Source organism: Streptomyces sp. NPDC042371, assembly GCF_056437465.1.
The window spans coordinates 734,209-849,551 of the sequence record NZ_JBWKAP010000001.1 but is presented as its reverse complement, the minus strand read 5'-3'; the positions used below and the strand labels follow the sequence as shown (position 1 = coordinate 849,551).

The window sequence follows — 115,343 nt, the reverse complement described above, 5'->3', positions numbered from 1 at the left end:
CGCCTCGCGGTCCTCGACGCAACGACAAGGGCGCGCCTGACGGCGAAGTACGCCACCATGCGCGCCCTGTTGGGGCTCCGGTAGAACCGGATCCGTCGGCTTGCGCCGTGCTTGCCCTACGTCGACTTGGCCCGCTCACGGGCGAGTTGCGCCGCGTCCCGCTTGAACGCCCACTCCATCTTGGGCTCCATCGCGAAACGGAACATCCGCTGCACCGGTGGCGTGCACAACGCCGTCACCACGCTCGCGGCGACCACCGACACGAAGATCTCGCCGAGCGGCTGGTGCAGCCACTCGTAGTCGTCGAACCAGCCCCAGAAACGGGAGCCCTTGGCGAGGAAGCCGTGCAGCAGGTAGCCGTACAGCGTGCCGGCGCCGAGGACCGTGAACCACATCGTGCGGCGCGGCACCCAGGCGAAGAAGCACGCGGTGAGGACGACGGAGCAGCCGAAGAGCGCCAGCGTCATCACGACACCGGCCCACCACGGGGCACCCAGCTCCTGGGCGCTGTCCCGGCGGTAGAACCAGGCCGACGTCATCCGGGGAGCCGCCCAGTACGCCAGGAGCAGCGCGCTCGCGAAGACCGGGATCGACAGGATCCGCACCTCGCGGCGGCGCACCAGCTGGAAGTACTCGGGCTTCATGAAGAGGCCAAGTACGAAGAACGGCAGGAACTGCAGCACGCGCTGCAGGTCGAGGTCGTCGCCGATGTCGGGTGAGATCACGGCGAGCGTGGCGATGGCCAGTGCGAGCGGCACCGGCCAGCGCACGATCTTCCACAGCGGCACGGTGAGCCGCCACACGAAGAGCGCGACCAGGAACCAGGTGAGGTACCAGGGGTCGAGCAGGCTGATCGGCTGACCGGGGTCGTCGTCCGCCCAGCGCTTGAAGAAGGTGTACGCGATCTCGAAGATGACGTACGGCACGGCGATGCCGGTCACGAGCCGCTTGAGGCGGTCGGCCCGCATGTCGAAACTGCGCGAGAAGTAGCCGGAGATCACGATGAACGCCGGCATGTGGAAGGTGTAGACGGTCATGTACAGCGACTCGGCGACGCGGCTGTGATCCGTCAGGGGTTCCCATGCGTGGGCCATCGCCACGAGGACGATCGCCAGGTACTTGGCGTTGTCGAAGAACGCGTCGCGCTGCTTGGCGGGCTTGGACCCGCTCTGGGCGGTGCTGCGGCCTGCCGGGGTGGGGGGAGCTGTGGCGAGGGCCTGCGGGGGCGGTTGGGGGGCGCGAGGAGTGGGAACTCCGTCCGCCGGCACCTGGGCCGGGGGGAGGGGCGCCCGGTGGCGTCCGTGCGGGTGCACCGAGTTGGTCACAGGCCCTCCCACCACGAGCTCGGTGAGACGACCCGGGACCGCACTGCGCCTACGGGGGTGGTGGCAGCGTGGAACATCTGAGGCACCCTAGCGTCGCTGCCGTCTATTCGTAAAACCCTCGTCACTTCTCTCAACGCAATCTCCGACAATCACGTGGGTGAATCCCGCTTAACCGGGTAGCCGGTACCCCGAGATTCGGTCGAGTCGACAAAGAGATCTGGTTGCATGCGGCCCGGTTCTGTCCGGTACGTCACAACTCATCCGGTTTAAATGGTGCATAACGCCTGCGGGCGACTCTGGTGAAATGTCCGGTTGGCCGGAGGTGTCGACGGAGTTCACCTCTCTTGGTGCACCTTCGATGTGCCCTCGGCGACAATTCGAATTTCCTGCGAACGTCGTGTGTGGCGATGGCAACGATCAACGCGAATTCCTGATGACGGCAGGTCGTCGAATTGCTGTACGACAGTGCGCTGCCCTTGCGCCCCCAAGGCGCCCTTGCGCTCCGGGGTCGTGACGTGTTGGCCGACGATGTGTCACCGGCCGCATGGAGGGGGCTTGTTGGTGGCACGATGGTCCCTGGCGGGGGTGTGCGGGGTCGTACCCCCCGGGCCGGGAGAGCGACCGACCTAGGGTGTGATCAGTGTGGCCATTTCGCTGTCAGTGGTGCTGCTGTTGGCGATCATCCTTGTGGTGCTGATCCGAGGGGGATCGCTCAAGGCGGGGCCCGCCATCGTCGCGGTGCTCTTCGGTTTCTTCCTCGCTTCCACAGGCATGGCGCCTTCCATAAACCGCTTCTTGAACGAAGTGGCGGAGACCATCAACTCGATCAGCTTCTGAGGCCACGCGGGGGAGCGTTCTCGAACCCGCGTCCGCTGCGGGGAACCGGAGAGCGGGGGGCACGGGTCGAGGGGACGGGGGCGTAAGGGATGGTTCTGCGCGACTCGGACCCGGAAGACATCGGCGGATATCCGATCGAGGACCGGCTCGGTTCCGGCGGCACGGGCGTCGTCCATCTCGGCCGCTCCGCATCGGGCCGCCGCCTCGCGCTGAAGGCCGTCCCCGGGCAGTACGCCGACGACCAGGAGTTCCGCACCCTCCCCCAAGCTCTTAAGGAGCAGGGGGGACCCCCATCCGAGCTCTTAAGGAGCAGGTCCCCCATCGCCGTGAGGCCCATGTGCGCCGTCCCGGACGACGACAGCGGCGAATCGTACGAGAAGTACGCGATCGAGGCCCTCGACGCCAGAACCGGCGACGTCCTGTGGACCACGCCCCCCCAGCGCGGCAACGGCGCCATGGCGCCCGGCCTGACCCCGGCCGAGAGCACCGCCGCCGCCACGGAGGACGGCGTCCTCACCCTCCACGGCGCCGAGGGCGGTTCGTACGCCCTGCTGGACCCCGAGGACGCCGACCCGCGCTGGAAGCAGCCGCTGCCCAAGGAGCAGTGCCAACTGTGGGAGGCCGCCGCGAAGGGCTATCTGATCTGTTCCGTGGGAGACGGGAGGAAGGCGAGCACCCGCGTCTCCCGCCTCGACCCCGCCACCGGCAAGCCCGCCTGGACGGTCACCGTGCGCGGCACCCGCACCCTCGTCGGCCAGGCCGACGGGCGGCTCCTGCTCGCCGACACCACCGGTCCCGCGTACCGCAGCATCGTCGCCGTCACCGCGACCGGCAGCCGCACCCGCCGCACCATCGGGCTGTCCCGCACCCAGCCCGGGGCGGCGTCCGCGCCGTCGACCCCCGCACCGGCCGCCAGTCCTGGAACCGCAACTCCACCGTCGAGTTCCCCGGCCGCCCCCTCGCCTCCGCGACCCACGTCTTCGTCGCCTCGCCCAGCGGCCGCCTCGCCGCACCGGACGGCAGGACCGGCGACGTCGCGTGGACCCGGCCCGGACGGGGCGTCGGCACGCCCTGGGTAGGAGGAGAGGAGGGCGCCCGGCTCACGCCGGCGGGAGACGCGCTCTACGTCCCCTACGGCACCCGCTCCGTGTACACGGTCGACGCACGCCGTCCCTGAGTGCCGCGGCCGGGCTCGAACGCAGAAACCCCAGGCCGTCTTCGGCCTGGGGTTTCCCTATGAGAGCGGGCGACGGGAATCGAACCCGCGTAGCTAGTTTGGAAGACTAGGGCTCTACCATTGAGCTACGCCCGCACAGATCGCGCCACGAGCGGAAGCCGCGGCACGACAGGCATCGTAGCGGGTCCCGGCACCTCGCCGCACGTGCCCCCCTGATCCGGCCCCGTTTAACGGGGAGCCGCACTGCCTGCGGGCATGTACCCTACGTGTCGCACCGACGGGGTGTGGCGCAGCTTGGTAGCGCGTCCGCTTTGGGAGCGGAAGGCCGTGGGTTCAAATCCCGCCACCCCGACCACCTTTTTCCCCTTCTGGGAACCGTCCCGTCCTTCTTCGCGGGATGCCGGTCCAAGATCGCATTGTCGGTCGGCTCCTGCTTGCCGTTACTATGCAAGCTGTGTGCCCGTGTGTCTCTGAGCCGGGCAGAATCCCAAGAAGTCAGCCCCAAGGAGACCGAACCGTGAAGAGCGCCGTGGAGACCCTGAACCCGACCCGGGTTCGGCTCACTGTTGAGGTGCCCTTCGAGGAGCTCAAGGACAGCCTCGACGCGGCCTACAAGAAGATCAACCAGCAGGTCACGGTGAAGGGCTTCCGCAAGGGCAAGATCCCGGCCCGCGTCATCGACCAGCGGTTCGGCCGCGGCGCCGTCCTCGAAGAGGCCGTCAATGACGCGCTCCCGAAGTTCTACACCGAGGCCGTCAACGAGGCCGAGCTCAACGTCCTGGGCCAGCCCGAGGTGGACATCACCGAGCTGAAGGACAACGAGACCCTCAACTTCACCGCTGAGGTCGACATCCGTCCCGCGATCGAGATCCCGGACTACTCCGGCATCGAGGTCGAGGTCGACGCGGTCGAGGTCAGCGACGAGGACGTCGACAAGGCCGTGGAGGAGCTCCGTGAGCGCTTCGCGTCCACCTCGCCGGTCGAGCGTGCCGCCGCGGACGGCGACGTCGTGACGATCGACCTGGAGGCCAAGGTCGACGGTGAGGTCCTGGAGGACGGCGTCGCGTCCGGCGTCTCCTACACGATCGGCTCCGGCGAGCTCCTCGAGGGCATCGACGAGGCCGTGACGGGCGTGGAGGCCGGTGGCGAGGCCACCTTCACCTCCGAGCTCAAGGGCGGCTCCGCGCAGGGCAAGGAGGCCGAGGTCACCGTCAAGGTCACCCAGGTCGCCGCTCGTGAACTCCCGTCCCTGGACGACGACTTCGCGCAGCTCGCCTCCGAGTTCGACACCCTCGACGAGCTGAAGGCCGACAGCCGCAAGCGCCTCGAGAACATGAAGCAGTACGACCAGGCGACGCAGGCCCAGGAGCGCGTCCTGGAGAAGCTGCTCGAGCTGGTCGAGGTCCCCGTCCCCGAGAAGCTCCTCGCGGACGAGATCCAGACCCGCACGCACAACCTCGAGCACCACCAGCTCGGCCAGATGGGCCTCGACCTGGACAAGTACCTGGAGATCCAGGGCAAGTCCCGCGAGGAGTTCGACGCCGAGACCAAGGAGCAGGCCGAGAAGGGCATCAAGACGCAGTTCGTCCTCGACGAGCTCGTCAACAAGGAGAAGCTGAACGTGAACCAGGAGGAGCTCACCGAGCACCTCATGCGTCGCGCGCAGTCCTCCAACATGTCCCCCGACCAGTTCGCCCAGGCCGTCGTCGAAGGCGGCCAGGTCCCGATGCTGGTCGGCGAGGTCGCCCGCGGCAAGGCCCTCGCGGTCGTCGTCGAGGCCGCCACGGTCAAGGACACGAACGGTGAGGTCGTCGACCTCGAGGACGACGAGGACGAGACGGCCGAGACCGTCGAGGCGACCTCGGACTCCGCTGAGGACAAGGCCGAGGACAAGGCCGACGAGAAGACCGAGGCCTGAGCCTCGCTCTGACGCTCGCACACCGGGCCCCCAGGACTTCTCGGTCCCGGGGGCCCGGTGTCTTTAGGGGCGCGGGGGACTGCGCGAGCAGCCCCCGCGGGGCCGCAGGCGCGTCTGCCGCGGCAGGGCCCATGGCGGGTGCGGGTTGTGGGGGTTGCTCGCGCAGTTCCCCGCGCCCCTCACGGGGCACGACCTGCGCTCACAGCGAACAGTTGGTTCTCCGGGATTCCCGGAGGGACCCCGCGCGTTAGGGTCCATGAATACGAGGGCAGGGGAGTCCCCGGAGCCGCCCCGGAGCGGCGAGCACGCGGGTGCCCCAGGCCCCAGCTGAAGACGTGAGACGGCCCGGCGCCGTCGTAAGACGAGCAGGTGGATACGTGACGAATCTGATGCCCTCCGCCGCCGGCGACCCCTCCATCGGTGGTGGCCTCGGCGACCAGGTCTACAACCGGCTGCTCGGCGAGCGGATCATCTTCCTCGGCCAGGCCGTGGACGACGACATTGCCAACAAGATCACCGCGCAGCTGCTGCTCCTCGCCGCAGAGCCGGACAAGGACATCTTCCTCTACATCAACAGCCCCGGCGGCTCGATCACGGCCGGCATGGCGATCTACGACACCATGCAGTACATCAAGAACGACGTGGTGACGATCGCGATGGGCATGGCGGCCTCCATGGGCCAGTTCCTGCTCAGCGCCGGTACGCCCGGCAAGCGCTTCGCGCTGCCGAACGCCGAGATCCTGATCCACCAGCCGTCCGCGGGCCTCGCGGGCTCCGCGTCGGACATCAAGATCCACGCCGAGCGGCTGCTGCTCACCAAGAAGAAGATGGCCGACCTGACGGCGTTCCACACCGGCCAGACCGTCGAGCAGGTCACCCGCGACTCGGACCGCGACCGCTGGTTCGACCCGCAGGAGGCCAAGGAGTACGGCCTCATCGACGACATCATGTCCAGCGCCGCCGGCATGCCGGGCGGGGGCGGCACCGGAGCCTGAGCCCCGTGCTCAGCGCCCCGAAGCCACTACCTCAGCCCCTCCCTTCTCAGGAGAACCAGAGATGAACAACTTCCCCGGCAGCGGCCTCTACGAGCGCACGCAGGCCGAGAGCGGCCAGGCCGAGTTCACCGGCGCCCGCGCCGAGTCCCGCTACATCATCCCGCGCTTCGTCGAGCGCACCTCGCAGGGCGTGCGTGAGTACGACCCGTACGCGAAGCTCTTCGAGGAGCGCGTGATCTTCCTCGGCGTGCAGATCGACGACGCGTCCGCCAACGACGTCATGGCGCAGCTCCTGTGCCTGGAGTCGATGGACCCGGACCGTGACATCTCGATCTACATCAACAGCCCGGGCGGCTCGTTCACCGCGCTCACGGCCATCTACGACACGATCCAGTTCGTGAAGCCGGACGTTTCGACGGTGTGCATGGGCCAGGCCGCGTCCGCCGCCGCCGTGCTCCTCGCGGCGGGTACGCCGGGCAAGCGCATGGCCCTGCCGAACGCGCGCGTGCTGATCCACCAGCCCTACAGCGAGACGGGCCGCGGTCAGGTCTCCGACCTGGAGATCGCCGCCAACGAGATCCTCCGGATGCGTTCGCAGCTGGAGGAGATGCTGGCCAAGCACTCGACGACGCCGATCGAGAAGATCCGCGACGACATCGAGCGCGACAAGATCCTCACGGCCGAGGACGCGCTCTCGTACGGTCTCATCGACCAGATCATCTCCACCCGGAAGATGAACAATGCGTCGGTCGCCTGACCCGGAGCTGTAGCATCTGCCGCTCCGTGGCACGGTTCGCGCACGACGTACGTCCAAGCGAACCGTGCCAAGGGGGGCCCGAACGGGGGGCTCGGCAAGGTACCGTCGGATAGAGGCACCAGGAGCCGCTGAACGTGGCGTCTCCCAGGCGAAGGGGAAGCACCTCGTGGCACGCATCGGTGACGGCGGCGATCTGCTCAAGTGCTCGTTCTGCGGAAAGAGTCAGAAGCAGGTCAAGAAGCTCATCGCAGGCCCCGGTGTGTACATCTGCGACGAGTGCATCGACCTCTGTAACGAGATCATCGAGGAAGAGCTCGCGGAGACGAGCGAGGTGCGCTGGGAGGAACTCCCCAAGCCTCGCGAGATCTACGAATTCCTTGAGGGCTACGTCGTGGGCCAGGAGCCCGCGAAGAAGGCCCTCTCGGTAGCGGTGTACAACCACTACAAGCGGGTCCAGGCAGGAGAGAACGGCGGCGCGCAGGGCCGTGACGACGCGATCGAACTCGCGAAGTCCAACATCCTGCTGCTCGGCCCGACCGGCTCCGGCAAGACGCTCCTGGCGCAGACGCTCGCCCGCATGCTGAACGTTCCGTTCGCCATCGCGGACGCGACGGCGCTCACGGAGGCGGGCTATGTCGGCGAGGACGTCGAGAACATCCTGCTGAAGCTGATCCAGGCGGCGGACTACGACGTCAAGAAGGCCGAGACCGGGATCATCTACATCGACGAGATCGACAAGGTGGCTCGCAAGAGCGAGAACCCCTCGATCACGCGTGATGTCAGCGGCGAGGGCGTCCAGCAGGCGCTCCTCAAGATCCTGGAGGGCACGACGGCGTCGGTGCCTCCGCAGGGCGGCCGCAAGCACCCGCACCAGGAGTTCATCCAGATCGACACGACGAACGTCCTGTTCATCGTGGGCGGTGCCTTCGCGGGCCTGGAGAAGATCATCGAATCCCGGGCGGGCGCCAAGGGCATCGGCTTCGGCGCCACCATCCGCTCCAAGCGCGAGATGGAGGAGAAGGACCAGTTCGAGGACATCATGCCGGAGGACCTGGTGAAGTTCGGGATGATCCCCGAGTTCATCGGCCGCCTCCCCGTGATCACCTCGGTCCACAACCTCGACCGTGAGGCCCTGCTCCAGATCCTCGTCGAGCCGCGCAACGCGCTGGTGAAGCAGTACCAGCGGCTGTTCGAACTCGACGGCGTGGAGCTGGAGTTCGAGCGTGAGGCCCTTGAGGCCATCGCGGACCAGGCGATCCTGCGGCAGACCGGCGCCCGAGGGCTCCGCGCCATCATGGAAGAGGTCCTGCAGTCGGTGATGTACGAGGTGCCGTCCCGCAAGGACGTGGCCCGTGTCGTCATCACGGCGGACGTCGTTCGCTCGAACGTGAACCCGACGCTGGTGCCGCGCGACGCGCGGGGTCCGGGCGCCGGGGAGCAGAAGTCCGCATAAGCGGCAGCTGTTTGCGCTACGCCGAAGGGGCGCCCCGCGAGTGATCGCGGAGCGCCCCTTCGGTGCTACTTGGCCTCGACCGGCGTTACTTGGCCTCGACGCGGACGTCGGCGCGGAGCTTGGCGGCCAGGCCCGCGACCGTGTCCAGGGAGATCTTCTCGCCGCTGGCGGTGGCGCTCGCGTCGGAGTGGCCGACGGAGGCGACCGTGCTGTGGTCGCCCCAGATGCACAGCGGGGTCTCGAAGGTGTTCGGGATGCCGTCGTCCGTCTCGGCCTTGTCGGGGGCGCCCAGCCGGAACTCGGCCTTCTGGCACTTCATGACGCCGTTGTCGAAGCCGTCGGGGGTGAACTCCTGAGGGCTGCCCAGGAGGGTGATGCTCCCGGGCTGCTCCTTGGACTTCTTCTTCATCTCGGCGAACATCGCGTCGACGACCTTCTCGGGGTCATCGACCTTGCCGTACACGCCGGAGAAGTTGAGGCTCTTCTGGCTGGTGCTCGTGCCGTTGCTGTACTGGCCGTCCACGTCCGTCGGATTGCTGACGCCCTGGCTCTCCAGGTCCTTGAGGTCACCGGAGGACATGCCGCCGCCACCGCCTGCTGACTCCGTCTTCTTGTACGTGCCGCCCAGCACGGTCGCGGGAGCCGTCAGCTTGTACGTCTTGCCGTCGTCGGCGACGGAGGAGCCGCCGTCGCCCTTGGCGAAGAGGAAGTACCCGCCGGCCGCGGCCGCCGCCACGACCACCACGGCACCGATGACCAGCCCGGTCTTCTTCTTGCCGCCACCCTGAGGGGGCCCGGGATACTGCCCGTACGGCTGCTGCGGCGGGACGCCCTGCGGCGGCTGCCCGTAGGGGGGCTGCGGCGGGACGCCCTGCGGCGGCTGCCCGTAGGGGCCGGGCTGCTGGGGCTGCTGGCCGCCGTATGGACCGGGCTGGTTGTAGCTCACTTCGTGTTCCCCTCGTTGGTGGTGCGGTGGTGCGGTGGTGCGGTGGTGCGGTGGTGCGTCAGGACTTGACGCGGACCTCCTTGCGGACGCGGAGCGTGGTGGCCGAGGCGTCGCTGAGCGAGACCTTGCCCGCCATGGCGTTCGCGACCTCGACGGGCACCACGACGGCGACGGTGCTGTGGTCGCCCCAGATGCAGACCGGCATGCGGATCTCCTTGGGGCCCGAGGCCGAGCCGCTGCCGCCGCTGTCGTTCTTGATCACGGACTCCTGGCACTTGAGGACCGCGGCGCCCGTGCTGAAGTCCTTGGGGCTGCCGACGAGTTCGCCCGTATCCGTGCTGTTCTTCTTGGAGTCCTGCTGGATCTTGGCGAACATGGCGTCGACGACCTTGCCCGGGTCCTTGATCTCGCCGTAGACGCCCATGAACTGGATGGCCTTCTGCGACAGGGGATTGCTCTCGTCCCCCGACTCGTAGCCCGCGTCCACGTCCTGCGGATCCTTCACGCCCGCCTGCTCGGCGGCCTCCAGGTCGCTGGAGTTGAAGCCGCCGGTCGAGTCGTCGCTCTTGTCGTACTCGCTGAGGATCGTGGCGGGCGTCGTCAGCGTGTGCGGGCCGTCGTCCTTGATGCCGCCGTCCGCCACGTTCGAGGAGCCGCCGTTCTTGCCGCCCCCGCCCTTGTCGTCGTCGCCGCCCGCGAGGAAGAAGTAGCCGCCGACTGCGGCAGCGGCGACCACGGCGACGGCGGCGATGATGAGGCCGGTCTTCTTGCCGCTGCCGCCGCCGGGGGGCGGGGGCGGGACCTGGCCGTAGGGGGCCTGCTGGCCGTACGGGGGCTGGGGCTGCTGCCCGTAGGGGCCGGGCTGCTGGGGCTGGCTGTAGCCGCCTTGCTGCGGGGCCTGCTGCGGGTAGCCGTAGCCGGGCTGGGGCGGGGGAGCCTGCTGGGGGTAGCCGTAGCCGTAGCCGGGCTGCGGCGCCTGCGGCGGCTGGCCGTAGGGGCCAGGCTGCTGCGGCTGCTGGCCGTACGGCCCGGGCTGCTGGGGCTGCTGCCCGCCGTACGGGCCCGGCTGGTTGTAGCTCATGGGGGTTCCCCTCCGAAATGTTTAAGTGTTGCCGACATCCTGACGCAGCAGGGCCCGGCCATCCGGCCGGGCCCTGCTGCATCGAGGCCGACGGGCCGGACGCGGCCCGGCAGGTGTCAGAGCTTGACGCGGACTTCCCCGCGGAACTTGGCGGTGGTGCTCGCCGACTCGTCGAGGTCGGCGGGCGTTCCGGCCAGCGCGCTGGCGACGTCCGTGGTGACGACGTAGCCGAGGGTGCTGTGGTCGCCCCAGATGCAGGTCGCCGCGGACATCTTGCTCGGCCCGGAGGAACCGGCGGAACCGGCCGTGGAGCCGGAGGTGCCCGCGCCCCCTCCCAGGTCGACCTTCATCTCCTGGCACTTCAGGACGGCGCCGTTCAGCCCGGCGGGCTTGTACTCCTTGGGCTCGCCGACCAGCGTGACGCTCTCGCCGCTGCTGCCGCCCGCCTCGTTCTTCTTCTTGGCGTTCGTGAACATGTGGTCGACGACGCCCTCCGGGTCCTCGATGTCTCCGTAGACACCGCCGAACGTCAGCACCTTCTGCGCCATCGGGTTGTCCTTGCTGCCCGACTGGTACTGCGCCTGCACGTCCTTGGGGTTCTTCACCCCGGCCGCCTCGGCCTTGTCGAGGTCGATGCTGTTCAGACCGTCGGAGCGCGACTCGTCCTTCTTGTAGTCGGTCATCACGAGCGACGGCGTCGTCAGCTTGTGCGGGCCGTCGTCCTTGATGCCGGAGTCGTCGCCCCCGCCCGCCACGTTCGAGGAGCCGTCGTTCTTGCCGCCCTTGTCGTCGTCGCCGCCCGCGAGGAAGAAGTAGCCGCCGACTGCGGCAGCGGCGACCACGGCGACGGCGGCGATGATGAGGCCGGTCTTCTTGCCGCTGCCGCCACCGGGCGGCGGGGGCGGGACCTGCCCGTAGGGGGCCTGCTGGCCGTACGGGGGAGGAGGCTGCTGCCCGTAAGGGGCGGGCTGCTGGGGCTGGCTGTAGCCGCCCTGCTGCGGGGCCTGCGGGGGCGCCTGCGGCGGGGGAGCCTGCTGGGGGTAGCCGTAACCGGGCTGCGGCGCCTGCGGCGGCTGGCCGTAGGGGCCAGGCTGCTGCGGCTGCTGGCCGTACGGCCCGGGCTGCTGGGGCTGCTGCCCGCCGTACGGGCCCGGCTGGTTGTAGCTCATTGCTGGGGGTCCCTCCCAATGCTTATGTGTTCCGAACATCCTGGCGGATGGGAGCGCGGGGTTGGGCGGCCGGGGCGGATCGATGCGGAGTTGTTGAGCGGCTGTTCCAGAGGACGGACGTACGAGGGGCGTCCCAGCGGTTCACGAGGGGCGTACGACGGCCCGGGGCGCGCGCACCGCCCCGGGCCCTTTCTCCGCGTATGTTCCGCTGATCCGCTACGCCTTGACGCGCGCCGCCTTGCGCAGGTCGCCGGCGAACCGGGCGACGTCGTCCGTGGGCAGGCCGCCACCGCCGCCCTTCACGAACGCGGCCACGTCGATGCCGAAGACGATGCCGTACGTGCTGTGGTCTGCCCAGATGCAGATCGGCAGCGTCGTCTGGCCGCGGCCTCCTTTGAGGGTCGCGGTCTGGCACTTCATGACGGCGTTGTCGAAGCCCTCCGGCTCGACGCTCTCGGGGTTGCCGACGAGCTTGATCTGCTCGCCGGGGTCGCCGGTGGCCTTGCCCGACTCCTTCTTGGAGTTCTCCTCGGCCTTGGCGAAGCCGTTGTCGACGGCCTTCTCCGGGTCGGCGATGTCGCCGTACATCCCCTGGAAGTTCATCTGCTTGGCCTCGGAAGCTTCACCGGATTCGTACGCGGCCGCCACGTTCTCCGGGTTCTTGATGCCGATCTCTTCGGCGTTCTCTTTGTCGCCGGAGCCGAGCGGGCCGTCGTCGGGGTCGTCGGACGAGTCACCCTTCTTGTACTCGCCCACCGAGGCGGGCGGCACCAGCTTGTGCGCGCCGTCGTCCTCGACCGAGGCGGAGTCGCTCCCGCCGAAGAGGAAGTACGCGCCGACGGCGGCAGCGGCGACCACGGCGACCGCGCCGATCACGAGCCCGGTCTTCTTCTTGCCGCCACCCTGAGGGGGCCCGGGGTACTGGCCGTACGGCGCCTGCGGCGGGGGAGCCTGCTGGGGGAAGCCGTAGCCGGGCTGGGGCTGCTGCGGAGGCTGCCCGTAGGGGCCGGGCTGCTGCGGCGGCTGCCCGCCGTACGGACCGGGCGGCTGCTGCGGAGGCTGGCCCCCGTACGGCCCCGGCTGCTGACCCCCGTACGGCCCCGGCTGCTGCGGCGGCTGCCCCCCGTAGGGCCCCGGCTGCTGCGGCTGCTGTCCCCCGTAAGGGCCTGGCTCGTTGTAACTCATTGCGTGGGTCCCCCTCCGAACGCTGATGTGTCCCGGACATCCTGAACGAGGTTCAGCCCTCCCCGGACCACCGGGCCACAAGCGATGCCGAACGTTCCGGTTTCGGGACCGCTCCGTCGCCCCTCTAAACTGGCCGCGTGACCGAGAACGCTCAGCAGCAGCCTCCAGCGACCACTCCCGAACTGCCGACCCAGTACGCGCCGGCCGAGGTAGAGGGGCCGCTGTACGAGCGCTGGGTAGAACGGAGCTACTTCTCCGCCGACGAGAAGAGCGAGAAGCCGCCGTACACCGTCGTCATCCCCCCGCCGAACGTCACCGGCGCGCTGCACCTGGGCCACGCCTTCGAGCACACGCTGATCGACGCCCTCACCCGCCGCAAGCGCATGCAGGGCCACGAGACGCTCTGGCAGCCCGGCATGGACCACGCGGGCATCGCCACGCAGAACGTCGTGGAGCGCGAGCTCGGCAAGGAGGGCAAGTCCCGCCACGACCTCGGGCGCGAGGCGTTCATCGAGCGCGTCTGGAAGTGGAAGGCCGAGTCCGGCGGCCAGATCTCGGGACAGATGCGCCGCCTCGGCGACGGCGTCGACTGGGACCGCGAGCGCTTCACCATGGACGAGGGCCTCTCGCAGTCCGTCCAGACCATCTTCAAGAAGCTCTACGACGACGAGCTGATCTACCGCGCCGAGCGCATCATCAACTGGTGCCCGCGCTGTCTGACGGCGATCTCGGACATCGAGGTCGAGTACCAGGACGACGACGGCGAGCTCGTCTCCATGAAGTACGGCGAGGGCGACGAGACCATCGTCGTCGCCACGACCCGTGCCGAGACGATGCTCGGTGACACCGCCGTCGCGGTCCACCCCGAGGACGAGCGGTACAAGCACCTGGTCGGCAAGCAGATCAAGCTGCCGCTGACCGACCGCACCATCCCCGTCGTCGCCGACGAGCACGTCGACCCCGAGTTCGGCACCGGCGCCGTCAAGGTGACCCCGGCGCACGACCCCAACGACTTCGAGATCGGCCAGCGCCACAGCCTGCCGAACATCGCGGTCATGGACGAGCACGCGATCATCACGGTGCCAGGACCCTTCCAGGGCCTGGACCGCTTGGAGGCCCGCTCCGCGATCGTCGGCGCCCTGCGCGCCGAGGGCCGCATCGTCGCCGAGAAGCGTCCGTACACGCACTCGGTCGGCCACTGCTCGCGCTGCAAGACCACCATCGAGCCGCGCCTCTCGATGCAGTGGTGGGTCAAGGTCGGCCCGCTCGCGAAGGCCGCGGGTGACGCGGTCCGCGACGGCAAGGTCAAGATCCACCCGCAGGAGATGGAGAAGCGGTACTTCGACTGGGTCGACAACCTCCACGACTGGTGCATCTCGCGCCAGCTCTGGTGGGGCCACCGCATCCCCGTCTGGTACGGCCCGAACGGCGAGGTCGTCTGCGTCGGCCCCGACGACGAGGCCCCGACCGGCGAGGGCTGGCGCCAGGACAACGACGTGCTGGACACGTGGTTCTCCTCCGGCCTGTGGCCGTTCTCCACGCTCGGCTGGCCCGAGCAGACCGACTCGCTCGCGAAGTTCTACCCGAACTCCGTCCTGGTCACCGGCTACGACATCCTCTTCTTCTGGGTCGCCCGGATGATGATGTTCGGCCTGTACGCGATGGACGGCACCCCGCCGTTCCACACGATCGTGCTGCACGGCATGGTCCGCGACCAGTTCGGCAAGAAGATGTCGAAGTCCTTCGGCAACGCGGTCAACCCGCTGGACTGGATGGACAAGTACGGCTCGGACGCCCTGCGCTTCACCCTCGCCCGCGGCGCCAACCCCGGCACCGACGTGCCGATCGGCGAGGACTGGGTCCAGGGCTCGCGCAACTTCGCGAACAAGATCTGGAACGCCACGCGCTTCGCGATGATGAACGGCGCCACGATCGAGGGCGACCTGCCCCCGGCCGAGCAGCTGTCCGCCACGGACCGCTGGGTGCTCTCGCGCCTCAACGCGACGGTCGCCGAAGTCGACGCGCTCTACGACGACTACCAGTTCGCCAAGCTCTCGGACGCCCTCTTCCACTTCGCGTGGGACGAGGTCTTCGACTGGTACGTCGAGCTGTCCAAGACCACGTTCATGGCGGGCGGCGAGGGCGCGAAGGTCTCGGCCCGCGTCCTGGGAGAGGTCCTCGACGTCACCCTGCGCCTGCTCCACCCGATCGTCCCGTTCGTGACGGAGACGCTCTGGACGGCGCTGACCGGCGGCGAGTCGCTCGTCATCGCCGACTGGCCGTCCGCTGTGCTGGTTCCTGGGGCTGACGCCCCGGGCGGCTTCCGCGACACGGCGGCCGAGCGCGAGATCGAGACGCTCCAGCAGGTCATCACCGAGGTCCGCCGCTTCCGCGCCGACCAGGGCCTGCAGCCGGGCCAGAAGGTCCCGGCCCGGCTGACCCTGGACGGTACGGCGCTCGCCCCGCACGAGGCCGCCATCCGCCAGCTCCTGCGCCTCCAGCCGGAGGGCGACGCCTTCACGGCGACGGCGACGCTGCCGGTCTCGGGCGCCACGGTCGCGCTCGACCTGTCCGGCACGATCGACGTGGCCGCCGAGCGCAAGCGCCTGGCCAAGGACCTCGCCGCCGCCGAGAAGGAGAAGGCACAGGCCGAGGGGAAGCTGGGCAACGAGGCGTTCCTCGCGAAGGCCCCGGACAACGTGGTCGACAAGATCCGCGGCCGCCTCACCAAGGCGGAGGCCGACATCGCGCGGCTGCAGGCCCAGCTGGAGGCGCTGCCCGCCGCGTAATGCCGTACCGGCGTACGTAGTTGAAGACAGGCCTACGTAGTCGAAGGCCCCGGAACCGTCATCGGTCCCGGGGCCTTCGCACGTCCCGCGGGCATCGGGCGTCACGCCTCCGTGGCGACCGGCCCCGCCCCCACGACCTCGGCGTTGCGCCGCGTCTTGGCCCAGCCGTTCCGGCCCCGCAGCACGCGCAGCAGCCCGCGCGAGGCGACGACGAACACGTGGTACGCGTACAGCCACAGCGCGAAGCCCCACAACAGGCCCTTGAACCAGGAGCTTTCGGGAGCGAAGTCCCTGCGGTAGACCGGGCCCCACAGTGCGAACGGCAGGACCGAGAGCAGGCACAGCACGAGCACCAGCGGCCAGACGCCGAGCGCGGAGTCCAGCGGGGAGTGCCCGAGGGCGAGGGCGGCGACGAGGAACACGGTGAGTATCAGGCTCGCGACGTGCGCGAGGGGCTGCATGAAGGTGTAGAGCGTCTCCAGGACGCCGCGCCCCGAGTAGTGGCGCGAGCCGACGATGCGCGGCGCGTACCGCACGCACTGCAGGTTGCCCTGCGCCCAGCGGGTGCGCTGCGTCAGGAAGCGGCGGGCGTGCGGCAGGCCTTCCTGGGAGACGTACGTGTCCGCGATGTGCGCCACCTTGTAGCCGCCGAGGATCATGTGCAGGCCCAGTTCGTAGTCCTCCAGGAGCGCGTCGCGCTGCCAGGGGCGGCGCTCGGCCGCCGCGATCCGGTCGAGCGCGGTGAGCCGGGTGAACTGTCCGTTGCCGCCGAGGCCGACGGACCCGGTGCGGCCGCGCAGCAGCTGCATGCCCGCGTTGGAGACGGCGAACTCCATGTCCTGCATGCGGACCAGGAGCCGGGCCAGGGCGTTCAGCGTCCGGCCGCGCTCGGGCAGCGGGCGCGGCTCGTCGACGTTCCGCATCCGCACGCTGACCTGCACGCCGCCCATCTCGGGGTCGCCGAAACCGGCGGGCCCGCTGACCGCGCTCAGCGCGTCGGGGGCGAGGTGCCCGTCGGCGTCGACGACACACACCACGACGCGGGCCCGGTCGGCGTCGTCCGGCAGGAACTCGTCGAGCTCGGCGTAGGCGGCGTTGAGGGCCGCGCCCTTGCCGATCCGGGCGTCGGGCCTGCGGCGCGAGACCAGGTGGACGCGGACGTCGTCCTCGGCGAGCGCGGCGACGACGGAGGCCGTGCGGTCGTCGCTCGCGTCGTCGACGACCCACACGTGCGCGGCGGGGAAGTCCGTGCGCAGCCGGGTCACGGTCGATCCGACGACGGTCTCCTCGTCGCGGCACGGCACGAAGAAGTGCCACTCGAAGGCGCCGGGGTCACCGCCGTCGCGTGCGGGGCGGCGCAGATAGGCGTGGCGGGCGCCCGCCCAGTAGAGGAGGAAGCAGGCGAGGAGGAGGAAGGGGAAGAGGAAGAGCAGCCGGTCGAAGGTCAGCATCGGAAGTCCTGGTGGGGTGGGGGAGTCGAGGGTCAGGCGGCCGCGGGGAGCGCGGCGTCGCCCGCGGCACGGTCGGCGACCAGGTCCGTCAGGAGCGCGACGATGCGCTGCGAGGCCAGGGCGTCGCCGAAGGGGCTCGGGGTGCGGGCGAGGCGGCGGAGCCCGGCGTCGCCCTCGGCGAGCCTGAGCCGGGCGGCGCGGCCGACCTCGGGCCCCGGCGCGACGAGCTCGGCGAACCCGGCGGCCATGGCCTCGGGGCGCTCGGTGGACCGGCGTACGACGACGAGCGGCCGCCCGAGGACGGTGGCCTCCTCCTGCACACCGCCGGAGTCGGAGACGAGCAGCGCCGCGTGCCGGGCGAGCGCGAGGAACTCTCCGTACCCGATGGGCGGCAGCAGGGTGAGCGCCGCGAGCAGCCCGTCGAGCGCGGCGGCCTCGGCGCGGGCGCGGGTGCGCGGGTGCAGCGGGACGAGGACGGGCATCCGCTCGGCGAGCGCGGCCAGTTCGGTCAGGACGGATCGGAGCGCCGCCGGGTCGTCGGTGTTCTCCGGGCGGTGCACGGTGGCCAGGACGTACGCGTCCGGGGTGAGCCGGTGGGCGGCGAGCAGCGCGGCGCGCTCGTCGGGGCCGGGCAGCGTGTCGCGGACGGCCTCCACGACGGTGTTGCCGGTGACGGCGATCCGCTCGGCGGGGATCGACTCGGCGGCGAGGTTGGCGCGGTTGTCCTCGGTGGCGGCGCACAGGACGTCGGAGAGCTGGTCGATCAGGACGCGGTTGTGCTCCTCGGGCATCGCGCGGTCGTGGCTGCGCAGGCCCGCCTCGATGTGGACGAGGGGGATGCCGCGGGCGTTGGCGGCGAGGGCGCCGGACAGTGCCGCGTTGGTGTCGCCCTGTACGACGACGGCGCGGGGCGGCCGGGCGGCGAACTCCGCGTCGAGCTGCGCGAGCGCGACGGAGATCTGCACGGCACGGGTCTGCCCGCCGACACCGGCGAGCAGGGTGGGCTCGGGCAGCCCGAGCTCGGCGAGGAAACGCCCCGACAGCGAGTCGTCGTAGTGCTGCCCGGTGTGGATCAGCCGTGCCGCCGCGCCGAGCGCCCGCACGAGGGGCGCCATCTTGACCAGCTCGGGCCGGGTGCCGAGAACGACGGCGACGCTCCCTGCGGGGAGGCCGCGGGTGGCGCGGGCGTCGGTGGTCGGGGCGGCGGTGATCACGGGGGCACTCCAGGAGGAACGGGATATTACGGGATACGTCCTGGAGAGTGCGCTGCCTCGGTTGCGGCCCCGGATCGCTTTCGGTTGCGCGACGGTTGCGAACCCAGGTTTTCCCGCTCGCGGGACTTCGGCCCGGGACTTTGGTCCGTGCCCCATGCCCAATCTCCGGCCCGGCCGGGTAGCTCAGGGGCGCGGGGAACTGCGCGCCAAGCCCCCACGAACCCGAGTCCGAAAACGGCAGCCGAGGCAGGTCAGGGGCGCGGGGAACTGCGCGCCAAGCCCCCACTGCCCGCAGACGACCCCCTACCGATCCCCCCGCTCCCGCTCCCGCTCCCGCTCCCGATCCCGATACCGATACCCGACCCCCCGCACCGACTCAAGCGGATCCTCCCCGCCCGAGGCGCCCCGCCCGCCCAACCGCCGCCGCAACCGAAGCACGGCAAACTTCACCCGCTCCCGCCCGGCCCCATCGGGTGAGTCCCACACCAGGTCGAGAAGCTGCTCGGTAGTAACGACGCGCCCCCGATTGCGGACGAGCACCTGAAGCAGCCGGTACTCGATGTCGCTGAGCCGGATCTCCTGGCCCTGCCAGACAGCGGACCGCCGCTCCGGCACCATCCGGAGCCCCGCCTCCACATAGTCGCCGCGCCACTGGTCGGGTCGGCTCCGCCGCAGCAGCGCCTCGATGCGGGCGAGCAGCTCCTGGGTGTCGAAGGGCTTGGTCAGGTAGTCGTCCGCGCCCGCGCGCAGCCCCCGCACCCGTTCGGCGGGACTCGTGCGGCCGGAGAGGATCAGGACGGGCAGGTCGGTCATGTCCCGGGTGCGGTCGAGGACCTCCCAGCCGTCGAGACCCGGCAGCATCAGGTCGAGGACCATCAGGGCCGGGCGTTCGGCGAAGAGCAGGCGCAGCGCGGCCTGTCCGTCCGCGGCGAGCACCGTCTCGTACCCGGCCCGGTCGAGGACGGTGCGCAGCGCGAGGCCGAGGTCGGGGTCGTCCTCGACGACGAGCAGACCTGTCATCCGTGCTCGGCCGGGGCGGGACGGCCCGTGGGCAGCCGGAGGACCACGGCCGTCCCTTCGCCCTCCCCGCCGTGCAGGGCGATGTGCCCGTCGTGCATCCGTACGGTGTCACGGACGGCGGAGAGGCCGAGGCCGGTGCCGGGGTAGGCGCCGCGGCGGGCGTTGGGGGCGCGTACGAACTCGGTGAAGACTTCCTCCTGGAACTCCTTGGGGATGCCGATGCCGGTGTCGGCGACGGAGATCTCCCAGCCCGCACCGTCCGGCTCGGCGTAGGGGTGGGCCGAGACGGTCACCGTGCCGCCTCGCGGGGTGAACTTCACGGCGTTGTCCAGCAGCGCGGCGAGCGCGTTCTCCAGCTGGCTGCGGTCGGCGAAGGCGGGCGGCCCCGGCTCGTGGGCGTGGACGAGGAAGATGCCCGCGGCCTGCGCGCGCGGCTGCAGGTCGCCGGTGAGGCGTCCCAGGAGCCGGGCCATGTCGACCCGTGCGTACGTCGTCTCAGGGCGGGTCACCGCGGCCGTGGCGGCGTGCAGCAGCCCGTCGACCATCTCCTGCATGCGCTGCGCGTTGCGCCGGATGGTGTCCAGATACGTGGTCTGCGCCGCGGAGAGCGGATCGCCCGAGTGCGGGTCGAGCAGCTCGCAGAAGCTGAGGATCGTGGCGAGCGGGGTGCGCAGCTCGTGCGAGGCGCGGGCGGTGAACTCGGACCGCTCGCGGGCGAGCTCCCCCAGCGTGCGGACGTGGCGCCGCAGGTCGTGCTCGCGGCGGCGCTGTTCGGTGATGTCCTCGGCAAGCCAGAGGACGCCGACGCGTTCGCCCGCCACGTCGATCGGCCGCCGGTTGGTCCTGATCACCCGGCCGTCGAGGAAGCGGACCTCGGCGGTCCGCGGAAACTGGCGGCGGTTGAGCTGGCGCAGGGAGGTGCTGCCCGCGGGCAGCTGCCTCGCGACGGCCTTGGCGAGGGCCCCCACCGACGTGCCCGTCGAGGTGTCGACGTCCTGCAGCCGTGCCAGCTCGACGAGCTGGTGGTTGACGGCCACCACCCGGTTGTCCGCGCCGACCAGCAGCGCGCCCTCGGGCACCGCGTCGAGCAGGGCCTCGGCGACCTGCGCGGTGAGCCGCAGGTTCAGGGGCACCGCGCTAGCCGATCGGGTCGGTGACGACTTCGGACGCCCCGGCGGTCCCAACGATCCCCGTGGCCCCGGCGGCCTCCACGCCCTCCGTGGCCTGGGCCGGGACCGGGCGTACCAAGGGACCCGGCACCGCCTGATGCGGCGCGAAGTCGAGGCCGAGCCGCTCCAGCTCCGCCTCGGCCAGCGCGTCCAGCGTCTCGGGGTCGCCGTGCCGCCAGCCCCAGGCGAGGCTGCCGGGCGTCGCGTCCGGGATCTCCGACGCGGTGAGGGCGACCTCGTGCAGGGGCCTGAGCAGGGAGCGCAGGGCGAGCAGTTCGCGGCCGTCGTCGGAGGCGGCGAGGTCACGGGCGGCGCCCGCCTGCCGGATCCAGCGCAGCCGACGCGGCAGCCACGCGCCGAGGACGAGGCCGACGGGGACGACGAAGAGGGCGACGGCGCCCACGGCCACGGCGGTCCGTACGGTCACCGGGTCCATGGCGTCGACGGCGCCCGCGATGCGCCGCAGCGCGGTGTCGACGCGTCCGCCGACCAGCGGGAGCGGTGCGTTGTGCTGCTGCAGGGCGCGGGGGAGGGCGAGCAGACAGGCCAGCCTGTACGCGACGACGGCCGCGGTGGCCCACAGCGCGGTCCACAGGAGGACCCCGGCGTCACCGGCGAGCTGATGGGTCCGCCTGGCGGGATTCTGGGCATACCACATGGTCCGATTTGACCCCCGGCACGCGCCGGGGCGGGGCAGCCGCGCCGAGAATGCACCCGTTAATACACCCGTTGTGTGCACACCAAGTGGTTCGACCGTGTTCATCCGCAAAGCTCCGGGGTGCGGCAAATCACCAAAACAAGGACGTAAGTCCAGTGAAACGGGCCGAAAGACCTTGGATGATGGAGAGCATGCGCACCCTGCCCGCCGCCCAGGCGATCCGCCAGGCGGCGGCCACGGCCGCCCGCCTCGGCGGGCGCTGGTCGAGGGAGCCCCGCGCCCTGGACGTCCTCACCGCGCTGAGCGCGTTCGCGCTGATGAGCCTGGACGTCCCCGGCCTGGCCGAGGCGGACAACTCCCTGAACGGCCCACTCGCCGTGCTGGCCCTCGCGGCCGGTGCGTCCTCGCTGCTGGTGCGCCGCAGGGCGCCCTGGCTGACGTTCGCGGTAGCGCTCTTCTACCTGAGCTGGCTGCACGAGCTGACGCTCGCCCAGTTCGCGCTCTACTCCCTGGGGCGCTACCGGGGCCGCCTCGCGGGCGCCCTCGGCGTCGTCGGGTACGTCGCGTTCGCGTACGTGATGTTCAACCTGCCCGGCTGGCCGGTGCACCGGGGGGACACGCTGGGCGAGTTCTCCAGCCTGGTCGTCCCGATCGGTGTGCTCGCGGCGGGCGTCGGTGTCGCCGCGAACCGGCAGGACCTGGTCCGGGCGCTGGCGGCGCAGCGCGTGGAGACGGACACGCTGCACGCGGTGCAGCGGGAGCGCACCCGCATCGCGCGGGACGTGCACGACTTCGTGGGGCGCGAGCTGACGCTGCTGAGCGTGCGCTCCCAGGTGCTGGCGCGCAGGGCCGAGGGCGGGCCCTTCGAGGACGACTTCGACGAGCTGTCGGAGACGGCGCGCAGTGCGCACCGGATGCTGAACGAGATCATCGTGCAGCGCGGCACGGACGGCGCCCCGACGCCCGGCCTCGCCGCGCTCCCCGAACTCGCCGAGCGCAGCGGCCACGCGGGCAGCCCCGTCGACCTCCTCATCGACGGGGCGGCCTACCGCCTCTCCCCGCTCCGCCAGGCCGCCGTGCACCGGGTGGTCCAGGAGTGCCTGACGAACGCGGCGAAGCACGCGCCGGGCGAGCTGGTCTCCGTCCGAGTGGCCCTGAAGGACGGCCGCCTGAAGATCACCGTCAGCAACCCGCTCCCCACCACGGCCCCACCCTCCGCCCCGATCTCCGCAGGCACGGGCACGACGGGCATGGCGGAACGGATCAGAGCGGTGGGCGGCACGTTCCAGGCGGGCCCAAAGGCAACGACGTACGAGGTAAAGGCAACCCTCTCCGCAGGCGAACTGTCCTAAGGCCCCGAGCACAAGCCGCCCGGCACCCGCGAAGGAGACGCGAGGGGGCGCGGGGGTATGTGCGCACGGAGCACCGAGCACACGATGGCGCCCAGAAACATCAAACTCCGCCGCAGGGATAGCGAGTACGTACATACCCCCGCGTCCCCGCCCCACAACCGCACCCGGGCGCAGCTCCCAGCGCCCCCGGCCCCCTAAGCCGCCGACATCACCCGCTCAAGCCCGTCGAAGTCCTCGACACACTTCCCGCACCCCATGGCGACGCTGTCCAGCGGATCATCGGCCACGAACACCGGGATCCCCGTCGCGGAGGCGATCCGCAGATCGAGGCCCGGCAGCAGCGCACCCCCGCCCGTCAGCACGATCCCGTGCTCCATGATGTCGCCGGACAGCTCCGGCGGGCACTCCTCCAGGGTCGTCTTCACGGCCGCGATGATCTGCTCGACGGGCTCGTCCAGCGCGGCCCGCACCTCACGTGCCGTCAGGTCGAGCGTCTTCGGCAGCCCGCCCACCTTCTCCCGGCCCCGCACGGTGAACGTCCGCATCTCCAGGGCGTCCTCGCCCGGCACCGGCCACGCCGACCCGATGCCGACCTTGATGTCCTCGGCGGTGCGCTCGCCGATGAGCAGCGCGTGCTCCTTGCGGACGAAGTCCGTGATGGCCGCGTCGAGCCGGTCGCCGCCCACCCGCAGCGACTGGGCCGTGACGATGCCGCCCAGGGAGATCACCGCGACCTCCGTCGTGCCGCCGCCGATGTCGACGACCATCGACCCGCGGGGCTCGGCGACGGGCAGACCCGCGCCGATCGCCGCCGCCATCGGCTCCTCGACCAGGTGCACGGCCCGTGCCCCGGCCCGCTGCGAGGCGTGCACGATCGCGCGCCGCTCGACGGGCGTGACGCCGCTCGGCACACAGACGACCATGCGCGTACGGGGGCGGCGCCCCGGCACGGCCTTGCGCACGAAGTGCCGGATCAGCTCCTCGGCGGCTTCGTAGTCACTGATCACGCCGTCGCGCAGCGGGCGGATGGCGGTGATGGACCCGGGCGTCCGCCCGATGGTCTCCTTGGCCTCCGCCCCCACGGCGAGCACCCCGCTCTTGCCGCCCTTGTCCGCCCGTACGGCGACCACCGACGGCTCGTTGAGCACGATCCCCTTGCCGCGCACATAGAGGAGGGTGTTCGCAGTGCCGAGGTCGATACCTATGTCCATGATCGCCAAGTTTGCCCGGTGGCTTCCCGAAGCGGAGGGACCAAGGTCCCGAATCGGACGGGCCTAAGGTCCCGACGAAGGTCCCGGACCGCGAGGGGGCGGTCCGGACCGCGCGTGTCGGTGGCGCTCCGTAGACTGGCGTACGTGAGTGATCTCCCCGCGCGCGACGACCATCCCGACCGCCCCGCCGACGCCGACCCCTTCGACGAGATCGTCGAAGCCGAGACGGACCGTGACCCCGACCTCGCAGTGATCGAGGCGGGCAGCCGCACCCTGCGCACCCAGGCGGGCCCGCCCGAGAGCGACGTCCCCGCGCGCCCCACCGACCCGGAGGTGGACCGGGCGCTGCGTGAGGTGGAGACGGAGCTCGCGGGCCGCTGGGGCGAGACGAAGCTGGAGCCCTCCGTCCGCCGCATCGCCGCGCTGATGGACGTCCTGGGTGAGCCCCAGCGTGCGTACCCCTCCATCCACATCACGGGGACGAACGGCAAGACGTCCACGGCCCGCATGATCGAGGCCCTGCTCTCCGCCTTCGAGCTGCGCACCGGGCGGTACACCTCGCCCCACGTCCAGTCGATCACCGAGCGCATCAGCCTGGACGGCGCCCCCATCGAGGCCGAGCGCTTCGTCGAGGCCTACGAAGACATCAAGCCGTACGTGGAGCTGGTGGACGCCAAGGAGGAGTACCGCCTCTCCTTCTTCGAGGTCCTCACCGGCATGGCGTACGCGGCCTTCGCCGACGCCCCCGTGGACGTGGCCGTCGTCGAGGTCGGCATGGGCGGCAGCTGGGACGCGACGAACGTGATCGACAGCTCCGTCGCCGTCGTCACCCCCATCGACCTGGACCACACGGACCGCCTTGGCAACACGCCGGGCGAGATCGCCAAGGAGAAGGCCGGCATCATCAAGCCGGACGCCACGGTGATCATGGCCCAGCAGCCGGTGGACGCCGCGCAGGTCCTCCTGAAGAAGGCCGTCGAGGTCGACGCGACGGTCGCCCGCGAGGGCCTGGAGTTCGGCGTCGTCGCCCGCCAGGTGGCGGTCGGCGGCCAGCTCCTGACGCTCCGCGGCCTCGGCGGGGAGTATGAGGAGGTGTTCCTGCCGCTGCACGGCGAGCACCAGGCGCACAACGCCGCGGTGGCGCTCGCCGCCGTCGAGGCGTTCTTCGGCATCGGCTCGCAGCACGCGCGCCCGCTGGACATCGACACGATCCGCAAGGCGTTCGCCACGGTCTCCTCGCCGGGCCGTCTCGAGGTGGTACGCCGTTCGCCCACCGTCGTCCTGGACGCCGCGCACAACCCGGCGGGCGCCCGCGCCACCTCCGCGGCGATCAGCGAGGTCTTCGACTTCAGCCGGCTGATCGGCGTGGTCGGCGCGAGCGACGACAAGGACGTGAAGGGGCTCCTCGAAGCCTTCGAACCGATCTTCGCCGAGGTCGTCGTCACGCAGAACTCAAGCCATCGCGCGATGGACGCGGACACGCTCGCCGGACTCGCCGTCGAGGTCTTCGGCGACGACCGCGTGCAGGTCGAGCCGCGCCTGGACGACGCCCTCGAGGCGGCGATCACCCTCGCCGAGGAAGAGGGGGAGTTCGCGGGCGGCGGCGTCCTCGTCACTGGTTCCGTCATCACGGTCGGCGAGGCCCGACTGCTCCTGGGGAGAGGCTGATTTCCTGTGCGTACGCTCTGTGCTTCGACGCTGATCGGCGAGTTCTTCGTGATCGGCTTCGCGGGTCTGGTCGCCATGAAGGACGACGACCTGTCCATGGGCACGGTCTGGACGGTCTGCGGCATCGCGATGCTGCTGAGCCTGCTGCTCTGCGGGATGATCACGCGACCGGGCGGGGTGCAGCTCGGCTGGGCCCTCCAGGTCGCGCTGATCGCGAGCGGCTTCGTGGTGCCGACGATGTTCTTCCTGGGTGCCGTTTTCGCCGCCATCTGGTGGGCTTCGGTGCACTTCGGCCGCAAGATCGACGAGGCGAAGGCACGCTTCGCGGCCATGGCGGAGGGGCAGCCGGAGGCCGGAGGTAACGCGGCGTAGCCGACCCCGGTATCGTGCGGCGCAATCCCACCCGATCGCAAAGATCGTACGAACACCTCTTGGAGCCGCACATGAGCCAGCGCACCCTCGTCCTGCTGAAGCCCGACGCCGTCCGTCGTGGCCTGATCGGCGAGATCATCGGCCGCATCGAGCGCAAGGCGGGCTGGACGATCTCCGCGCTGGAGCTGCGTTCCCTGGACCAGGACACCCTGGAGCAGCACTACGGCGAGCACAAGGGCAAGCCCTTCTACGAGCCGCTGGTCGCCTTCATGTCGTCCGGTCCCGTCGTCGCGCTCGTCGTCGAGGGCGAGCGGGTCATCGAGGGCGTGCGCGCGCTCGCCGGGCCGACCGACCCGATCGCCGCGGCGCCGGGATCGATCCGCGGAGACTTCGGCTCGATCGTCCGGGAGAACCTGATCCACGCCTCGGACTCCGAGGAGTCCGCGGAGCGCGAGCTCAAGATCTTCTTCCCGGGTGTCGTCTAGCCCGACGCACAGTCTCCTGACCCCGAGTCAGGAGCGCGCTGTTCCAGCCATGGACGGCCGAAGGAATTCGGCCGTCCTTTGGCATATGCGCCCCAATTGGGGGAACCCGTGCCTCCGATGGCACGTCTCCAAGAGCGAGGCGGCCCATCATCTGCTGACAATGGCGAAGACCCTAGCGCCGTGTTCGCGCAGCCGAGACTACGATGGAAGCCTCCACTGCCACACAGCACCCACCTCGCCTACCTAAAAAGCCATCACACGCTCCACTAGGGAAGGCCAGACGCATCCTCATGGGGAACAACATGTCGTTCATCGGCCGTGACATGGCTGTCGACCTCGGGACCGCCAACACGCTGGTGTACGTCAGGGGTCGGGGGATCGTACTCAACGAGCCGTCCGTCGTCGCGATCAACACCAACACCGGTGGCATTCTCGCGGTCGGCGCCGAAGCGAAGAAGATGATCGGGCGCACGCCCGGCAACATCGTTGCGGTGCGTCCGCTGAAGGACGGCGTCATCGCCGACTTCGAGATCACCGAGCGCATGCTCCGCTACTTCATCCTGAAGATCCACAAGCGGCGCTACCTCGCCCGCCCGCGCGTCGTCGTCTGCGTGCCCTCCGGCATCACGGGCGTCGAGCGCCGCGCCGTCATCGAGGCCTCCTCGCAGGCCGGCGCGCGCCAGGTGCACATCATCGAGGAGCCCATGGCCGCGGCCATCGGTTCCGGCCTGCCGGTCCACGAGGCCACGGGCAACATGGTGGTGGACATCGGCGGCGGCACCACCGAGGTCGCGGTCATCAGCCTCGGCGGAATCGTCACGGCACAGTCGATCCGCGTCGCCGGCGACGAGCTGGACAACGCGATCATCCAGCACATCAAGAAGGAGTACTCCCTCCTCCTCGGCGAGCGCACCGCCGAACAGATCAAGATCACCATCGGCTCGGCGTACGACATGGACGCCGACGAGCACACCGAGATCCGCGGCCGGGATCTGGTCTCCGGGCTGCCCAAGACCGTCGTCATCTCCGCCGCCGAGGTCCGCAAGGCCATCGAGGAGCCGGTCAACGCGATCGTGGACGCGGTCAAGACCACCCTCGACAAGTGCCCGCCCGAGCTTTCGGGTGACGTCATGGACCGCGGCATCGTTCTCACCGGTGGCGGCGCCCTGCTGCGCGGCCTCGACGAGCGGCTGCGCCGGGAGACCGGCATGCCGATCCACATCGCCGAGGACCCGCTGGACAGCGTGGCGCTCGGCTCCGGCAAGTGTGTCGAGGAGTTCGAGGCGTTGCAGCAGGTGCTGGACGCCCAGCCGCGCAGATGATCTGACGCGCGAAGATCCGCCGTACGAGTGCCTGCCAACTCGTGCGGCGGATCGTTGATATAGAGGCAAGGCACGACAATTCCCCAGAAGCCCGTGGATCCCGCAGACTCCACGGAATCCGATTGAGGAAGGCACGCCGCCGCACGTGAGGGACACACGAGAGAGCCGGCTGCTCCTGGTGCTGCTGGTAGCCATCGCGTTCGCTTTGATCACGGTGGACATCCGCGGCGGCGAGGACTCACCGGTCGACGGTGCCCGCCAAGCCGCAGCCACCGTCTTCGGGCCGGTCGAGGAGGGCATGTCCTCCGCCGTCGACCCGATCGGCAACGCGATCGGCGCGGTGCGCGACTCCGGTGAGCGCCACAACCGCATCGCCGACCTGGAGCGCCAGAACGCCGCGCTGAAGGCCAAGCTCGGCAGCGACGACCGCAACCGCAGCCGGGTGCGCCAGCTCGACAGCATGCTGAAGACGGCGGGCGCCGGACAGTACGGCATCAAGGGCGCCGAGGTCATCGGCATAGGAGCGGCCCAGGGCTTCTCCTGGACCGTCACCATCGACGCCGGTGCGAACGACGGACTCAAGCGCGACATGACCGTCCTGAACGGCGACGGCCTGGTGGGCCGCGTCACCACGGTCGGCCCGAACACCGCGACCGTCCTGCTCGCCAACGACCCCGACTTCACCGTCGGCACCCGCATGGAGAGGACCGACGAGCTCGGCTTCGCGACCGGACAGGGCGACCGTCCGCTCTCCGTCCAGCTGCTCAACGGCAAGGCCAAGGTGAAGAAGGGCGACCGCCTGGTGACCTTCGGCTCGCGCAAGGACAAGCCGTTCGTGCCGGGCGTCCCGGTCGGCGAGATCGTCCGCGTCGACCCCTCGGGCGGCGACCTCACCCGCAACGTCTACGTGAAGCCGTACGTCGGGTTCACCAAGCTCGACATCGTCGGAGTCGTCGTCGAAGCGCCCCGTGAGGACCCGCGCGACACGGTGCTGCCGAAGAAGCCCGAAAAGCCCAAGCCGACCCCGACGGTGACCGTCACGGCCACCCCGTCGGGCCGGCCCCAGGCCGACGGCGCCGACAACGGCAACGACGAGCAGTAGGAGACCGGACTCATGCGCTTCAACCGAATCCTGCTGTCCGCCACCCTCGTCGTCGTCGCCCTGGTCGTCCAGGTCAGCGTCCTGGCCAGGCTGCAGCTGCCGGGCGCGGTCCCGGACCTCGTCCTGCTCACCGTCCTCGGCCTCGCCCTGGTCTACGGCCACGTCGGCGGCGCCCTCGTCGGCTTCGGCGCGGGCCTCCTGGCCGACCTGGCGCCGCCCGCCGACCACGCCGCCGGGCGGTACGCGCTGGTGCTCTGCGTCATCGGCTATCTCGCGGGCCTCGCCAAGCCCGACGGCGGCCGTCTCCGCTCCGCCACCGGGCCGCTCGTCGTGGTCGTCGGCGCCGCCATCGGCTCGACGCTGCTGTACGCGGGCGTCGGCTCCCTCGTCGGGGACACCGCCGCCCGCCATGTGGGCCTGGTCGGGCTCCTGTTCACCGCCGCGCTCTACGACCTGCTGCTCGCGCCCTTCACCGTGCCGCTGATCATCGCGCTGGCCCGGCGCGCCGACAACGACCCGCTGGGGGAGAGCTCACCGGCCAACAAGGCGGCCGACGTCTCGTCCGGCTGGCTCTCGTCCGGCACCGGACTGCGCATCGGCAACCAGCGCGGCGGCCTGCGGGCGAAGGCGGCCAAGGCCCGCGTCGCCCGCGCCGGACGCATCAAGGGGGTCAAGCGCCTGTGAGTGCCACTCGGCTGGCCCCGCACCCGGCTGCGCGGACGCACAGCTTGAGCGTGTACACGTACTGCCCGTACGCACACTGAGAGGGGGAGGCACCAGTGACCAACATCCCCGAGACGGGACGGACCCCACGGGTCCAGATCCGCCTCATCATCATCCAGATCCTCGTCGTCTCCCTCCTGCTCACCCTCGGCGGCCGCCTCTGGTACCTCCAGATCCGCAACGGCGACGAGTACGCGGAGGAGGCCTCCGGCAACCACGTCCAGCAGGTCGTCCAGCCCGCAGTGCGCGGCTCGATCCTGGACGCCCGCGGAGTGCCGATCGCCGACAACGAGACCCGGCTCGTCGTCTCCGCGTCCCGCACCGACCTGATGAAGATGAAGGACGACGGCAAGGCGGTCCTCACCAAGCTCGCCGACGTCCTCGACATGAAGCCCGAGGACGTCGAGGGCAAGGTCCGCCTCTGCGACGCCAAGACGCCGCAGCCCTGCTGGAACGGCTCGCCGTACCAGCCCATCCCGATCACCGACGAGGCCACGCCCAAGCAGGCCCTGCAGATCCGTGAGCGCTCCGAGGACTTCCCCGGCATCACCGCCGAGCCCACGGCCGTCCGGCGGTACGCGGCCCCCGGCAAGTCCAACACCGCCCAGGTCCTCGGCTACCTCTCGCCCGTCACGGACGAGGAGATCAAGAAGGCCGAGAACACGGACTCGCCGTTCCTCCGCTCCGACCAGGTCGGCCGCTCCGGCCTGGAGCGGACGTACGACAAGCAGCTGCGCGGCAAGGCGGGCGTGACCCGCTACGAGGTCGACAACCTCGGCCGCGTCATCGGCGAGGCCGAGTCGGACGACGCGAAGCCCGGCGCGAACGTCGTGACGAGCATCGACGCGCGCGTGCAGGCCGTCTCCGAGTACTGGCTGAACGACGCGATGAAGAAGGCCCGCCACGAGTTCGACAAGAACACCGGCGAGAACTACAAGGCCGACGCGGGCGCCGTCGTCGTCATGGAGAACAAGACGGGGCGCGTCGTCTCCATGGCCTCCAACCCGACGTACGACCCGAACGCCTGGGTCGGCGGCATCTCCGGCAAGGACTACTCCCGGCTCACCGGCAAGCAGTCCAACTACCCGCTCCTGAACCGCGCCATCCAGGGCCAGGCGGCCCCCGGCTCCATCTTCAAGGTCATCCCGACGACCGCGGCGGTCCGGGCCGGATACCGGTTCAACGGCAGCTACCCGTGCCCCAGCTCGTACTCCATCGGCGGCCAGACCTTCAAGAACTTCGAGTCCAAGGGCCACGGCTCGATCACCCTCGGCCAGGCCCTCGAGGTCTCCTGCGACACCGTCTTCTACAAGCTGTCGCACGACCAGTGGGCCAAGGACGGCGGGAACAAGCCGAAGAAGGACCCCAAGGACTGGTTCTACCGGACCGCCCACGAGTTCGGCCTCGGCAAGGAGACCGGCATCGACCTCCCCAACGAGGTCACCGGCCGCGTCCCCGACCGCCAGTGGAAGAAGGACTACTGGAAGGCCAACAAGGACGCCTGGTGCAAGCAGGGCAAGAAGGGCGGCGAGTACGCCGAGCGCATCGCGTACGAGAACTGCCTCGAAGGCATGAAGATGCGCGCCGGTGACTCCGTCAACTACTCCATCGGACAGGGCGACACCCTCGTCACGCCGATACAGATGGCGTCGATCTACTCCGGCATCGCCAACGGCGGCACCATGTACAACCCCACCGTCGGCAAGGCGATCGTCAGCGCGGACGGCAAGCAGGTCGAGGAGATCAAGCCGAAGTCGCACGGCAAGCTGCCGATGGACGCGGCGCTCCAGAAGGACATAGACGGTGCCCTCGCGGACGTCGCGACCCGCGGTACGGCCGCCTGGCGGTTCCAGGGCTGGCCGCAGGACAAGATCCCGATGCACGCCAAGACGGGTACCGCCGAGGTCTACGGCAAGCAGACCACCTCGTGGTTCGCGACGTACACCAAGGACTACTCGATCGTCATGACCATCGCCCAGGGCGGTACGGGTTCCGGTGCCTCGGGACCCGCCGTCCGCAAGATCTACAACGCGATCTACGGCCTGGACGACGACGGCAAGCAGAACCTGAAGAAGGCCCTGCTGCCCGAGCCGGAGAAGAACCTGCCGAAGATCCAGACCGACGGCTCCATCGACTCCCCGAAGATCAAGCCGTACAAGCCCGAGGCGCCCAAGCCGCCGGCCGGGCAGCAGGAGCTGGCCGGTGCCCCGGCCAACTGGAGGCGTGACTGATGACCGGCAGTGGCTTCTCCGTCTCTGGGTACGGCCCGGAGCGCTCCGGAATGTCGCGGCTCCTCGCCCGCGACTCGGTGGTGCGCAGGCTCGACTGGGTGATACTGCTCTGCGCCCTCGCGCTCTCCATGATCGGCTCCGCGCTCGTCTACTCGGCGACCCGCAACCGCACGGAACTCGTCGGCGACGACCCGTACGCCTTCCTGATCAAGCACATCATCAACGTCGGCGTCGGCCTCGCCCTGATGGCGGCCACGGTCTGGCTCGGCCACCGCACCCTGCGCACCGCGGTGCCGATCCTCTACGGCGTCTCGGTCTTCCTGGTGCTGCTCGTCCTGACCCCGCTCGGCGCGACGATCAACGGCGCCCACGCGTGGATCGTGATCGCGGGCCAGTCGCTCCAGCCGTCCGAGTTCTGCAAGATCACGATCATCCTGGGCATGGCCATGCTGCTCGCCGCCCGCGTCGACGCGGGCGACAAGGAGCACCCCGACCACCGCACGGTGCTGCAGGCGCTCGGCCTCGCCGCCGTGCCGATCATGATCGTCATGCTGATGCCCGACCTGGGCTCGGTCATGGTGATGGTGATGATCGTGCTCGGCGTCCTGCTGGCCTCCGGCGCCTCCAACCGCTGGGTCCTCGGCCTGCTCGGCGCGGGCGCCCTGGGCGGCGTCGCCATATGGCAGCTCGGCATCCTGGACGACTACCAGATCGCCCGCTTCGCGGCCTTCGCCAACCCCGCACTCGACCCGGCGGGCGTCGGCTACAACACCAACCAGGCCCGCATCGCCATCGGCTCCGGCGGCCTGACCGGCACCGGCCTGACCAAGGGCTCCCAGACCACCGGCCAGTTCGTCCCCGAACAGCAGACCGACTTCGTCTTCACCGTGGCGGGCGAGGAGCTCGGCTTCATGGGCGCGGGCGCGATCCTGGTCCTGCTCGGCATCGTCCTGTGGCGCGCCTGCCGCATCGCACGCGAGACCACCGAGCTCTACGGCACCATCGTGGCCGCCGGAATCATCGCGTGGTTCGCCTTCCAGGCCTTCGAGAACATCGGGATGACCCTCGGCATCATGCCGGTCGCGGGCCTTCCGCTGCCCTTCGTCTCGTACGGAGGCACGTCGATGTTCGCGGTCTGGGTGGCGGTCGGGCTATTGCAGTCGATCAAGGTGCAACGGCCGATGTCGGCCTAGGGTCTGTCCGATGGGTCGGCGTGGAGCAAGGAGCGGCGTCTGGTGCGTGCGATCGCAAGGCGCCGGAAGGCCCTCGTAGCGGAGCTACTAGGGCATTTCGGCAACGCGGCATGGGGGTCCCCCCTGGCCTTTCAGGCCTTGGGGGAGTGCGTGCCAGACGCCGCGCCGACCCATCGGACAGACCCTAGGGCTGCCGCAGGCATGTTTGCCTTCGTCTTTCGCGTCTAGATTCAGTTCATGGCGGAGACGAAGCGCGAGATCGAGCGGAAGTACGACGTCACTGCGGGCACCGAGCTGCCCGACCTCTCCGGGGTCACCGGGGTCACGGACGTCGTGGACAGAGGCACGGCGGAACTGGACGCCGTCTACTGGGACACCCCCGACGAGCGTCTCGCCGCGGCCTCGATCACGCTGCGGCGCCGCACGGGGGGCCACGACGCGGGCTGGCACCTGAAGCTTCCGGTTTCGCTCGCGGAGGGCGTGCGGGACGAGGTCCAGGCGCCGCTCTCCGACGCGGTGCCGCGCGCGCTGCTCGGTCTCGTACGCGCCAGGGTGCGCGAGGCCGAACTGGTGCCGCTGCTGCGCCTGGAGACCTCGCGCCACGTGCGGCACCTCGTCGACGAGAAGGGCACGATGCTCGCCGAGGTCAGCCTCGACGCGGTGCGCGCGGAGCGGTGCACCCCCGGCGGGGAGCGGATCGGCTGGTCCGAGCTGGAGGTCGAGCTCGCCGACGACGGCGACCCGAAACTCCTCGACAAGGTCGACAAGAAGCTGCGGAAAGCGGGCGTACGGCGCTCGATGTGGCCCTCCAAGCTGGGCCGGGCGCTGCGGACGACGGCGCCCGCGGACCCCGGGACCCACTGGACCGACGAAGAGGGCACGGGCCACGCCGTCGTCCACCTCAAGGACGACACCCCCGTCACCGCGGGCGACCACGTCCTCGCCCACCTCCTCGCCCAGCGCGACGCCCTCCTCTCGCTCGACCCCGCCGTCCGCCGCGACCTGCCCGACTCCGTGCACCAGATGCGGGTCGCCACCCGCCGGATGCGCAGCGCCTTCAAGTCGTACCGGAAGATCCTCGACCGGACCGTCACCGATCCCGTCGGCGACGAACTCAAGTGGCTCGCCGCCGAGCTGGGCGTCGACCGCGACCAGGAAGTCCTCACCGAGCGCCTCACCGGCCGCATCGGCGCCCTGCCGCGGACCCTCCTCCTCGGCCCGGTGCGCGGACGGCTGCGCATCTGGACCGTGGCCCGCAGCGCGGGCTCCCGGCGCAGGACGGTCGCCGTCCTGGACAGCAAGCGCTACCTCGCCCTCCTGGACACCCTTGACGCCCTGCTGGCCGCGCCCCCGCTGCGCCCCGCGGCCCCCCGGCCGCCGGAGCAGATCCTGACCAAGGCGGCCCTCAAGGACTACGCCCGCCTGGCCATCCGCGTCGAGCACGCCCTGGACCTGCCCCCGGGCCACGAGCGCGACCTCGCCCTGCACGACGCCCGCAAGGCCGCCAAGCGCGCCCGGTACGCGGGCGAGGCGGCGACCCCCGCGCTCGGCAAGCCCGCCAAGCGGTTCGCCAAGCGGATGAAGTCCGTGCAGAAGGTGCTCGGCGACCACCAGGACAGCGTCGTCGCGCGCGAGGCCCTGCGCGCCCTCGCCATCCAGGCGCATCTGGCCGGGGAATCCGCGTTCACCTGGGGCCTGCTGTACGGCCAGGAGGAGGCTGCGGGCCGGGATCGCGAGCGGGAGCTGCCCGAGGTGTGGGCCGAGGCGTCCCGGGCGAAAGTGCGGTCGGCGCTGGGTGGCTGAACGCCGGGGTACGCTTGATGGTCACCCCTGCCAGCTCATGAAGGTTCGCGATGTCTGCCGAGTCGGTCTTCCCACAGCTCGAAGCTCTGCTCCCGCATGTGCAGAAGCCCATCCAGTACGTCGGCGGTGAGCTGAACTCCACCGTCAAGCCGTGGGAATCCTGCGATGTCCGCTGGGCGCTCATGTACCCCGACGCGTACGAGGTGGGGCTGCCCAACCAGGGCGTCATGATCCTCTACGAGGTCCTCAACGAGCGCGAGGGCGTGCTCGCCGAGCGCACCTACAGCGTGTGGCCGGACCTCGAGGCCCTGATGCGCGAGCACCAGGTCCCCCAGTTCACCGTCGACTCGCACCGCCCGGTCGGCGCCTTCGACGTGTTCGGCCTGAGCTTCTCCACCGAGCTCGGCTACACGAACATGCTCACCGCCCTCGATCTCGCGGGCATCCCGCTGGAGGCCAAGGACCGCACCGTCGAGGACCCGATCGTCCTCGCCGGCGGTCACGCCGCCTTCAACCCCGAGCCGATCGCCGAGTTCATCGACGCCGCGATCATCGGCGACGGCGAGCAGGCCGTGCTCGACATGACGGAGATCATCCGCACCTGGAAGGCCGAGGGCCGCCCCGGCGGCCGCGAGGAGGTCCTCTTCCGCCTCGCCAGGACCGGCTCGGTCTACGTCCCGGGGTTCTACGACGTCGAGTACCTCCCGGACGGCCGCATCGGCCGCGTCGTCCCCAACCGCAGCGGCGTGCCGTGGCGCGTGTCCAAGCACACCGTCATGGACCTCGACGAGTGGCCCTACCCCAAGCAGCCCCTCGTCCCGCTCGCCGAGACCGTCCACGAGCGCATGTCCGTGGAGATCTTCCGCGGCTGTACCCGTGGCTGCCGTTTCTGCCAGGCCGGCATGATCACGCGCCCCGTGCGGGAGCGAAGCATCACCGGCATCGGCGACATGGTCGACAAGGGTCTCAAGGCGACCGGCTTCGAAGAGGTCGGCCTGCTCTCGCTCTCCTCCGCGGACCACAGCGAGATCGCCGACGTCGCCAAGGGCCTCGCCGACCGGTACGAGGAGGACAAGATCGGCCTGTCCCTCCCCTCGACCCGCGTCGACGCCTTCAACGTGGACCTCGCCAACGAGCTGACCAGGAACGGCCGCAGGTCGGGCCTGACCTTCGCCCCCGAGGGCGGCTCCGAGCGCATGCGCAAGGTCATCAACAAGATGGTGTCCGAGGACGACCTCATCCGCACCGTCTCGACCGCGTACGGCAACGGCTGGCGCCAGGTGAAGCTGTACTTCATGTGCGGCCTGCCCACCGAGACCGACGAGGACGTCCTGCAGATCGCCGACATGGCGACGAAGGTCATCCAGAAGGGCCGCGAGGCCTCGGGATCGAACGACATCCGTGCCACGGTGTCGATCGGCGGCTTCGTGCCCAAGCCGCACACGCCCTTCCAGTGGGCTCCGCAGCTGTCGGCCGAGGACACGGACGCCCGTCTCCTGAAGCTCCGCGACAAGATCCGCGGCGACAAGAAGTACGGCCGCTCGATCGGCTTCCGCTACCACGACGGCAAGCCCGGCATCGTCGAGGGCCTGCTCTCGCGCGGCGACCGCCGCGTCGGCGCCGTCATCCGCGCGGTGTACGAAGAGGGCGGCCGCTTCGACGGCTGGCGTGAGCACTTCTCGTACGAGCGCTGGATGCGGTGCGCCGAGAAGACGCTGCCCGAGGTGGGCGTCGACGTCGACTGGTACACGACGCGCGAGCGCACCTACGAAGAGGTGCTGCCCTGGGACCACCTGGACTCCGGCCTCGACAAGGACTGGCTCTGGGAGGACTGGCAGGACTCGCTCGACGAGACCGAGGTCGAGGACTGCCGCTGGACGCCGTGCTTCGACTGCGGCGTCTGCCCGCAGATGCAGACCGAGATCCAGATCGGCCCCACCGGCAAGAAGCTCCTGCCGCTCACGGTCGTGAAGTAGCACCGGACCTCCGTTGCCCCGACTCGCCCCGCCCACCGGCCTGGTGCACCGCTCCTTCATCGCCGCGATGGAGGAGCTCCGGGCCGAAGGGCAGGGCGGGCCGGACGACGACACGACGCTCGGCGCCACCCTGCGGGACTACGGCACGCGATGGCGCGACCGTGCGGTCTTCGAGGCGTACGTCGCCGAGGTCCGCGCCGCCGCCCACCCCGCCGCGCCGCTGGCCGTCCCCGTCACGACCCTCTGGTACGTCGACGGCGCCGACTACTTCGGCCGCATCTCCGTCCGCCACACCGTCGCCACCCGCTTCCTGCGCGAGTACGGCGGCCACATCGGCTACGACGTCAGGCCCACCGCCCGACGCCGCGGCCACGCCACCGACATGCTGCGCGCCTGCCTCCCGTACGCCGCCGAACTCGGCCTGCAATCCGTCCTGGTGACCTGCGACACCGACAACATCGGCTCGCGCAAGGTCATCGAGGCGGCGGGCGGCACGTTCGAGGACGAGCGGAGCGGGAAACTGCGGTACTGGATCCGAACCGGCGCCGCGCGCGTCTAGGACAACATGGACCTGGAAAAACGGCCTGACGCACAGGCAGGGCAGCCCGTGGCGCCCGCCGTGCAGCCCGCGCAGCCCATGGCGCCCGCGCAGGCCGAAGGGTGTCTCGCCGTCGCGATCCGCATCCCGGTGCGCATCGTCGTGCTCGTGCTCGTCGTCCCCGTGCGCCTGGTGTGGGACGCGCTCGCCGTGTGCGGCAGCTTCCTGTACCGCAACGCGCTGCGCCCCGTCGGGCGTGGCATCGGCGCGGTGCTGACGTGGCTGGGCAAGGCGGTCTTCGTCTGGCCGTGGGTGGCCCTGTGGCGGTATGTGCTCGCGCCGGTCGGCAAGGCCCTCGGCTGGCTGGGCCGCACGCTGTTCGTCGTCCCCCTGGCGTGGCTCTACGCGCGCGTGCTGACCCCGATCGGCCGCGGCATCGCCTGGCTCGGCCGGGTCCTGCTCGTCATCCCCGCCGCCTGGCTCTACGCGCACGTGTTGACCCCGCTCGGGCACGGCCTCCGGATCGCCCTGGTGTGGCTGGGCAAGGCCGTGTTCGTGTGGCCGTGGGTGGGCCTGTGGCGGTACGTGGTCGTGCCGGTCGCGATCGGGATCGCCTGGCTGGTGCGGACGCTGGTCGTGGTGCCCGTGGTGTGGCTGTACGAGGCCGCGCTGACGCCGCTCGGGCACGGCGTCGCGACGCTGTTCCGCTGGATCTTCGTCGTGCCCGTCGTCGCCTTGTGGCGCTGGGTGCTCGCCCCCGTCGGGCGGGCCTTCGCCGTCGTCGCGCGGGAGGTCGGCGACGCCTTCGGACACGCATGGCGCATCGCCGGGCACATTTCCCTCGTCGTGGGCCGCTTCCTCGGCACCCTCCTTCGGTGGATCTTCGTCGAGCCGGTGCGGTGGGCGTACCGCTCGGTGCTCACCCCCATCGGGCACGTCGTCCGCGACGCGGTGTGGCGCCCCGCCGCCGCGGCCGCCCGCAGCGTCGGCCGCACCACGCGCCTCGCGCTCGCCTCGGCCCGCAACAGCGTCCGCCAGGCACGCGCCGACGTACGACGGATGCTCTTCGGAGCACCGCAACCCGTGCCCCGGCGGGAACCCGACACGCCGGAGACACGTACTCTAGGCAGCAGTACGACCGCACTCATGAAGGACTGACGACACTGGGCAAGCGACAGCCCGTAGGCCCGCCGCCCGCACCCGCGGTGCAGCGCATCCGACTGCGCTACACCAAGCGCGGCCGCCTCCGGTTCACCAGCCACCGTGACTTCCAGCGCGCCTTCGAGCGTGCGCTGCGCCGCGCCGAGGTGCCCATGGCGTACTCGGCGGGGTTCACCCCGCACCCCAAGGTGTCGTACGCCAATGCCGCACCCACCGGCACGGGCAGTGAGGCCGAGTACCTGGAGATCGCGCTCACCGCACCGCGCGACCCGGACAAGCTCCGCGAGCTCCTCGACGAGTCGATGCCCCCCGGGCTCGACATCGTCGACGCCGTCGAGTCCCGCACCTCGGGGCTCGCCGACCGGCTGACGGCCTCCGTCTGGGAGCTGCGCCTGGACGGCGTGGAGCCCGCGGCGGCGCAGCACGCCGCCGAACGGTTCACGACCGCCGAGCAGGTCGAGGTCCAGCGCCGCACGAAGAACGGCATGCGCACCTTCGACGCCCGCGAGGCCGTGGTGAGCCTGACGGCGGTCGACGGCGGACTCCCCGCCGACGACGCTGATAGGCCGACCGACAAGCCCTGTGCGATACTGCGGCTGGTTGTTCGGCACGTGACACCTGCCGTACGACCTGACGACGTCCTGTCCGGTCTCCGAGCTGTGGCCGACCTGGCGCCGCCGGTCCCCGCAGCGGTGACCAGGCTGGCGCAGGGGCTTTTCGATGAAGAGACCGGCACGGTGACCGACCCGCTCGCGCCCGACCGCGAGGCAGAAACGGCCGCTCCACCCACGGCCGCCGTACCTGCCGCCGCGAAGGCGCCGGCGCCGGAAGGCCCCCGCTGAGGGACGTACGTCACCGCGCAGCCCTCGTACTCGGGAGCCACCTGGGTCGGGCAGCGCACTGACCGAGACTTTCGCCAGGCCGTCCGCACATGGGCGTACGGAACCGGCGAGACAAGACATAGAGCTCCCGTGCGGCGCCCACGCCCCCGGATGGCGGCCCCGCGCATGAAGCGCGAGCCGTGGACATCACCGGACCAGGCGCGGCGCCCGGGAGCGTGACGGGAGAACCGCCCGCATGCTTGAGCCGATCGAACCCACTGAGGGCTCGGACAACAACACCCCCAGCGACACCCTGCCGCCGCGCCGCAGGCGTCGCGCCGCGTCGCGTCCGGCGGGCCCGCCGACGGGCGCCGCCGAAGCCGCCGCGTCGGCCATACCGGCCGCCCCCGCCGCCGAAGAGGCTCCCGCCGCCGAGGCCGCGGAGAGCGCAGCAACACCCCAGGCCGCCGACGCCGCCGAGGCCCCCGCGCCGCGTGCGCGCCGTCGTGCGTCCCGCCGTGCCTCCGCTCCGGCGGGTGCGCCGCAGGCCGCCGAGACGACGGAGCCCGCCGCCGCGCCCGCCCCCGCCGTCGAGGCTGAGGCTGCCGAGGAAGCCGAGGAAACGGCAGCCGCCGAGGTCGTCGAGGCCCCCGCGCCGCGTGCGCGCCGTCGTGCGACCCGTCGCGCCTCGGCTCCCGCCGGTGCGCCGCAGGCCGCCGCCGATGAGACGGCCGCCGCTGTCGCTGTCGACGAGGCTCCCGCGAAGGCCCAGCCGGTTGCCGAGGAGGACGCGCCGAAGGGGCGTACGCGCCGTCGCGCCACCCGTGGCGCCTCCGCTCCCGCCGACGAGCCGCAGGCCGCCGTCGAGGAGACCGCTGCCGTCGTCGATGAGGCTCCCGCGAAGGCTCAGCCGGTCGTCGAGGAAGATGCGCCGAAGGGGCGTACGCGCCGTCGTGCCACCCGTGGTGCCTCCGCTCCCGCCGGTGCCCCGAAGGCCGCCGAGAAGGAGGTGGCCGCGAAGCTCGCCGAGCAGCCCGCCGCCGCCGAGCAGGCCCCGGCCGAGAAGCCTCAGGTCGAGGAAGCCGACGCCGCCGAGGACGACGCGCCCCGCGGCCGTCGCCGTCGCGCCACCCGCAAGACCGCGGCCACCGGCTTCTCCGCGCCGTCCGGTCACAAGGCCCGCAAGGCGCAGCGCGCCGAGGAATCAGGCGAGGACGGCGGCCGCAAGAACGCCCGCCCCGCCGTCGCCGTCTTCCAGGCCCCCGTGTTCGCCGAGCCGATGTTCCAGACCCCGGAGCGCGCCGCCGCGGCGGCCGCCGCCGAGGCCGCGGAGGAGACGCCCGCCGAGCCCGCCCCCGCTGCCGCGCCCGCCCCCGTCGCCGAGGAGGAGACGACCCCGCGCCGTCGCCGCCGCCGTCGCGCCGCGGACGAGCAGCCCGCTGCCGCCGAGGAGCGCGAGCCCGTCAAGGCCGCCGTCGAGGAGCAGCAGGCCGACGAGCCCGAAGAGGCCGCCGCCGAGCAGGCCGACTCCGACGACGACACGGAGGAGTCCGGCGAGCGCCAGGGCCGCCGTCGCCGTCGCGGTGGCCGTCGCCGTCGCCGCGGTGACTCCGCCGACCAGGACAACGAGCAGAACGACGCGTCGGGCGAGTCCGACGACGACGCCGAGCAGGCGGAGCGGTCCGACGAGGCGTCCGACGACGCCGAGCAGGACGCCGAGGAGTCCGACGACGCCGAGGAGTCGGCTTCGGAGTCCGGCGGTTCCAGCAGCAGCCGTCGCCGCCGTCGTCGCCGTCGCCGTGCCGGTGACTCCGCCGAGGGCGAGCCGGGCGACAGCGACCCGGAGCGCACGGTCGTCAAGGTCCGTGAGCCGCGCAAGAAGGAAGAGCGCGAGCTCGGCACCGGCGCCGACGAGGTCCAGTCCATCAAGGGCTCGACCCGCCTGGAGGCCAAGAAGCAGCGCCGCCGCGAGGGCCGCGAGCAGGGCCGCCGCCGCGTCCCGATCATCACCGAGGCCGAGTTCCTGGCCCGCCGCGAGGCCGTCGAGCGCGTGATGGTCGTCCGCCAGAACGGCGAGCGCACCCAGATCGGCGTCCTCGAGGACAACGTGCTCGTCGAGCACTACGTCAACAAGGAGCAGGCCACCTCGTACGTCGGCAACGTCTACCTGGGCAAGGTCCAGAACGTGCTGCCGTCCATGGAGGCCGCGTTCATCGACATCGGCAAGGGCCGCAACGCCGTCCTGTACGCCGGTGAGGTCAACTTCGAGGCGCTCGGGATGGCCAACGGCCCCCGGCGCATCGAGTCCGCCCTGAAGTCCGGCCAGTCGGTCCTCGTGCAGGTCACGAAGGACCCGATCGGCCACAAGGGCGCCCGCCTGACCAGCCAGGTCTCGCTGCCTGGCCGCTACCTGGTGTACGTGCCCGAGGGCTCGATGACCGGCATCAGCCGCAAGCTGCCCGACACCGAGCGCGCGCGTCTGAAGACCATCCTCAAGAAGATCGTCCCCGAGGACGCGGGCGTCATCGTGCGCACCGCGGCCGAGGGCGCGAGCGAGGACGAGCTGCGCCGCGACGTCGAGCGTCTGCAGCAGCAGTGGGAGGACATCCAGAAGAAGGCGAAGGCGGCCTCGACGAGCTCGCCGAGCCTGCTCTACGGCGAGCCGGACATGACCGTCCGCGTCGTCCGCGACATCTTCAACGAGGACTTCTCCAAGGTCATCGTCAGCGGTGACGAGGCGTGGCAGACCATCCACGGATACGTCTCGCACGTCGCGCCCGACCTGGCGGACCGCCTCTCCAAGTGGACGTCCGAGGTCGACGTCTTCGCGACGTACCGGATCGACGAGCAGCTCGCCAAGGCCCTGGACCGCAAGGTCTGGCTGCCGAGCGGCGGCTCGCTGGTGATCGACAAGACCGAGGCGATGATCGTCGTCGACGTCAACACCGGCAAGTTCACCGGGCAGGGCGGCAACCTCGAAGAGACCGTGACGAGGAACAACCTCGAAGCGGCCGAGGAGATCGTGCGCCAGCTGCGCCTGCGCGACCTCGGCGGCATCGTCGTCATCGACTTCATCGACATGGTCCTGGAGTCGAACAGGGACCTGGTCCTGCGCCGTCTCCTGGAGTGCCTGGGCCGGGACCGGACCAAGCACCAGGTCGCCGAGGTCACCTCGCTCGGCCTGGTCCAGATGACCCGCAAGCGCGTCGGACAGGGCCTCCTGGAGTCCTTCTCCGAGACCTGCGTCCACTGCAACGGCCGTGGCGTCATCGTGCACATGGAGCAGCCGACCTCCGTCGGTGGCGGCGGCAAGCGCAAGAAGCGCGGCCGTGGCGGCTCGGACCAGCAGGACCACGGTCACGAGCACACGCACGAGGTGGAGACGGCGGACGGCCCGGCCGAGCCGGAGACCGAGACCGCAGCTGAGGTCGCGGCCGAGGCGGCCGCTCCGGTGGCGCTGCCCGAGCCCGAGTTCGTCGCGGACGAGGAGCTCTACAGCAGCGCGGCCGAGGCCGAGGCGGCGATGTCGTCCCGTGGCCGTTCGCGGCGTCGCGCGACCCGTCGCGCGTCGGCTCCCGCGGGCGCTCCCCGCGCGGAGACCGCACCCGTGTCGGAGGCCTCGGAGGCCCCGAAGGCCGACGCTCCCAAGGGCGCGAAGAAGTCGGGCAAGAAGGCCAAGGCCGCCGAGAAGGCGGAGCGGGCCGCGAAGGCGGAGGCCAAGGCCGCCGAGGTGCCGGTCGTCGAGTCCGACGTCGCCCGCACGGAGGCCCCGGCCGCCGAGGACCCGATGGTGGGCACCCCCGCGGCCGTCGAGGCGGCGCACGAGGCGCACGACGGGGTCGCAGCGGCTCCGGAGGCTCCGGTGGACGACGCCGCGCCGAAGGGACGTACGCGCCGTCGTGCGGTCCGCAAGGCGACGTCGCCCGCCGGTTCGCCGAAGGCCGCTGAGCCCGAGGCCACCGAGGTCGTCGTGGCGGAGGCGCCGAAGGCGGAGCAGGTCGCCGAGCCGGTGGCCGAGCCCGTGGCGGAGGCGCCCGTCGCCGACGCCGCGCCGCCGCGTGCCCGCCGTCGTGCGGTGCGCAAGGCCACCGCGCCGACCGCGTCGGCCGCGGACGCGGCCGTCACGGTGGTCCCGTCGGCCGAGAAGCCCGCGGACAAGGCCGCCGAGCAGCCCGCCGAGAAGGCCGTGACGGAGACCGAGGCGCCCGCCGAGGAAGCCGCTCCGGCCAAGAAGACGGCGCGCAAGACGGCGGCCAAGAAGGCGCCCGCGAAGAAGACGGCCGCCAAGAAGACCGCGGCCAAGAAGACGGCCGCCAAGAAGACGACGGCCAAGAAGGCGACGAAGGCGACGGCGAAGAAGGCCGCGGCGGCGGAGCAGACGCCGTCCGGCGTCTCCGCGAGCGCCGACGGGGCCTGACCCCTTCGCACACCGGTGCCCCCTGCACGGCGTTCTCGCCGGGCAGGGGGCACCGCTGTGTCCGGCAAACGGGTCACTACAGCTCGAAAGCATGAAGCGGGTCGCCCCGGACTTGGAGCTCAAGGGTGTACCTGTAAAACTCATGAGGTCTGATAAATGAACGGGGACGTAAGCACGCGTTTGGGGAGACTGCGTGCCCGCGTCCGGGGGAGGGATGACAGATGGCGCACGGGCGCCTGAGGGGCACGGGGCGACACCGTGCCGTGAAACCGGTCAAGGGCGGCCGCCAGGCAGTGGCACTGGCCACGGTCCTTTCGGCGGCAGGGATCCAGGCCGTGGGCTCCGTCGGGGCCGCTTCGGCGGACCCCGGGCCGACCTGGACGGAAGGGCCGATCTTCAACGACCCGAAGGGCGACGTCGACGGGCAGTACGCGATCCGGGCCCGCCTGATCGAGCTGACGAACTCCGCGGTGCCGGGCTCGACCATCAAGGTCGCGGTCTACCACGTGTGGGAGGCGTCGGTCGTGGACGCGCTCGTCGACGCCAAGAACCGCGGCGTGCACGTGCAGATGCTGCTCGACGAGACCAGCAAGAGCGACCGGCCCACGAACACCTCGTACAACACGCTGAAGACGGCGCTCGGCACGGACAAGAGCAAGACGTCGTTCGTGTCGCTCTGCCCGGCCGGGAAGTCCTGCCTGGGCGACCCGCGGTACGGCAAATCGATCATGCACAACAAGTTCTGGCTGTTCTCGGAGGTCGAGGGCGCCAAGGACGTGGTCGTGCAGACCACGTCGAACTCGACGCCGTCGGCGCACACCAAGTTCTTCAACGACGCGCTGCTGCTGCCGAACAACCCCGCGATGTACGACGCGTACGCGGACTACTTCACCGACATGCTCGGCAAGCGCTGGGCGGACTGGGACTACCGCACGGTCAGCAGCGGCCGCTACAAGGCGTACTTCTTCCCGCGCAACGGCACGGTCAACGAGACCGACACCATGTACTCGGTCCTGAACAACGTGAAGTGCACGTACAAGGACACCGCGGGCACCACGCAGCACACCAAGGTCCGCGCCGCGATCTTCAAGATCACGCGGAAGCAGATCGCCGACAAGCTCGTCTCGCTGAAGAAGGCGGGCTGCTCGGTGAGCATCCTGTACGCGGAGACGGACAGCGCCAAGAGCCAGAACGGCACCCCGGGCACCTGGGAGCAGCTACACAAGGCGGGCGGCCCGTCCATGCGCTGCTACAACGACGACCGGGACCCGCTGCACCCCGGCACCCGCCTCACGACGCCGTACATCATCCACTCGAAGTACCTGCTCGTCGACGGCATGTACGACGGCAAGCGGAACAAGGTCTCCTTCACCGGCTCGCAGAACTACACGGCGCCGGCGCTGCGCGAGAACGACGAGGCGATCGTCAAGATCGACGACGACTCGGTGCACAACACGTACCGCTCGCACTTCGACCGCACGCGGGCCGTGGCCTGGCCGGGCAGCGCCGACAAGACGGACCTGTGCAAGGGCGTCAAGCCGCTGCCGCCGGACGGTGAGAATCCGGTCCGATGACCGGGGGGGGCGGGGCCGGTTTGACCCTTCCGGGGCGGCCCCGTAACCTAGACCGTCGGCGTGTTCCTATGCACGCCCGCCCCCTGTAAACCTTTTTCCTCTCCCGGTCCAGGCCATGCGGTCCAGGTCGTGAGAGAGGCCGTTCCGCTTGCGCGGGCGGCTGGACTGCGGGGGTCCCGTTCCGAGCGAGAGAGAGATCCGCGTGTACGCCATCGTGCGCAGCGGTGGTCGCCAGCACAAGGTTGCTGTCGACGACATCGTTGAGGTTGACAAGATTTCCACTGCCAAGGTTGGCGACACGGTCGAGCTCTCGACCCTGCTCGTTGTCGACGGCGACGCTGTGACCAGCGACCCGTGGGTGCTGGCCGGCATCAAGGTCCAGGCCGAGGTCGTGGACCACCACAAGGGCGCGAAGATCGACATCCTTCGCTACAAGAACAAGACCGGCTACCGCCGTCGTCAGGGTCACCGTCAGCAGTACACGGCGATCAAGATCACCGGTATCCCCACGGCTGCGAAGTAAGGGACTGAGACAAGATGGCACACAAGAAGGGCGCATCGTCCACTCGGAACGGGCGCGATTCCAATGCTCAGCGGCTCGGCGTGAAGCGCTTCGGCGGTCAGGCCGTCAACGCCGGTGAGATCCTGGTCCGCCAGCGTGGCACCCACTTCCACCCGGGCTCCGGCGTCGGCCGTGGCAAGGACGACACCCTGTTCGCGCTGGCCGCGGGTGCGGTGGAGTTCGGTACCCACCGCGGCCGCAAGGTCGTGAACATCGTTCCGGTCGTCTGAGTCCGTCTTCACTGACTGACTGGGCGCTCGTCGAGCGAGTTCTGCGAAGGCGGACCTTTCTTCCCGATGATCGGGAAGCGGGTCCGCCTTTCGCGTGTTGTAAATAGTTACAGCTAAGACATTTCCGTAAGTTTCTGGAGGCACCGAACCATGACCACCTTCGTGGACCGCGTCGAGCTGCACGCCGCCGCGGGTAACGGGGGCCACGGCTGTGCCTCCGTCCACCGTGAGAAGTTCAAGCCGCTCGGCGGTCCCGACGGCGGGAACGGCGGCCGCGGCGGTGACGTGATCCTGGTCGTCGACCAGGACGTCACCACGCTCCTCGACTACCACCACAGCCCGCACCGCAAGGCCACCAACGGCCAGCCCGGCGCCGGTGACAACCGCTCCGGCAAGGACGGCCAGGACCTGGTCCTGCCCGTCCCGGACGGCACGGTCGTCCTTGACAAGGACGGCAACGTCCTCGCGGACCTGGTCGGCCAAGGCACCACCTTCGTCGCGGGCCAGGGCGGCCGCGGCGGCCTCGGCAACGCGGCGCTGGCCTCCGCCCGCCGCAAGGCCCCCGGCTTCGCGCTGCTCGGTGTGCCGGGCGAGGAGCGGGACGTCGTCCTCGAGCTCAAGACCGTCGCCGACGTGGCCCTGGTGGGGTACCCGAGCGCGGGCAAGTCCTCGCTGATCTCCGTGCTGAGCGCGGCGAAGCCGAAGATCGCGGACTACCCGTTCACGACCCTCGTCCCCAACCTCGGTGTGGTGACCGCGGGGTCGACCGTCTACACCGTCGCCGACGTGCCCGGCCTCATCCCGGGCGCCAGCCAGGGCCGCGGCCTCGGCCTGGAGTTCCTGCGGCACGTCGAGCGCTGCAGCGTGCTCGTGCACGTGCTCGACACGGCGACCCTGGAGTCCGACCGCGACCCCGTCTCCGACCTCGACGTCATCGAGGCCGAGCTGCGGGAGTACGGCGCGGGCCTGGAGAACCGGCCGCGCATGGTCGTCCTGAACAAGATCGACGTGCCGGACGGACAGGACCTCGCCGACCTGGTCAGGCCCGACCTGGAGGAGCGCGGCTACCGCGTCTTCGAGGTGTCGGCCGTCGCGCACAAGGGCCTCAAGGAGCTCTCCTTCGCCCTCGCCGAGCTGGTCGGCGAGGCGCGTGCCGCGAAGCCGAAGGAGGAGGCGACCCGCATCGTCATCCGCCCCAAGGCCGTGGACGACAGCGGCTTCACGGTCACCCGCGAGGACGCCGACGGCGAGCCGCTGTACCGCGTGCGCGGCGAGAAGCCGGAGCGCTGGGTGCGCCAGACCGACTTCAACAACGACGAGGCCGTCGGCTACCTCGCGGACCGTCTCAGCCGCCTCGGCGTCGAGGAATCGTTGATGAAGGCGGGCGCCCGCAACGGCGACGGCGTCGCCATCGGCCCCGAGGAGAACGCGGTCGTCTTCGACTGGGAGCCGACCATGATGGCGGGCGCGGAGATGCTGGGACGCCGTGGCGAGGACCACCGCCTCGAAGCGCCCCGCCCGGCCGCGCAGCGCCGCAGGGACCGCGACGCGGAGCGGGACGAGGCGCAGCGGGAGTACGACGACTTCAAGCCCTTCTAGCACTCGCTGCTGGAACCGCTGGCCGAAGCCGACGAGAAGGGCCCCGGAGCTATCAAGCTCCGGGGCCCTTCTCGTTCGCTACAGGCGCGCTCAGGCGTCTTCAGGCGGTCACGCGGTGACCGTGTCCTCCGCGCCGTTCGACTCCGTCGGGTCCTGCTCCGTCTCCTCCGCCGCTTCCTCAGCGACGCGCTGGCCCGGGATGTCCGCGTCGACGCGGGAGGCCATGCGGGCACGGCGCTCGTCGGCCTGGGCGCTCAGTGCGAGCGCCGCGGCGTTGAAGCGGACCAGGGAAGGCGGGTCGGAGGGGCCCAGGAGGTGCTCCTTGAGCCCGGCGCGGGCCTCGGCGTGGGAGTCGAGCTCCGGGGCGCGTACGGCCTTCAGAAGGGCAGCCACGCCGTCCGCCTCGGGCGTCAGGATCGTCGCCGCGGACGCCGTCGGGAAGCTCGCGCGGAACTCCGCCTCCGTCATGCCCGCGGTGTTGGCGACCGCGTACGGCTTCTCGCTGCTCAGCCAGTCGGAGACGACCGAGGAGACATCGCTGATCAGCAGGTCGGCCTGGTTGAAGCAGTTGAAGATCGCGGGGCGCGCGGTGGTGATGATCTGGTGCTCCCACTCGGGGAAGGAGGCCCAGAACGCGGTCTCCCACGCGGCCGTGGCGGCCGCCACCTGCGCCTGCTGGTCGCCCTCGGGGGCGCCCTGGAGCATCATCCGCTCCTGCTCGTCCGCGCTCTTGCGGAAGCTCCGCGCGGTCAGCCGGTCCAGGTCGGCGGCGCGGGCGGCCAGCTCGGCCGCGGCGTCGGCGCCCGGGCGGTCGCCGGACCGCTTGGTGTTGGCGGCGAGGATCATCGCCTTGATGCGCTCGTTCGCGGCGCCCGCGAGCGGGTTCTGCGAGCCGGTCATCGGGTGCGGCTTGTAGACGAGGCGCACGGCCGGGTCCGCAAGGAGCTCACGGACGATGTTCTCGCCCGCAAGGACCACCGAGGTGTTGCCGGGGTTGCCGTCCCAGCCCTCCCAGGTGGGGGCGTACAGAACGGTCGTGAACGCACCGGTGGGCGCGCCGACGTACGGGCGGATCGGGGACAGCTGCGGACGGCCGACCTCGACCACGTCCTTGTCCTCGACGCCGATGTCCGCGAGCTGGTAGCGGTCGCGGGCCGCGGGGCCCGCCACCCACACCTCGTCGTACGCCTTCGCGTAGGGGTTGCAGGAGGAGAGCTTGTCGCTCTCGCCGTGGTTGATGAAGGCGTGCTTGATCGTCGGGATGCGCAGGACCTGCGAGGTCTTCGCGGCGTTCGCCGGGTGCAGCATCATCTTCAGCGTCGACGTCTCCAGCGAGAACATCGTGGCGACCTTCGGGAAGCAGATGATCGGGACGTCCGTCGCGTCGATCTTCTGCACCATGAAGCGCTCGCGCAGCACGATCAGCGGCTTGCCGTCGAGCTCGGAGAGCGTGGAGAGCCACATGTTCGCCTGGTACGCGGACGTCGTGCCGCCGGAGAAGTACATGGCGACGGTCGGCTTGTAGTCGGCGAGCCACTCGTCGAGCCACTCCATGACCTTCTGGTCGTGCAGCGCCCGCTTCTTCGGCAGCAGCCAGGTGGCGAGGTGGAGCGCACCGCCACCGATCAGCAGGATGGAGACGGCGAGCCCGATGCCGCCCCAGTACGCGTCGGTGGTCGCCGCGGTGACCAGCAGGCCGACCGTCGTCGGGACCGAGAAGGTCAGCAGGCGGTGGGCCTGGCGGCGGGACAGGATCCGCGGCGGGGCGGCCGTCAGGTGCAGCTTCGACGTGTCGATGTTGCGCGTGACGATCGGCAGCGAGCGGGTGCGGCGCACCAGCACGGCGACGGCCTGGCAGCCGAAGTGCAGGACGTAGAACGAGAGCAGCGCGATCGTCAGCGGCGACTGCTCGGCCAGCGGCTCGATGCCGTCGATGCGCAGCAGGCCGACCAGGATCAGCATGTCGCGCAGGAGCTGGCGCACCGTGACGTCGAAGCGGATCTTGCCAAGGAGGGAGAGGAGGCCCGGCTGCTTGTACTGCAGATAGATGTCCAGCGCGAGGTTCGCGGCGGCCGCGGCGATGAACACCGGGACGTAGGGGATCAGCGCGGTCGCGAGCTGTGTCGCGAAGAGCGCGAACATCGCGAACAGCGCGGACAGCTGCACGATGCGTCGGGGGGCGAGTCCGGCAGAGGGCACGGGCTTGGGCTCCTGGCGGGGGTGTCAGAGGGAATGGGGGGAAGTCGACCACTGACCGTATGACGTGCAGTGGCTCCCTAGCAATCTTCCGTGATGTCAATCACCGGATAAAGGGTCAAAGGGACTGAACCTCCAGGCCGATTTTCGCCTCTGACGTGAATACGTCCACTCCCGCGGGGCCCGGCCCCACAGGCCCCTCCGGCCCCGGTCCGCCCCTCGGGACGGGCAGGCGCCGGGCCCGTGGCCTCACGTAGATTGCAGGTCCGGGGATCGCAGGTCCGGGGCATCGGGATCATTTGGGGAAGAGCGTGGCAGCGGCAAGGCAGTCAGTGGCAGAGGCCCGGCGGGTCGTCGTCAAGGTCGGGTCGTCGTCCCTGACCACCGCATCGGGGGGCCTGGACGCGGACCGTGTTGACGCCCTCGTCGACGTGCTCGCCAAGAGCCGCGACGGCGGCAGGCGCGAGATCGTGCTCGTCTCGTCCGGCGCCATCGCCGCGGGCCTCTCCCCGCTCGGCCTGGTGCGCCGCCCCAAGGACCTCGCCCGCCAGCAGGCGGCGGCCAGCGTGGGCCAGGGCCTGCTCGTGGCCCGCTACACGGCCTCCTTCGCGCGCTACGGCGTACGCGTCGGACAGGTGCTCCTCACCTCCGACGACATGGCCCGCAGGGCCCACCACCGCAACGCATCGCGCACCCTCGACCAGCTGCTCGCGATGGGCGCGCTGCCGGTCGTGAACGAGAACGACACCGTGGCCACCGCCGAGATCCGCTTCGGCGACAACGACCGGCTCGCCGCCCTCGTCGCCCACCTCGTCCACGCCGACCTCCTCGTCCTCCTCTCCGACGTGGACGGCCTCTACGACGGCGACCCCGCGAAGCCCGGCACCTCCCGCATCGACGAGGTCACGGGACCCGCCGACATGGCGCACGTCGAGATCGGCAGCGCGGGCAAGGCGGGCGTCGGCACGGGCGGCATGGTCACCAAGGTCGAGGCGGCACGGATCGCCGCGGCCGCGGGCATTCCGGTCGTCCTGACCTCCGCGAGCCAGGCGGGCGACGCCCTCGCGGGCCGCGCCACCGGGACGTACTTCCACCGCACGGGACGCCGCTCCGCCGACCGTCTGCTGTGGCTGCAGCACGCCTCCGAGCCGCGGGGCGCCCTCACCCTGGACGAGGGCGCGGTGCGCGCGGTCGTCGAGGGGCGCAAGTCGCTGCTGCCCGCCGGGATCGCCGCGGTCGAGGGGGAGTTCACCGCGGGCGACCCCGTCGAACTGCGGGACGCCGGGGGCCGGGCGGTGGCGCGCGGTCTGGTGAACTTCGACGCCAAGGAGATCCCGTTGCTCATCGGGCGCTCCACGCGGGACCTCGCACGGGAACTCGGACCTGCGTACGAGCGGGAGGTCGTGCACCGGGACGACCTCGTCCCGCTGCACGGATAGCCCGGGGGAAAGCCCCAGGTGGCATCGGACCATCCGTCCCATACGCCTCACCCGCCCCGGCTGAAAACCGTCGCGCACGGCCCCGGCCGACCGCCCCGCGGAAGGTGAAACTCCCCAAAACCGCCCCGCGGGACTGCTTGGCCTGCTCAACTTTGTTGAAGACAGTTCTGCATGACCGTTGCGTATCGGCACACCATTGCGTAAAGGAGGCCGTCGTGAGACGAGTGCGCCCAGGGGCGGCGTCCCGCGGCTCGGCTGAGCGGGCGCTGACGAGCGTCGCCGCGGGGACGGCGTACGAGAGCGATCCGCACGGGCCACGCGCGGCCGACGCGGGCGAGGGCCGGGAGGGCGAGCCGGTCGAGACGCCCCGCCTCTGGCACGTCACGCTGAGCGTCTCGGGTGCCGAAGCGCCGCTCGACGAGGTCAGGCGGGGCCTGGAGCAGCTCGCCCACGACCATCCCTTTCTGCTCACCAGCAGGTACGCGCCGGACCACGCGGAGATCCGCTACTGGGAGGAGGCCCGCGACCTGCACGACGCCGCCGCGGTCGCGCTGCGGCTGTGGGGCGAGCACCGGCAGAGCGCGCAGCTGCCCCCGTGGGAGATCGTGGGGCTCGAAGTGATCGGCCGCGACACATATCACCAACGCATCGCGGAGGGGTACGGACCGTTACCAGCCACCCCCGTCGGCGTGCACCCGTTTTGAGCCGTCGTCCCGGCGGGGCACCGATCCTTTGCTCCCATGGCACACCCCGGAGCCGGTCTCGGGGAATGGGATACCGGGTGGACGCTCCCCGCACGGGGATTACCCTGCGGGCATGACGTCGCTCTCTCCCGTCTCGCCCTACGACAACCTCTCGCCGGTCGCCCAGGCCGCCTACCGCGCCCGCGGCGCCGCCGCCACGCTCGCCCCACAGCCGCGTGCCGCCAAGGACGACGCGCTGCTCGCGATCGCCGACGCGCTCGAGGTGCGGACCGCCGAGATCGTCGAGGCCAACGGCAAGGACACGGAGCGCGCCCGCGAGGCCGGCACCAGCGAGTCGATCGTCGACCGGCTCACCCTCACCCCCGAGCGGGTCCGCGCCATCGCCGCCGACGTGCGCGACGTGGCCGCCCTGCCCGACCCGGTCGGCGAGGTCGTCCGCGGCTCGACGCTCCCCAACGGCATCGACCTGCGCCAGGTCCGTGTCCCCCTCGGCGTCGTCGGGATCATCTACGAGGCCCGCCCGAACGTCACCGTGGACGCGGCCGCCCTCTGCCTGAAGTCCGGCAACGCCGTCCTGCTGCGCGGCTCGTCCTCGGCGTACGCGTCGAACGCCGCCCTCGTGCGCGTCCTGCGCGACGCGGTGCACGGCGCGGGACTGCCCGCCGACGCCGTCCAGCTCGTCCCGGGCGAGAGCCGCGACTCCGTGCGCGAGCTCATGCGCGCCCGCGGCCTCGTCGACGTCCTCATCCCGCGCGGCGGCGCCTCGCTGATCAGGACCGTCGTCGAGGAGTCCACCGTCCCCGTCATCGAGACCGGCACCGGCAACTGCCACGTGTACGTGGACGCCGAGGCCGACCTCGACATGGCCGTGGACATCCTGATCAACTCCAAGGCGCAGCGCCCCAGCGTCTGCAACGCCGCCGAGACCCTGCTCGTGCACCGGGACATCGCCGACGCGTTCCTGCCGCGCGCCCTGGACGCCCTCGCCGAGGCCGGTGTCACCGTCCACGCGGACGAGCGCGCCATCACCTACGCCGAGGGCAGCAAGGCCACCGTCGTCGCCGCGACCACCGAGGACTGGGAGACCGAGTACCTCTCGTACGACATCGCGGCCGCCGTCGTCGACACGCTGGAGCAGGCCGTCGAGCACATCCGGCTGTGGACCTCCGGGCACACCGAGGCCATCGTCACCACCTCGCAGCGGGCCGCCCGCCGCTTCACCCAGCTCGTGGACTCCACCACGGTCGCCGTGAACGCCTCGACGCGCTTCACCGACGGCGGCCAGTTCGGCTTCGGCGCCGAGATCGGCATCTCCACCCAGAAGCTGCACGCGCGCGGCCCGATGGGACTGCCCGAGCTGACCTCCACCAAGTACATCGTCACGGGCGACGGTCACATCCGCTGAATTCCCTTACCGTCTGCCCAAATTGCCCCTTCCGGGTCTAGGCTGGAGGGGTGCCGGAGGACGTGGGGGGCACGCCGTCTTTCCCTGACGGCTGGGAGCCCGACGACGACCGCGACCGCGGGGGTGCGGACGAAGAGTTCGCCTCCGTGGTCTTCGACGAGGACTTCGTGCGAGCCGCGGAGATCCATGAACCGACCGCCGTGGAGCGGCTGCTGGCAGCCGCCCAGGCGCGCGCCGAGGCCTCCGAGACGGAGGCCCGCCGGGCACGCACCCGTGGCCGGGGCCACGACACGGCGGACGACGAGCTGTACGAGGACGGTTTCGGCCCCGACGACGGCGCCGAATTCGGCCGCGACGACGACCTCGACGACGCCTACGAACACGACCCGCCCGGGGGGTACGGCCGCCCGGGCCGCCACCCCGGCCAGGTCCGCTGGCATCGCCCCATAGCCTGGATGCTCGCCCTCCTGATGGGCATAGGCATGGTCGCCCTCGCCTTCACCGCCGTCTATCGGGGTGCCTCGTCGGGCGGCCAGGGCCAGGTGCCCGCGCCCGCCTCCACCGAGGTCGGGCAGAGCGCCGACAAGGAGGCGTCGCCCAGCCCCTCCGTCTCCGCCGAGTTCAGCCAGTCCGCCGTGCCCGCGGTGCCGCGCACGCCGTGAGGGATTGTCAGAACTTGTCGCGTACCAGGGCGTTTACCTGGCGGCCCGGGGACCTACTCTGAAGGTATGGGCAGGCCAGGAGATCCACCCGCGGGGACACCCGAGGGCACTCCCAGTGGTGGCGAGGACGAGTATCGGTCGGTGGTCTTCGACGAGTCGTTCGTGCGGGCTGCCCGCCTCCAGGAGTTCTCCGCGCAGGAGCGCATGGGCGACCACACGCGCGCCGTGCGCCGCCGCCCCGGCCTCCACCGGACGCTCTCCCGGCAGCTGTTGATACTCGTCGTGCTGATAGCGGTCGCCTTCGGCACCGCGATCTACATGGGCCTGCGCAGTCCGTACCAGTCCCCGGCGGTCAAGCGCCCCGAACCGCTGCGCATGACGGTGACGCCCCTCGCCCCGGCGGGCCGCGTGCCGGGCTCCAGGAGCGTCTCCGACCTCTACGCGCACAGCCCGGCCGCGGAGCTCCGGGTGGGCGCGGGAGGCATCAACCTCCCGCCCGCGCGCCGCACTTCACACTTCTCGGACAGCCAGGTGATGGCGGCGCTGGTCACCGCCAAGGACTATCTGGTGGAGTCCGCACTCGACCCGGACGTGCTCGGCGGCGGCTCCCCGCGCGACGTACGCCTCCTCATCGACCCCGAGCAGTACGCCCAGTTCGACCAGAGCCTCGCCCGCCCGGAGGCCGACGGGCGGCATGCCGCGACCGGCTGGCTCGTGCGGTTCGACCCGGCGCGCACCGCGCTCGCCGACAGGCGGGTCAGGACCGAGGGCACGCTGCGGATCGTCGAGACCGACAAGAACACCCTCGAAGTGACCTCGGACCACACGTTCGTCTACGCGCTGCGCGGCGCCGAGAGCGCCAAGGGCGCCGACGGCGAGCAGGCCGAGGCGTCCCTGTTCACCGTCCGCCGCGAGCTGCACTTCCGCTTCGACCGGGACGACCTGCGGATGCACCGGGCCGAGCTGCTCAGCTCGGTCACCCAGGCGGGCCCGCTGGCCTGCGCCGCCGAGTCGGCGAGCCATCTGCGGCCGCTGCTCGCCGGGGAGAAGGCGAAGGCGGGCGGCCCGGCCGGTACCGATCCGTACGCGACCGGGGGCGCGACGCCGCTGTGCGGGTCGCTCGCGGCGTCGGCCCAGCCTTCGCTCTCCGCGTCCTGAGCCGGATCCGTGCGGCTACGGCTGCTTGTCCTCCGGCGCGCTGCCGCCGTTGTCCTGGCCGCCCTGCCCGGTGAACCTGCCGCGCAGCTTGCCGCCCAGGTCGCCCGCGCCGCCCGCGAGGTCGTTGACCAGCTTCATCAGCGGGTCCTTGCTGCTGCGCATGTTGTCGGCGTACGACGACGCCGACTGCCGGAAGGAGTCGGAGACCGAGGTGTCCTTGTCCTCGTCCCGGCGGGGGTAGTGGCCGTCCATGATCCGCTGGAAGTCGCGTGACTCGGCCCACTTCTTCAGCTCGGCGGCGCGGACCGCGGCGAAGGGGTGCGTGCGCGGCAGGACGTTGAGGATCTTCAGCACGGAGTCGCGCAGGTCGCCCCCGGCCTCGTACTCCTCGGCCTGCTCCAGGAACGCGTCCACGTTCATCTCGTGCAGGTGGTTGCCGCCCGCGAGTTTCATCAGGCCGCGCATCGAGGCCTTCAGGTCCTGCCCGACCAGCAGGCCCGCCCGGTCCGCCGAAAGCTCGGACTTGCGGAACCACTCGCGCAGCGCCGTCACGATCGCCATGATCGCGACGTTGCCGAGCGGGATCCACGCGACCTTGAGGGCGAGGTTCGTCAGGAACAGCAGGATCGTGCGGTAGACGGAGTGGCCGGAGAGGGCGTGGCCCACCTCGTGGCCGACGACCGCCCGCATCTCCTCCTCGTCGAGCAGCTCGACCAGGCCCGTCGTCACGACGATGATCGGCTCGTCCAGGCCGATGCACATCGCGTTCGGATTCGGGTCCTGGTTCACGTACATCGGCGGGACCTTCTCCAGGTCCAGGATGTAACAGGCGTCCCGCAGCATGGTGTTGAGGTGCGCGAACTGCGCGTCGGACACGCGCACGGAGTCCGACAGGAACAGGAGCCTCAGGCTCCGCTCGGGGAGCAGGCCGCTGAGGGCCTTGAAGACCGTGTCGAAGCCGCTGAGCTTGCGCAGGGCCACCAGGGCCGAGCGGTCCGCCGGGTGCTCGTAGGCCCGCGACGAGATGCCGGGGAAGCGCCTGCGCTGTCGGCTCGGCACCCGCTCGTGGCCCTCGCCGTCCCCGTCGCGGTGGTTGTCGTCGGTCATGCCGCATCCCCCATGTCTCGTCCTCTCGTGCCCCCGAGGTGGGGCCAAGCCTAGGCGGAGATACCGTGACAGGGCAGCACACAGAAGGAGTCTTCCGTCATGGAGCACAACCCTGGGGCCGACTGGCTCACGGAGGCGGCCAAGGCCGCGCAGCAGCAGGGACCGGGCAATCTGCTGCGGATCGTGCTGATCGTCATGGTCGTCGGATGCGTACTGGTCGGCTGGTTCCTGTTGCGCGGTTACCGGCAGGGGAGCGGTGCGGGTGCGGGTACGGGTACGAGTCCTGGCACCGGCAGCGACAAGAGCGCCGACGAGGGTGCTGACAAGAGCGCTGAGAAGAGCGCCGACGAGGGTGCCGACAACCGCAACGGCTGAGTCGACGTAAGGCGGAAGGGGCCTCCCGCTTACGATGGGCCCGAAGTCTTTATGTCCATCCCACCTCCGGATAGGTCCTGCCTGAGATGAGCCTCCACAGCAACGCCGCCCAGCTGGTCACTCTCGCCTCCGAGGGCGGCGAGCACGGCGGCAACCACGAAAGCCTCAGCCCCCTCATCACCGGTGGCGGCGCGTTCGTCATCCTCCTGGTGCTCCTGTGGATCACCACCCGCTTCAATCGGGACCGCTGAACGGGACCGCTGAAACAGAGCCCGTCCGCCGGGCCGGTAGGGTCTGCACGCATGGGAGAGCAGGACATGCCTACCGGTCCGGTGAGCAACGGCAAGCGCCGCCTGGGCGTCATGGGCGGAACGTTTGATCCGATCCACCACGGACACCTCGTGGCGGCCAGTGAGGTCGCGGCGCAATTCCACCTCGACGAGGTGGTGTTCGTGCCGACCGGCCAGCCGTGGCAGAAGAGCGACAAGCAGGTCTCGCCCGCCGAGGACCGCTATCTGATGACGGTCATCGCGACGGCGGAGAACCCGCAGTTCTCGGTCAGCCGCATCGACATCGACCGCGGCGGGGCCACCTACACGACGGACACGCTGCGAGATCTGCGTGCCCTCAACCCCGACACGGACCTCTTCTTCATCACGGGCGCCGACGCCCTCGGCCAGATCCTCACCTGGCGGGACACGGAAGAGCTGTTCTCCCTCGCGCACTTCATCGGCGTCACCCGGCCGGGCCACACGCTGGCCGACCCCGGACTGCCCAAGGGCGGCGTCTCCCTGGTGGAGGTGCCCGCCCTGGCCATCTCGTCCACGGACTGCCGCGCGCGGGTCGCCAAGGGAGACCCGGTCTGGTACCTGGTGCCCGACGGCGTGGTGCGTTATATCGACAAGCGCGAGCTGTACCGCGGCGAATGAGCCGAGAGGGGCACCGGTGAACGACCGACAGTACGACCCGTATGCGGGCAGCGACCCGTATGCGGGCGAGTACGCGGCTGATCAGTACCAGGTCGTCGGGTACGACGAGTACGGGCGGCCGGTGTACCAGCAGGTCCAGCCGACGCAGCCGCAGCCGCAGGTGCCTCAGCAGCAGACCCAGCAGCATCAGCAGCCCCAGCAGCAGCACCAGGGGTACGGGTATGACCCGTACGCGGGCGGGCAGCAACAGGGCGGGCAGCAGCAGGGGTACGAGAACGGGGCCTACGGCGCGTACGGCGGCGCCGGAACCTCGTACGACAACACCGGCGCCTCCTACGACCACACCAGTACCTCCTACGGCACGACCGCGGCCCAGGACACGGGGTGGATCCCGCAGCAGCAGCGGCCCGCGCCGGAGCCCCAGCCTCAGCCCGAAGCCGCGCCGGAGCCTCAGCAGCCGCCTCGGCAACAGCAGCCACAGCAGCCACAGCAGCCGGAGCCCGCGCGGCGTGCGCCGGAGCGCGGGGCGCGGCGCGAACAGCCGGGCGAGTACAAGACCGAGCAGTTCTCGTTCATCGAGGAGCCGGACGAGGAATCCGAAGACGTCATCGACTGGCTGAAGTTCACCGAGAGCCGGACCGAGCGGCGCGAGGAGGCCAAGCGGCGCGGGCGTTCCCGGGTCGTCGCGCTCGTCGTGGTCCTCGCCCTGGTGATCGCGGGCGGCGTCGGCTACCTGTGGTTCGCGGACAAGCTGCCCGGCCAGTCCGACGGCAAGGGCGGCGCGGCCGCCGCGACAGGACCGCAGAAGCGCGACGTGGTCGTCCTGCACCTGCACAACACCAAGGGCGGCGGGACCTCCACCGCCCTCCTGGTGAACAACGCCACCACGGAGCGGGGCGCCACCGTCCTGCTGCCGAACTCCCTCGCCGTCTCGGACGACGACGGCACACCGACGACGCTCGGCAAGTCCGTCGACGACGACGGCTCGACCGGCACCCGCGACTCGATCGACACGGTGCTCGGCACCCAGGTCGAGGGCACCTGGCGGCTGGACACCCCGTACCTGAACAACCTCGTCGAACTCGTCGGCAACATCGACGTCGACACGAACGCCGACGTGCCCGACCCCAAGGCCAAGAAGGGCGAGGCGCCCCTCGTCAAGAAGGGCGAGCAGCAGACCCTGAGCGGGCCGATGGCCGTCGCGTACGCCACCTACCGCGCGTCCGGCGAGACGGAGGCCGACCAGCTCCAGCGCTTCGGCGCGGTCATGCAGGGCGTCCTGCGCAAGCTGTCGTCGGACCCGCAGGCGGCCACGACCACCGTGCAGTCGCTCGCCCAGATCCTCGACCCCTCCCTGGAGGAGAAGGACCTCGGCGCCTTCCTCGCCAAGCTCGCCGACCGCGCGAAGGGCGGCGACTACAAGACCACGCTGCTGCCGGTGCAGCAGAACGGCACGCTGTCCGACGGCGCGGGCGAGGCCGTGGTCAAGGACGTCCTCGGCGGCGCGGTGAAGAGCCCGGAGAAGGGCGCGGCCGTGCGGGTCGGCGTCAAGAACGCCTCCGGGAAGAAGGCCGCGACCCAGGACGCCCGGGTCTCCCTGGTCAACGGTGGCTACACCTTCATCGACGGCGGCGCGGGCTCGGCGGCCCAGCCCGCGTCGCAGGTCACCTATGCCGACGCGGACAAGAAGACGCAGGCCGCCGAGGTCGCCAAGACCCTGGGCCTGCCCGCGAGCGCGGTCCGCAAGGGGAAGACGGCAGCCAACGCCGACGTCTCCGTAGTGCTCGGACAGGACTACCGGACCGGGTGAGAGCGGCCTGGCGCGGGCGGTGTCGAGCCGTCCGCGCCGAGGCGGCGAAGGGCCCGCGCCGAGGCGGTGACGTAATCGTCTGGGGCGCTGTCGGCGGTCCGTGAGACCCTTGGGGTGTATCCACCAGCCGAAGGAAAGCTCACTAGTGACCGCCACGGACCGCTCCACCGAGCTCATCACTGTCGCCGCCCAGGCGGCTGCCGACAAGCTCGCGCACGACATCATCGCGTACGACGTCAGCGACGTGCTGTCGATCACGGACGCCTTCCTGCTCGCCTCCGCGCCCAACGACCGCCAGGTCAAGTCGATCGTCGACGAGATCGAGGAGCAGCTGAACAAGCAGCTCGGCGCCAAGCCGGTCCGCCGCGAGGGAGACCGCGACGCCCGCTGGATCCTCCTCGACTACGTGGACATCGTGGTGCACGTCCAGCACAGCGAGGAGCGTGTCTTCTACGCGCTCGAGCGCCTGTGGAAGGACTGCCCCGAGATCGACCTCCCCGAGGACGCCAAGGCGACCCGCGGCAAGGCCGCCGAGCACGCCGAGCAGCAGGCCGCGGAGGAGGCCGACCTGGACGGTGAGCTGCGGTGACCCACCGCGGCCCGCGGATCATCCTGTGGCGGCACGGCCAGACGGCGTGGAACCTGGAGCGCCGCTTCCAGGGCACCACGGACATCGAGCTGACCGAGACGGGTGTCGCCCAGGCCAGGCGCGCCGCCCGGCTGCTCGCCTCCCTGAAGCCGGACGCCATAGTCGCCTCCGACCTCAAGCGCGCCGCGGCCACGGCGGCTGAGCTCTCCGCGATCACCGACCTCTCCGTCACGCACGAGGAGGCGCTCCGGGAGACGTATGCCGGTGCTTGGCAGGGTCTGACGCACGACGAGATCATCGCCCGCTTCGGCGATCAGTACGCCGCGTGGAAGCGCGGTGAGGCGGTGCGCCGCGGCGGCGGCGAGCTGGAGACCGAGGTCGCCGACCGGGCCGCTCCCGTCGTGCTGCGGCACGCCGAGAAGCTGCCCGAGGACGGCACGCTGGTGGTGGTCAGCCACGGCGGCACCATCCGCACGACGATCGGCCGTCTCCTCGGCCTCGAGCCCCACCACTGGGAGGGGCTCGGCGGTCTCACCAACTGCTGCTGGTCGGTCCTCGGCCGGGGCGCGCGGGGCTGGCGCCTCCTTGAGCACAACGCGGGCACGCTGCCGGAACCGGTGCTCGGCGACGACGACTGAGCCTCCCGGTGGGCGCCCGGGCCCGGATTTCACATTCCGGCTGGTCGCAGGCTAAAGTTCTTCTTGTTCGCCCGCCGAGCGGGAAGAACGCAAGGGGCTATAGCTCAGTTGGTAGAGCGCCTGCATGGCATGCAGGAGGTCAGGAGTTCAATTCTCCTTAGCTCCACAGTCCCGGAAATCCCGTCCCCATCAGGGGGCGGGATTTTCTGTGCTGTCGGCCATTGAGCAGTCGGTCATTGAGCAGTGGGGGCTCCCGGGGCGTATTCATCAGGGAGCGCGCTCTTGGTGTGCGCCTGTGTGCGGACGGGGGTGGCCGCACCCGGCGCCGTGTCCGGACTGGTACGAATGCGTCGCTGACCGGCTCGCGCAGACCGTGGCAGAATCGGACGGCCGGAAGGGGACGCAACCCGACGGGAGGGAGAGAGCGATGCCTGCGAGCATCTTCGGAGAGGCCGACCGCCTCCCCGAAGCGGCGGCGGTACGTGCACGGCCCGCGCTCCGCACGCTCCTCGACTGCCCTTCCTGCGGCTCGTCCCACGTCGCCCAAGTACTCGGTGACAACGGCGGAGTCTCGTACGTGTGTACCGCCTGCGGCCACAGCTGGAGCTGATCGATGGGTGCACACAGGCGGAAATGCGATTGGTGCGGCAGTGGTACGCCGATCGTCCGCGACATGGAACCGGTCAACCAGGAGTACCAGTACTGGTGCGAGGAATGCGCGCGGGCGCTGATCATAAAGGGCGACCCCATCGAGACGTACCGAGAGCTCGAAGGGGAGCCGATCTACGGTCGGTTGCTCGACGAGCACTGCACTCTCAAGCGGTTCTATTCGTTCGCAACCGCGTGACCGCAGCCAGCAGGAACGTGAAAGCAGCCACTACGTAGAGGGCTGACAGCGTCATCTGGCCATAATTCTGGTCGAGTTCGAGCCGTCCCGCTCCATGCGGAACCCACCACAGGGCGTACGAGCAGAAGACCAGGTACGTGGCCCCGGCAGCCGCCCACCGCGCCCGCCCGCCCCTGCGCGCCGCCTCCGCCCCGAGGAGCAGCACCATCGGCACGCACCAGACCCAGTGGTGCGACCACGACACCGGGCTCACCAGGAGCGCCGTCGCGGCGCAGGCGAGCGCGGCCCAGGCCCGTTCCCCGCGCAGCGCGGCGGCCACCGCCACCGCGAGGCCGAGCGCGCCGGTGACGGCGGCGGCCAGGGCCCAGCGGGCGCCGGGCTCCCCGGTGTGCAGGAGCCGGGCGAGGACGCCGCGCAGCGACTGGTTCGCGGTGTCCTCGGCGAGCCCGACGCGGCCCGCCTCGAAGACCATCCGGGTCCAGAAGCGTTGTGAGTCGTACGGCAGGACGGCGGCCGCGAGGAGCGTCGCCCCGGCGAACGACACGGCCGCCACGCACGCGTGCCGCACGGCCGGTCGCCACGGACCGCGCCGCACGGCCTCTGCGGCCCCCGTGAGCAACAGGAACGCCGCGAAGAGCGCGGGCGTGAGCTTGATCGCCGCGGCGACGCCGATGCCCACGCCCGCCCAGCGGTGCCCCGGGCGCCGGGACAGGTCCCACAGGACGAGGGCGGCGAGCAGCAGATTGACCTGCCCGTAGCGCAGCGTCGTCCACACCGGCTCGCACCAGACGGCGAGCGCGGACACCCACAGGACGCTCTCTGTGTTCGTGGCGTTCTCCACGCGCGCGTGCTGTTCGCCGTGGATCATCCGCAAGGAGAGGCGCACGAAGGCGATCAGGAGCGCCAGGTTCCCCAGCGTCGCGAGGGTGCGCATGGCCGCCGTGTCCAGCAGGGTCAGCGGCGTGAAGAGCAGCGCGGCGAACGGCGGGTAGGTGGTGGGCAGATGGGCCTCGGTGGTGCGCAGCGCGTAGAGGTCGCCGCCCGCGCGCACGGTCTCGCCCTCGGCCCGGTAGACCATCAGGTCGATCATCGAGACGTCGGCGGCGCGCTGAGCGAGCCAGAAGGCCGTGAAGGAGAGCAGGCAGGCCCCGGCGGCCAGAGGCACGCGGCGGCGGGTGGCGGCGAGCGCGATCACGGTCACGAAGGCTGACAGTACCGGGCGTATCCACCCAGACCGGAAACGATTTGGTGGAGCACGGGTATGACCGTGTAATGTTGGCGAAGTCGCCGGGGAAACCGGGCGGACAAGCAAGGGGCTATAGCTCAGTTGGTAGAGCGCCTGCATGGCATGCAGGAGGTCAGGAGTTCAATTCTCCTTAGCTCCACAGGATATGAGAGGGCCACCCGATTCGGGTGGCCCTCTCTTTCTATGTCCTCACTGTTCGAAGCGTCCGCAGCTTCCTCAGCGTCTTCACTGCCTGCCGCTGCCGAGCGCGCGGCGGCCGCGGCCCGGCGGGAGCGCGGCCGGCAGCGTCGTCCGGGACGGGGAGGCCCCCTTCGGCGCCTCCTCGATGCGCAGGGCGAGCGCGGGGCAGCGTCGCACCGCGCGTGTGGCGCGTGCTTCGGAGTAGCGCGGTACGGACGCTTCCGCGACCGAGGGGAAGCCGTCGGGCCCCAGCTGGATCAGCTCCGGGACGATGTCCGCGCAGAGGCCGTGGCCCTGGCAGAGCGTCCAGTCGACGGCCAGCTTGCGGCCACTGGGGGCCTCTGTCGGCGGCGTCTCCTCCTGGAGGGGGAGGACGCCCGCCACGGGGCGGCCGCAGCCGCCGCCCAGGACGTGCGCGGCGAGGTCGTCCGTGAACGCCGAGATCGACGACTCCAGGAAGGCCGCCGAGCCGTCCGGGTGCTTGCACGCGCCGCGTCGCTTCACGGCCCGGGTCACCTCGCGCAGCGCTTCGAGAGAGGTCGGGCCGCCGCCCTGGAGGACGTCGGCGAGGCCACGGGCCGCCGCGGGGAGGCCGAGGTAGCAGGGACCGCACTGCCCGGTGCTCTCGGCGGCCAGCCAGTGGGCGACCCGCAGCGACTCGCCCAGGGGGCAGGTGCCCTCGTCGATCGGCAGGATCGCGCCCGCGCCGAGCGCGCCTCCGCAGGCGTCCAGGGAGGCGCGGGAGACGACGGCGTCGTGTGCCGTCATCCCGTCGAGCCACCTCCCGTGATAGCCGCCCGTCAGCACGCCCTGGGGGAGCGCCGGTGCACCGGCGAGCTGCAGGACGTACTGCAGAGGCACTCCGGTGGGGACCTCGACGACCATCGGCCGGGCGACCGCTCCGGAGAGGGTCAGAAGGACCGTGCCGGGTTCGTCACGCAGGCCGGTGCGGCAGTAGCGGTCGGCGCCGGTCCTGGCGGCGACGGCGAGCTGGGCGAAGGTCTCCGCGTTGGAGAGGAGGGTGGGGGCACCGCCCACTCCGGAGTCGGACGTCCGCACCTTGCGGCCCGGCGGCAGCGGGGGGCCGCCGTCCGCCGAGCGGACCAGGGCGGAGGACTCCCCGGTGACCATGCGTACCGGATTGCGCTGCACGCGCGCGCGGAGGGTCGATCCGCGCCGGTTGCCGAGACCGCGCTCGGCCAGTGCGGTGCGCATCGACGCCTCGGTCGAGTCGCGGGTGACGCCGACGACCAGCGTGCGGGCCCCGATGGCCTCTGCGGCGAGGAGCGCGCCGTCGAGGATGAGGTGCGGGGCGCGGTTGATCAGGACGGTGTCCTTGCGGCAGGCGGGCTCGTCCTCGCTGCCGTTGACGACGACCACGGGGCGTACCCCGCGGCGTATCGCCGCGTCGGCGACGGCCCGCAGCTTCTGGGCGAAGGGGAAGCCCGCACCGCCCCGGCCCCGCAGCGCGATGTGCTCGGCGAGACGGGCGAGCGGTTCGCCCGCCATCGGTTCCAGCGGGCCGTGCACCTTCAGGTGCATGCCGAGGTCGAGGCGTTCGACGAGGTCGAAGCCGGAGGTGAGCAGGGGCAGGCCGACGACGCGGACTTCGGGGACGTCGGGGAGCGAGGCGTTCACGGGTGGCCTCCGGTGGCGGCGTTCCAGGGCTCGCCCGTGCTGGGGGCCTGAAAGGGCCGGGGCAGCGGTTCGGTGGCGGGGCCGCTGTCGTACGCGGGATCGGGGAGAGGGTCGTACGCGGGGTCGAGGGGGGCGTCGTACGAGGCGTCGTAGACGGGCTGGGGCGCGGTGTCGTACGTCGGCTGGGGTGCGACGTACGGGGACTCCGCGGGGGGCGGCGGGGAGGGCGCGGGCCAGCGGCCGCCGGGCTCGGTGCGGGGCGGGGGGACGGTGGGGTGCGGGGGCGCGGTCGGGGACAGCGCGCGGTAGGCCGCGGAGATGCCGACCACGGGGTCCGTGGCGGGGGCCGTGGCGCTCGTGCCGGGCAGCGGGGCGGAAACGGTGTCCCGCGCGGGAGGCTCCTCCCGGTGCGGGGTGCCGCGTTCCGGTTCGAGCAGGGCGAGGACGCGGGCGGCGACCTTCCGCTTCACCGGACGCGGTGCCGCGCGGAGCGCGACCGCCCCGGCGACCGCGACCAGGCAAAGGGCGTACAGCGTGACCACCCAAGGCTTCGGCTCGCGGCCCGCGTACAGGCCGTGGATCAGGGCCGAGCACCAGGCGGGATAGGAGAGCATGTGCAGCGCCCGCCAGCGCGAAGCGATCCGCGCGGGGGAGGCGAAGGCGCTGCGCAGGGCGCCGGTGACGGCCGTGGCGACCATCAGGAGCCCGGCGAGCGAGCCGAGCCCGATGAGCCCGGCACTGCCCGAGACACCGAGCCCGAACGGCATCAGGGCGCCGAACAGTGACACGTGGTCGAGCGCGACCTTGACGGTGCCGTGCAGCAGCAGGAAGCCGACGGAGGCGATCGCGGTGGCGCGGTGCACGGCCTGGGCCAGCAGGCGCTGGCGCGAGTGGAGGAACAGACGGTCGGTGGCGACCAGGCCCCAGACCACGGCCGCGGTCAGCGAGACCAAGGAGAGGACGCCTGAGGTGAAGTCGATGGCGTCCCGTAATCCGTCGCTGCCCGCGAAGACGAGCAGGGGTATCAGGAGCAGTGCTCCGACGCTCAGGGCCCGGGGCGGCAGTGGTGGCGAGGGCGAGCGAGCGGATGAACGGGACGGTGAACGGGGAGACGATCGGGTGCGGGAACGGCTCTTGCGGTGCGGGTGCAGAGGGTTCATGGGGGCGGCTCCGAAATGGTTCGGTCCCGCCGCATGCTAAGTCGCTCCATACCGGTGGGTACGGGGTTTGAGTTATTGCGTTGTTATCAAAGCGCGACACGATCTTGGTGTTGCCCCGATAGAGGGCGGTACGCGGAGTAACCCTTGGCCAACGCCTGAGGGGGGCGGTGCCCGGGCGGTGCGGCGCGGAAGCTCGTCGCGGGCCGCGGGAGCCCTGCGGTACCCTGACGCCATGCGTGCCGTACGCCTTCTGCTTAGCGGGCCGCGCTGATCAGTCCCGACCGCCGGTGAACCGCGGTCGGGATCGGCGCGGCGTCCCCTCCTGTGCGAGGGGCATTTTTGTTTGACCAGCACGGTCAATTCCGCAGGCAGAGACGATCGATGGAGCTTTGAGGATCATGAGCGAGACGAATTCTGCTGCCGCCTCCGAGGTGGCGGCGCCGCACCGCTATACGGCCGCTCTGGCCGCTGACATCGAGGCGCGCTGGCAGGACTTCTGGGACGCCGACGGCACCTACGAGGCGCCGAACCCGAGCGGTGACATGGCCGCGCGGGACGAGGCGGAGGCCGCTCTGGTCGGCAAGCCCAAGAAGTTCATCATGGACATGTTCCCGTACCCCTCCGGGGCGGGCCTGCACGTCGGCCACCCGCTGGGCTACATCGCCACGGACGTCTTCGCGCGCTTCCAGCGCATGACCGGCCACAACGTCCTGCACACCCTGGGCTTCGACGCCTTCGGCCTGCCCGCCGAGCAGTACGCGGTGCAGACGGGCACCCACCCGCGGGTCTCCACCGAGGCCAACATCGAGAACATGAAGTCCCAGCTGCGCGCGCTGGGCCTGGGCCACGACAAGCGGCGTTCGTTCGCCACGATCGACCCCGAGTACTACAAGTGGACCCAGTGGATCTTCGTCCAGATCTTCAACTCCTGGTACGACGCCGATGCCGCGCAGGCGCGCCCGATCGCCGACCTGGTCGCCCAGTTCGAGAGCGGTGAGCGCGCCGTACCGGACACCACGCGCGCGTGGAGCGAGCTGGACGCCGCGGAGCGCGCCGAGGTGCTGAGCCAGTACCGCCTGGCCTACGCCTCCGACGCCCCCGTCAACTGGTGCCCCGGCCTGGGCACCGTCCTGGCCAACGAGGAAGTCACCGCCGACGGCCGCTCCGAGCGCGGCAACTTCCCCGTCTTCAAGGCCAAGCTGCGCCAGTGGAACATGCGCATCACCGCGTACGCCGACCGCCTGCTGGACGACCTGGACGCGCTGGACTGGCCCGAGGCCATCAAGCTGCAGCAGCGCAACTGGATCGGCCGCTCCGAAGGCGCCCGCGTGAGCTTCCCCGTGGGCGTCGAGGGCGACGCGATCAGCGTCTTCACCACCCGCCAGGACACCCTGTTCGGCGCGACCTACATGGTCCTGGCGCCCGAGCACGACCTGGTCGACAAGGTCATCCCGGAGACCTGGCCCGAGGGCACCCACGACGTGTGGACCGGCGGCCACGCCACGCCCGCGGAGGCCATCGCCAAGTACCGCGCCTTCGCCGCCGCCAAGTCCGACGTCGAGCGCCAGGCCGACGCCAAGGAGAAGACCGGCGTCTTCACCGGCGTCTACGCCACCAACCCGGTCAGCGGCGAGCAGGTCCCGGTCTTCATCGCCGACTACGTCCTGATGGGCTACGGCACCGGCGCGATCATGGCCGTTCCGGCGCACGACAGCCGCGACTTCGCCTTCGCGCGCGCCTTCCACCTGCCGATGCACTGTGTGGTCGAGCCGTCCGACGGCCGGAGCACCGACACCAGGACGTGGGACGACGCCTTCTCCTCGTACGAGGCGAAGCTGATCAACTCCTCGAACGAGGAGATCTCCCTGGACGGCATGGACGTCGCGGGTGCCAAGGCCCGCATCACCGGCTGGCTGGCCACCCGCGGCATCGGTGAGGGCACCGTCAACTTCCGCCTGCGCGACTGGCTGTTCAGCCGTCAGCGCTACTGGGGCGAGCCCTTCCCGATCGTCTACGACGAGGACGGCGTCGCGCACGCGCTGCCCGAGTCGATGCTGCCCCTGGAGCTGCCGGAGGTCGAGGACTACTCCCCGCGCACCTTCGACCCGGACGACGCGGACACCTCTCCGGAGACGCCGCTGTCCCGCAACGAGGCGTGGGTCAACGTCACCCTGGACCTGGGGGACGGCGCAGGACCGCGCACCTACCGGCGCGAGACCAACACCATGCCCAACTGGGCGGGTTCGTGCTGGTACGAGCTGCGCTACCTGGACCCGCGCAACGACCAGCAGCTGGTCGACCCCGCCGTCGAGCAGTACTGGATGGGCCCGCGCGAGGGCCAGCCGACCGGTGGCGTCGACCTGTACGTGGGCGGCGCCGAGCACGCGGTCCTGCACCTGCTGTACGCGCGCTTCTGGTCGAAGGTCCTGTTCGACCTGGGCCACATCTCGTCGGCCGAGCCGTTCCACAAGCTGTACAACCAGGGCATGATCCAGGCCTACGTCTACCGGGACAGCCGCGGCTTCCCGGTGGCGGCGGCCGAGGTCGAGGAGCGCGACGGAAAGTTCTTCTTCGAGGGCGAGCCGGTCAAGCGCGAGCTGGGCAAGATGGGCAAGTCCCTGAAGAACGCCGTCACGCCGGACGAGATCTGCGACGAGTACGGCGCGGACACCCTGCGCCTGTACGAGATGGCGATGGGCCCCCTGGACGTGTCGCGTCCCTGGGACACGCGCGCGGTCGTCGGTCAGTACCGTCTGCTGCAGCGGATGTGGCGCCTGATCGTCGACGAGTCGACCGGTGAGGTCACCGTCGTCGACGTCGCCGACGCGGACGTCGACGAGGCCACCCTGCGCGCCCTGCACAAGGCCATCGACGGTGTGCGCCAGGACCTGGAAGGCATGCGGTTCAACACCGCCATCGCCAAGATCACCGAGCTGAACAACCACCTGACGAAGGTGGGCGGCGCGGTGCCGAAGTCCGTCGCGGAGAGCCTGGTGCTGCTGATCGCGCCGCTGGCTCCGCACATCGCCGAGGAGCTGTGGCGCAAGCTGGGCCACACCGACTCGGTGGTCCACCGGGACTTCCCGGTCGCCGACCCGGCGTACGTCGTGGATGAGTCCGTGACCTGCGTCGTGCAGATCAAGGGCAAGGTCAAGGCGCGCCTGGAGGTCTCCCCGGCCATCTCCGACGCCGAGCTGGAGAAGGTGGCGCTGGCCGACGAGAGGGTCGTGGCCGCGCTGGACGGGGCGGGGATCCGCAAGGTGATCGTGCGGGCGCCGAAGCTGGTGAACATCGTTCCCGCGTAGCGGGCATCGGGGTCTTCCCTTACGGGCAGGTTGGGGGTTCCGCTGGAACCTCCGACCTGCCTTCTCCGTTTACGGTGGAAGGAGTCGCTGGAGCGGACTGCTGGACGGACTGGATGCGGAGAGGAGCGTCATGGAAGCCGTGGGCGCGATCGTGGCGCTGCTTTTCGTGCTGTTCTTGGTGCTGGGCGTGTACGCGACAGTGAAGGCGGTCCGGGCGGCCAAGCGCGGCGTCGACCGCACCATCATGGAGGCCCGCCGGACGGTCGAGGACACCACGCTCCGGGCCAGGAGCTTCGCGCAGGTCGGCAGCGCCGGTGAACTGGCCCAGCTGCGGCTCGCGTTGCGCACCTCCATGCGGGCCACGCAGGACGTCCTGCAGGCGGGCGCCGCCGAGGACGCCTCGCTGAAGGAGACCCTGGAGCTCTTCGACCGGCTCAGCGTCCACGGACACGAGCTGGACGACGAGCTCCGGCGTCTGGAGCGCGACCCGGACAAGGCCGCGCTGGCCGAGCGCCTCCCCGAGCTGCGCGAGCGCACGGAGCAGATCAAGAAGGCGGCCGACTCCCTGCGCTGGTCGGCGCGCGACCGGGCCCGCCGGTTCGCCAACGACGACCTGGACTCGCTGAGCACCCAGATCGACATGGAAGCGGGCGCCCTGCGGCACTGGACGACGGAGCCGTCGTCGGCCGACCGGACCCCGGCCGAGTGGCCCGAGCCCGAGGCGGCAGACGGCAAGGACGCCGAGCAGACCTGGTCCGAGCCGTCCGGCCCCGCCCAGCAGGCGGCACAGGAGCCGACGCGGCCCGCGATCACTCCGCCCTCGGTGCGGGTGACGTATCCGTGGGAGAAGAAGGCCAAGCCCGAGAGCACGACCTGAGCCGCCCGGAACGGGGTGCGCAGGGGCCGGACTGCCACCCGACGGCGCAGACAGGTAATCTCCAGCTCATGTCCCGCCATGTCGCGATCGTCACGGATTCAACGGCCTACCTGCCGCAGGGGACGATGGAGCGGCACAGCATCACCGCGGTGCCCCTGACCGTGGTCCTGGGGGATCAGGCGCTGGAGGAGGGCACCGAGATCTCCGCCCGCTCCCTCGCCCAGGCGCTACAGAAGCGGAAGTCGGTGACGACGTCCCGGCCCAGCCCCCAAGTCTTCGCGGAGACCTACCGCAAGGTCGCGGAGGCGGGCGCGACCGACATCGTCTCGCTGCACCTGTCCGCCGAGTTCTCCGGTACGTACGACGCCGCAGTCCTCGCCGCGAAGGAAGCGCCGGTGCCGGTGCGGGTGGTGGACACCGGCATGGTGGCGATGGCACTCGGCTTCTGCGCCCTCGCGGCGGCACAGGCCGCGGAGGCGGGCGACTCGGCGGAGGAGGCGGTGGCGGCCGCGGAGAAGCGGGCCGCGGGCACGTCCGCGTTCTTCTACGTCGACACCCTCGACTACCTCCGCAGGGGCGGCCGCATCGGCGCGGCGCAGGCGCTCCTGGGCTCAGCACTCGCCGTCAAGCCGCTGCTGAAGCTGGACGGCGGCCGCATCGACATGCTGGAGAAGGTGCGGACCGCGTCGAAGGCGATCGCCAGGCTCGAGGAGATCGTGGTCGAGCAGGCCGGTTCCGGCCAAGTCGACATCGCGGTGCACCACCTGGCGGCACCGGACCGGGCCTCGGTACTCGCCGAGCGGCTCAGGGAGCGGGTGCCGGACCTCGCGGAACTGCACGTCAGCGAGGTCGGTGCGGTGATCGGGGCGCACACGGGGCCGGGGTTGCTGGGGGCTGTGGTCTCGCCTCGGTGAGTCCCAGGTGTCGGTGAGTCCCACGTGTCAGTGGGTCCCACGTGCCGGTGAGTCCCACGTGCGGGTGACGGGGATATCCACAACTGCCGGGTAATCCACGGAAATCGAGCAAGATCAACAACTTCTCGTGGCGATGCCTAACGTCGTCGGCATGGCACTTCGATCACTTTCCCGGACATCTTCCACGACGAGCGGGCCCGGCCGTGGCCCTGCGTCAGACGGCCGCGCCCGCACCAGCGACCGTTACGCCCGCGAGCGGGCCCGCCGCCGGCGCGCGTCGGCGGAGGCGGTCCGGCGGCGGGCGGAGAGCCTCTTCGCCGAGCCCCAACCACCGCCTCCGCCCTCGCTTTCGCCCTCTCCCTCGCCGAGGTTGGATGTGGCGGCTCCGGACGCCGGGCTGGTGGGCGGGACTTGGGCTGGGGATACGTCCGGGTCGCATGTGCGCAGGCCCGGGTGGGCGCGGGAGGCGGAAGTCGGGGCGGGGGTTGAGGGCCCTGTCTCGGGTGATGAGCGGGAGCGGCCGGAGTCCTCGCGGCGGGAGCGGCTGGGGCTCGCGGTGCGGGAGCGGCTGCCGCTGTGGCTGCAGACGCGGTGCGGTCTCGAACGGCGAGCCGTGGTCGCGCTCGCCGTGATCCTCGGGGTGGCAGCGGTTTTCGCCGCCCAGCATTTCTGGACGGGGCGGACCCAGCCCGTGCGGCCGCCGGATGTGGTGCGTGCGGCGGGCGCCGTCCCTGAGCGGGGCGCGGAGCCTAATCCGTCGCCGGGGCCACCGGCGCGGGCGGGGCGGGCGTCGGCGGAGGCGGGTGGCGGTGCTGGTGCGGTGGCCGGTGGGGGCGCCGGGGGCGCGATCGTCGTGGACGTCAGCGGGAAGGTCCGTCGGCCGGGCGTCCATCGGCTGCCCGCCGGGTCCCGGGTGGCCGATGCCCTGCGGGCCGCTGGTGGGGTCAGGCCGGGTACGGAGACGGACGACCTCAATCGCGCGCGGTTCCTCGTGGACGGCGAGCAGGTGGTGGTGGGAGGGCCGCCGACGGCTGCTGGTGCCGGTGGGGCTGGGGCAGGGGCCGGTGCCGCGGCCGGGGCGGGTGCTGGTCCGGCCGGGGTGGCTGCCACCGGCCCGGTGGGCCTGAACGCGGCGACCGCGGAGCAGCTCGACGAACTCCCCGGTGTCGGACCCGTGTTGGCGCAGCACATCCTCGACTACCGCGCGGAGCACGGCGGGTTCCGCTCCGTCGAGGAGCTCCGTGAGGTCAACGGCATCGGCGACCGGCGCTTCGCCGATCTCCAGGGTCTCGTACGGCCATGACGCGCGCGGCGGTTCACCTCGCGTCGGGCCACCGCCTCGGTGCCTCGAATCCCCGGCAGGAGGGCCCGGCCGACCTGCGTCTCGTGCCGCCCGCGCTGGCGGCCTGGGCATCGGCCGCACTGATGCTGGACGCCCCGCCTCGCTGGGCGATCGTCACGGTGGCGGTCGGCGTGCTGGTGGCCGGAGCGCTGCTGGTGAGGTGGACGGCCAGAGGAAGCAGAGGGGAGCCGGGGCGGTGGGGACGCCTCTCGGTGGCCGCGGTTCTGCTCTGCGCCGCCGGGGCGGCGGCCTCCGCGGCGCTGCACGGAGCGGATCTGCGCCGGGGCCCGGTCCCGGCGCTGGCCGGACGGTATGCGCAGGTGGACGTGGAGTTGAGGGTGACGTCCGATCCTCGGCGCACCCGGCCCCGCGTGGCGAGCGCGCACACACTGCCGCCGACCGTCGTCCTGGACGCGGAAGTCCTCCGCGTCACGGAGACGAACGGCACGTCGACCACGACCCGCACACCGGTCCTGGTCGTGGTGCGGACGCCTGAGTCCAAGAGGGCGTCTTCCAAGAGCACGTCTTCCAAGTGGGCGTCCTCCAAGAGGGCGTCCAAGAGAGCGTCCATGAGAGCCGCTTCAATCACCCCCTGGACAGGCCTGTTGCCGTCGACGCGGGTGCGTGTGGAGGGTCGGCTTGCGCCGCCGTTGTCCGAGGGGAGCGAGGTTGCCGCCGTGCTTCGGGTGGCCGGGGAGGAGGCGCGGGCGCCTCGGGTGGTGGGGGCGCCTTCCCGGATGCAGCGGCTGGCCGGGGAGTTGCGGGGCGGGCTGCGGGAGGCCACGGAGGGGCTGCCCACCGATGCCCGCGCACTGCTCCCCGGGCTCGTCGTCGGGGACACCTCACGGGTGCCTGCCGAGTTGGACCAGGCGTTCCGGGCGACCGACCTCACGCATCTGCTTGCCGTCAGCGGGGCGAACCTCACGATTGTGCTCGTCCTGCTCATCGGGCCGCCGGGCACCGCCCAGCGGGCCGAGCGGCGCGGGCTCGCGCCGAAGTTGGGCATTCCACTGCGGACGACCGCGGTGCTCGGCGGGGCGCTCACGCTCGGGTTCGTCATCGTCTGCCGACCGGACCCGAGCGTGTTGCGGGCCGCGGCCTGCGGGCTGATCGCGCTGCTCGCCATCGTCACGGGACGGCGCAGGTCCCTGATTCCGGCGCTGGCCACGGCGGTGCTGGTGCTGGTTCTGTACGACCCGTGGCTGGCCAGGAGTTATGGGTTCCTGCTCTCCGTCCTGGCCACCGGCGCCCTGCTCACCCTCGCGCCGCGCTGGGGTGCGGCGCTGCGCGGGCGAGGGGTGCCGGGGAGGTTGGCCGACGCGGTGGCCGCCGCGTCGGCGGCTCAGGCGGTGTGTGCGCCGGTCGTCGCGGTCCTCGCGGCCCGGGTGAGTCTGGTCGCGGTGCCGTGCAATCTCCTTGCCGAGTTCGCCGTCGCGCCTGCCACCGTGCTCGGTTTCGCGGCGCTGGCGGCGGCGCCGGTCGCGATGCCTGTCGCCAAGGTGCTTGCTTGGGGCGCGAGTTGGCCCACGGGGTGGATCGCGGGCATCGCCCGTGCGGGGGCGGCGTTGCCGGGGAGCGGGGTCGACTGGCCGGGCGGCTGGCGTGGCGGGCTCGTCCTCGCGGGCGTCACCGTGGTCCTCGTCCTGGTGGGACGCAGGATCGTGCGGCACCCGTGGCTGGTCATGGCCTGCGCCGCACTGTTCTTCCTGGTGGTCGTCCAGCCTCCGCCCGTCACCCGGGTGATCTCGGGCTGGCCGCCGCCGGGCTGGCGCTTTGCGATGTGCGATGTGGGGCAGGGCGACGCGACGGTGCTGGCGGCGGGTGACGGCGCGGGGGTGGTGGTCGACGCGGGGCCCGATCCGCTGGCGGTGGACCGCTGTCTGCGTTCGCTCGGGGTCAGACGTGTGCCGCTCGTCCTGCTCACGCACTTCCATGCGGACCATGTCGCGGGGCTGCCTGGGGTGTTGCGAGGGCGTGAGGTGGGGGCGATCCAGACCACGGGGTTCCAGGAGCCGCCGGAGCAGGCCGAGTTCGTGCGGGAGCAGGCGGCAGCGGCAAGGGTGCCGGTGATGGCGGCCGCGGCGGGGGAGCGGCGCCGCGCCGGTCCGCTGGACTGGCAGGTGCTGTGGCCTCCGGCGGGACCGGTGCCGAGACCCGAGGGGCCGAACGACGCGAGCGTCACTCTGCTCGTGCGGACGGGCGGGCTGACGCTGCTGCTTCTCGGCGACCTGGAGCCGCTCGCGCAGAGGGCACTGCTGCGGACTTCGGCGGCCGCGGCGATCGGTCCCGTGGATGTCCTCAAAGTCGCGCATCACGGCTCGGCGAACCAAGATCCGGAGCTCATGCGCAGGGCGGCGCCGCGGCTGGCGCTGATCTCGTGCGGCGCCGACAACTCGTACGGTCATCCCTCGCCCGTCACCATGACGGCGCTGCGGGCAGGGGGAGCGCAGGTGCTGCGGACGGACAGGGACGGGTCGGTAGCGGTGGTGGGCTCGGGCCCCCGGTCGGCCCCACGCCTGGCGGTGGCGACCCGGCCGCCGTGAGCATGGCGCTGGCACCGTGAGCACTGCTCTCTCGCCGTGAGCACTGCTCTCCCACCGTGAGCACCGCTCTCGTATCCCCGAGCCCGCGCCAGGGCCCCCCTCCGCACCGCCCTCGGCGCCCCCGCCGCGGCCAATTCGGTCCAGTCGCGACACTTCCCAGCGCATCGGCAGCATTCCCGTGATCTGGGTCCGTGTTGCATCGAAAGCCGCAACGGTGATCGAATGCCTATTCGTTGTAGTTTGCAGTTGTTGTCAAGGAAGGCGGGGGTGTGTCGAGCGTGTTCGGCCGCTGGCTGGGAAACCGTACGAATCGGACCGGGCGGGTGGGAGCCTTGTCGGCGCTCACGGTCCCGTCGAGTGCGGGGGTACTCAGCTGTCGGGTGCTCGACCCGGTCAACGAGCCCGTGCGGAACGCGGAATTCGCCGTGAGCGACGCCATGGGGCGCAAGGTGGTCAGTGGGGGCACCGACCCCTTCGGATCGTTCGTCACGGCTGTTCCGGCCGGGGACTACCGGCTCGCGGTCTCGGCGGAGGGCTTCACCCCGTACCGGGCGAGCGCCACGGTGGGCGAGGACGCGCACGCCTCGCTCGGTGACGTCACGCTCCAGGTCGCCCAGCCTCCGGCGCTCCCCGAGCCCGGTGACTGGGAGGTGGACCCCCTGCACTCCTCGGTCGGCTTCACCGCGCGGCACATCGGGCTTGCCCGCATCCACGGCAGGTTCAACAGCTTTGCGGGTGCGATCCGGATGGGGGAGCGGATGGAGGACTCCGCGATGCACGTCGTCATCGACGCGGCCTCCATCGACACCGCGGTCAAGATGCGCGACGACCATCTGCGCTCCGGCGACTTCCTCGACGTGGAGCGGTTCCCGACGATGGAGTTCTACAGCGAACGCTTCGTCCACAAGGGCGGCAGCCGCTGGGCGATATCCGGCGGCCTGACGCTGCACGGTGTGACGCGGACGGTCACGCTCGACACCGAGTACCTCGGGGTCGGCAAGGGGCTTCAGGGCGAGACCCGCGTCGCCTGCCGGGCCACCACCGAACTGCACCGCGACGACTTCACGATCACCTGGCAGACGATGCTCGCGCGCGGCATCGCCGCCGTCGGGCACAGCATCACGATCGACCTCGACATCCAGGTCATCCCCAAGAGCGGCTGACCGCGCCCACCGGTCGGCGTTCGCTACGGGGCCTCCAGCCAGCCCTCGTGCTCGGCGGCCAGTTCGTCGAGGGCCGACGGGTCGAGGCGGGAGTCCGGGTCCTCGACCACGACCAGCCACTGGGCGTCCTCGGCGTCGTCCTCGCCCGCCAGGGCGTCGCGGACCAGCTGGGGCTCCTCGGCCACGCCGAACCGGTCGGGGAGCTCTTCGGCCACCACCTCCGCGGCATCGCGGTCGGGCAGCACCAGGACATGTCGTACGTCGGTCACGGGCCCATTCTCCGCTACGACGGCCGGGGCATCCGTGCGGCCCCGGTCGGGCGGGACGGGCTGTCAGTGGCGCGTGGGATGCTTGACCGCGATGGCCAGGAAGACAGCTAACGACGATCCGCTCGCTCCTCTCACGCTCGCCGTGGGGCAGGAGGACCTCCTCCTCGACCGCGCCGTGCGGGAGGTGGTCGCGGCCGCCCGCGCCGCCGACGCGGACACGGACGTGCGCGACCTCACCCCCGACCTGCTGCAGCCCGGCACGCTCGCCGAGCTGACCAGCCCGTCGCTCTTCGCCGAGCGCAAGGTCGTCGTCGTGCGCAATGCGCAGGATCTGTCGGCCGACACGGTCAAGGACGTCAAGGCGTATCTGGGGTCGCCCGTCGAGGAGATCACCCTCGTCCTGCTGCACGCGGGCGGCGCCAAGGGCAAGGCGCTGCTCGACGCGGCGCGGAAGGCGGGCGCGCGCGAGGTCGCCTGCCCCAAGATGACCAAGCCCGCGGACCGGCTCTCGTTCGTGCGCGGCGAGTTCCGCACCCTGGGCCGTTCGGCGACCCCGGAGGCGTGCCAGGCCCTCGTCGACTCGATCGGCAGCGATCTGCGCGAGCTCGCCTCCGCGGCCGCCCAGCTGGTGGCGGACATCGAGGGCACGATCGACGAAGCGGTCGTCGGGCGGTACTACACGGGCCGGGCCGAGGCCTCCAGCTTCACCGTGGCCGACCGGGCCGTCGAGGGCCGGGCCGCCGAGGCGCTCGAAGCGCTGCGCTGGTCCCTGGCGACCGGTGTCGCCCCCGTCATGATCACCAGCGCCCTCGCGCAGGGCGTCCGGGCGATCGGCAAGCTCTCCTCCGCGCGCGGCGGACGCCCCGCCGACCTCGCCCGTGAGCTGGGCATGCCGCCCTGGAAGATCGACCGCGTGCGCCAGCAGATGCGCGGCTGGACGCCGGACGGCGTGGCCGCGGCGCTCACCGCGGTGGCCGCGGCCGACGCGGGCGTCAAGGGTGGCGGAGACGACCCGGAGTACGCGCTGGAGAAGGCGGTCGTCGCCATCGCCCGTGCGGCGCGGTCCGGGCGATAACAGGCCGTGGGCCTGGCGTCTGCGTGGCTCGGGTGCGTTTCGTCTGCGGCGTGCGGCGTGCGGCGTGGCTTGTCGCACAGTTCCCCGCGCCCCTGACACAGCACCCCCAGCGCCCCGCCTCCGGGGCCCCGCGCCCCTGACACAGCACCCCCGCCCCCAGCGCCCCGCCCCCAGACACAGCAATGCCCCCGGAGTGGGTCCGGGGGCATCGTCGCAGCGTGGCGTACTGCGTGGTCTGTCCGCGATTCGAGGTAGAGGGCTCGAATTACCCTCGCGGGAGGATTGATCAGCGCCCCGGCGAACCGGGGTCAAGAGCTTCAGCCCTTGAGGGACGCGGCCTTCGTCGCAAGCGCCGACTTCTTGTTGGCGGCCTGGTTCTTGTGGATGACGCCCTTGGAGACGGCCTTGTCCAGCTGACGCGTGGCCTCACGCGTGAGCTCGGCAGCCTTCTGGGTGTCACCGGCGGCAACGGCCTCGCGGGCCTTGCGGATCGCGGTCTTCAGCGAAGACTTGACCGCCTTGTTGCGCTGACGCGCCTTCTCGTTGGTCTTGATCCGCTTGATCTGGGACTTGATGTTCGCCACGAAAGAGCCTTTTCAGGTTCAGGTACTGCAGAGGTTCTGCAGATGAGTGTTATGACACGCGCCTCGATGCTTGAGAGGGCTACGAGACACAGCTGTCCACGGTACCAGCCGCCCTCCGACCGGCCCAAACCGGGCGCAGTGCCCCACCCATGGGACGATGGAATCTACGTATAGATCCGACCCGAGGCGACAGGCGCCTCAAGAGACAGGACCCTGCGTGCCCGCGACCCCTAAAAATGTGCCCGAGCCGAGCCGTACCGACCCGGCGCTGATCCGCAATTTCTGCATCATCGCGCACATCGACCACGGCAAGTCCACGCTCGCCGACCGCATGCTCCAGCTGACCGGTGTGGTGGATCAGCGGCAGATGCGTGCTCAGTACCTCGACCGCATGGACATCGAGCGCGAGCGCGGCATCACGATCAAGTCCCAGGCGGTGCGTCTGCCCTGGGCCCCGACAGAGGGCCAGGACCAGGGCAGTACCCACATCCTCAACATGATCGACACCCCGGGCCACGTGGACTTCACGTATGAAGTCTCACGTTCGCTCGCGGCCTGTGAGGGCACGATCCTCCTGGTCGACGCGGCCCAGGGCATCGAGGCGCAGACTCTCGCCAACCTCTACCTGGCGATGGAGAACGACCTCAAGATCGTCCCCGTACTGAACAAGATCGACCTGCCCGCGGCCCAGCCGGAGAAGTTCTCCGAGGAGCTCGCCAACCTGATCGGCTGCGAGCCCGAGGACGTCCTGAAGGTCTCCGCGAAGACCGGCATGGGCGTCGAGGCGCTGCTCGACAAGGTCGTCGCCGAGATCCCGCCGCCGGTCGGCGTCAAGGACGCCCCGGCCCGCGCGATGATCTTCGACTCGGTCTACGACTCCTACCGCGGCGTCGTGACGTACGTACGAGTGGTCGACGGCCAGCTCAACAAGCGCGAGCGGATCCGGATGATGTCCACCGGCGCCACGCACGAGCTCCTTGAGATCGGTGTCTCCTCCCCCGAGATGACCCCGGCCGACGGCATCGGCGTCGGTGAGGTGGGTTACATCATCACCGGCGTGAAGGACGTCCGTCAGTCCAAGGTCGGTGACACGATCACCTCTCTGCACAAGGGCGCCACCGAGCCGCTCGGCGGTTACAAGGACCCCAAGCCGATGGTGTTCTCGGGCCTGTACCCGCTGGACGGCTCGGAGTACCCGGACCTCCGCGAGGCCCTCGACAAGCTGCAGCTCAACGACGCCGCGCTCGTCTACGAGCCGGAGACCTCGGCCGCTCTCGGCTTCGGTTTCCGCGTCGGTTTCCTGGGTCTGCTGCACCTGGACGTGATCCGCGAGCGCCTGGAGCGCGAGTTCGGGCTCGACCTGATCGCCACCGCCCCCAACGTGGTCTACCGCGTGATCATGGAGGACGGCGCCGAGCACACGGTCACCAACCCGAGTGAATTCCCCGAGGGCAAGATCGACCAGGTCTTCGAGCCCGTGGTGCGCGCCACGATCCTGGCGCCCAGCGAGTTCATCGGCTCGATCATGGAGCTCTGCCAGAACCGGCGCGGCGTCATGCTCGGCATGGACTACCTCTCCGAGGACCGCGTCGAGATCCGGTACACGCTGCCGCTCGCCGAGATCGTCTTCGACTTCTTCGACCAGCTGAAGTCCAAGACGCGCGGTTACGCCTCGCTGGACTACGAGCCCACCGGCGAGCAGTCCGCCCAGCTCGTCAAGGTCGACATCCTGCTGCACGGCGACAAGGTCGACGCGTTCTCGGCGGTCACGCACAAGGACCAGGCGTACGCGTACGGCGTGCGGCTCGTCGCCAAGCTGCGCGAGCTCATCCCGCGGCAGGCCTTCGAGGTGCCCGTCCAGGCCGCGATCGGGTCAAGGGTCATTGCCCGCGAGACCATCCGCGCCATCCGCAAGGACGTCCTCGCCAAGTGCTACGGCGGTGACATCTCCCGTAAGCGCAAGCTGCTCGAGAAGCAGAAGGAGGGCAAGAAGCGCATGAAGATGGTCGGCTCCGTCGAGGTGCCGCAGGAAGCCTTCATCGCCGTGCTCTCCAGCGACGACAGCGGCCCCGGCAAGGCCAAGAAGTAGTTCCCCGACCGCGGCGCCGCCGCGGTCACGCGGGCCCGGTGCGCACACGCATCGGGCCCGCGGCGCGTTTCGGCGGGCGGGCTCGTTCTGTATGGGTGTCTGGAGGAAGTGACAGGCAGATGCCCCTTACGCACTCGGCGTCGGAGCTCTACTCTGATCACCACTCGTAGGTTACTCGCAAGTTAAACAAGTAGCCGCAGGGACGTCAGAACACACGTAAGAAGCAGCCGCCAGCCAGTTCGCCGCACTGCCGTGGGCCCGGAGGATGTCGTGAGCGACACACAGACCTTGATCGAGAACCGTCCGCCCTCCGTGGCGCATCTCTTCCTGGAGCGCGTGGCGGCAACCCCGGACGCCGAGGCCTACCGGTACCCCGTCCCGGCGGCGTCCGGCGAGGGCCCCGACGACTGGCAGACGCTCAGCTGGGCGCAGGCCGCCGACCGCGTCCACGCCATCGCGGCCGGGCTCGTCGAGCTGGGCCTGCAGGCCGAGGACCGCGTCGCCCTCGCCTCGTCCACGCGCGTCGAGTGGATCCTCTGCGACCTCGGCATCATGTGCGCGGGCGCGGCCACCACCACCGTCTATCCGCAGACCAACGCCGAGGAGTCGGCGTACATCCTGGCCGACTCCGGCAGCCGCGTGCTGATCGCCGAGGACGCCGCGCAGCTCGCCAAGGCCCGCGAGAAGCGCGCCGAGCTGCCCGAGCTGCGGCACGTCGTGGTGCTCGACCCCGCGGGCGCCGAGCCCGCCGAGGGCGACCCCGAGGGCTGGCTGCTCACCCTCGCCGACCTGGAGGCCCGCGGCGCCGCGCACCTGGAGAAGAACCCGGAGCTCATCAAGGAGCGGATCGCGGCGATCACCGCCGACCAGCTCGCCACGATCATCTACACCTCAGGCACCACGGGCCGCCCCAAGGGTGTCCGCCTGCCGCAGGACAACTGGTCGTACATGGCCAAGGCCATCGCGGCGACCGGCCTGCTCGGCCCCGACGACGTGCAGTACCTGTGGCTGCCGCTCGCCCACGTCTTCGGCAAGGTGCTGACCTCCGGGCAGATCGAGCTCGGGCACGTCACCGCCGTCGACGGCCGCGTGGACAAGATCATCGAGAACCTCCCGGTGGTGCAGCCGACGTACATGGCGGCCGTGCCCCGCATCTTCGAGAAGGTCTACAACGGCGTCGCGGCCAAGGCGCGGGCCGGTGGCGGAGCCAAGTACAAGATCTTCCAGTGGGCGGCCGACGTCTCCCGCGAGTACGCGAAGGTCAGCCAGGACAACTTCCGCAGGACCGGCACCGCGTCCGTGCCCTTCGGGCTGCGCGCCAAGCACAGGACCGCCGACGCCCTCGTCTACTCCAAGCTTCGCGAGGCCTTCGGCGGACGGCTGCGCGCCGCCGTCTCCGGCTCCGCCGCGCTCGCGCCCGAGATCGGCTACTTCTTCGCGGGCGCGGGCATCCACATCCTGGAGGGGTACGGCCTGACCGAGTCCTCCGCGGCCTCCTTCGTGAACCCCGGCGAGGCCTACCGCACCGGCACGGTCGGCAAGCCGCTGCCCGGCACCGAGGTGCGCATCGCGGACGACGGCGAGATCCTGCTGCGCGGCCCCGGCATCATGGAGGGCTACCACGGGCTGCCCGAGAAGACGGCCGAGGTCCTGGAGTCCGACGGGTGGTTCCACACCGGGGACATCGGCGAGCTGTCCGTCGACGGCTATCTGCGGATCACGGACCGCAAGAAGGACCTGATCAAAACGTCCGGCGGCAAGTACATCGCGCCCGCCGAGGTTGAGGGCCAATTCAAGGCCGTGTGTCCGTACGTCTCCAACATCCTCGTGCACGGCGCCGACCGGAACTTCTGCACCGCCCTGATCTCCCTCGACGAGCCCGCCATCCTCGACTGGGCCAAGGAGAACGGTCAGGAGGGCAAGTCGTACGCGGAGGTGTGCGCCGCTCCCGCGACGGTCGAGCTCATCGACGGCTATGTGCGCGAGCTCAACGAAGGCCTGCAGCGCTGGCAGACCATCAAGAAGTTCCGGCTCCTGCCGCGCGACCTCGATGTCGAGCACGGCGAGCTGACGCCCAGCCTGAAGCTGAAGCGTCCGGTGGTGGAGCGGGAGTACAAGCACCTGATCGAGGACATGTACGCGGGGTCGCGCGAGGCCTGATCCGTCGGCTCGGGGCCCCGGGGTCCAGGGGGCCCCTCATGGTTCGTCACGCGGTCGGTCGGGGTGTCGGTCTAGACGCCCCGGCCACGGCGCATTTCCTGCACCAGTTCCTCCATATGCGTCACGTGGCGGCGCAGATCGAGGACGTCCTTGAGGCTGCTCGCCGCCATATGGGTCTCGATGGCCGACAGACGCGCGGCCAACTCGTCGAACTGGCGCTGCTCACGGGCCAGTATCCGCTCCAGCTGCCTGTTCTTGCGGTGCAGTTCGAGGAAGACGGTGACCTTGGCGCGCAGCACCCAGGGGTCGAACGGCTTGGTGAGATAGTCCGCCGCTCCGGTCGCATAGCCACGGAACGCGTAGCCCGCGTCGTTGTCGGTGCCCGTCAGGAAGATGATCGGCACGTCCTTGGTCTGGTCGAGCCGTTTGATGTTCGACGCGGTCTCGAAGCCGTCCATGCCGGGCATGCGGACGTCCAGAAGGATCACGGCGAATCGTTGCCGCAGAATCGCCTTCATGGCCTCCTCGCCCGAACGAGCCCGCACCAGGGGCTCGTTCAGTGACCCGAGGACGGCTTCGAGCGCCATCAGATTGTCCTCCATGTCGTCGACTAGGAGGATGCTCGCGCGGTTGTCGGTAACGGCCTCTGCACTCATGGTCACGGTGCCTCACTCGGTCGCCGGAGGAACAGCGCTTTCTTCTTGGACGCTGTCCTGCTCCTGAACGACGGTCTCTGGATCGGGGGTCGTGGATTGCTCGTCGGTCGACGAGCCGGCTGGGTCCAGGAGGGCGCAGACGACGCCGAGCAGTTGGTCTACGTCCACGGGTTTGGGGACGTAGTCGGTGGCGCCCTGGGAGATGGCCTTCTCACGGTCTCCGGGCATGGCCTTGGCGGTGAGGGCGACGATCGGCAGGCCCCGCCAGCGGGGGCTGCGACGGATCGCGACCATGGTTTCGTAGCCGTCCATCTCCGGCATCATGATGTCCATCAGCACGATGTCGACATCCGGATTGCGCTCCAGCGTCTCGATGCCCTCGCGGCCGTTCTCCGCGTACAGGACGGGCATGCCGACGCGGCTGAGGACATGGGTGAGCGCGAAGACGTTGCGGATGTCGTCGTCGACGATGAGCACCCTGCGGCCCGGCAGTATGCGGCCCGCGCGCCCTTCCTTCCACTCCTCCAGCTTGGTGGGCGTGGGCCAGCTGTCGTCGGGTTCGAGCGCGGTGTGCGGCCGCAGGGCCGCCTGCTCGATCGGTTCCGGCAGGTGCTGGGTGTGCGCTGCCGCGTACGCGATGGCGGCGGCGCCGTGGCCCGGGTGCACCACGGGAACGTAGAGCGAGAAGGTCGAGCCCTGGCCGGGGTGGCTCTGTGCGGTGATGCGGCCGCCGAGCAGGCCCGCGATCTCGCGGCTGATGGAGAGGCCGAGTCCGGTGCCGCCGTACTTGCGGTTGGTGGTGCCGTCGGCCTGCTGGAACGCCTCGAAGATCACCGGCAGTTGCTCGGACGGAATGCCGATGCCGGTGTCGCTGACGGCGAAGCACAGCAGGTCGTCGTTGTCGTGGAGCAGCCGGTCGCCCGAGGACTGCGTGACCCGGCTGACCCGCAGCTCGACGCTGCCCGCCGAGGTGAACTTGACCGCGTTGGACAGCAGGTTGCGCAGGATCTGCTGGAGGCGCTGCTCGTCCGAGAACATCTCGCGCGGCACGTCCTCGCCCACCGACACGTCGAAGGCGAGACCGCGGTCGAGGGTGAGCGGGCGGAACGTCGCGTGGACGTAGTCGAGGACCTTGATGAGCGGGAGCTTCTTGGGGCGTACGTCCATCCGGCCCGCCTCGATCTTCGACAGGTCCAGGATGTCGTTGATGAGCTGGAGCAGGTCGGAGCCCGAGCGGTGGATGGTCGTCGCGAACTGCACCTCTTGGTCGGAGAGGTGGTCGTCGGGGTTGTCGGAGAGCAGCCGGGCGAGGATCAGCAGGGAGTTGAGCGGGGTGCGCAGCTCGTGCGACATGTTCGCCAGGAACTCCGACTTGTACTGGGAGCTCGTGGCCAGCAGGGCGGCCTTCTCCTCCAGCTCCGCGTTCGAACGGCGCAGTTCGGCCTGCTGCCGCTGGAGTTCGTCCGAGCGCTCCTGGAGCTGCATGGCCAGCCGCTGAGACTCGCCGAGCAGGGACTCCGTACGGGAGTTGGCGATGATCGTGTTGATCGCGACGCCGATGGTGTTCACGAACTGGTCGAAGAACGCCAGGTGGACGTCGGAGAAGCGGGAGAACGTGGCCAGCTCGATGACGCCGAGCAGCTTGTCCTCGAAGAGGATCGGGATGATGACGACCGTGGCGGGGGCGGCGTCGCCGAGCCCCGAGTGGATCTTGATGTACTCCGGCGGGACCTCCTCGACGAGGATGCGCTTCTTCTCCAGCGCCGCCTGGCGGACCAGACCCTGCGCGGGCATGCCGCCGGTGTCGACGACCGAGCCCTCCGCCGCGCCGTACCCGGCGATGAAGGCGAGGCCCTTGGCGGTCACCTGGCTGGGCGCCGGGGCTTCGGCCGTGTCCGGGTCGGCCAGGAAGAAGGCGCCGTACTGCGCGTTCACCAGCGGGGTCAGCTCGCGCAGGATCAGGTCGGCGACCTCCATCAGGTCCCGGTGGCCCTGCATCAGACCGGCGAGGCGGGCGAGGTTGGACTCCAGCCAGTCCTTGGCGCGGGTGGTCTCGCGGAGGTTGGAGACCATGAGGTTGATGTTGTCCTTGAGCTCGGACACCTCGCCGCGCGTCTCGACCGTGATGGAGCGGGTCATGTCGCCCTGGGCCACGGCGGAGGCGACCTCGGCGATGGCGCGGACCTGGGTGGTGAGGTTCAGCGCCAGCTCGTTCACGTTCGTCGTCAGGCGCTTCCACGTGCCGTACACACCCTCGACCCGGGCCTGGCCGCCGAGCTGGCCCTCGGAGCCGACCTCGCGGGCCACGCGGGTGACCTCGGAGGAGAACGAGGACAGCGTGTCCACCATGGTGTTGATGGTGGTCTTCAACTCCAGGATCTCGCCGCGCGCGTCGACGTCGATCTTCTTGGAGAGGTCGCCCTGGGCCACGGCCGTCGCGACCTGCGCGATGTTGCGGACCTGTCCGGTGAGGTTGTCGGCCATGTAGTTGACGTTGTCCGTGAGGTCCTTCCACACGCCGGACACGCCAAGCACCTGCGCGCGGCCGCCGAGCCTGCCGTCCGTGCCGACCTCGCGGGCCACACGGGTCACCTCGTCGGCGAAGGCACGCAGCTGCTCCACCATCGTGTTGACGGTGTCCTTCAGCTCCAGGATCTCGCCGCGCGCCGTGACCGTGATCATCTTGGACAGGTCGCCGTTGGCGACGGCCGTGGTGACCTGGGCGATGTTGCGGACCTGGGAGGTGAGGTTCGACGCCATGAAGTTGACGTTGTCGGTGAGGTCCTTCCACACGCCGGAGACGCCCCGGACCTGGGCCTGACCGCCCAGGTTTCCCTCGGTGCCGACCTCGCGGGCGACGCGGGTGACCTCGTCGGCGAAGGCGGACAGCTGGTCCACCATCGTGTTGATCGTCGACTTCAGTTCGAGGATCTCGCCCTTCGCCTCGACCGTGATCTTCTTGCCCAGGTCGCCCTGGGCCACGGCCGTCGACACCAGCGCGATGTTGCGCACCTGGGAGGTGAGGTTGTCGGCCATGAAGTTGACGTTGTCGGTGAGGTCCTTCCACACGCCCGACACGCCCCGCACCTGAGCGCGCCCGCCCAGGTTTCCCTCGGTGCCGACCTCGCGGGCGACGCGGGTGACCTCGTCGGCGAAGGCGGACAGCTGGTCCACCATCGTGTTCACCGTCGACTTCAGCTCCAGGATCTCGCCCCGGGCGTCGACGGTGATCTTCTGGCTGAGGTCGCCGTTGGCGACGGCCGTGGTGACCTGGGCGATGTTGCGGACCTGGGAGGTGAGGTTCGACGCCATGAAGTTGACGTTGTCGGTGAGGTCTTTCCACACGCCCGACACTCCGCGCGCCTGGGCCCGGCCGCCCAACTGGCCCTCGGTGCCGACCTCGCGCGCCACACGCGTCACTTCGGCGGCGAACGCGGAGAGCTGCTCCACCATCGTGTTCACGGTGAGCTTCAGTTCGAGGAGCTCGCCCGTCGCCTCGACGGTCACTGTGCGTGTCAGGTCACCCTGCGCCACCGCCGTGGTCACGAGGGCGATGTCCCGCACCTGTGCGGTGAGCCGCGCCGCCATCGTGTTGACGGCTTCGGTCACATCCCGCCAACTGCCCGAGAGACCGCGCACCTTGGCGCGCCCGCCGAGGCGCCCCTCCGTGCCGACCTCGCGCGCGACGCGCGTGACCTCGCCCGTGAAGAGGGACAGCTGGTCCACCATCGCGTTGACCGCACGCCCCAGGCGACGTAAATCGCCCCGCAGTTCACGGGTGCCGTCGTGCAGGTCGACCCGCTGGGTGAGGTCGCCGCCCGCCACCGCGTTCAGCACCCGGGTGGCGTTCGCCGCCGGGGCGACCAGCGCGTCGAGCAGGGTGTTGACCTCCGATACGCGGGCGGCCCACCTGCCCTGACCCGGGCTCGCGCCGAACCGTTCGTCCAGCCGGCCGTGCCTTATGATCTCGCGGCGCACGCGGATCAGTTCGGCGTCGAAGTGAACCGAACGGTCGAGCATCTCGTTGAACACCGCGTACAGCTCGGCGGTCATGCCGTCGCCCACCGGCGTCACCTTGGTGAAGTCGCCGTCCCTTGCGGCACGCATGGCAGCGAGAAGCGGGCGCAGCTGTCGGTTGGCCGGATCCGTATCGGACTCGACGTTCTGCGCCTGGGCCGGAATCCGGCGTTTTGCAGGCACAGGCATAGCACTGTTCTCACTCATAACGGCCCACTTCGGTAACTCGGTGCTTATGGGCGTGGCCAGTCTGTCACTCTGTCGGTGTCGCCTGAGGCGTATTCGCCCGAACTGCTCAGGAGCCGCACCGTGGGGTCCATTCCGCTGCAACGGGAGGCCGATATCCGTGTCTCCGCCATGGACCCGGGCCGCCCCGGGCCACCGGCGGTGGCGCGCACGTCGCTGCCCGGAAATCCGCTGGCACCCGCCGCCGCACGTAAATTCGTGCGAGCGGCACTCGCCGACTGGACCGAGCTCGGGGTCCCGGCGTCCGCGGGCCTCACCGACCGGCTGGCCGACGACTCGGTGCTGCTGGTCAGCGAGTTGGTGACCAACGCCGTCGTGCACGCGGGCACGGCCGTCGAGCTGATGTGCAGGCTCGACGAGGCACTGCCGGGCGAGAGCGCGGACTCCGTCGTCATCGAGGTCTCCGACCACCACCCCTCCCGCGCCGTCCGCGGCGAGCAGCGCCCGCCGTCGTCCGGCACCCCCGAGTACGGCCGGGGCCTCCACCTCGTCGCGACCCTCTCCGAGTCCTGGGGCATCACCTACCGCACGGGCACCAAGTCGGTCTGGGCCCGGCTGCCCGTCGATGGCGTCCAGGCCGTCCAGGAGATCGAGTCGTACGCGAGCGAACAGGCGCTGCAGCGCGGACTGCGCGCCGCCGAGATCCTCGCGCCGATGCCCAGGCGCACCTCGCAGGACACCGAGTGGGTCAACAGGGGCGCGCTCACCTTCCTCGCCGAAGCCTCCGACCTGCTGGCCGGACAGTTCGACGAGGACCTGGTGGCCGCCCTCGCCGGACAGCTGCTCGTGCCGCGCCTCGCGGACTGGTGCGCGGTGTGGCTCGACGACACGTCCCAGGAGTCGGGGCACGGCCCCGTGGGCCTGCAGGGCGCACGGCTCGCCCGGGTGTGGCACACCAGCGAGCACCGGATAGAGGAGCTGCGCCGCGTTCTGGAGAAGGAGCCACCCCGGGTGCCGGACACGGCGGGCTCGGGCGCCTTCCCCGTCCCCTGGCCCGGGGAGGTGCCCGCGGGCGGAACGTCCGGCGCGGCGCTGGCGTACCGGCTGACCGCGGGCGGGCGCGCCCTCGGCACGCTCGTCATCGGCCGGGCGGGCCTCATCCGCTTCCCCGACGAAGTCACCGGACTCGTCGAGGACTTCAGCCGCCGGGTCGCCCTGGCCATCAGCACCGCACGGCGCTACCAGCGCCAGGCCAACATCAGCCAGGTGCTCCAGCGGGGGCTGCTGCCCAGCAAGGTCGCGGAGATCCCCGGCGTCGAGAGCGGCCTCGTCTACGAGCCGCGGGACAAGGGCGGCCCCGGCGGCGACTTCTACGACGTGTTCCAGGCGGGCGAGGGCCGCTGGTGCTTCGCGCTCGGCGACGTCCAGGGCAAGGGTCCCGAGGCGGCCGTCGTCATCGGTCTCGCCCGCCCCTGGCTGCGGCTGCTCGCCCGCGAGGGGTACGAGGTCGCGGAGGTCATGGACCGCCTCAACCAGCTCCTCCTCGACGACGCGACCGAGGCGGCGGACGCGGCGGCCGCGGTCGTCGCGGTGGCGGGCGGGCAGGCGCTGCTGCCCGACAGCCCCACCTCGCGCTTCCTCTCGCTCCTGTACGGCGAGATCGTTCCGTACGAAGGGGGAGTGCGCTGCACGATCGCGTGCGCGGGGCATCCGCTGCCGCTCCTCATGTCCGCCGACGGCGAGGTGCGGGAGGCGGCCACTCCGCAGATGCTGCTCGGGGTCGTCGACGACGAGACGTACACGAGCGAGAGCTTCGACCTGCGGTCCGGCGAGACGCTCCTGTGCGTCACGGACGGCGTGACCGAGCGCCGCACGGGTCGGCGCCAGTTCGACGACGGCGACGGGCTCGCGGCGGCGCTCGCCAGCTGCGCGGGGCTCGACGCGGGTCTGGTGGCGGAGCGGATCCGGCGGCTCGTGCACGAGTTCTCCGAGCGGCCGCCGGACGACGATCTGGCGTTGCTGGTGCTTCGGGCCCGGTGAGGCGGGCTGCGGGCTGGGTGGGGCGGGCTTGGCGGAGGCGGGGCGAGCGGGGTGTGCCGTGCGGTGGGGGACAATCGAAGGTATGCCTTCCGCACTGCCCGATGGTGAGCCCATGCCTGAGGACGGCGCGCTGCCCGCGTCCGCCCTCGACGGCGCGGCCTCCCGCCCCCTCGGCTTCTACCTGCACGTCCCGTACTGCGCCACGCGCTGCGGGTACTGCGACTTCAACACCTACACCGCGACCGAGCTGCGCGGCTCCGGCGGTGTGCTCGCCTCCCGCGACAACTACGCGGAGACCCTCGTCGACGAGGTGCGGCTCGCCAGGAAGGTCCTGGGCGACGACCCGCGGCCCGTGCGGACCGTGTTCGTGGGCGGTGGTACGCCGACGCTGCTCGCCGCGCGCGATCTCGTACGGATGCTCGCTGCCGTACGGGACGAATTCGGGCTCGCGGACGACGCGGAGATCACGACCGAGGCGAATCCGGAGTCGGTCGACGAGGCGTATCTGAGCGAGCTGCGGGAGGGCGGGTTCAACCGGGTCTCCTTCGGCATGCAGAGCGCGAAGCAGCACGTCCTGAAGGTGCTCGACCGTACGCACACGCCCGGTCGGCCCGAGGCGTGCGTCGCGGAGGCGCGGGCGGCGGGGTTCGAGCACGTGAACCTCGACCTGATCTACGGCACGCCGGGCGAGACGGACGACGACTGGCGCGCCACGCTCGACGCGGCGCTCGGGGCCGGGCCCGACCACGTCAGCGCCTATGCGCTGATCGTGGAGGAGGGCACGCAGCTGGCGCGGCGGATCCGGCGCGGCGAGGTGCCGATGACCGACGACGACGTGCACGCGGACCGGTACCTGATCGCCGACGAGGTGCTGGGGGGTGCGGGCTTCGAGTGGTACGAGGTGTCCAACTGGGCCACGTCCGAGAGCGGCCGGTGCCTGCACAACGAGCTGTACTGGCGGGGTGCCGACTGGTGGGGGGCCGGGCCCGGGGCGCACAGCCACGTGGGCGGCGTGCGGTGGTGGAACGTCAAGCATCCCGGGGCGTATGCGGGGGCGCTGGCGGGTGGGAAGTCGCCCGGGGCCGGGCGCGAGGTGCTCTCCGCGGAGGACCGGCGGGTGGAGCGGATCCTGCTGGAGCTCCGGCTGCGGGAGGGGTGCCCGTTGTCGCTGCTTCGGGAGGCCGGGCTCGCGGCGTCCGTGCGGGCGCGGGACGAGGGGCTCCTTGAGGCGGGGCCGTACGGGGAGGGGCGGGCTGTGCTGACGCTTCGGGGGCGGTTGTTGGCGGATGCGGTGGTGCGGGACCTGGTGGACTAGGTCTGGCGGGGGCGCGCTCTGGGCGGGCGTCTGCGCTTGGGGTTCGGTTGTGGGTGCGGGGCCGCGGGGGTATGTGCGTACTCGCTATCCCTGCGCCGCGTCGGAGGTCTCTTGCCGTCAGGGTGTGCTCGGTGCTCCGTGCGCACATACCCCCGCGTCCCCTCCCGTCTCGTACGCGGCTGCGGCCCGGTGGGGGTGACCTCGGGCCCCTACGCCCGCTGGATGTTGCGGGGCAAACGGGGGCTACGGGAGTGTGACGAAGTCGATTAGTTCTTCTACTCGGCCCAGGAGTGGGGGCTCCAGGTCCTTGTAGGAGTGGACCGAGTTCAGGATGCGTTGCCAGGCCGCGCCCGTGCTTTCCGGCCAGCCGAGGGACTTGCAGATGCCCGTCTTCCAGTCCTGGCCCCGGGGGATGCGGGGCCACGCGGGGATGCCGACCGAGGAGGGCTTCACCGCCTCCCAGATGTCGATGTAGGGGTGGCCGACCACCAGGGCGTGGGCGCTGGTGACCTGCGTGGCGATGCGGGACTCCTTGGAGCCGGGGACCAGGTGGTCGACCAGGACGCCGAGGCGGGCGTCGGGGCCGGGGGCGAACTCGGCGACGATCGCGGGGAGGTCGTCGATGCCCTCCAGGTACTCGACGACGACGCCCTCGATGCGGAGGTCGTCGCCCCAGACGCGCTCGACCAGTTCGGCGTCGTGACGGCCCTCTACGTAGATGCGTCCCGCACGGGCGACCCTGGCCCGCGCGCCGGGGACGGCCACCGAGCCGGAGGCGGTGCGGGAGGGGCGTACGGGGGCCTGGGTGGGGCGGACCAGGGTGACCGGGCGGCCCTCCAGGAGGAAGCCGCGCGGCTCCATCGGGAAGACGCGCTGCTTGCCGAAGCGGTCCTCCAGGGTCACCGTCGGGCCCTGCGCCGTCTTCTCGCAGCGGATCACCGCCCCGCAGAAGCCGGTGCTCAGCTCCTCCACCACGAGGTCCGCGTCCGCGGCCACCTCCGGCACGGGCTTCGGCTTCTTCCAAGGGGGCGTGAGGTCGGCGGAGTACTGGCGCATTCTGGTGACGATAGGAAGAGCGAGCGCGGGTTCGGCTACGACACGCCGAAGCGGGTTGCCAGTGTGGCGCGTTGGGCACGGACAAAAGCCGCATCTACCGTCGCACCGTGCCCGGGTACGTAGAGCGCCTCCTCGCCGCCCAGGTCCAGGAGGCGGTCGAGCGCCGCGGGCCAGTGGCTCGGCGCCGCGTCCGGGCCCGCCTGCGGCTCGCCCGACTCCTCGACCAGGTCGCCACAGAAGACGACCTCCCGGCCGCCGTCGGTGCCGGGCACCAGGACCGCGAGGTCGTGGCCGGAGTGGCCGGGGCCGACGTTCGCGAGCAGCACCTGGAGGCCGCCGCCCAGGTCGAGCGTCCACTCCCCGCACACCAGGTGGTGCGGGGAGACCAGGAGGTCGGCCGCCTCGGCCGCCGCCTCCGCGTCCAGGCCGTGCCGCACCGCGTCCGCGCGCAGCTCGTCGCGGCCCCTGGCGAGGACCGTGTCGATGCCCACCGCCCCGTACACCTCCACGCCCGCGAAGGCCGCCGCCCCCAGGACGTGGTCGAAGTGCGGGTGGGTGAGCGCGAGGTGGGTCACTCTGCGGCTGTCGCCCAGGATCTGCCGGGCCTGGGTCCGCAGCGCCGCGCCCTCGGCCAGATGCGCACCCGCCTCGATCATGAGGGCCGCGTCGTCGCCGACGACGAGCCCCGCCGTGCAGTCCCAGACGGGCAGGCGGCACCGTCCCACGCGTGGGGCGAGCCGCTCCCAGCCCGCCGCTTCCCATGCAGGCGTCACGTTCATACGGTGACGCTATCCGTACGGGCGGTGTTCGGCAGCCGCTGTCTTGCCGGGCCCGTACCCCACGGCCGTACACTGACCTTTTGAAGTGCTGGCACTCGCCCGCGGTGAGTGCCAGGCGAGGGGGCTCGGGGGTTGCCGGAGCCCGTCGTGAGCGACGGAGACAGCTGGAGGTGTGCGCGATGCTCAGTGAACGCAGGCTCGAAGTGCTGCGCGCCATCGTCCATGACTATGTGGGGACGGAGGAGCCCGTCGGCTCCAAGGCGCTCACCGAGCGACACCGTCTGGGGGTCTCCCCGGCCACCGTCCGCAACGACATGGCGGTGCTTGAGGAGGAAGGGTTCATCGCCCAGCCGCACACCAGCGCGGGGCGCATCCCGACCGACAAGGGCTACCGTCTCTTCGTCGACAAACTCGCAGGCGTCAAGCCGATGACCGCGCCGGAGCGGCGGGCCATCCAGAATTTCCTCGACGGCGCAGTCGACCTCGACGACGTCGTGGGGCGTACGGTGCGGCTGCTCGCGCAGCTCACCCGGCAGGTCGCCGTCGTGCAGTATCCGTCGCTCACGCGGTCGACGGTGCGGCACGTGGAGCTGCTCTCGCTGGCCCCGGCCCGGCTGATGCTCGTACTGATCACCGACACGGGGCGGGTCGAGCAGCGCATGATCGACTGCCCGGCACCGTTCGGCGAGACCGCGCTCGCGGACCTGCGGGCCAGGCTGAACAGCAGGGTCGCGGGGCGGCGCTTCGCGGACGTGCCACAGTTGGTGCAGGACCTGCCCGAGGCCTTCGAGGCCGAGGACCGCTCCACCGTCACGACCGTCCTCTCCACCCTCCTCGAGACACTCGTCGAGGAGACGGAGGAGCGGCTGATGATCGGCGGCACCGCCAATCTCACTCGCTTCGGACATGACTTTCCCCTCACCATCCGGCCCGTTCTCGAAGCCCTTGAGGAGCAGGTCGTGCTCCTCAAGTTGCTTGGTGAGGTGCAGGATTCGGGCATGGCCGTACGGATCGGTCATGAGAACGCCCATGAGGGACTCAGCTCCACGTCCGTGGTCTCGGTCGGCTACGGTTCGGGAAGCGAGGCAGTAGCCAAACTCGGCGTGGTCGGACCGACCCGCATGGACTATCCGGGAACGATGGGAGCAGTACGCGCAGTGGCACGTTACGTCGGACAGATCCTGGCGGAGTCGTAAGTGGCCACGGACTACTACGCCGTACTCGGCGTGCGCCGCGACGCTTCCCAGGACGAAATCAAGAAGGCCTTCCGGAGGCTTGCGCGAGAGCTTCACCCGGATGTGAATCCGGACCCGAAGACTCAGGAGCGCTTCAAGGAGATCAACGCCGCGTACGAGGTGTTGTCGGACCCGCAGAAGAAGCAGGTCTACGACCTCGGCGGCGACCCCCTGTCCCAGGCGGGCGGCGGCGGAGGCGCGGGTGGCTTCGGCGCCGGCGGCTTCGGCAACTTCTCCGACATCATGGACGCGTTCTTCGGGACGGCGTCGCAGCGCGGGCCCCGCTCGCGTACGCGCCGTGGCCAGGACGCCATGATCCGGCTGGAGATCGACCTCGACGAGGCCGCCTTCGGGACCACCAAGGACATACAGGTCGACACCGCTGTGGTGTGTACGACCTGCAGTGGTGAAGGTGCTGCGCCCGGTACCTCCGCCCAGACGTGTGACATGTGCCGCGGCCGCGGTGAGGTGTCGCAGGTCACCCGGTCCTTCCTCGGCCAGGTCATGACCTCGCGGCCCTGCCCGCAGTGCCAGGGCTTCGGCACGGTCGTGCCCACCCCGTGCCCCGAGTGCGCCGGTGACGGCCGCATCCGGTCGCGCAGGACCCTGACCGTGAAGATCCCCGCAGGTGTCGACAACGGCACGCGGATCCAGCTCGCGGGCGAGGGCGAGGTCGGCCCCGGCGGCGGCCCCGCCGGTGACCTCTACGTAGAGATCCACGAGCTGCCGCACGCCGTCTTCCAGCGGCGCGGCGACGATCTGCACTGCACCGTCACCATTCCGATGACGGCGGCGGCGCTCGGCACGAAGGTGCCGCTGGAGACGCTGGACGGTCTCGAGGAGATCGACATCCGGCCCGGCACACAGTCGGGGCAGTCCGTCCCGCTGCACGGGCGGGGCATCACGCACCTGCGCGGCGGCGGCCGGGGCGACCTCATCGTGCACGTCGAGGTCCTCACGCCGACGAAGCTCGACCCCGAGCAGGAGCGGCTGCTGCGCGAGCTGTCGAAGGCGCGCGGCGAGGAGCGGCCCACGGGGCAGTTCCAGCCGGGCCAGCAGGGGCTGTTCTCACGCCTGAAGGACGCGTTCAACGGGCGGTAGCGCCTTGAGCGGTGACTTCTGGGCCCCCGGCGACGGATTCTTCCGGCGCCGGGGGCTTTTCGGTCGTCTGCGGGGCGCGGAGGGGGTGGCGTGCGCCTAGGCGCGGGGCGCGATTCGGTGGGTCGGGCGGAGCGTGGCACGATGCCGTCATGTCCTCCGCACTGACCGAGCTCTGCCGCTGTCCGATCGTGCAGGCCCCCATGGCGGGCGGTGCCTCCGGCCCCCGGCTGGCCGCGGCCGTCGCCGAGGCCGGGGGGCTCGGGTTCCTCGCCGCCGGGTACAAGACCGCCGACGGGATGTACCAGGAGATCAAACAGGTGCGGGGCCTCACCTCGCGGCCCTTCGGCGTCAATCTCTTCATGCCGCAGCCTGACTCCGCGGACCCCGCGGCCGTCGAGGTCTACCGCAACCAGCTCGCCGGTGAGGCCACCTGGTACGAGACGGAGCTCGGCGACCCGGACAGCGGACGCGACGACGGGTACGACGCCAAGCTGGCGATCCTGCTCGACGATCCCGTGCCGCTCGTCTCCTTCACCTTCGGCTGCCCGACCCGTGACGTCCTCGACTCCTTCGCCCGCGTCAACACGCTGACCGTCGTGACCGTCACCACTGCGGAGGAGGCCCAGACCGCCCAGTGGGCCGGGGCCGACGCCGTGTGTGTGCAGGGCATCGAGGCGGGCGGACACCAGGGCACCCACAAGGACAACCCCGAGACCGACGGCGCCGGGATCGGGCTGCTCTCCCTCATCACGCAGGTCCGCGAGACCGTGCAGATCCCGATCGTCGCGGCCGGTGGCCTGATGCGCGGCGCGCAGATCGCCGCGGTGCTCGCGGCGGGCGCGGACATGGCGCAGCTCGGCACGGCGTTCCTCGTCACCCCCGAGTCGGGCGCGAACGCCCTGCACAAGCAGGCCATGACCAACCCGCTGTTCGTGCGGACCGAGCTGACCCGGGCGTTCTCCGGGCGCCCCGCGCGCGGCCTCGTCAACCGCTTCATGCGCGAGCACGGCCCGTACGCGCCCGCCGCCTACCCCCAGATCCACCACCTCACCAGCGGCCTGCGCAAGGCCGCGGCGAAGGCCGGTGACGCACAGGGCATGGCGCTCTGGGCCGGGCAGGGCCACCGCCTCGCCCGTGAGCTGCCCGCCGGACAGCTCGTCGAGGTCCTCACCGCCGAACTGGCCGAGGCGAAGGCGGCGTCGACGGCGGAGGGTGCGGCATGACCGCCCCCGTCTTCGTCGTCGAGGACTTCACCACGGGCGGCGACGGACACTACGTACTCGACGGGCCCGAAGGGCGGCACGCCGTCTCCGTGAAGCGGCTGCACGCCGGTGAGGACGTCGTCCTGACCGACGGCGCCGGACGGTCGGCGCACGGTGTGGTCGTCGCCGCCGAGGGCAAGGACCGGCTCGTGGTGGCGCTGGACGCGGTGGCCGAGGAGGCCGCCCAGGCGCCCCGCATCACCGTCGTACAGGCCCTGCCCAAGGGCGACCGAGGCGAGCTCGCCGTGGAGACCATGACGGAGACCGGCGTCGACGCCGTCGTGCCGTGGACCGCGTCGCGCTGCATCACGCAGTGGAAGGGCGACCGCGGCCTCAAGGCCCTCGCCAAGTGGCGGGCCACCGCGCGCGAGGCGGGCAAGCAGTCGCGCCGGGTCCGCTTCCCCGAGATCGCCGACGCCGCGTCGACCAAGCAGGTCGCCGCGCTCCTCGCGGGCGCCGACTTCGCCGCCGTCCTGCACGAGGAGGGCAGCAGCGACCCGCTGGCCACGGCGGACCTGCCCGCGGCCGGGCACATCGTGCTGGTGGTCGGGCCGGAAGGGGGCGTCTCCCCGGAGGAGCTCGCGGTGTTCGCCGAGTCGGGTGCGAAGCCGTACCGGCTCGGGCGTAGCGTGTTGCGCACGTCGACCGCCGGGACCGCGGCGACGGCGCTGCTCCTCGGACGCACCGGCCGCTGGTCCTGACCGAACCCCCCGGGGGATGCGTTGGAACTCGCCCAGGTCCGTCTGCTCGTCGCGGACTTCCCTGCCTGCTACCGCTTCTACGGCGAAGTCCTGGGCCTGAAACCCCAGTCGGGCGCCCAGGACGGACCGTACGAGAAGTTCGGGTTCACCGTCGGCTCGGCGGGCATCGCGCTCCAGGACCGGGCGATGATGGCCGGACTCCTCGGTGAGCTGGCCGACGCGGCGACCGGGCACCGCTCGCTCGTGGTGCTGCGGGTCGACGACCTGGACGCGTACTGCGAGGAGATCGTCGGGCGCGGGGCGGTCCTCGCGCACGGGCCAGCGCCGATGACGGAGCGCATGCGGGTGGCCCATCTCAAGGACCCCGAAGGCAATCTGGTCGAGTTGCAGGAGTGGCTGCTGCTGCGCACCTGAGCCGTTTCCGGCCGGGGGGACCCGGTGGACAGATGGCCGCAAGCGGTCTACCGCACCGGCGTCCGCGGTGGCACTCTGCCGCCTATGGGGGCATTGAGGCGGTTACGTGGCCGGGTGTCGGGGATACGGATGCCGAGGACACGCGTGTTGGGGACACGGCGTTCGATGATCCTGTACGCCGTCGGGCTTGCCGGTGCCACCGTGCTGGGAGTCACCGCGTGCGAGCCGGTGGACGGCGGGATGAACACCTCCGCCGTCGCGCTCACCACGGACGAGATGGGTACCAAGGAGCTGGAGCGGCAGGGGGTCGACGTGGCCTGGCTCAGCTGCACCGCCAGCTTCGAGGACAAGGTCACGCCGAGCAGCGGGTCCGACAACACCCAGTCCGTGGTCAAGGTGGACTGCCAGGGCGAGACCTCCGACGGCACGGACATCACCATCAGGGGCCGGGTGTACTCCGTCGTCGACGGGGCCTGCGTACGCGGCAACCTCACCGCCAAGGTGGGGGACAAGGAGTGGTTTCGCGTCGACGTCCTGGGCAACTGCGAGTCCGGCAACGGCGACGGGAACGATGACGGCAACGGGAACGGAAACGGTGACGGCGGGCACGACGGAGGCGGCGAGCCCTCCACCCCGCCCTCCCACGAAGAGCCCGCCCCCGCGCCCACCACGACCGTCACGGTGACCGCCCCGCCGGACCCGCCGCCCGCCCCGACCTGCGACTGTCTGCCGGGCAAGTGATCCCCGTGCCGCGCGGACCGGCTCCGGGCAAGAGATCCAAACCACTGTCGGCCCGCCCGGAGCCTGCCTAGGCTGGGCGGTGTGACACAGACTGCGTACCTTCGGTTCCCGCACATCCACGGCGAGTTGATCACCTTCACGGCTGAGGACGACGTCTGGGTCGCGCCCCTCGACGGGGGCCGGGCCTGGCGGGTCAGCGCCGACAACATGCCCGTGAACCACCCCCGGATCTCGCCCGACGGCGCGACCGTCGCCTGGACCTCCACGCGCGACGGAGCCCCCGAGGTGCACATCGCGCCCGTCGACGGCGGTCCTTCCAAGAGGCTGACGTACTGGGGGAGTTGGCGCACCGCCGTGCGCGGCTGGACCCCCGACGGGCAGGTCCTCGCGGTCAGCGCGACGGGAGAGGCCTCGCTGCGCCGCAGCTGGGCCCGGGCCGTGCCGCTCGACGGCGGCCCCGCGGCCACGCTTCCCTACGGCATCGTGGGCGACGCCGCGCACGGCCCCGACGGCCGGGTCCTGCTGCTCTCCGCCCCGATGGGCCGCGAGGCGGCCTGGTGGAAGCGGTACCGGGGCGGCACGGCGGGCAAGTTGTGGATCCGGCACGCCGAGGGGGCCGGGGCGGGCCCCAGTGGTGAGGGGGCGCCTCACGGTGACGGAGAGGCTCGCGGTGACGGTGAGGTCCACGACGGCGAAGAGCCCCGCGCGGGCGGCCCGGCTCCCTTCGTACGCGTACACGAAGGGCTCGACGGCAACATCGAGTATCCGCTCGTGGTCGGCGAGCGCATCGCCTTCCTCTCCGACCACGAAGGCGTCGGCGCCCTCTACTCCTCCCTGCCCGACGGGTCCGACCTGCGACGCCACACGCCGCTCGACCACTTCTACGCGCGGCACGCGGCCACCGACGGCACCCGCGTCGTCTACATGTCCGCCGGTGAACTCTGGCTCCTGGACGACCTGTCGGACGCCGAGCCGCGCCGCGTCGACGTACGGCTCGGCGGGCAGCGCACCGATCTGCAGCCGCACCCCGTGACCGCCGTCCGCTGGTTCGGGGCCGCCGCGCCCGACCACACCGGACGCGGCAGCGCCGTCTCCGTGCGCGGCTCCGTGCACTGGGTGACGCACCGCGAAGGCCCCGCCCGCGCGCTCGCCGCCGAGCACGGCGTACGCGCCAGACTGCCCCGCACCTTCCGCGTACAGGGCGAGGAGCACGTCGTGTGGGTCACGGACGCCGAGGGCGACGAGGCCCTGGAGTTCGCCCCCGCCACCGGCCCCGCGCCCGGCGCCACCCCGCGCAGGCTCGCCGCCGGGCAGCTGGGCCGGGTCCTCGGGCTCGCCATGGCCCCGGACGGCTCCCGCGCCGCCGTCGCCTCGCACGACGGCCGGGTGCTGCTCGTCGAGCGCGAGAGCGGCGAGGTCCGCGAGGTCGACCGCAGCGACGACGGCGAGGCCACCGGGCTCGTCTTCTCGCCCGACTCCGCCTGGCTCGCCTGGTCGCACCCCGGGCCGCGCCCGCTGCGTCAGCTCAAGCTCGCCAACACCGCCGACCTGTCGGTGGCCGAGGCGACCCCGCTGCGCTTCCGCGACTACGCGCCCGCGTTCACCCTCGACGGCAAGCACCTCGCGTTCCTCTCCGCCCGCGCCTTCGACCCGGTCTACGACGAGCACGTCTTCGACCTCGCCTTCGTCGGCGGCTCCCGGCCGTACCTGATCACGCTCGCCGCGACCACGCCGTCCCCCTTCGGGCCGCAGCGGCACGGCAGGCCCTTCGACACGCAGGACGGCGCGGAGACGCCCGACAGCGAGGGCGCCCCCGTCACCCGCATCGACTTCGACGGACTGGCCGACCGCATCGTGCCGTTCCCCGTCGAGGCCGCCCGCTACAGCACGCTGCGGGCCGCGAAGGACGGCCTGCTCTGGCTGCGGCACCCGGTGCGCGGCGTCCTCGGCGCCTCCCGCGCCACCCCGCACGCCCCGGACCCGAGGACCGAGCTGGAGCGGTACGACTTCGCACAGCACCGCGTCGAGGAACTCGCCGCGGACGCCGACCACTTCTCGGTCACCGGCGACGGCAAGCGGATCCTGCTGTGGACCGACGGCAAGCTGAAGGTCGTGCCCAGCGACCGGCGGGCCTCCGGCGACGAGGACAGCGACTCGAACATCACCGTCGACCTCTCCCGGATCCGCCACACCGTCGACCCGGCCGCCGAGTGGCGTCAGATGTACGACGAGACGGGCCGCCTCATGCGGGACAACTTCTGGCGTCCCGACATGGGCGGCGTCGACTGGAGCGCCGTCCTTGAGCGCTACCGCCCCGTCCTGGCCCGCGTCGCCACCCACGACGACCTCGTCGACCTGCTGTGGGAGGTGCACGGCGAGCTCGGCACCTCGCACGCCTACGTCACACCGGGCGGCGGGGGCGGGGCGCACCGGCAGGGGCTCCTCGGCGCGGACCTCGCGCCCGGTGAGGACGGCCTGTGGCGCATCGGCCGGATCCTGCCCTCGGAGACGTCCGACCCGTCCGCGCAGTCGCCGCTGGCCGCGCCCGGCGTCGCGGTCCGCAGCGGTGACGCGGTCATCGAGGTCAACGGCCGCCCCGTCGACCCGGTCACCGGGCCGGGGCCGCTGCTCGTGGGCACCGCGGGCAAGCCCGTCGAGCTGACGATCTCGCCGTCCGGCGGCGGCGACGCCCGGCACGCCGTGGTGGTCCCCGTCGACGACGAGGAGCCGCTGCGCTACCACGCCTGGGTCGCCGACCGGCGGGCGTACGTCCACGAGCACTCGGGGGGCCGCCTCGGCTACCTCCACGTGCCCGACATGCAGGCGCCCGGCTGGGCGCAGATCCACCGCGACCTGCGCGTCGAGGTCGCCCGCGAGGGCCTGGTCGTGGACGTCAGGGAGAACCGCGGCGGGCACACCTCGCAGCTCGTCGTGGAGAAGCTGGCGCGCCGCGTCGTCGGCTGGGACCTGCCTCGCGGCTCGCGCCCGCTCAGCTATCCGATGGACGCGCCGCGCGGCCCGGTCGTCGCCGTCGCCAACGAGTTCTCCGGCTCCGACGGCGACATCGTCAACGCCGCGATCAGGGCGCTCGGCATCGGGCCCGTGGTGGGCACGCGCACGTGGGGCGGCGTCATCGGCATCGACAGCCGCTACCACCTGGTCGACGGGACGCTGGTGACGCAGCCGAAGTACGCGTTCTGGCTGGAGGGCGAGGGGTGGGGCGTCGAGAACCACGGGGTCGACCCGGACGTGGAGGTCGTCACCACCCCGGACGACTACGCGGCGGGCCGCGACCCGCAGTTGGACGAGGCGGTCCGCATCGCGCTGGCCGCGCTGGCGGAGAACCCGGCGAAGACGGCTCCGGAGCTGCCCGGCGCGGAGTGACCGCGCTCCGTCGAGCGTGCCCCGTCGACCGCGCCCCGGCCCGCGGGGACGCGGCCGATAGCATGCCGAACGTACTGATCGTTCCGTTCTAGGAGGCGGCCCATGGCGGGCGAAGCGCAAAGCGACTGCCTGTTCTGCAAGATCGTCGCGGGCGAGGTGCCCGCGACCGTCGTCCGGGAGACCGAGACGACCGTGGCCTTCCGCGACATCAACCCGCAGGCACCGACCCACGTCCTGGTGATCCCCAAGGTGCACTACCCGGACGCCGCGTCGCTCGCCGCCGCCGAGCCGAAGATCGCCGCGGACGTGCTGCGGGAGGCGGGCGAGGTCGCCGCCGAGGAGAAGGCCGAGAGCTACCGCATCGTCTTCAACACGGGGTCCGGCGCGGGCCAGACCGTCTTCCACGCGCACGCGCACGTCCTGGGCGGCCGCGGCCTCCAGTGGCCGCCCGGATAGCGGGGACCGTCCTCCTTGTCCGCACGTGAACTGGTGGTGCTCGGCACCGCCAGCCAGGTCCCCACCCGGCACCGCAACCACAACGGCTACGTCCTGCTCTGGGACGGCCAGGGCATCATGTTCGACCCCGGCGAGGGCACGCAGCGCCAGATGCTGCGCGCCGGGGTCGCCGCCCACGACCTGCACCGGATCTGCGTCACGCACTTCCACGGCGACCACTCCCTGGGCCTGGCCGGGGTGATCCAGCGCATCAACCTCGACCGGGTCCCGCACCCCGTCACGGCCCACTACCCGGCGTCGGGGCAGCGCTTCTTCGACCGCCTGCGGTACGCGACGGCCTACCGCGAGACCGTGCGGCTCACCGAGGCACCGGTCGCCGCGGACGGCCCCCTGGACGTCACCCCTTCGTACACCCTCGACGCGATGAAGCTCTCCCACCCCGTCGAGTCGTACGGCTACCGCCTCACCGAGCCCGACGGGCGCCGGATGCTGCCGCGGCTGCTCGCCGAGCACGGCATCAAGGGGCCGGACGTCGGACGGCTGCAGAAGGAGGGCAGCCTCGGCGGCGTGACCCTCGAAGAGGTCAGCGAGGTCCGGCGCGGCCAGCGGTTCGCCTTCGTGATGGACACCCGGCTCTGCGACGGCGTGCACGCGCTCGCCGAGGGCTGCGACATGCTCGTCATCGAGTCGACGTTCCTCGACGAGGACGAACAACTAGCCACCGACCACGGCCACTTGACCGCGGGCCAGGCCGCCCGCGTCGCCGTGGACGCGGGCGTGCGCCACCTCGTCCTCACCCACTTCAGCCAGCGCTACCCCGACCCGGACGCCTACGAGCGACAGGCCCGCGCCGCCGGGTTCGACGGTGAACTCACCGTCGCCCGCGACCTGTTGCGCGTCCCCCTGCCCAAACGAACCTGAGTACCACCCACAGAACCGAGCGAGACCGCACCATGCCGATCCCCAAGGCCGAACTCCACCTCCACATCGAAGGCACCCTCGAACCCGAGCTCGCCTTCGCACTCGCCGCGCGCAACGGCGTCGAACTGCCGTACGCCGACACCGAAGAGCTCCGCAAGGCCTACCTCTTCGACGACCTCCAGACCTTCCTGAACCTCTACTACAGCCTCATGGCCGTGCTGCGCACCGAGGCCGACTTCGAGGAACTCGCGGACGCCTACCTCGCCCGCGCCGCCGAACAGGGCGTCCGGCACGCGGAGATCTTCTTCGACCCGCAGGCGCACACGGCACGCGGCATCCCCATCGCCACCGTCGTAGAGGGCCTCGCCCGCGCCCTGGACCGCAGCGAGGAGCGGCACGGCATCTCCACGCGCCTCATCATGTGCTTCCTGCGCGACAAGTCCGCAGACTCCGCGCTGGAGACGCTGACGGCCGCCGAGCCCCACCTCCACCGCATCATCGGCATCGGCCTGGACTCGGCCGAGGTCGGCCACCCGCCCGCCAAGTTCCGGAAGGTGTACGAGGCGGCCGCCGCCCGCGGTCTCCGGCTCGTCGCCCACGCGGGGGAGGAGGGCCCGCCCGCGTACATCACGGAGGCCCTCGACATCCTGGGCGTCGAGCGCATCGACCATGGGCTGCGCTGCATGGAGGACCCGGCACTGGTGGAGCGCCTGGTCCGCGACCGCGTCCCGCTCACGCTCTGCCCGCTCTCCAACGTCCGGCTGCGCACCATCGACGTACTGGAGGACCACCCGCTGCCGCGGATGCTGGACGCCGGACTCATGTGCACGGTCAACTCCGACGACCCGGCCTACTTCGGCGGGTACGCCGACGACAACTTCCTTGCCGTGCGCGAGGCGCTCGGACTGGACGAGGAGCGGCTGCGCACCCTGGCCAGGAACTCCTTCGAGGCGGCCTTCCTCGACCGGGACGCGGCGGACGAGGCGCTGCGGGCGCGGTACATCGCCGAGGTCGAGGCTTATTCGTTCGACTGATCGTCGGCGCCGGGGTTAGAGTCCCGGCATGGACTCCATGGTGCAGATCTACGGCTGACACGGCCCTTTCGGCCCCCGCCCGCCCCGCGCGCGTCATCGACCGTGCTTGGGGCCGAGGCGGCGGGCCGCCGTGTCCTCATCCGTAGCTTCCCGCACCAGGAGAACTCTTATGTCATCCCGACCCTCACGCCGCCGTGCCCATATCGCCATGGTCGGCGTCCCGATGGTCAGCCACGTGCTGCCCGGCCTGGAGATCATCCGTGAGCTGGTGGCGCGCGGCCACCGCGTGACGTACGCCAACGACCCCGCGACCGCAGGGCTCATCGAGCCCACGGGCGCCGAACTCGTCGCGTACACCTCGACGCTCCCGTTCCGCGACAACATCTGGCCCGAGGACCCGATCGAGGCCAGCGGGCTCTTCCTCGACGACGCGATGGCGGTGCTCCCGCAGCTCCACGCGGCGTACGACGACGACCCCGCGGACCTGTATCTGTACGACATCGGCGCGTACGTCGCCCGTGCGCTCGCCGAGGCGCAGGGGCGGCCCGTCGTGCAGCTGTCGCCGACCTTCGTGGCCTGGGGCAGCTATCAGGAGGAGGTCGGCGCGCACCTCGCGCAACTGCCGGGCGCCGACGCCCTGGAAGCCCGGTTCAAGGAGTGGCTCGCCGGGTGCGGGGCCACCACGCTGGACGTCGGGGAGTTCTCCGGCGTGCCGCCGCGGGCCCTCGCCACCATCCCGCGGGCCATGCAGCCCCACGCCGACACCGTCGACCCCGCGCGGGTCGACTTCGTCGGGCCCTGCCTCGGCGACCGCGCACAGCGGGACACCTGGACGCGTCCCGAGGGCGCGGAGAAGGTGCTCCTGGTCTCGCTCGGTTCGTCGTACACCGTGCAGCCGGAGTTCTACCGGCAGTGCGTGGCCGCCTTCGGGGACCTGCCCGGGTGGCATGTCGTGCTGCAGATCGGCAAGCACGTGGATCCCGCGGAGCTGGGCGGTGACGTTCCCCGGAACGTCGAAGTCCGTTCCTGGGTGCCGCAGGTGGCCGTGCTGGAGCAGGCCGACGCCTTCGTCACTCATGCGGGCATGGGCAGCAGCGGTGAAGGCCTCTTCGCCGGTGTGCCGATGATCGCCGTGCCGCAGGGCGCGGAGCAGCCGATGAACGCGGACCGGCTGGTGGAGCTCGGGGTGGCCCGCCGCGTCGACACGGCGGACGCGACGGCGCAGACGCTGCGTTCGGCGCTGCTCGGGCTGACCTCGGACCCCGATGTCGCGCGCAGGTGCGCCGAGTTGAAGGCGGCGGCCCGCGCCGAGGGCGGGGCCCGGCGGGCGGCGGATCTGATCGAGGCGGAGCTCTAGCCCTTCTGGCGGATCTCCGCGGGCGTTCGCACCATTGACGGTCACCGTTCGCGTACCTAGTCTCCGTTCTCATGTATGGACAGAGTCTCGTCATCGCGGACGTCCGTCTCACGCCCGTCCTCGTCGCCGATCCGCCGCTCCTCAACACCCAGGGCGTGCATCAGCCCTACACCCCCCGCCTGATCATCGAGGTGGTCACGGCGGGGGGTGTGACCGGAATAGGGGAGACGTACGGGGACTCGAAGTACCTGGAGCTCGCCCGGCCCCTGGCCGGGCGACTCGTCGGGCACGACGCGTCCGATCTGAACGGGCTGTTCACACTCGCGGACGACGTGGCCGTGGACGCCGCTCGGGTCGACGACTCCGCGGACGTCGGCGGTCTGCGCGGCGTGCAGACGGCCGACAAACTGCGGCTCTCCGTCGTCTCCGGCTTCGAGGTCGCCTGCCTGGACGCCCTCGGCAAGACCCTCGGGCTGCCCGTCCACGCGCTGCTCGGCGGCAAGGTGCGCGACGCCGTGGAGTACAGCGCGTACCTGTTCTACAAGTGGGCCGGGCATCCGGCGGGCGTCGCGAGCGAGCCGGACGAGAGGTGGGGCGCCGCGCTCGACCCCGCCGGGATCGTCGCCCAGGCCCGGCTCTTCACCGAGCGGTACGGCTTCACCTCCTTCAAGCTCAAGGGCGGCGTCTTCCCGCCCGACGAGGAGGCGGCCGCGATCCGCGCCCTGGCCGAGGCGTTCCCCGGCAGGCCGCTGCGGCTCGACCCCAACGGCGCCTGGTCCGTGGAGACTTCGCTGAAGGTCGCAGCGGAGCTCGGCGACGTACTCGAATACCTGGAGGACCCCGCGCTCGGTACCCCCGCGATGGCGGAGGTCGCCGCGGGCACCCGGGTGCCGCTCGCCACGAACATGTGCGTGACGACCTTCGAGGAGATACCGGAGGCCTTCGCGAAGAAGGCCGTGCAGGTGGTGCTCTCCGACCACCACTACTGGGGAGGGCTGCGGCGCACCAGGGAACTGGCCGCGGTCTGCCGGACGTTCGGCGTCAGCGTGTCCATGCACTCCAACACCCACCTGGGGATCAGCCTGGCCGCGATGACCCACGTGGCGGCCACCGTCCCCGGTCTTGAACACGCCTGCGACTCGCACTACCCGTGGCAGGCCGAGGACGTCCTCACCTCCCGGCTGCGGTTCACCGAAGGCAAGGTCGCCGTCACCGACACCCCGGGCCTCGGCGTCGAGCTCGACCGCGACAAGCTCGCCGCCCTGCACGCGCGCTGGCTCGACGACGACTTCCGGGCGCTGCGGGAGCGCGACGACGCGGCGGCGATGCGGGCGGCCGACCCGGGATGGACGACTCCGGCCGTGCCACGCTGGTAGGTCCACGGCCGGTAACCGCGAGCCCCGACAGGCATCGTCCGTTACGTTGCCTGCATGGTCGTACCCGTACAGCCCACCGTCGACCCGCTGAAGGCGGCCCGTAGAGCCGGGGATCCGGCCTGCGACGTCTACCTCACCGGCACGGTCTTCCTCGACATCATCTTCACCGGGCTCGACTCCGCGCCCGTGCGCGGAACCGAGTCCTGGGCCCGCGGCATGGGGTCGAGCCCCGGGGGCGTCGCCAACATGGCGACCGCCCTCGCCCGCCTCGGCCTGCACACGTCGCTCGCCGCGGCCTTCGGGGACGACCACTACGGCGAGTACTGCTGGGACGCCCTCGAACAGGGGGAGGGCATCGACCTGACCCCGTCACGCACCGTGCCCGGCTGGCACTCGCCGGTGACCGTCTCCATGGCGTACGAGGGCGAACGCACCATGGTGAGCCACGGCCACGAGCCGCCGCCGGACGCCGACGCGCCGGACGGGGGCGCCCCGGCGTGCCCGCCGCGCGCGCGTGCCGCCGTCGCCTCCCTGACGCCCGGCACCCGCGCCCCCTGGATCGCGCAGGCCGCGCGCAGCGGCACCCGGATCTTCGCCGACGTCGGCTGGGACGACACCGGGCGGTGGGACCTGGCGGGCCTCGCCGACCTGGAGCACTGCGAGGCGTTCCTGCCGAACGCGGAGGAGGCGATGCGGTACACCCGCACGTCCTGCCCCCGCGCGGCGGCACGGGCCCTCACCGAGCACGTGCCGCTGGCCGTGGTGACGCTCGGCTCGGAGGGGGCGTACGCGGTGGACGGGCGGACCGGCGAGACGGCGGAGGTGCCCGCCATCGAGGTCGAGGCGCTCGACCCCACCGGCGCGGGAGACGTCTTCGTCGCGGGATTCGTCACCGGGACGCTCGCCGAGTGGCCGCTCGCCGACCGGCTCGCCTTCGCGGGCCTGACGGCGGCGCTCTCCGTCCAGGAGTTCGGCGGCTCCCTGTCCGCGCCGGGGTGGGCGGAAGTGGGCGCGTGGTGGCGCCGGATCCACGAGTTCGACGACCAGGACCCCCTGGCGCTGCGGCGCTACGCCTTCCTGCAGTCCCTGCTCCCGGCCGCGAGCCGCCCGTGGCCGCTCCGCAGGGCCGTGCCGACGATCGGCTTCCGGTCGGCGTAGCGGAAAGAGCCGGGAGCGAGGGGTGGAAAAGACCTACGGCCAGTACCGTGCCGCGTCGTACTCTTGGGAGAGCAAGGCTGTCGAGCGGCCACCAAGCCCCGCACGAGGAGGATGAGCAGGCCTTCAGAGCCGGCCCATGACTCAGACACCCACGACTCACACCGACGCGCAGGACAGGGCCCGAGCCCACTTCACCGTCCCGGCCAACCATCCGATGGTGACGGTTCTCGGCTCCGGCGACGCCCTGCTGCGGGTGATCGAGAAGGCCTTCCCGGCGGCCGACATCCACGTCCGGGGCAATGAGATCAGCGCCGTGGGCAGCGCCCGCGAAGTCGCCCTCATCCAGCGCTTGTTCGACCAGATGATGCTGGTGCTCCGCACCGGTCAGCCGATGACGGAGGACGCAGTGGAACGCTCGATCGCCATGCTGAGGGCGGACGAGAACGGCAACGGCACGGAGGAGACCCCCGCCGAGGTCCTCACGCAGAACATCCTCTCGTCCCGCGGCCGCACCATCCGCCCCAAGACCCTGAACCAGAAGCGGTACGTCGACGCGATCGACAAGCACACCATCGTCTTCGGGATCGGCCCGGCGGGTACGGGAAAGACGTACCTCGCCATGGCCAAGGCCGTGCAGGCCCTGCAGTCCAAGCAGGTCAACCGCATCATCCTGACCCGCCCCGCGGTCGAGGCGGGCGAGCGGCTCGGCTTCCTGCCGGGCACCCTGTACGAGAAGATCGACCCGTATCTCCGCCCGCTCTACGACGCCCTGCACGACATGCTCGACCCGGACTCGATCCCCCGCCTGATGGCCGCGGGCACCATCGAGGTCGCCCCGCTCGCGTACATGCGCGGCAGGACGCTGAACGACGCGTTCATCATCCTCGACGAGGCGCAGAACACGAGCGCCGAGCAGATGAAGATGTTCCTGACCCGGCTCGGCTTCGACTCGAAGATCGTCATCACCGGTGACGTCACCCAGGTCGACCTGCCCGGCGGCACCAAGAGCGGTCTGCGCGAGGTGCAGAAGATCCTCGACGGCGTGGAGGACATCCACTTCTCGCGGCTCACCTCCCAGGATGTCGTCCGGCACAAGCTGGTCGGCCGTATCGTCGACGCGTACGAGAAGCACGACAGCCGCGACGGGAAGTAGACCAGCACCACCATGTCGATCGACGTCAACAACGAATCCGGAACCGAGGTCGACGAGCAGGCGATCCTCGACATCGCCCGCTACGCACTCGCGCGGATGCGCATCCACCCGCTCTCCGAGCTCTCGGTGATCGTCGTGGACACCGACGCCATGGAGCAGCTGCACATCCAGTGGATGGACCTGCCGGGGCCGACGGACGTCATGTCCTTCCCCATGGACGAGCTGCGGCCGCCCATGAAGGACGACGACGAGCCCCCGCAGGGCCTCCTCGGCGACATCGTGCTCTGTCCCGAGGTCGCCACCAAGCAGGGCAAGGACGCCCCGACGGAGCACTCCATGGACGAGGAGCTCCAGCTCCTCACCGTCCACGGCGTGCTCCACCTGCTCGGGTACGACCACGAGGAGCCCGACGAGAAGGCCGAGATGTTCGGCCTGCAGGCCGCGATCGTCGACGGCTGGCGCGCGGAGAAGGGCCTGACCGGCCCGTCCCCGGCGCCCACGGTCTCGTAGCGCCATGAATCCTCAGCTGATCGCGGGCGCGGTCGCCCTGGTGGTCGTGGCCTGGCTCGCGGCGTGCGCCGAGGCGGGCATCGCCCGGGTCTCCAGTTTCCGCGCGGACGAGGCGGTCCGCTCCGGGCGGCGCGGCAGCGCGAAGCTCGCGCAGGTCGCCGCCGACCCGACGCGCTATCTCAACGTGGCGCTGCTCGTGCGGGTGGCGTGCGAGATGGCCGCGGCGGCCCTGGTGACGTACGCCTGCCTCCAGGAGTTCGCCGAGACCTGGCACGCCCTGGCCGTCGCCATCGGGGTGATGGTCCTGGTCAGTTATGTCGCCGTGGGGGTCTCCCCGCGCACGATCGGCCGCCAGCACCCGCTGAACACGGCGACCGCCGCGTCCTACGTCCTGTTGCCGCTCGCCAGGATCATGGGCCCGATCCCGCCGCTCCTGATCCTCATCGGCAACGCGCTCACGCCCGGAAAGGGCTTCAGGCGCGGCCCGTTCGCGTCCGAGGCGGAGCTGCGCGCGATGGTGGACCTCGCCGAGAAGGAGTCCCTGATCGAGGACGAGGAGCGCCGCATGGTGCACTCCGTCTTCGAGCTGGGGGACACGCTGGTCCGCGAGGTCATGGTGCCCCGCACCGATCTGGTCGCCATCGAGCGCTTCAAGACCATCCGCCAGGCGCTCACGCTCGCGCTGCGCTCCGGCTTCTCGCGCATACCCGTGACGGGCGAGAGCGAGGACGACATCGTCGGCATGGTGTATCTGAAGGACCTGGCCCGCAAGACGCACATCAACCGCGACAGCGAGTCCGAGCTGGTGTCGACGGCGATGCGCCCGGCGACCTTCGTGCCCGACACGAAGAACGCGGGCGATCTGCTGCGGGAGATGCAGCAGGAGCGCAATCACGTGGCCGTGGTGATCGACGAGTACGGCGGCACGGCCGGGATCGTGACGATCGAGGACATTCTGGAGGAGATCGTCGGGGAGATCACCGACGAGTACGACCGGGAGCTGCCGCCCGTCGAGGAGTTGGCGGACGACGGCTGCTACCGCGTGACGGCGCGGCTCGACATCGGCGACCTCGGGGAGCTCTTCGGGTTCGACGAGTTCGACGACGAGGACGTGGAGACCGTCGGCGGCCTCCTCGCCAAGCGGCTCGGCCGGGTCCCGATCGCGGGGGCCTCCGCGGTCGTGCCGCTGCCGGACGGGCGGGAGCTGAAGCTCACCGCGGAGGCCGCGGCGGGCCGCCGCAACCGCATCATGACGGTGCTCGTGGAGCCCGTCGGCGCCGAGGCGGGCGCGGAGAAGGCGGGGGAGACCGGGTGACGCCCGAGGGCCTGCGCGCGTTCTGTCTGTCCTTCAACGACGCGGTGGAGGAATTCCCCTTCACGCCGGAGACGTCGGTCTTCAAGGTGGCCGGGAAGATGTTCGCGCTCTCGGCCCTCGACGGGCGCCCGCTCACGGTCAACCTCAAGTGTGAGCCGGACATCGCCGACCGGCTGCGGGCCGCGCACCCGGAGATCGTGCCGGGCTGGCACATGAACAAGCGCCACTGGAACACGGTGACGGTCGACGGCGGGCTTCCCGACCGGCAGATCAGGGAGCTCATCGAGGATTCCTACGACTTGGTGGTGGCGGGTCTGCCGCGGGCGGAGCGGCTGCGGCTCGACCGCCCCTGAGGGGCGCGCGCGGCCGGGAGTGCTTCCGGCGAAGTGTCCCAACAGGCCCTCGCCATAGGGGTGGTGGGACAGGCAGAATGGAGTGACAGGCGGATCCGAAACGCTCCCACTCCGGGCTGCCGGCCAAGGAACTCGGAGTGGAAACGTCTGTGCGATGGCGTCCGCCGCAGCTGGTCCCGGTCTCGAGCCGGGGCCAGTTCGCGTTTCACACGTGAGGCAGGATCCACCTGTCGATGATCTCCTGGACCATCATCAAGAGGCTCACCCACTGGGCCGTCTGTGCGACCCGTTCGGTCCACGTGCGGATGGTGCGGCGCCCGTCAGGCTTCTCGGCCATCGGGCTGTACTCCTTCCTGGTTCCACGCAAGTCGCGGATACCGCGGCGAGCCACGAACGGGTGGCGCCAGGAAGGGGGAAATCAGCGGTCGACGGCACTCGGTGGAGTGGATCCGTGCCGCAACGGCTCCGTTCTCAACCTCCTTGCAGCGGCGGTCAGTTGAGCAGGCTACCCTCTGCCATATCGTAGCTCGGACGTTGCGACATGGGTAGTGCTGACCGGCACATTGCGCATCGAAGGCTCGCCAAGTGCGATATAGCTACTCGGCAACTGTCGGCCTCGGTCCACCCCTGCGGTTGCGTGCCCAAGTGGTTCGGGGTCTCCTGACAGTGGCGTGAACTGTCGTCCCGGAAGGTCTCGATGAGTAAGCTGCTAGTCTGCTATGTTGCACCTCGCACGGTCCGGTTGGGGGTGGAGCCATCATGAGCGCGCCAAGTGCGGCACTGCAGCGACTGCGGCTGCGCACCGAGCTCCGAAAGGCGCGGACCGCCGCGCGGCTCACTCAGCGGCAGGTCGCCGCGAAGATGGAGTGGAGCCCCTCCAAGTTGATCCGGATCGAGGCCGGCGAAGTCGGCGTCTCGGTCAACGACTTGCGGCCCCTCCTGGATGCGTACGGGATCAGGGACCGCCGCAAGATCGAGGAGCTGCTCGATCTCGCGCGGGGCGGCCGCAAGATGCCGTACGCCGAGTACCGCGACCTGTACAGCAAGGAGTTCCTGCAGTTCCTCGCCCTGGAGTCGTCGGCGTCGATCGTTCGCGCGTACAACTCCCTTCAGCTGCCCGGCCCTCTGCAGACCGAGGAGTACGGCCGCGCCATCATGCGGGCGTACGACAAGGGGATCGACGACGAGGTGATCGAGCGGGCCATCGAGGTGCGGCTCTCCCGCCAGGACATGCTGACATCGGGCGACCGCGAGGTGTTCTACATCCTCGACGAGGCGATCGTGCGCCGTCAGGTCGGCGGACGCGGCGTCATGCGCGCCCAGTTGGAGCGGCTCGCGGAGCTCGCCGCCCTGCCGAAGTTCACCATCCAGATCCTGCCGTTCAGCGTCGGCGCGCATCCTGGGATCCAGGGGCCCTTCACGCTCTTCGAGTTCGAGGCGGACGAGATGCCGGACTCGCTCTATCTGGAGAACCCGCGCGGCGATTCGTACAGCACCAACGCGCCGGAGGAGAGCGGGCGTTACCTGGAGAGGTTCTGGGAGCTGGAGGACCTCGCCGTCAAGGAGCGCACCGTGGACATCCTCAAGGCTCTGGCGGTCAGGGCCGACGAGGGGGCGGACGATCTGGAGAGGCTGCTGCCGCCCGTCGAGGCGGCCTGACGCTTCATCAATCCCCGCCGCAACAAGGGACCTTGGCGAGAATCCGGTCGTTCAGATCCGTGTGTCGCGCCGTTATCCTGGAAGAGGTGCTATGTGCCTCTGCACCAGCCGCGCCGGGCCGGCTGGTCTTCCGCACCCGGGGTGGAGGAGCGGCGTGGGCAGCACATGGGGATGGCGCAAGAGCAGTGCGAGCGGGGCTGCGGGAAACGAGTGCGTGGAGATCGCCTGGACCGGCAGGACCGTCCTCATCCGTGACTCCGCGCGTCCCCGGGGCGCGATCGTCGTGGTGAGCCCGGAGGCCTGGGTCGTCTTCCTCTCCTCGGTGTCCCGCGTCCAGGCGCGGGACGTGACGGCGGCCCGGCCCTGACGGGACCGGGCCGGGTCGCACCGACTCGCGGGGCTCACGCGCGCTTGCGTCGTCCGCCGAGTCCCACCGCCACCGCGGCAGCCGTCGCGAGAACCACCGCGGCGTCGATCGCGAGGACCGTCCGCGTGCCGGTGAGGAGATCGGAGTTCGTCGTCGCGAGGACGCCGAGCACCGGGATGCCGATGGTGAGGCCCACCTGCTGGGTGGAGGTGACCAGACCCGTCGCCAGGCCCTGCTCCTCGTCGGGCACGCCCGACGTGACCGTCACGCCGTACGAGACGATCGCGCCCAGGTGGAACATGCTCGCCACCGAGACCGCGGCCGTGGCGAGCCACACCGACCAGCCGCCCTCGCCGATGCCGAGCAGCGCGGCCCCGAGGAGGCCCTGTCCGACCAGTGAGGCGACCAGCGTGCGGCGTGCGCCGAAGCGGCCGATGACCCTGGGCGCGTACACACCGGCGACCACCGAAAGGACGCCCTGCACGCCGAAGATCAGACCGGTCTCGAAGGCCGAGAGGCGCAGGACCTCCTGGAAGTAGAGGGTCAGCACGAAGACGACCGTCGACATCATCGAGAACGTGACCAGACCGCCGAGGTTGCCCCACGCCACGGTGCGGCGGCGCAGCATCGGCAGCGAGACGAGCGGGGATTCGGCGCGCGACTCGACGTATCCGAAGACCGCGAGCAGGAGCACGCCCGCCACCAGCGTGACGATGACGTCCGTGCCGCCGAAGCCGCGCTGGGCCGCCGTGGAGAGGGCGTAGATCAGGGCGAGCAGACCGCCGGTGACCGTCACGGCGCCGGGGATGTCCAGGCGCGGGCGGTCCGGGGTGCGGGACTCGGGCAGCAGGCCGGGCGCCAGCGGCAGCACGATCAGCGCGAAGAGGGTCAGCAGGCCCATCGTGGAACGCCAGCCGAGCGTGTCCGTGAGGACGCCGCCGAGCACCATGCCGACCGTGAAGCCGAGCGAGAGCAGCGTGCCGGAGATGCCGAGCGCCCGGTCGCGCTGCGGGCCCTCGGGGAACGTGGTCGTCAGGAGGGACATGCCGGTCGGCACGATGGCCGCCGCGCCCACGCCCTGCAGCGCGCGCCCGGCCAGGAACGACGCCGGGTCCCACGCGAACGTGGCGAGCAGCGAGGCCAGGCCGAAGAGCGCGAGGCCCGCGAGGAACAGCTTGCGGCGCCCGAAGAGGTCGCCGGTCCTGCCGAAGAGGAGCAGGAAGCCGCCCGAAGGCAGCGCGAAGGCGGTCACCGCCCACTGCAGCGCGGAGTGGCTCATGCCGAGGTCGGGGCCGAGCACGGGCAGCGCCACGTTCAGCACGGAGAAGTCCAGCGCGACCATGAACTGAGCGGCGCAGAGCACGAAGAGGACGAGCTTGTCGCGGGTGGAGAGCTTGGGGCCGTGCGGCTGCGGCTGCGGGGCCGGTGGCGCGGTCTGGGGGGACGGGGCAGTGGTGGTGTCGATCGCCATGGTCAAGAGCTTGCGTCGGCCGGAATAGACGTGGGGAGCGGGAACTTATGCTGGTGGTCGGAACACCAGTCAGGCTTGGGGGAGCGCCACATGGCAGCAGCAGTGCCGGTCACGTCGGACACGGACGCCTCGAAGGCGCGTCGCCTCGGGGAGCTCCGGGAGTTCCTGATGAGCCGCCGCGCACGCGTCAGCCCCACGGAGGCCGGGCTCCCCGACGGCGGCGCCCGCCGCCGCACGCCCGGCCTGCGCCGCGAGGAGGTCGCCGTGCTCGCCGGGGTCGGGGCCTCCTGGTACCAGTGGCTGGAGCAGGGCCGCGACATCTCCGTGTCGCCGCAGGTCCTGGACTCCGTGGCGCGCGTCCTGAAGCTGAGCGGCGCCGAGCGGCGCCATCTGTACGTGCTGTCCGGGCTCAACCCGCCGCGGCCCGAGGTCGCAAGGGACGACCAGGAGATGTGCGAGGGGCTGCACCGGCTCATCGACACCTGGATGCCGCAGCCCGCGCACATCATGGACGCGTACTGGAACTGCGTGATGTACAACGACGCGGCCGCCTCCGTGCTCGGCATGCGCTCGGAGACCTCCGAGAACTGCCTGCTCACCTTCTTCACCGACCCCATCTACCGTGGCCGCGCGAAGAGCTGGGAGCTCAACGCGCCGCAGGTCGTGGCGATGTACCGGGCCGCGTGCTCGGAGCACCCCGATGACGACGGCTTCGCCGCGGTGATCGCCGAGGCGAAGTCGGTGAGCCCGGAGTTCGTGGAGCTCTGGGAGCGGCGGGACATCCTGCCCGGCGGGCAGGTCGCCAAGGAGATCGAGCACCCGGTGGTGGGGGCGCTGTTCCTGGAGTCGACGCAGCTGAAGGTCCCGGCCAGGCCCGACCTGACGATCGTGCTGCACACGCCGATGCCGCACGCCGATGCGGACACCGCGGGGAAGCTGGCCTGGCTGGCCTCGCCCGAGGGGCGGCGCGGGTCGATCTATCCGGTGGCGGTGTAGCGGAGGCTGCTCCGTATGCTCGGGGCATGACTGAGAGCGCCGCGCTGGACCCCGAGGACCGCAAGATCGTCACCCTGGCCCGTTCCGCACGGGCCCGCAACGGTGTGCCCGAGGGGGCGGCCGTGCGGGACGAGACGGGACGTACGTATGTGGCGGGGACCGTTGCGCTCGACTCGCTCCAGCTGTCCGCGCTGCGGACGGCCGTGGCGATGGCGGTGGCGTCCGGGGCGGAGTCCCTGGAGGCGGCGGCGGTCGTCTCCGGGGCGGAGTCCCTCACCCCGGAGGACCTCGCCGCGGTGCGGGACCTCGGCGGGGCCGGGACACCGGTGTTCCTCGCGGGGGCCGACGGGGAGGTCCGGGTCCGGGCCGAGGCGGGCTGACGGCTGCTGCGGAGCCGCGTGGATTCAGCCCCTCTGGCGTTTGAGGAGCGGGGTGCCGAGCG

The 115,343-nt window shown here is 71.0% G+C and carries 96 protein-coding genes, 4 tRNA genes and 1 pseudogene (1 of these 101 running past the window's edge); 76 read left to right on the top strand and 25 right to left on the bottom strand.

From position 1 onward, the window contains the following. Nucleotides 1-84, top strand: partial view of an HD domain-containing protein gene (locus AC068B_RS03765; RefSeq protein WP_478668759.1) — the final stretch only. It extends 384 nt beyond the left edge of the window; 84 of the gene's 468 nt are visible here — the last part of the coding sequence; the start codon falls outside the window, past its left edge; it ends in the stop codon at nt 82-84. Between the two features lie 32 nt (nt 85-116). Here the strand turns inward: AC068B_RS03765 and AC068B_RS03760 are convergent, their stop codons facing one another. Continuing rightward, nucleotides 117-1,325 carry an acyltransferase family protein gene (locus AC068B_RS03760; protein WP_478668757.1) on the bottom strand — a complete coding sequence of 403 codons (1,209 nt, stop codon included), beginning with the start codon at nt 1,323-1,325 and terminating at the stop codon, nt 117-119. Nucleotides 1,326-1,967: 642 nt separating this feature from the next. Here AC068B_RS03760 and AC068B_RS03755 point away from each other — a divergent pair. From AC068B_RS03755 to AC068B_RS03745, 3 genes and pseudogenes are all read left to right on the top strand, one after another. Next, a complete protein-coding gene (locus AC068B_RS03755) occupies nt 1,968-2,162 on the top strand; it encodes a hypothetical protein (RefSeq protein ID WP_055570088.1) in 195 nt (64 codons plus the stop codon). A gap of 89 nt (nt 2,163-2,251) precedes the next feature. Continuing rightward, nucleotides 2,252-2,752 (top strand): annotated as a pseudogene (locus tag AC068B_RS03750) (hypothetical protein); the annotation flags it as partial. Nucleotides 2,753-2,766: 14 nt separating this feature from the next. Continuing rightward, complete coding sequence (locus AC068B_RS03745; RefSeq protein WP_478669239.1) at nt 2,767-3,339, top strand: outer membrane protein assembly factor BamB family protein; 573 nt, start codon at nt 2,767-2,769, stop codon at nt 3,337-3,339. Between the two features lie 64 nt (nt 3,340-3,403). On the opposite strand, the gene AC068B_RS03740 is transcribed toward AC068B_RS03745, so the two are convergent. After that, a tRNA-Gly gene (locus AC068B_RS03740) sits at nt 3,404-3,474 on the bottom strand. 143 nt (nt 3,475-3,617) lie between these two features. Between AC068B_RS03740 and AC068B_RS03735 the strand changes: the two genes are divergently transcribed. The 5 genes from AC068B_RS03735 (at nt 3,618) to clpX (ending at nt 8,462) form a co-directional block, all read left to right on the top strand. Then, nucleotides 3,618-3,694: transfer RNA gene (locus tag AC068B_RS03735), tRNA-Pro, on the top strand. A 162-nt stretch (nt 3,695-3,856) separates the two neighbouring features. Further along, nucleotides 3,857-5,257, top strand: a complete 1,401-nt coding sequence (tig, locus tag AC068B_RS03730) for a trigger factor (protein WP_478668755.1) — start codon at nt 3,857-3,859, stop codon at nt 5,255-5,257. 389 nt (nt 5,258-5,646) lie between these two features. Continuing rightward, nucleotides 5,647-6,252 carry an ATP-dependent Clp protease proteolytic subunit gene (locus AC068B_RS03725; RefSeq protein ID WP_478669237.1) on the top strand — a complete coding sequence of 202 codons (606 nt, stop codon included), beginning with the start codon at nt 5,647-5,649 and terminating at the stop codon, nt 6,250-6,252. Between the two features lie 61 nt (nt 6,253-6,313). Beyond that, complete coding sequence (locus tag AC068B_RS03720) at nt 6,314-7,009, top strand: ATP-dependent Clp protease proteolytic subunit (RefSeq protein WP_471584337.1); 696 nt, start codon at nt 6,314-6,316, stop codon at nt 7,007-7,009. Nucleotides 7,010-7,175: 166 nt separating this feature from the next. After that, on the top strand, nt 7,176-8,462 hold the full coding sequence (gene clpX, locus AC068B_RS03715; RefSeq protein WP_055569952.1) for an ATP-dependent Clp protease ATP-binding subunit ClpX: 1,287 nt from the start codon (nt 7,176-7,178) through the stop codon (nt 8,460-8,462). 85 nt (nt 8,463-8,547) lie between these two features. On the opposite strand, the gene AC068B_RS03710 is transcribed toward clpX, so the two are convergent. From AC068B_RS03710 to AC068B_RS03695, 4 genes are all read right to left on the bottom strand, one after another. Then, nucleotides 8,548-9,408: a hypothetical protein gene (locus AC068B_RS03710; RefSeq protein ID WP_478668753.1), complete on the bottom strand. Its 861-nt coding sequence runs from the start codon at nt 9,406-9,408 to the stop codon at nt 8,548-8,550. A 58-nt stretch (nt 9,409-9,466) separates the two neighbouring features. After that, nucleotides 9,467-10,489, bottom strand: a complete 1,023-nt coding sequence (locus AC068B_RS03705) for a hypothetical protein (protein ID WP_478668751.1) — start codon at nt 10,487-10,489, stop codon at nt 9,467-9,469. Between the two features lie 116 nt (nt 10,490-10,605). Continuing rightward, nucleotides 10,606-11,658: a hypothetical protein gene (locus AC068B_RS03700; RefSeq protein WP_478668749.1), complete on the bottom strand. Its 1,053-nt coding sequence runs from the start codon at nt 11,656-11,658 to the stop codon at nt 10,606-10,608. 216 nt (nt 11,659-11,874) lie between these two features. Further along, nucleotides 11,875-12,843 carry a hypothetical protein gene (locus tag AC068B_RS03695; protein WP_478668747.1) on the bottom strand — a complete coding sequence of 323 codons (969 nt, stop codon included), beginning with the start codon at nt 12,841-12,843 and terminating at the stop codon, nt 11,875-11,877. A gap of 137 nt (nt 12,844-12,980) precedes the next feature. Here AC068B_RS03695 and AC068B_RS03690 point away from each other — a divergent pair, with 137 nt between their 5' ends. Then, nucleotides 12,981-15,632: a valine--tRNA ligase gene (locus AC068B_RS03690; protein WP_478668745.1), complete on the top strand. Its 2,652-nt coding sequence runs from the start codon at nt 12,981-12,983 to the stop codon at nt 15,630-15,632. Nucleotides 15,633-15,733: 101 nt separating this feature from the next. Here AC068B_RS03690 and AC068B_RS03685 read toward each other — a convergent pair whose 3' ends face one another. The 5 genes from AC068B_RS03685 to AC068B_RS03665 all read right to left on the bottom strand — a co-directional run bounded on the left by AC068B_RS03685 (nt 15,734) and on the right by AC068B_RS03665 (nt 21,144). After that, nucleotides 15,734-17,083, bottom strand: coding sequence for a glycosyltransferase (locus AC068B_RS03685; RefSeq protein ID WP_478668743.1), 1,350 nt, complete (start codon nt 17,081-17,083; stop codon nt 15,734-15,736). A 32-nt stretch (nt 17,084-17,115) separates the two neighbouring features. After that, nucleotides 17,116-18,198: a non-hydrolyzing UDP-N-acetylglucosamine 2-epimerase gene (gene wecB / locus AC068B_RS03680; protein ID WP_478669236.1), complete on the bottom strand. Its 1,083-nt coding sequence runs from the start codon at nt 18,196-18,198 to the stop codon at nt 17,116-17,118. Between the two features lie 402 nt (nt 18,199-18,600). Continuing rightward, a complete protein-coding gene (locus AC068B_RS03675) occupies nt 18,601-19,317 on the bottom strand; it encodes a response regulator transcription factor (RefSeq protein ID WP_478668741.1) in 717 nt (238 codons plus the stop codon). Continuing rightward, nucleotides 19,314-20,450: a sensor histidine kinase gene (locus AC068B_RS03670; protein WP_478668739.1), complete on the bottom strand. Its 1,137-nt coding sequence runs from the start codon at nt 20,448-20,450 to the stop codon at nt 19,314-19,316. The genes AC068B_RS03675 and AC068B_RS03670 overlap by 4 nt, the downstream gene beginning before the upstream one ends. A gap of 4 nt (nt 20,451-20,454) precedes the next feature. After that, on the bottom strand, nt 20,455-21,144 hold the full coding sequence (locus AC068B_RS03665; RefSeq protein WP_478668737.1) for a hypothetical protein: 690 nt from the start codon (nt 21,142-21,144) through the stop codon (nt 20,455-20,457). Nucleotides 21,145-21,335: 191 nt separating this feature from the next. Between AC068B_RS03665 and AC068B_RS03660 the strand changes: the two genes are divergently transcribed. Next, a complete protein-coding gene (locus AC068B_RS03660; protein WP_478668735.1) occupies nt 21,336-22,496 on the top strand; it encodes a sensor histidine kinase in 1,161 nt (386 codons plus the stop codon). Nucleotides 22,497-22,690: 194 nt separating this feature from the next. On the opposite strand, the gene AC068B_RS03655 is transcribed toward AC068B_RS03660, so the two are convergent. Then, a complete protein-coding gene (locus tag AC068B_RS03655; protein ID WP_356262518.1) occupies nt 22,691-23,707 on the bottom strand; it encodes a rod shape-determining protein in 1,017 nt (338 codons plus the stop codon). Nucleotides 23,708-23,851: 144 nt separating this feature from the next. Here AC068B_RS03655 and folC point away from each other — a divergent pair, with 144 nt between their 5' ends. The 18 genes from folC to obgE all read left to right on the top strand — a co-directional run bounded on the left by folC (nt 23,852) and on the right by obgE (nt 47,484). Next, nucleotides 23,852-25,375 carry a bifunctional tetrahydrofolate synthase/dihydrofolate synthase gene (gene folC, locus AC068B_RS03650; RefSeq protein WP_478668733.1) on the top strand — a complete coding sequence of 508 codons (1,524 nt, stop codon included), beginning with the start codon at nt 23,852-23,854 and terminating at the stop codon, nt 25,373-25,375. A gap of 6 nt (nt 25,376-25,381) precedes the next feature. Then, nucleotides 25,382-25,747, top strand: a complete 366-nt coding sequence (locus AC068B_RS03645) for a DUF4233 domain-containing protein (RefSeq protein ID WP_356262512.1) — start codon at nt 25,382-25,384, stop codon at nt 25,745-25,747. Between the two features lie 71 nt (nt 25,748-25,818). Then, entirely contained in the window at nt 25,819-26,232 is a 414-nt protein-coding gene (gene ndk / locus AC068B_RS03640) for a nucleoside-diphosphate kinase (protein ID WP_055566960.1), read from the top strand. A 302-nt stretch (nt 26,233-26,534) separates the two neighbouring features. After that, nucleotides 26,535-27,554 (top strand): rod shape-determining protein, encoded by a 1,020-nt coding sequence (locus AC068B_RS03635; RefSeq protein ID WP_030362602.1) that lies wholly within the window; start codon nt 26,535-26,537, stop codon nt 27,552-27,554. Nucleotides 27,555-27,699: 145 nt separating this feature from the next. Beyond that, nucleotides 27,700-28,656 carry a rod shape-determining protein MreC gene (gene mreC, locus AC068B_RS03630; RefSeq protein ID WP_478668731.1) on the top strand — a complete coding sequence of 319 codons (957 nt, stop codon included), beginning with the start codon at nt 27,700-27,702 and terminating at the stop codon, nt 28,654-28,656. Between the two features lie 12 nt (nt 28,657-28,668). After that, the gene (gene mreD, locus AC068B_RS03625) at nt 28,669-29,340 is read left to right on the top strand and encodes a rod shape-determining protein MreD (protein ID WP_356262505.1); all 672 of its coding nucleotides are present in this window, start codon (nt 28,669-28,671) and stop codon (nt 29,338-29,340) included. 95 nt (nt 29,341-29,435) lie between these two features. Further along, nucleotides 29,436-31,610, top strand: coding sequence for a penicillin-binding protein 2 (gene mrdA / locus AC068B_RS03620; protein WP_478668730.1), 2,175 nt, complete (start codon nt 29,436-29,438; stop codon nt 31,608-31,610). Next, complete coding sequence (gene rodA / locus AC068B_RS03615; protein WP_356262499.1) at nt 31,610-32,803, top strand: rod shape-determining protein RodA; 1,194 nt, start codon at nt 31,610-31,612, stop codon at nt 32,801-32,803. Before mrdA ends, rodA begins: the two co-directional genes overlap by 1 nt. A gap of 237 nt (nt 32,804-33,040) precedes the next feature. After that, nucleotides 33,041-34,606 carry a CYTH and CHAD domain-containing protein gene (locus tag AC068B_RS03610; protein ID WP_478668728.1) on the top strand — a complete coding sequence of 522 codons (1,566 nt, stop codon included), beginning with the start codon at nt 33,041-33,043 and terminating at the stop codon, nt 34,604-34,606. Nucleotides 34,607-34,656: 50 nt separating this feature from the next. Next, the gene (locus AC068B_RS03605; protein ID WP_478668727.1) at nt 34,657-36,582 is read left to right on the top strand and encodes a TIGR03960 family B12-binding radical SAM protein; all 1,926 of its coding nucleotides are present in this window, start codon (nt 34,657-34,659) and stop codon (nt 36,580-36,582) included. 13 nt (nt 36,583-36,595) lie between these two features. Further along, nucleotides 36,596-37,141 carry a GNAT family N-acetyltransferase gene (locus AC068B_RS03600; RefSeq protein WP_478668726.1) on the top strand — a complete coding sequence of 182 codons (546 nt, stop codon included), beginning with the start codon at nt 36,596-36,598 and terminating at the stop codon, nt 37,139-37,141. Between the two features lie 6 nt (nt 37,142-37,147). After that, on the top strand, nt 37,148-38,278 hold the full coding sequence (locus AC068B_RS03595) for a hypothetical protein (RefSeq protein ID WP_478668724.1): 1,131 nt from the start codon (nt 37,148-37,150) through the stop codon (nt 38,276-38,278). 47 nt (nt 38,279-38,325) lie between these two features. After that, nucleotides 38,326-39,123, top strand: a complete 798-nt coding sequence (locus AC068B_RS03590) for a TIGR03936 family radical SAM-associated protein (protein WP_478668723.1) — start codon at nt 38,326-38,328, stop codon at nt 39,121-39,123. A 235-nt stretch (nt 39,124-39,358) separates the two neighbouring features. After that, nucleotides 39,359-43,519 (top strand): Rne/Rng family ribonuclease, encoded by a 4,161-nt coding sequence (locus AC068B_RS03585; protein ID WP_478668722.1) that lies wholly within the window; start codon nt 39,359-39,361, stop codon nt 43,517-43,519. Between the two features lie 263 nt (nt 43,520-43,782). Further along, on the top strand, nt 43,783-45,093 hold the full coding sequence (locus AC068B_RS03580) for a phospholipase D-like domain-containing protein (RefSeq protein WP_478668720.1): 1,311 nt from the start codon (nt 43,783-43,785) through the stop codon (nt 45,091-45,093). Nucleotides 45,094-45,295: 202 nt separating this feature from the next. After that, nucleotides 45,296-45,616: a 50S ribosomal protein L21 gene (gene rplU / locus AC068B_RS03575; RefSeq protein ID WP_055566950.1), complete on the top strand. Its 321-nt coding sequence runs from the start codon at nt 45,296-45,298 to the stop codon at nt 45,614-45,616. A 14-nt stretch (nt 45,617-45,630) separates the two neighbouring features. Next, nucleotides 45,631-45,885, top strand: coding sequence for a 50S ribosomal protein L27 (rpmA, locus tag AC068B_RS03570; protein ID WP_356262476.1), 255 nt, complete (start codon nt 45,631-45,633; stop codon nt 45,883-45,885). 150 nt (nt 45,886-46,035) lie between these two features. After that, a complete protein-coding gene (obgE, locus tag AC068B_RS03565; RefSeq protein WP_468562384.1) occupies nt 46,036-47,484 on the top strand; it encodes a GTPase ObgE in 1,449 nt (482 codons plus the stop codon). 108 nt (nt 47,485-47,592) lie between these two features. On the opposite strand, the gene AC068B_RS03560 is transcribed toward obgE, so the two are convergent. Beyond that, nucleotides 47,593-49,683, bottom strand: a complete 2,091-nt coding sequence (locus tag AC068B_RS03560; protein WP_478668718.1) for a hypothetical protein — start codon at nt 49,681-49,683, stop codon at nt 47,593-47,595. 329 nt (nt 49,684-50,012) lie between these two features. On the opposite strand from AC068B_RS03560, the gene proB reads away from it, so the two are divergent. From proB to AC068B_RS03535, 5 genes are all read left to right on the top strand, one after another. After that, a complete protein-coding gene (proB, locus tag AC068B_RS03555) occupies nt 50,013-51,119 on the top strand; it encodes a glutamate 5-kinase (RefSeq protein ID WP_478668717.1) in 1,107 nt (368 codons plus the stop codon). A 224-nt stretch (nt 51,120-51,343) separates the two neighbouring features. Continuing rightward, a complete protein-coding gene (locus tag AC068B_RS03550) occupies nt 51,344-51,823 on the top strand; it encodes a hypothetical protein (protein ID WP_478669235.1) in 480 nt (159 codons plus the stop codon). Nucleotides 51,824-51,935: 112 nt separating this feature from the next. Next, on the top strand, nt 51,936-53,228 hold the full coding sequence (locus AC068B_RS03545) for a glutamate-5-semialdehyde dehydrogenase (protein WP_478668716.1): 1,293 nt from the start codon (nt 51,936-51,938) through the stop codon (nt 53,226-53,228). 50 nt (nt 53,229-53,278) lie between these two features. Continuing rightward, complete coding sequence (locus AC068B_RS03540) at nt 53,279-53,890, top strand: SCO2584 family spore wall biosynthesis protein (protein WP_356262459.1); 612 nt, start codon at nt 53,279-53,281, stop codon at nt 53,888-53,890. 66 nt (nt 53,891-53,956) lie between these two features. After that, nucleotides 53,957-55,048 (top strand): SCO2583 family membrane protein, encoded by a 1,092-nt coding sequence (locus AC068B_RS03535; protein ID WP_478668714.1) that lies wholly within the window; start codon nt 53,957-53,959, stop codon nt 55,046-55,048. 15 nt (nt 55,049-55,063) lie between these two features. Here AC068B_RS03535 and AC068B_RS03530 read toward each other — a convergent pair whose 3' ends face one another. Continuing rightward, nucleotides 55,064-56,155 carry a M48 family metallopeptidase gene (locus AC068B_RS03530; protein WP_478668713.1) on the bottom strand — a complete coding sequence of 364 codons (1,092 nt, stop codon included), beginning with the start codon at nt 56,153-56,155 and terminating at the stop codon, nt 55,064-55,066. Nucleotides 56,156-56,254: 99 nt separating this feature from the next. Here AC068B_RS03530 and AC068B_RS03525 point away from each other — a divergent pair, with 99 nt between their 5' ends. The 9 genes from AC068B_RS03525 (at nt 56,255) to AC068B_RS03485 (ending at nt 61,343) form a co-directional block, all read left to right on the top strand. After that, on the top strand, nt 56,255-56,530 hold the full coding sequence (locus AC068B_RS03525; RefSeq protein ID WP_478669296.1) for a hypothetical protein: 276 nt from the start codon (nt 56,255-56,257) through the stop codon (nt 56,528-56,530). Nucleotides 56,531-56,616: 86 nt separating this feature from the next. After that, nucleotides 56,617-56,781 carry a hypothetical protein gene (locus AC068B_RS03520; protein WP_478668711.1) on the top strand — a complete coding sequence of 55 codons (165 nt, stop codon included), beginning with the start codon at nt 56,617-56,619 and terminating at the stop codon, nt 56,779-56,781. A 51-nt stretch (nt 56,782-56,832) separates the two neighbouring features. Continuing rightward, nucleotides 56,833-57,459, top strand: coding sequence for a nicotinate-nucleotide adenylyltransferase (gene nadD / locus AC068B_RS03515; protein ID WP_356262450.1), 627 nt, complete (start codon nt 56,833-56,835; stop codon nt 57,457-57,459). A 16-nt stretch (nt 57,460-57,475) separates the two neighbouring features. Next, entirely contained in the window at nt 57,476-59,269 is a 1,794-nt protein-coding gene (locus AC068B_RS03510; RefSeq protein ID WP_478668709.1) for an LCP family protein, read from the top strand. A gap of 145 nt (nt 59,270-59,414) precedes the next feature. Further along, nucleotides 59,415-59,858 (top strand): ribosome silencing factor, encoded by a 444-nt coding sequence (gene rsfS / locus AC068B_RS03505; protein WP_471133476.1) that lies wholly within the window; start codon nt 59,415-59,417, stop codon nt 59,856-59,858. Next, a complete protein-coding gene (locus AC068B_RS03500) occupies nt 59,855-60,496 on the top strand; it encodes a histidine phosphatase family protein (protein WP_478668708.1) in 642 nt (213 codons plus the stop codon). The genes rsfS and AC068B_RS03500 overlap by 4 nt, the downstream gene beginning before the upstream one ends. Before the next feature lie 93 nt (nt 60,497-60,589). After that, nucleotides 60,590-60,662 (top strand) — tRNA-Ala (locus AC068B_RS03495). A 261-nt stretch (nt 60,663-60,923) separates the two neighbouring features. Further along, complete coding sequence (locus AC068B_RS03490) at nt 60,924-61,106, top strand: hypothetical protein (RefSeq protein ID WP_356262441.1); 183 nt, start codon at nt 60,924-60,926, stop codon at nt 61,104-61,106. Between the two features lie 3 nt (nt 61,107-61,109). Beyond that, complete coding sequence (locus AC068B_RS03485) at nt 61,110-61,343, top strand: hypothetical protein (protein WP_306334254.1); 234 nt, start codon at nt 61,110-61,112, stop codon at nt 61,341-61,343. Here AC068B_RS03485 and AC068B_RS03480 read toward each other — a convergent pair. Then, entirely contained in the window at nt 61,312-62,544 is a 1,233-nt protein-coding gene (locus tag AC068B_RS03480) for a glycosyltransferase 87 family protein (RefSeq protein WP_478668706.1), read from the bottom strand. The genes AC068B_RS03485 and AC068B_RS03480 overlap by 32 nt on opposite strands. A 111-nt stretch (nt 62,545-62,655) precedes the next feature. On the opposite strand from AC068B_RS03480, the gene AC068B_RS03475 reads away from it, so the two are divergent. Next, nucleotides 62,656-62,728: transfer RNA gene (locus AC068B_RS03475), tRNA-Ala, on the top strand. Nucleotides 62,729-62,814: 86 nt separating this feature from the next. Here the strand turns inward: AC068B_RS03475 and AC068B_RS03470 are convergent. Together AC068B_RS03470 and AC068B_RS03465 are read right to left on the bottom strand one after the other, a co-directional pair. Beyond that, entirely contained in the window at nt 62,815-64,407 is a 1,593-nt protein-coding gene (locus tag AC068B_RS03470) for a ferredoxin (protein ID WP_478668705.1), read from the bottom strand. Beyond that, nucleotides 64,404-65,567: a ferric reductase-like transmembrane domain-containing protein gene (locus AC068B_RS03465; RefSeq protein WP_478668703.1), complete on the bottom strand. Its 1,164-nt coding sequence runs from the start codon at nt 65,565-65,567 to the stop codon at nt 64,404-64,406. The genes AC068B_RS03470 and AC068B_RS03465 overlap by 4 nt, the downstream gene beginning before the upstream one ends. Before the next feature lie 398 nt (nt 65,568-65,965). Between AC068B_RS03465 and leuS the strand changes: the two genes are divergently transcribed. From leuS to AC068B_RS03435, 6 genes are all read left to right on the top strand, one after another. Continuing rightward, nucleotides 65,966-68,872 carry a leucine--tRNA ligase gene (gene leuS / locus AC068B_RS03460; protein ID WP_478668702.1) on the top strand — a complete coding sequence of 969 codons (2,907 nt, stop codon included), beginning with the start codon at nt 65,966-65,968 and terminating at the stop codon, nt 68,870-68,872. A 130-nt stretch (nt 68,873-69,002) separates the two neighbouring features. Continuing rightward, entirely contained in the window at nt 69,003-69,749 is a 747-nt protein-coding gene (locus AC068B_RS03455; protein ID WP_478668700.1) for a hypothetical protein, read from the top strand. Between the two features lie 68 nt (nt 69,750-69,817). Next, nucleotides 69,818-70,663 (top strand): DegV family protein, encoded by an 846-nt coding sequence (locus tag AC068B_RS03450; RefSeq protein ID WP_478668699.1) that lies wholly within the window; start codon nt 69,818-69,820, stop codon nt 70,661-70,663. A 151-nt stretch (nt 70,664-70,814) separates the two neighbouring features. After that, on the top strand, nt 70,815-71,966 hold the full coding sequence (locus tag AC068B_RS03445; RefSeq protein WP_478668698.1) for a ComEA family DNA-binding protein: 1,152 nt from the start codon (nt 70,815-70,817) through the stop codon (nt 71,964-71,966). After that, nucleotides 71,963-74,548 carry a ComEC/Rec2 family competence protein gene (locus AC068B_RS03440; protein ID WP_478668696.1) on the top strand — a complete coding sequence of 862 codons (2,586 nt, stop codon included), beginning with the start codon at nt 71,963-71,965 and terminating at the stop codon, nt 74,546-74,548. Before AC068B_RS03445 ends, AC068B_RS03440 begins: the two co-directional genes overlap by 4 nt. A gap of 278 nt (nt 74,549-74,826) precedes the next feature. Further along, on the top strand, nt 74,827-75,711 hold the full coding sequence (locus AC068B_RS03435; RefSeq protein WP_478669233.1) for a YceI family protein: 885 nt from the start codon (nt 74,827-74,829) through the stop codon (nt 75,709-75,711). Between the two features lie 23 nt (nt 75,712-75,734). Here the strand turns inward: AC068B_RS03435 and AC068B_RS03430 are convergent, their stop codons facing one another. After that, nucleotides 75,735-75,980: a hypothetical protein gene (locus AC068B_RS03430; RefSeq protein ID WP_055564971.1), complete on the bottom strand. Its 246-nt coding sequence runs from the start codon at nt 75,978-75,980 to the stop codon at nt 75,735-75,737. Between the two features lie 91 nt (nt 75,981-76,071). Here AC068B_RS03430 and holA point away from each other — a divergent pair, with 91 nt between their 5' ends. After that, nucleotides 76,072-77,055 (top strand): DNA polymerase III subunit delta, encoded by a 984-nt coding sequence (holA, locus tag AC068B_RS03425; protein WP_478668694.1) that lies wholly within the window; start codon nt 76,072-76,074, stop codon nt 77,053-77,055. A gap of 317 nt (nt 77,056-77,372) precedes the next feature. Here holA and rpsT read toward each other — a convergent pair whose 3' ends face one another. Beyond that, nucleotides 77,373-77,639, bottom strand: a complete 267-nt coding sequence (gene rpsT, locus AC068B_RS03420) for a 30S ribosomal protein S20 (protein WP_055564969.1) — start codon at nt 77,637-77,639, stop codon at nt 77,373-77,375. Nucleotides 77,640-77,856: 217 nt separating this feature from the next. Between rpsT and lepA the strand changes: the two genes are divergently transcribed. Both lepA and AC068B_RS03410 read left to right on the top strand, forming a co-directional pair. Next, on the top strand, nt 77,857-79,728 hold the full coding sequence (gene lepA, locus AC068B_RS03415) for a translation elongation factor 4 (RefSeq protein WP_468562348.1): 1,872 nt from the start codon (nt 77,857-77,859) through the stop codon (nt 79,726-79,728). A 270-nt stretch (nt 79,729-79,998) separates the two neighbouring features. Further along, nucleotides 79,999-81,888, top strand: coding sequence for an AMP-dependent synthetase/ligase (locus tag AC068B_RS03410; RefSeq protein ID WP_478668693.1), 1,890 nt, complete (start codon nt 79,999-80,001; stop codon nt 81,886-81,888). 71 nt (nt 81,889-81,959) lie between these two features. On the opposite strand, the gene AC068B_RS03405 is transcribed toward AC068B_RS03410, so the two are convergent. Both AC068B_RS03405 and AC068B_RS03400 read right to left on the bottom strand, forming a co-directional pair. Further along, nucleotides 81,960-82,544 (bottom strand): response regulator, encoded by a 585-nt coding sequence (locus tag AC068B_RS03405; protein ID WP_478669232.1) that lies wholly within the window; start codon nt 82,542-82,544, stop codon nt 81,960-81,962. A gap of 12 nt (nt 82,545-82,556) precedes the next feature. Further along, on the bottom strand, nt 82,557-86,651 hold the full coding sequence (locus tag AC068B_RS03400) for a HAMP domain-containing protein (protein WP_478668692.1): 4,095 nt from the start codon (nt 86,649-86,651) through the stop codon (nt 82,557-82,559). A gap of 219 nt (nt 86,652-86,870) precedes the next feature. Between AC068B_RS03400 and AC068B_RS03395 the strand changes: the two genes are divergently transcribed. Together AC068B_RS03395 and hemW are read left to right on the top strand one after the other, a co-directional pair. Next, entirely contained in the window at nt 86,871-88,787 is a 1,917-nt protein-coding gene (locus AC068B_RS03395) for a SpoIIE family protein phosphatase (protein ID WP_478668690.1), read from the top strand. Between the two features lie 82 nt (nt 88,788-88,869). Further along, a complete protein-coding gene (hemW, locus tag AC068B_RS03390; protein ID WP_478668688.1) occupies nt 88,870-90,102 on the top strand; it encodes a radical SAM family heme chaperone HemW in 1,233 nt (410 codons plus the stop codon). Between the two features lie 243 nt (nt 90,103-90,345). Here hemW and AC068B_RS03385 read toward each other — a convergent pair whose 3' ends face one another. After that, nucleotides 90,346-91,158: a DUF3097 domain-containing protein gene (locus AC068B_RS03385; RefSeq protein ID WP_478668687.1), complete on the bottom strand. Its 813-nt coding sequence runs from the start codon at nt 91,156-91,158 to the stop codon at nt 90,346-90,348. A 35-nt stretch (nt 91,159-91,193) separates the two neighbouring features. Then, the gene (locus tag AC068B_RS03380; protein ID WP_478669230.1) at nt 91,194-91,931 is read right to left on the bottom strand and encodes an MBL fold metallo-hydrolase; all 738 of its coding nucleotides are present in this window, start codon (nt 91,929-91,931) and stop codon (nt 91,194-91,196) included. Between the two features lie 185 nt (nt 91,932-92,116). Between AC068B_RS03380 and hrcA the strand changes: the two genes are divergently transcribed. The 17 genes from hrcA (at nt 92,117) to AC068B_RS03295 (ending at nt 110,408) form a co-directional block, all read left to right on the top strand. After that, nucleotides 92,117-93,133 (top strand): heat-inducible transcriptional repressor HrcA, encoded by a 1,017-nt coding sequence (hrcA, locus tag AC068B_RS03375; protein ID WP_478668685.1) that lies wholly within the window; start codon nt 92,117-92,119, stop codon nt 93,131-93,133. Next, nucleotides 93,134-94,273, top strand: coding sequence for a molecular chaperone DnaJ (gene dnaJ, locus AC068B_RS03370; RefSeq protein ID WP_356262395.1), 1,140 nt, complete (start codon nt 93,134-93,136; stop codon nt 94,271-94,273). Between the two features lie 149 nt (nt 94,274-94,422). Next, entirely contained in the window at nt 94,423-95,496 is a 1,074-nt protein-coding gene (locus AC068B_RS03365) for a nitronate monooxygenase (protein ID WP_478668684.1), read from the top strand. Next, a complete protein-coding gene (locus AC068B_RS03360; RefSeq protein ID WP_478668682.1) occupies nt 95,493-96,236 on the top strand; it encodes a 16S rRNA (uracil(1498)-N(3))-methyltransferase in 744 nt (247 codons plus the stop codon). Before AC068B_RS03365 ends, AC068B_RS03360 begins: the two co-directional genes overlap by 4 nt. A gap of 21 nt (nt 96,237-96,257) precedes the next feature. Continuing rightward, nucleotides 96,258-96,650, top strand: coding sequence for a VOC family protein (locus tag AC068B_RS03355; protein ID WP_356262389.1), 393 nt, complete (start codon nt 96,258-96,260; stop codon nt 96,648-96,650). A 144-nt stretch (nt 96,651-96,794) separates the two neighbouring features. Then, the gene (locus AC068B_RS03350; RefSeq protein WP_478668681.1) at nt 96,795-97,391 is read left to right on the top strand and encodes a hypothetical protein; all 597 of its coding nucleotides are present in this window, start codon (nt 96,795-96,797) and stop codon (nt 97,389-97,391) included. A gap of 81 nt (nt 97,392-97,472) precedes the next feature. After that, nucleotides 97,473-100,775 (top strand): S41 family peptidase, encoded by a 3,303-nt coding sequence (locus AC068B_RS03345; protein WP_478668679.1) that lies wholly within the window; start codon nt 97,473-97,475, stop codon nt 100,773-100,775. 102 nt (nt 100,776-100,877) lie between these two features. Beyond that, complete coding sequence (locus tag AC068B_RS03340; protein WP_478668678.1) at nt 100,878-101,231, top strand: histidine triad nucleotide-binding protein; 354 nt, start codon at nt 100,878-100,880, stop codon at nt 101,229-101,231. Nucleotides 101,232-101,246: 15 nt separating this feature from the next. Beyond that, nucleotides 101,247-102,152 (top strand): ribonuclease Z, encoded by a 906-nt coding sequence (locus AC068B_RS03335; RefSeq protein WP_478668676.1) that lies wholly within the window; start codon nt 101,247-101,249, stop codon nt 102,150-102,152. Between the two features lie 32 nt (nt 102,153-102,184). After that, entirely contained in the window at nt 102,185-103,186 is a 1,002-nt protein-coding gene (locus tag AC068B_RS03330) for an adenosine deaminase (protein WP_478668675.1), read from the top strand. Between the two features lie 130 nt (nt 103,187-103,316). Further along, nucleotides 103,317-104,543: a macrolide family glycosyltransferase gene (locus AC068B_RS03325; RefSeq protein WP_478668674.1), complete on the top strand. Its 1,227-nt coding sequence runs from the start codon at nt 103,317-103,319 to the stop codon at nt 104,541-104,543. 71 nt (nt 104,544-104,614) lie between these two features. Next, nucleotides 104,615-105,919, top strand: coding sequence for a glucarate dehydratase family protein (locus AC068B_RS03320; protein WP_478668672.1), 1,305 nt, complete (start codon nt 104,615-104,617; stop codon nt 105,917-105,919). Between the two features lie 54 nt (nt 105,920-105,973). Beyond that, entirely contained in the window at nt 105,974-107,077 is a 1,104-nt protein-coding gene (locus AC068B_RS03315) for a carbohydrate kinase family protein (RefSeq protein ID WP_478668671.1), read from the top strand. Between the two features lie 136 nt (nt 107,078-107,213). After that, nucleotides 107,214-108,230 (top strand): PhoH family protein, encoded by a 1,017-nt coding sequence (locus AC068B_RS03310; RefSeq protein WP_478668669.1) that lies wholly within the window; start codon nt 107,214-107,216, stop codon nt 108,228-108,230. A 12-nt stretch (nt 108,231-108,242) separates the two neighbouring features. Then, nucleotides 108,243-108,740, top strand: coding sequence for an rRNA maturation RNase YbeY (gene ybeY / locus AC068B_RS03305; protein ID WP_150184050.1), 498 nt, complete (start codon nt 108,243-108,245; stop codon nt 108,738-108,740). A 4-nt stretch (nt 108,741-108,744) separates the two neighbouring features. Next, nucleotides 108,745-110,055 carry a hemolysin family protein gene (locus AC068B_RS03300; protein WP_478668668.1) on the top strand — a complete coding sequence of 437 codons (1,311 nt, stop codon included), beginning with the start codon at nt 108,745-108,747 and terminating at the stop codon, nt 110,053-110,055. After that, nucleotides 110,052-110,408: an MmcQ/YjbR family DNA-binding protein gene (locus tag AC068B_RS03295; protein ID WP_478668666.1), complete on the top strand. Its 357-nt coding sequence runs from the start codon at nt 110,052-110,054 to the stop codon at nt 110,406-110,408. Before AC068B_RS03300 ends, AC068B_RS03295 begins: the two co-directional genes overlap by 4 nt. Nucleotides 110,409-110,613: 205 nt before the next feature. Here AC068B_RS03295 and AC068B_RS03290 read toward each other — a convergent pair whose 3' ends face one another. After that, a complete protein-coding gene (locus AC068B_RS03290; RefSeq protein ID WP_356262354.1) occupies nt 110,614-110,745 on the bottom strand; it encodes a hypothetical protein in 132 nt (43 codons plus the stop codon). 422 nt (nt 110,746-111,167) lie between these two features. Here AC068B_RS03290 and AC068B_RS03285 point away from each other — a divergent pair, with 422 nt between their 5' ends. Both AC068B_RS03285 and AC068B_RS03280 read left to right on the top strand, forming a co-directional pair. After that, nucleotides 111,168-112,067 (top strand): helix-turn-helix domain-containing protein, encoded by a 900-nt coding sequence (locus AC068B_RS03285; protein WP_478668665.1) that lies wholly within the window; start codon nt 111,168-111,170, stop codon nt 112,065-112,067. Between the two features lie 154 nt (nt 112,068-112,221). Further along, nucleotides 112,222-112,434, top strand: a complete 213-nt coding sequence (locus AC068B_RS03280) for a DUF397 domain-containing protein (protein ID WP_478668664.1) — start codon at nt 112,222-112,224, stop codon at nt 112,432-112,434. Nucleotides 112,435-112,468: 34 nt separating this feature from the next. Here AC068B_RS03280 and AC068B_RS03275 read toward each other — a convergent pair whose 3' ends face one another. After that, entirely contained in the window at nt 112,469-113,905 is a 1,437-nt protein-coding gene (locus AC068B_RS03275; RefSeq protein ID WP_478668662.1) for an MFS transporter, read from the bottom strand. A 90-nt stretch (nt 113,906-113,995) separates the two neighbouring features. Here AC068B_RS03275 and AC068B_RS03270 point away from each other — a divergent pair, with 90 nt between their 5' ends. Further along, a complete protein-coding gene (locus tag AC068B_RS03270) occupies nt 113,996-114,901 on the top strand; it encodes a helix-turn-helix transcriptional regulator (protein WP_478668661.1) in 906 nt (301 codons plus the stop codon). A 26-nt stretch (nt 114,902-114,927) separates the two neighbouring features. Next, nucleotides 114,928-115,281 (top strand): cytidine deaminase, encoded by a 354-nt coding sequence (locus AC068B_RS03265; RefSeq protein WP_478668660.1) that lies wholly within the window; start codon nt 114,928-114,930, stop codon nt 115,279-115,281. Nucleotides 115,282-115,343 lie beyond the last annotated feature (62 nt).

Excerpts from the sequence above, each read along its gene's own strand:
- AC068B_RS03725 (WP_478669237.1), top strand. The coding sequence starts at position 5,647 with ATGCCCTCCGCCGCCGGCGACCCCTCCATCGGTGGTGGCCTCGGCGAC.
- AC068B_RS03720 (WP_471584337.1), top strand. The coding sequence starts at position 6,314 with ATGAACAACTTCCCCGGCAGCGGCCTCTACGAGCGCACGCAGGCCGAG.
- AC068B_RS03705 (WP_478668751.1), bottom strand. The coding sequence starts at position 10,489 with ATGAGCTACAACCAGCCGGGCCCGTACGGCGGGCAGCAGCCCCAGCAG.
- AC068B_RS03700 (WP_478668749.1), bottom strand. The coding sequence starts at position 11,658 with ATGAGCTACAACCAGCCGGGCCCGTACGGCGGGCAGCAGCCCCAGCAG.
- AC068B_RS03695 (WP_478668747.1), bottom strand. The coding sequence starts at position 12,843 with ATGAGTTACAACGAGCCAGGCCCTTACGGGGGACAGCAGCCGCAGCAG.
- AC068B_RS03685 (WP_478668743.1), bottom strand. The coding sequence starts at position 17,083 with ATGCTGACCTTCGACCGGCTGCTCTTCCTCTTCCCCTTCCTCCTCCTC.
- wecB (WP_478669236.1), bottom strand. The coding sequence starts at position 18,198 with ATGGCGCCCCTCGTGCGGGCGCTCGGCGCGGCGGCACGGCTGATCCAC.
- AC068B_RS03675 (WP_478668741.1), bottom strand. The coding sequence starts at position 19,317 with ATGACAGGTCTGCTCGTCGTCGAGGACGACCCCGACCTCGGCCTCGCG.
- AC068B_RS03665 (WP_478668737.1), bottom strand. The coding sequence starts at position 21,144 with ATGTGGTATGCCCAGAATCCCGCCAGGCGGACCCATCAGCTCGCCGGT.
- AC068B_RS03660 (WP_478668735.1), top strand. The coding sequence starts at position 21,336 with ATGCGCACCCTGCCCGCCGCCCAGGCGATCCGCCAGGCGGCGGCCACG.
- AC068B_RS03655 (WP_356262518.1), bottom strand. The coding sequence starts at position 23,707 with ATGGACATAGGTATCGACCTCGGCACTGCGAACACCCTCCTCTATGTG.
- ndk (WP_055566960.1), top strand. The coding sequence starts at position 25,819 with ATGAGCCAGCGCACCCTCGTCCTGCTGAAGCCCGACGCCGTCCGTCGT.
- AC068B_RS03635 (WP_030362602.1), top strand. The coding sequence starts at position 26,535 with ATGTCGTTCATCGGCCGTGACATGGCTGTCGACCTCGGGACCGCCAAC.
- mreD (WP_356262505.1), top strand. The coding sequence starts at position 28,669 with ATGCGCTTCAACCGAATCCTGCTGTCCGCCACCCTCGTCGTCGTCGCC.
- rodA (WP_356262499.1), top strand. The coding sequence starts at position 31,610 with ATGACCGGCAGTGGCTTCTCCGTCTCTGGGTACGGCCCGGAGCGCTCC.
- AC068B_RS03610 (WP_478668728.1), top strand. The coding sequence starts at position 33,041 with ATGGCGGAGACGAAGCGCGAGATCGAGCGGAAGTACGACGTCACTGCG.
- AC068B_RS03605 (WP_478668727.1), top strand. The coding sequence starts at position 34,657 with ATGTCTGCCGAGTCGGTCTTCCCACAGCTCGAAGCTCTGCTCCCGCAT.
- AC068B_RS03595 (WP_478668724.1), top strand. The coding sequence starts at position 37,148 with ATGGACCTGGAAAAACGGCCTGACGCACAGGCAGGGCAGCCCGTGGCG.
- AC068B_RS03585 (WP_478668722.1), top strand. The coding sequence starts at position 39,359 with ATGCTTGAGCCGATCGAACCCACTGAGGGCTCGGACAACAACACCCCC.
- rpmA (WP_356262476.1), top strand. The coding sequence starts at position 45,631 with ATGGCACACAAGAAGGGCGCATCGTCCACTCGGAACGGGCGCGATTCC.
- obgE (WP_468562384.1), top strand. The coding sequence starts at position 46,036 with ATGACCACCTTCGTGGACCGCGTCGAGCTGCACGCCGCCGCGGGTAAC.
- AC068B_RS03545 (WP_478668716.1), top strand. The coding sequence starts at position 51,936 with ATGACGTCGCTCTCTCCCGTCTCGCCCTACGACAACCTCTCGCCGGTC.
- AC068B_RS03535 (WP_478668714.1), top strand. The coding sequence starts at position 53,957 with ATGGGCAGGCCAGGAGATCCACCCGCGGGGACACCCGAGGGCACTCCC.
- AC068B_RS03530 (WP_478668713.1), bottom strand. The coding sequence starts at position 56,155 with ATGACCGACGACAACCACCGCGACGGGGACGGCGAGGGCCACGAGCGG.
- AC068B_RS03525 (WP_478669296.1), top strand. The coding sequence starts at position 56,255 with ATGGAGCACAACCCTGGGGCCGACTGGCTCACGGAGGCGGCCAAGGCC.
- AC068B_RS03520 (WP_478668711.1), top strand. The coding sequence starts at position 56,617 with ATGAGCCTCCACAGCAACGCCGCCCAGCTGGTCACTCTCGCCTCCGAG.
- nadD (WP_356262450.1), top strand. The coding sequence starts at position 56,833 with ATGGGAGAGCAGGACATGCCTACCGGTCCGGTGAGCAACGGCAAGCGC.
- AC068B_RS03490 (WP_356262441.1), top strand. The coding sequence starts at position 60,924 with ATGCCTGCGAGCATCTTCGGAGAGGCCGACCGCCTCCCCGAAGCGGCG.
- AC068B_RS03485 (WP_306334254.1), top strand. The coding sequence starts at position 61,110 with ATGGGTGCACACAGGCGGAAATGCGATTGGTGCGGCAGTGGTACGCCG.
- AC068B_RS03465 (WP_478668703.1), bottom strand. The coding sequence starts at position 65,567 with ATGAACCCTCTGCACCCGCACCGCAAGAGCCGTTCCCGCACCCGATCG.
- leuS (WP_478668702.1), top strand. The coding sequence starts at position 65,966 with ATGAGCGAGACGAATTCTGCTGCCGCCTCCGAGGTGGCGGCGCCGCAC.
- AC068B_RS03455 (WP_478668700.1), top strand. The coding sequence starts at position 69,003 with ATGGAAGCCGTGGGCGCGATCGTGGCGCTGCTTTTCGTGCTGTTCTTG.
- AC068B_RS03450 (WP_478668699.1), top strand. The coding sequence starts at position 69,818 with ATGTCCCGCCATGTCGCGATCGTCACGGATTCAACGGCCTACCTGCCG.
- AC068B_RS03445 (WP_478668698.1), top strand. The coding sequence starts at position 70,815 with ATGGCACTTCGATCACTTTCCCGGACATCTTCCACGACGAGCGGGCCC.
- AC068B_RS03440 (WP_478668696.1), top strand. The coding sequence starts at position 71,963 with ATGACGCGCGCGGCGGTTCACCTCGCGTCGGGCCACCGCCTCGGTGCC.
- holA (WP_478668694.1), top strand. The coding sequence starts at position 76,072 with ATGGCCAGGAAGACAGCTAACGACGATCCGCTCGCTCCTCTCACGCTC.
- AC068B_RS03405 (WP_478669232.1), bottom strand. The coding sequence starts at position 82,544 with ATGAGTGCAGAGGCCGTTACCGACAACCGCGCGAGCATCCTCCTAGTC.
- AC068B_RS03400 (WP_478668692.1), bottom strand. The coding sequence starts at position 86,651 with ATGCGTGCCGCAAGGGACGGCGACTTCACCAAGGTGACGCCGGTGGGC.
- hemW (WP_478668688.1), top strand. The coding sequence starts at position 88,870 with ATGCCTTCCGCACTGCCCGATGGTGAGCCCATGCCTGAGGACGGCGCG.
- AC068B_RS03385 (WP_478668687.1), bottom strand. The coding sequence starts at position 91,158 with ATGCGCCAGTACTCCGCCGACCTCACGCCCCCTTGGAAGAAGCCGAAG.
- hrcA (WP_478668685.1), top strand. The coding sequence starts at position 92,117 with ATGCTCAGTGAACGCAGGCTCGAAGTGCTGCGCGCCATCGTCCATGAC.
- AC068B_RS03365 (WP_478668684.1), top strand. The coding sequence starts at position 94,423 with ATGTCCTCCGCACTGACCGAGCTCTGCCGCTGTCCGATCGTGCAGGCC.
- AC068B_RS03360 (WP_478668682.1), top strand. The coding sequence starts at position 95,493 with ATGACCGCCCCCGTCTTCGTCGTCGAGGACTTCACCACGGGCGGCGAC.
- AC068B_RS03340 (WP_478668678.1), top strand. The coding sequence starts at position 100,878 with ATGGCGGGCGAAGCGCAAAGCGACTGCCTGTTCTGCAAGATCGTCGCG.
- AC068B_RS03330 (WP_478668675.1), top strand. The coding sequence starts at position 102,185 with ATGCCGATCCCCAAGGCCGAACTCCACCTCCACATCGAAGGCACCCTC.
- AC068B_RS03320 (WP_478668672.1), top strand. The coding sequence starts at position 104,615 with ATGTATGGACAGAGTCTCGTCATCGCGGACGTCCGTCTCACGCCCGTC.
- AC068B_RS03315 (WP_478668671.1), top strand. The coding sequence starts at position 105,974 with ATGGTCGTACCCGTACAGCCCACCGTCGACCCGCTGAAGGCGGCCCGT.
- AC068B_RS03310 (WP_478668669.1), top strand. The coding sequence starts at position 107,214 with ATGACTCAGACACCCACGACTCACACCGACGCGCAGGACAGGGCCCGA.
- ybeY (WP_150184050.1), top strand. The coding sequence starts at position 108,243 with ATGTCGATCGACGTCAACAACGAATCCGGAACCGAGGTCGACGAGCAG.
- AC068B_RS03300 (WP_478668668.1), top strand. The coding sequence starts at position 108,745 with ATGAATCCTCAGCTGATCGCGGGCGCGGTCGCCCTGGTGGTCGTGGCC.
- AC068B_RS03290 (WP_356262354.1), bottom strand. The coding sequence starts at position 110,745 with ATGGCCGAGAAGCCTGACGGGCGCCGCACCATCCGCACGTGGACCGAA.
- AC068B_RS03285 (WP_478668665.1), top strand. The coding sequence starts at position 111,168 with ATGAGCGCGCCAAGTGCGGCACTGCAGCGACTGCGGCTGCGCACCGAG.
- AC068B_RS03275 (WP_478668662.1), bottom strand. The coding sequence starts at position 113,905 with ATGGCGATCGACACCACCACTGCCCCGTCCCCCCAGACCGCGCCACCG.
- AC068B_RS03270 (WP_478668661.1), top strand. The coding sequence starts at position 113,996 with ATGGCAGCAGCAGTGCCGGTCACGTCGGACACGGACGCCTCGAAGGCG.
- AC068B_RS03265 (WP_478668660.1), top strand. The coding sequence starts at position 114,928 with ATGACTGAGAGCGCCGCGCTGGACCCCGAGGACCGCAAGATCGTCACC.